This is a genomic window from Cetobacterium sp. NK01 (assembly GCF_024506395.1).
Taxonomy (GTDB): Bacteria; Fusobacteriota; Fusobacteriia; order Fusobacteriales; family Fusobacteriaceae; genus Cetobacterium_A; species Cetobacterium_A somerae_A.
In genome coordinates this window covers 115,344-230,686 of the sequence record NZ_JANIBO010000002.1, presented here as the reverse complement: position 1 = coordinate 230,686, position 115,343 = coordinate 115,344, and the positions used below count along the sequence as shown (strand labels likewise).

Genomic DNA, 115,343 nt, shown 5'->3' with positions numbered 1-115,343 from the left:
CTTTTGTTAGATACGAAGGATATTATAATTTTATGCTCAGGAACAGATGATAAATTTTCATTAGATGATAGTTTATGTGCTGGAATAATCACGCAAAAAATAAGTGATAAATTAAAAGTGGAAATGGATGACTTTGTTTTATCTTTAGAAAAATTAGCTAGATATTCTCCAGGAATAACTAAGGTATTAGAGGGAAGTAAACACTATGATTATTTAAAAAAAATTGGTTATAAAGATGACTTAGAATATTGCACCAAAATAGATATTTGTAATGTAGTTCCATTTTATATAGCAGGAAAAATAAAGACTTCCTCTTAGATATTAAGAGGAAGTCTTTTTAATGATTTTTTCATTAAAGGTATGCTGACAGTAAGACAAATAAGTTCAGCAATAGGAATAGCTAACCAAATGCCAATTTCACCAACAAAAAAGGGTAAAGTAAATAATGGAATCAAAACAAATATTATAGAACGACCACAGGAAATAAATGCAGATTCAAAGGGTTTTTCGATAGAAGTATGAAAGCTACTAGAAATTATATTAATAAATGATAGTAAATACGCAAATGTGAAGAAGAACACAGCTTTATTTGTTAAATTGGCTAACTCTTTATTTCCATTGGAAAAAAGATGAACGATTTTATCACCAAAAATATGCATAACAATGAATGTAATTAAACCAATAGAAGCACCAGATTTTAAAGCAATTTTCAAAACATCTTTGATTTTATCAATTCTATTAGCACCTAAATTATAAGAAATAATAGGTTGTAAAGCTTGAGATAAGCCATATAAAGATATATTAACAATTGAATTGATATAAAAAACAATTGTTAAAGCAGAAACTCCAAGAACACCTATATTTTTCATTATTATAATATTAAAAATATAAGTAGTAATAGCACTTGAAATAACTGTTAGCATCTCTGAACTTCCATTATAAAAAATTTCTTTAATATCTTTAAAAGTTCCAATTATTTTTCCAAATTCAATATGATAAAATAGAGATAAAGCACCAAACATATTAGCAAAACATGAAGCTATTGCGGCACCTTCCATACCCATTCCTAGTGTTATAACAAAAATATAATCTAAAAAAACATTCACTATAAAACAAATTGATCCACTTATAAAAACTTGATTTGGTTTTCCTGCGATTCTAACGAAAGTCTCTGTAAAAATAGGCATGCTAAAAAAAATAGAACCAGGAATAAGGATTGCAAGATATCCTTTTACTAGGAAATATGTTTCTGAATCAGTCCCTAAAAGTTTTATAACGGTCTCAAAATTTAGTAATAAGCCGATTGAGATAATTAATAATACTGATAGTAGTAAAATCAAAGTTAAGCTAGTTAAACCTTTAGCCCTATCATAATCTTTATTTCCAGAAGCTATTCCCACAAGAACACCTCCTCCAATACAAATCATAAGAGCAATACTAAGTAAAAGGTTAATAAGTGGCATAGAAAGATTAACTGCTGCTAATCCATTTGATCCAACACCTTTACTCAAAAATAGTCCATCGACCATAATTTGTAAAGAAACAATGAGCATTCCTAAAATACTAGGTATTGCAAATTTAAAAAATAATTTTTTTACACATCCATTTTCAAGAGTAATATTTTGTACCATTTTTTCTCCTCTATAAAATAATATTAATAAATATCTATATGTGATATTATAAACTATATACTTAAGTATAATGTCAAGGAGAAAATATGAAAAATAGATATAAAATTTCTGAATTAGCTAAGATTGTAAATATTTCTAAACAAACACTTATTTTTTATCATAAAAAAGGGATATTAATTCCAGAATATATAGATGAAGAAAATAGCTATAGATATTATTCAAATTCTCAAATTTGGGATTTGTTTTTTATTTTAACTTTAAAAGAAGCAGGATTTTCTTTAGATGAAATAAAAAAATATATAAAAGTGAAAAAACCTTTAGAAAATATAAAATTTTTAGAAGAAAAAATTCATGATATTGATAGAAAAATAAATGAATTAGTAAAAAGTAAAAATACTATAAATGAAAAAATAGAATGTTTAAAAGATATGCAGATTAACTTAGAAGAAAAAGTTAAAGTTGTTTTACAAAAAGAAAAAAAAGTTTATTTTATAAAAATAAAAAATCCACTGGATGAAAAAGAGATTGCAGAAACTTATGATAAATTACAAAGGTTAGGCAATAAAAATGGGATAAAAGAAATAATATATATATCAACAGTTAAAAAAGATAATTTATATGAAGGATCAAAACTTCTTTTAGATAAGATTGGCATACATATTTCTGATGGATATTCAATAGTAGGTGAAGAGATTTTGAAAAGTCAAAATTGTGTAATGTTAAGACATAAAGCAACTTTTGATATGATTAAATTGACCTATGAAAATTTATATAAATTTATAAAAGATAATCAATATGAAATAGTTGGTGATTCGATAGAGATTGGAAATGAAGTAGTTGTTCCTCTTGAAACTGGCTTTGGAGGTATAGTAGATATATATATTCCTATAAAAAAAATTGAAAAATAATAAAAATTAGGATATTCTATAGGGTAGTAAAGAGATAAAGAGGAGAAAAAAATATGGATGCAAAAAAATCAAGAAGAAAAAAAGCTATGGGTTTAGAGGGCGTTGTGTGTATTGCAATACTTTCTACATTAATCTATTTAGCATCTAGTAAAATGGGTGGAATTAATATGATTAACACCATAATAAAAACTGCACATGATTTATTGTTAAATACAGTGTTTTTCATAATGGGAGTATCGGTTATAGCAGGAGCATTTGCAGGCATTTTATCAGAGTTTGGAGTAATTGCTATATTAAATAAATTATTATCACCATTGATGAAACCATTATATAGGTTACCTGGAGCTGCTGCATTGGGAATTTTAACAACATATATTTCTGATAATCCAGCAATATTGAGCTTATCTGCAGATAAAGGTTTTACTAAATATTTTAAAAAATACCAATTACCAGCTTTAACAAATTTAGGAACATCTTTTGGAATGGGATTTATAGTTTCTACATTTATGATCGCACAAAGTGGAAGTATGAATGAAAACTTAGTATTTCCAGTTATTTTAGGAAATTTAGGAGCTTTTGTAGGAAGTATTGTAAGTGTAAATCTGATGATTAATTTTACTAAAAAAGTTTTTCATGAAACAAAAGAAGATTTAGAAGATGGATCTACAGTTTCTGATTTTTTTGAATACAGAGATATTAGAGATGGAAATATACTTGAAAGATTACTAGAGGCACTTTTAGAAGGTGGAAAAAATGGAGTACAAATGGGTATGGAGATAATACCTGGAGTTTTAATAATTTGTACCACAGTGCTATTATTAACTAATGGACCGGGAGCTCAAGGATATACGGGAGAAGCTTATCAAGGTATAGCTTTACTACCATATATAGGAGAAAAGTTACAATTTATTTTAAAGCCTTTATTTGGTTTTACAAGTGCTAAAGCATTAGCGTTTCCAATAACATCATTAGGAGCTGTAGGAGCTGCCTTAGGATTAGTTCCTCAGTTTATTATTGATAAAGCTATAACGTCAAGAGAGATTGCTGTTTTTACAGCCATGGGAATGACATGGAGTGGATATTTAAGTACTCATGTTGCTATGATGGATAGTCTAGGGTATAGAAAATTAACGGGTAAGGCTATTTTTAGTCATACAATTGGAGGAATTGTCGCAGGAGTAGTTGCAAATATTTTATATACGATATTTGTATAAATTTATGGAGGACATATAAAATGAAAGAATATAAAATTGATTTACATATACATACAAATGTAAATCCTCATGCATTTAGTACATTAGAAGAAAATATAAAAGCAGCAGCAAAAAAAAATATGGATATAATAGCGATAACTAACCATGGACCGGCTTTGCAAGATACTCCACATTGGTGGCATCTTGTAAATATAGCTATTCTTCCTGATATAATAGAAGGTGTAAGGGTAATAAAAAGTGTGGAAGCTAATATACTAGATGAAAATGGGACGTTAGATATAAATCAAAAAATTTATGAAAAAATGGAGTTAGTTTTAGCTGGTTTCCATACTGTAGATGAGTATGGAGATATAAGTAATATTGAGAAAAACACAACAGCTATATTGAATTTGATAAAAAAGCAAAAAGCTGATATAATAGTTCATCTGGGAAATCCAATTTTTCCAGTAGACTATGAGAGAATAGTAAAAGTAGCTAAAGAAAATAATGTAGCTTTAGAAGTTAATAATACTTCCTTAGGAACAATCACAAGAGTTGGTTCAAAGAAAAACTGTAAAAAAATGCTGGAACTAGCAAAAAAAGAGAGATGTTACATATCTTTAGGAACAGATGCTCATTATTCTGGTCATATAGGAGAGTTTCAAAGAGCTATTGAACTATTAGAAGAAGTAAATTATCCAGAGGATTTAATAATAAATAGTTCAAAAGAAACTTTTGAGAAATTTTTAAAGCTGAGACAAGAGTTAAGGTCAATAGATGTTAATTCTTAATTTTGGGAGGAAAGAAGATGCAAAAAAATAGAATATGTGAATTATTAGGAATTAAATATCCGATTATCCAAGGAGCGATGGCGTGGATATCAAATGGAAACTTAGCAGGACATGTGTCTAAAGCAGGTGGATTAGGGATAATAGCAGGTGGAGGAATGCCTCCAGAGATATTAAGACAAGAAATTAAGAAGGCAAAGTCTATAACGGATAATCCTTTTGGTGTTAATTTAATGTTAATGATGGAAAGTGTTGCTGAACAAATAGATGTTTGCATAGAAGAGGGAGTTAAAGTAGTAACAACAGGTGCTGGAAATCCTGGAGTATATATGGAAAAATTAAAAGCAGCAGGAATAAAGGTAATACCAGTTGTAGCATCTGTGGCATTAGCAAAAAGAATGGAAAAAATAGGAGCAGACGCAGTTGTAGCAGAAGGATTAGAAGCAGGTGGACATATAGGGGAAATAACAACAATGTCTTTAGCTACACAAGTTGCAAGAGAAGTTTCTATACCAGTTGTAGTTGCTGGAGGAATTGCTAGTGGAGAACAATTTTTAGCAGCATTAGCTTTAGGTGGAGAAGCAGTTCAAGTGGGAACTATCTTTATCGTAGCTCATGAATGTGATGTTCACGAAAATTATAAAAATTTAGTATTAAAAGCTAAAGATAGATCAACAGTTACGACTGGAAATTATACAGGACACCCTGTTAGGGTATTGAATAATAAATTTGCTAAAGCAATTTTAGAATTAGAAGTAAAAGGAGCTCCAAAACAGGAAATTGAGGATTTAGGAAAAGGGAAGCTTAGATTAGCGGTTGTAGATGGAGATGTAGAAAATGGAAGTGTTATGTCTGGACAAGTTGCAGGGTTAGTAAAAGAAGCTTTAAGTTGCCAAGAGATTGTAGATAAGCTAATGAGAGAGTTAAAAGAGGAAAAAGTAAGATTAGATGAAACAATTTCAAAAATAACTTTCTAATAGTGAAGCAATACAAGGGTGGAGGGATCTACCCTTTTTATCTAAAATAAAGGGGAGAAAATATATGTATAATAAAGTAATGGAAACGGTAGAGTTTTTAAATTCTAAGGTTATAAATAGACCTAAAATAGCAATAATTTTAGGATCTGGGTTAGGTGGATTAGTAGAATATGTTGAGAATAAGGTTATAATACCATATAAAGATATTCCAAACTTTCCAGTTTCAACAGTAGCAGGACATGCAGGAGAATTAGTTTTTGGTACAATAAATAATGTTGAAGTTTTAGTAATGAAAGGAAGATTTCACTACTATGAAGGGTATAATATGAAAGAGGTTACTTATCCTCAATATGTATTTAAGAAATTTGGAATAGAGACAATGATTGTGAGTAATGCAGCAGGTGGAGCAAATAGAGATTTTAAGCCAGGAACATTAATGATAATTAATGATCATATAAACTTTTTTGGAACAAATCCATTAATTGGATCAAATGACGAAAGGTTTGGACCAAGATTCCCAGATATGTCAGAAACATACAATAAAGATTTAATTGTAAAAGCTAAAGATGTAGCTAACAGATTGAATATTGAATTTGAAGAGGGAGTATATTTAGGGTCTTCAGGTCCAACATATGAAACAGCTGCAGAAGTGAAAATGATGATGACAATGGGAGCATCAGCAGTTGGAATGTCTACAGTTCCAGAATCAATAGTAGCTAATTATTTAGGAATTAAAATATTGGGAATATCTTGTATAACTAATATGGCTACTGGAATAGCTACTAAACCACATTCACATGAAGAGGTTGTAGAAATAGCAAACCAAACAGGAGAAAGATTTTGTAAATGGATTGCTGAAACAGTAAAAGAATTATAATAGCAGACTCGCAGGAGGTATAATTATGAAAGCAGCATTTTTTGATATTGATGGAACAATTTATAGAAATTCATTATTAACAGAACATTTTAAAAAACTAATAAAGTATGAATTACTTGATATAAGAGAGTACGAGTTAAAAGTAAAAGATGCTTTTAAGAAATGGGATGAAAGAGTTGGGGATTATGATAAATATTTAGAAGAGATAACAACAACATATGTAGATGCAATAAAGGGACTATCACTTCAGTATAATGATTTTATTTCTGATCAAGTATTAGAGTTGAAAGGAAATAGAGTATATAAATTTACAAGAGATATGATAAAATGGCATAAAGAACAAGGACATAAAGTAATTTTTATCTCTGGAAGTCCAGATTTTTTAGTTTCAAGAATGGCTAAAAAATGGGGAGCAGATGACTACTGTGGATCAATATATCATTTTGAAGATGGAAAGCTTTCAGGGGATATTTCACCAATGTGGGATTCGAAAAATAAAATGATAGCAATAAACAATTTTTGTGAAAAATATGATATTGATTTAGCAGAAAGCTATGCATATGGAGACACGAATGGAGACTATAGTATGCTTAATCTTGTAGGACATCCTAGAGCTATAAACCCATCGAGAGAGTTATTGTTAAAAATAAAAACAGAAGAAAATTTAAAAAATAAAACTGAAATATTTGTAGAAAGAAAAGACGTTATTTATAAAGTTTCAGCAGATGTAGAAATTTTATAAAAAAAACTTGACATTTTTACAAAAAAGTTTTATTATTAGTCCAATAATAAAAATAAATTTTTAAAAAGAGGAGGAAGTTATGTCTATAAATTTCAATAATAATAATTATAATTGTAATAATAATAACAATAATAACAATAATAATTTATTGAAATTTGTGATGAATAATTTCCGTTATCTTGAAATAAAAAAGAATTTAAATTTAATTTAGGTAGATTTATTTGATTTAAGTAAATTTATTTATGTGCATCTTTAAGTAGATGTATTATATAATGTTAAATTAGAACTCTTAACTATTTCCGCTAATGGAGATGTTAAGAGTTTTTTATTTTTATAAAAAAATTGGAGGTAGTATTATGTATAAGACAAAGTTAGATATCATGGAAACAGAGATTGCAATTAAAGAAGTAAAGGATTTCTTTGAAAGAGATTTAGCTAAAAAGCTTGATTTAACAAGAGTTTCAGCACCTTTATTCGTGACACCTGAAAGTGGTTTAAATGATGATTTAAATGGTATTGAAAGAGCTGTAGCTTTTGATACAAAGTGTAAACAAGATGCAGTGATAGTTCACTCTTTAGCAAAATGGAAAAGAATGGCTCTTCATAAATATGGTTTTAACTCTGGAAAAGGTCTCTATACAGATATGAACGCAATTAGGAGAGATGAAGATTTAAGTCCGATTCACTCATATTATGTAGATCAATGGGACTGGGAAAAAGTTTTAGAAAAGGACGATAGAACAACTGAAACTTTACAAGAAACTGTAAAAAAAATATATAGTTCATTAAAAGATACAGAAAGTTATATTAGAGATATCTATCCTCAACTTTCAAAAAAATTACCAGAAGAAATAACTTTTATAACTTCACAAGAATTAGAAAAGCTATATCCAGAATTAACTCCAAAAGAAAGAGAGCATGAACATGCAAAAAGACATGGAGCAATATTTATAAGTGAAATAGGAAAGGTTTTAGAGTCAGGAGAGAAACATGATGGAAGAGCACCTGATTATGATGATTGGGATTTAAACGGAGATATAATCGTATATTATGAACCGTTAAAAATAGGTTTAGAGTTATCATCAATGGGAATTCGTGTATCAGAAGAATCTTTAGCCAAGCAATTGGAGATAGCAGGAGCAGAAGGAAGAAAAGAGTTAGAGTTTCATAAAAAACTTTTAGCAGGAGAGTTACCATATACAATAGGTGGGGGAATTGGTCAATCAAGATTATGCCTATTCTTCTTAGATAAATTACATATAGGAGAAGTTCAGGCCTCTTTATGGCCACAAGAAGTGATAGAGGAATGTAAAGCTAAAAATATTCCATTGTTATAAAAAGAAAAAATAAACTTGTCTTTCTGGATAAAAAGGGTATATAATTGGTATATTGTATACTTTTGGAGGTGAAGGGTGAGGTATTTAATAGATAAATTATCTATGGAAAATGATTTATCACAAGAAGAGTTAGAGATATTACTTACTAATCTAACAGAAGAGGATAGAGATTATTTAATAGATAAAGCATATGAAGTAAGAAAACAATATTATGGAAATACTGTTTTTTTTAGAGGATTAATAGAAATTTCTAATATATGTAAGTACGATTGTTTTTACTGTGGTATTAGGGCTTCTAATAAAAAAGCTAATAGATATAGATTGTCTAAAGATGAAATTTTAGAATGTTGTTATAGAGGATATTCCCTAGGATATAGGACCTTTGTTTTTCAAGGCGGAGAAGATAGTTATTTTTCTGATGAACTTTTAGAAAGTATAATAAAAACTTTAAAAAATAAATATTCAGATATAGCTATTACCCTTTCCCTTGGTGAAAGAGGAGAAGAGTCTTTTAAAAGATTGTATGAAGCAGGAGCAGATAGATACTTATTGAGGCATGAAACAGTGAATGAAAAACTTTATAAAGAACTTCACCCAAGTATGTCTTTAGATAATAGAAAAAAATGTTTAGAATCTCTTAAAGCAATAGGATATCAAGTGGGAAGCGGTTTTTTAATAGGATTACCCAATTTAAAACTGATAGACTACGCTAAAGATTTAATTTTTTTAAAAGAACTTAGGCCACATATGGTAGGGATAGGTCCATTTATTCCACATGAAGATACTCCTTTAAAAAATGAAAAAGGAGGAACTGCTTATGATACCATTACTTTACTTGCAATAATAAGACTTCTTTTACCAGATGTATTATTGCCAGCAACAACTGCTTTAGGAACAATAGATCCTAAAGGAAGAGAAAAAGGGTTTAAAGCAGGAGCTAACGTAATTATGCCTAATCTTTCTCCCATGGAATGCAGGAAAAAATATACTTTGTACAACGGAAAAGTTTTTTTAGGAAAAGAATCAGCAGAAGAGAAACTAAAAATTGAAAATAGCATTTTAGAAGCTGGTTTTCAGCCAGTACTAACAAGAGGAGATAATGTCAGATGGAAAAGAAAATAAATTTTATTGATCAAGAGTATATAGAAAAACTATTAGAAGAATCTAAAATAACAGATTATAAAGAGATAGATAGAATATTAGATAAAGCCAGTAATAAAGAGGGATTAACACATAAAGAGGTTGCATCTCTTTTACAGATAAAAGATGAAAATCAAAAAAAAAGACTTTATGAAATTGCAGGAGAGTTAAAAAAATCAATTTATGGAAATAGAATAGTTGTTTTTGCACCTCTTTATGTGAGTGATTACTGCGTAAATAACTGCACATATTGTGGATACAAAAGAGACAATAAATTTCCAAGAAAAAAATTAACTAGAGAGCAAATTCAAAATGAAGTTAAATTATTGGAAAAAATGGGACATAAAAGACTTGCTTTAGAATTAGGAGAAGATCCTGTAAATGTACCTATTGATTATGTAGTAGAAGCTATTGATGCAGTTTATACAACTAAATTTGAAAATGGTTCTATAAGAAGAATAAATGTAAATATTGCAGCAACAACAGTTGAAAATTATAAAAAATTAAAAGATGCTGAAATAGGGACATATATTTTATTTCAAGAAACATATCATAAGCCAACTTATGAGAAAGTTCATCCTAAATCTCTAAAAGGAGATTATGAATATCATTTAACTGCTTTTAATAGAGCAATGGAAGGTGGAATAGATGATGTTGGTGCAGGAGTTCTTTTTGGATTAGCAGATTATAAATTTGAAATTATAGCGTTAATGATGCATAATGAATATTTAGAAAAGCATTATGGAGTAGGATTCCATACAATATCTGTACCTAGAATAAAAAAAGCTGAAGGAATGAGTTTAGATGAATATCCTCATCAAATAGATGATGATACATTTAGAAATATTGTGGCCATAATAAGATTAGCTGTTCCATTTACTGGAATGATTCTTTCAACGAGAGAAACTGCTGAGTTAAGAAGAGAGTTAATAAAATATGGAATTTCTCAAATAAGTGCAGGATCTTCTGCTGATGTTGGAGGATATACAGACAGAGAAGAAGGTAAAACTCAGACACAATTTGAGTTAGCTGATCATAGAACACCTTTAGAGGTACTGAAAGAACTTTTAGATCAAGATTGTATACCAAGTTATTGTACAGCATGCTATAGAATGGGAAGAACAGGAGATAGATTTATGCAATTAGCTAAAAGTGGAAATATTCAAAATGTTTGTTCACCAAATGCATTGTTGACTTTAATGGAATATGCTGTGGATTATGGAGATTTAGAATTAACAGAAAAAGTTGAAAAAGTTATAGCAAGAGAGATAGAAAATATAAAAAGAGAAGATATTAAAATATTAACTTTAGAGAAATTAGAAAAAATAAAAAATGGAGAGAGAGATTTGTATCTTTAGGAGGAGCTTATGAAAAATACCCCAAATTCAAATAGGTTGCATATAGGGATTTTTGGAAAAACTAACTCTGGAAAATCGTCTCTTTTAAATGCTATTACAGAGCAAAATATAGCGATAGTTTCAGAAATTGAAGGAACTACAACTGATTCTGTAGTAAAAGCTATGGAATTTTTACCATTTGGGCCAGTATTATTTATAGATACTGCTGGATTAGAGGATAATACACCTCTTGGAAAGTTAAGAGTAAAAAAAACTTTAGAAGAATTAAAAAGAACTGATTTCGCCATTTTAGTTATGGATGCTACAAAAATTGATATAGAATTTTATAAAGAACAAGAACATCAGTTGAAAAAATATAATATTCCATTTATATTTGTATTAAATAAAGAGGACCTTTTATCGAAGGATGAAAAAGAGATTATAAGAGGAGTTTTTCCAAAAGCTATTTTTGTTTCAACTAAAGATAGAGATTCGATTTTGAAGTTAAAAGAGAATATTTTAAAAGAGATAAAAAAAGAAAAAGAAGAGCCTAAACTTTTAGGAGATTTAGTTCCCTATGATGGAAAAGTTTTGATGGTTGTACCTGTGGATTCAGAAGCTCCTAAAGGAAGATTAATACTCCCTCAAGTTCAACTTATAAGAGATTGTCTTGACCATGGAATAAAAAGTTATGTTGTAAGGGATACTGAATTAGAAAGTGCTTTGGAAGATATTAGAGATATTGATTTAGTTGTAACAGATTCTCAAGCTTTTAAAAATGTGGATAAAATTTTAAATAATAGAGTTAAATTAACAAGCTTTTCAATTCTTTTTGCTAGACAAAAGGGAGATTTAGAGGATTTAGTTAGAGGTGTAAAAAAACTTAAATCTTTAAATCATGGAGATAAGATATTAATTGCAGAAACTTGTACTCACAATACATCTCATGAAGATATAGGAAGAGTGAAAATACCAAAATTAATAAAAAAATTTACTGGGAAAGAAATTGAATTTGTTTTTATGGGTGGAAAAGATTTTCCAGAAGACTTATCAAAGTATGCTTTGGTAGTTCATTGTGGGGCATGTATGATAAATAAAAAATTAATGCAAAGTAGAATAGATGAATCGATGTCTGCAAATGTAGCTATAACTAACTATGGATTAGTTATAGCAGAAGTGACTGGAATTTTAGATAAATCTTTAGAAATATTTAAATAAAAAGCTCTCTTTACTAATGATTTAGTAAAGAGAGCTTTTTTCTATTTTGCTATTGACTTCAAAATAACTGTGAGGTAATATTAGTACCACTAAAAGAAGTTAAAAAATTAATAGGGAGGGCTAATATGATTTTTAATCCAGTAATACTTTCGGTTACTACTATGATTGTACTAAGTTTATTAAAATTAAATGTAATTCTAGCAATATTAGTGGCAGCTTTGGTAGCAGGAGCAACTTCGGGAATAGGTGTTAATGAAACTATGAGAACTTTAATAGGAGGGATGGGAGGAAACTCTGAAACAGCTTTAAGTTATATTCTTTTGGGTACTTTAGCAGTAGCTATTAATAGTACAGGAGTAGCAGCTTTATTATCAAAAAAGATTTCTAAAGTAGTAAGTGGGAAAAAATGGATACTAGCTTTAATAATAGCTGTAATAGCTTGTTTTTCTCAAAACTTAATACCAGTTCATATAGCTTTTATTCCAATTTTAATACCTCCTTTATTAAAGTTAATGGATAGTTTAAAAATGGATAGAAGATCAATGGCATGTTCGCTAACATTTGGATTAAAAATGCCGTATATTGTCCTTCCAGTAGGTTTTGGTTTAATATTCCATGGAATAATAAGAGATCAAATTGTAAGTAATGGAATGAATATAGAACTAAATCAAGTTTGGAAAGCAACTTGGATTCTAGGAATTGCTATGCTAATTGGACTTTTAATTGCAATTTTTGCAAGTTATAGTAAACCAAGAGAGTACAAAAATTTATCAATAGGAGGAATCCATGAAGATGTTCCAGAAAAAATGGAACTAAAACATTGGTACACGTTAATATCTGCAATTATAGCTTTTGGAATACAACTATATACAGGTTCATTACCATTGGGAGCTATTGTAGCAATAGGATTTATGCTGGCTACAAAAGTTATTAGATGGAATGAAATTGATGGGTTGATAAGTGGTGGTATTGGAATAATGGGATTAATAGCTTTTATCATGCTAGTTGCTGCAGGTTACGGAAGTGTAATAAGAGAAACTGGAGCTATAGCACCATTAGTTCAAGGAGTTGTAGGAGTTGTAGGTGGAAGCAAATTGATGGGGTCTTTTGTAATGTTATTAGTTGGATTATTTGTAACAATGGGAATAGGAACTTCTTTTGGGACAATACCAATTTTGGCAGCAATCTATGTACCATTATGTATGGAGTTAGGTATATCTCCAATGGGAACAATTGTATTAATAGCGTGTGCTGGTGCTTTAGGGGATGCAGGCTCTCCAGCTTCGGATTCAACGTTGGGACCTACAGCAGGATTAAATGCTGATGGCCAACATGATCATATAAGGGATACTTGTATTCCAACATTTATGCATTATAACATACCACTTATTATAGCAGGAGTTATTGGAGGAGTATTATTTTAAAAGGAGGCAGGATTGATTTGGAACTACTAATAGGAAACAAAAGACTAACTTTAGAGGATTTAATTAATGTAACAAGAAATGGTTATGAAGTAAAAATTTCAGAAGAGGCTAAAGAAAAAGTTGCCATTGCAAGAAAATTAGTTGATGACTACATAGAAGAGGGAAAAATATCTTATGGAATAACGACGGGATTTGGAAAATTTTCAGATACAGTTATTTCTAAAGAGGAAACTGCAACTTTACAGCGAAATTTAATAATAAGTCATGCTTGTGGCGTTGGAAATCCACTAGCAATAGATCAAGTTAGAGGAATAATGTTATTAAGAGTTAATAATTTAATTCAAGGACATTCTGGAATACGTCAGAAAGTTTTAGATCTATTGGTAGAGATGATTAATAAAGGTGTGACTCCTTATATACCTGAAAAAGGATCATTAGGTGCATCGGGAGACTTAGCTCCACTATCTCATATGGTTTTAGTTATGCTTGGTTTAGGAAAAGCATATTATAAAGGCGAGCTTTATGAAGGTGAAGAAGCTTTAAAGAAAGCTAAAGTCAAACCTATAAAAAGTTTATCTTCTAAAGAAGGATTGGCTCTTATTAATGGAACACAAGTTATGACATCTATTGGAGCTCACGCTATATATGATGCAATAAATTTAATGAAACATTTAGATATTGCAGCAAGTTTATCTATGGAAGCATTAAATGGAATAATTTGTGCTTTTGATCCAAAAATTCAAGAAGTTAGAGGACACTTAGGTCAAATTAATACTGCAAAAAATATAAATAAAATTTTAAAAAATAGTACATCAATAACAAAACAGGGAGAATTAAGAGTTCAAGACCCGTATGCATTAAGATGTACACCTCAAGTTCATGGAGCAAGTAAAGATGCTTTAAATTATATAAGAGAAAAAGTAGAAATAGAAATGAATGCAGTTACAGATAATCCTATTATTTTTCCAAATGAGAATGAGGTATTATCAGGTGGAAATTTCCATGGGCAGCCAATGGCATTACCATTTGATTTTTTGGGAATAGCTTTAGCTGAAATGGCTAATATATCTGAGAGAAGATTAGAAAGATTGGTTAATCCATCTTTAAATAATGGATTACCTGCATTTTTAGTTGAAAATGGAGGAGTAAACTCTGGATTTATGATAGTTCAGTATAGTGCAGCCTCATTAGTTTCTGAAAATAAAGTTTTAGCTCATCCTGCTTCAGTTGACTCTATACCATCGTCAGCTAATCAAGAGGACCATGTATCAATGGGAACTATAGCGGCAAGAAAAGCCAATGAAATTTTAGGAAATGTAAGAAAAGTTGTTGCAATGGAGATTTTAGCTGCATGCCAAGGAATAGATTTAAGAGATGTTAAAAGATTAGGAAAAGGGACAAATGAAGCTCATACTTTAGTAAGGGAAATCGTAGAATTTTATGATAAAGATAGAGTTATGTATATAGATATTGAAAAAGTTGAAGAGTTAATAAAAACTAATAAAATAATTGAAAAAGTTGAAGAAAATGTAGGAAAGTTAAAAATGTAATTGGGGGAGTAAAATGAAAAAATTAGTTCAGTGTGTTCCAAATTATAGTGAAGGAAAGGATTTGGAAAAGATAGAAAAAATAGCAGCACCGTTTAAAAAAAATAAAAATATAAAATTTATGGGATGTGAACCAGATGCAGATTACAATAGAACTGTAATAACTGTGATAGGTGAGCCTGAAGATATAATAAAAGCTGTAGTAGAGTCTGTAGGAATAGCTACAGAATTAATAGATATGAATACTCAAAAAGGAGAACATTTAAGAATGGGAGCAACAGACGTTATTCCATTTATTCCTATAAAAGATATAACAATGGCTGAATGTGTAGAGATTTCAAAAATAGTAGCTCAAAAAATTTGGGAAGAGTATAGAGTACCAATATTTTTATATGAAGAATCTGCAACAGCTCAAAATAGAGTTTCTCTTCCTTCTATTAGAAAAGGTGAGTATGAAGGGATGAAAGAAAAGTTAAAGATAGAAGAATGGAAACCAGATTTTGGAGAGAGAGCACCTCATCCAACAGCAGGAGTTACAGCTGTTGGAGGGAGAATGCCATTAATAGCATTTAATATAAATTTAGATACAACAAATATAAACATAGCTAAAGAGATATCTAAAGCTATAAGATTTTCAAGTGGTGGATTTAGATTTATTCAGGCTGGACCAGCTGAAATGAAGGAAAAAGGGATTGTTCAAGTTACTATGAATATAAAAGATTATAAAAAAAATCCAATCTATAGAGTTTTTGAAGCTGTTAAGATGGAAGCTAGAAGATACGGAGTTAATGTTCTTGGAAGTGAAATAATAGGCGCAGTTCCGATGGAAGCACTTTCTGATTCAATTGAATACTATCTGGGATTAGATGGATTTAAAGTTGACAAAATAATCGAAAATGAATTGTTGAAATAAGAATTTTTATGAGGTGAGTTTATGAATGCAGATTTAATAATTTACAACATAGGTCAATTAGTTACTGGAAAAGAATTGCCATTAAAAGAGAATGAAAGTCCGATGGAAAATATAGAGATTTTAGAAAATGGATATATAGCTATTTCAGGAAATGAAATAATGACAGTTGGTCATGGAGAAGTTCCATCGAAATTGATAAAATTTACAACAAAACTAGTTGATGCAGAAGGATGTGTAGTAGTTCCAGGAATGATAGACTCTCATACTCACCTAGTGCACGGAGGCTCTAGAGAAAATGAATTTTTAGATAAAATTCAAGGGGTTCCATATATAGATATTTTAAAAAAGGGGGGAGGAATTTTAAGCAGTGTAAAAGCAACGAAAGAATTATCAGAGGATGAGCTTTTAGATAAGGCAAAAAAAACATTAAGAACAATGCTTTCTTTTGGAGTTACAACTGTGGAATCTAAAAGTGGATATGGACTTGATAATGAGACAGAATTAAAGCAATTAAGAGTTAACGAGCGATTAAACCATGAGCAAGAAATAGAAATTGTATCAACGTTTATGGGAGCCCACGCATTACCCCAAGAATATAGAGATAAACGGGATGAGTATATACAAAAAGTAATTGATTTATTACCAATAATAAAAGAAAGAAATTTAGCTGAATTTTTTGATGTATTTTGTGAGGAGGGAGTATTTTCCAATGAGGAAAGTAAAAGAATGTACTTAGAAGCTCAAAAATATGGATTTAAATTAAGAATACATGCAGATGAAATTGTGAATACCAAGGGAGCTGAGTTAGCAAAAGAATTAAATATGTACTCTGCTGATCATTTAATGGCAATAAGTCAAGAGGGAATAGAGGCTTTAAAAAATAGCAAAACAATCGCAAATATTTTACCAGGGACATCATTTAGTTTAGGTAAAAATTATGCTCCTGCAAGAAAAATGATAGATGAAGGAGTACAGGTTGCTTTATCTACAGATTACAATCCAGGATCATGTCCAACAGAAAATCTGCAGTTAATTATGCAAATAGCAGCATTAAAATTAAAAATGAAACCTAAAGAGATTTTTAAAGCAGTGACAATAAATGCTGCAAAGTCCATTGGAAGAGAAAAGAGAATTGGATCTATCGAGGAGGGAAAAAAGGCTGATTTTGTAATGTTTGATGCAAAAAATATAGAGTATATTTTATATCATTTTGGAGTAAATCATACAAAAAAAGTTTTTAAAAATGGATGCTTAGTTTTTAAAAAATAGGAGGGAAAATGAAGTTAGTAGATTTATCGGTCAATGATTTTTTAAATATAGTAGATTCAAAAAGTCCAGCCCCTGGTGGAGGATCAGTATCTGCTTTAGTATCTGCACTAGGATGCACTTTAGGACGAATGGTTGCTCATTTAACTTTTGATAAAAAAAAATTTAAGGAATTACCTGAATGGGAGCAAAAAAATTTTAAATCTGCTTTTGACGAGCTTAATGATTGTAGAAGAATACTAGAAGAATTAATTGATAAAGATACAGTAGCATATAACCTAGTTATGGCAGGATATAAACTTCCTAAAGAAACAGAAGATGAAATAAAAATAAGAAGAATAACAATAGAAAATAATTTAAAATTAGCTATTGAAACACCTTTAGAAATTTGTAAAATTTCAGAAAAAACTTTAAAATTATTAAAAATTATATTAAAATATGGAAATAAAAATGCAATTACAGATTTGGGTGTATCTACAATATTATTATATTCGGGGATAGAGGGTGGAATTTTAAATGTTAAGATAAACTTAAGTAGTTTAAACGATGAGATATTTAAAATGGAAACTTTAAATCAGTTAGAAAGAATCTTGATATCTTCAAAGGAGATTAAGGATGAAATTTTGAATGTAGTTAATGACAGTGTATAGTTAAAAGTTGAGATGACACACTTGTGTCATCTTTTTTATTAAATTTAAAAGGAGAAAAATTGATGGTAAAAATAGCGATTATTGGAACAAGTAAAATATCTCATGAATTTGCCCAAGCAGTCGAAAAAGTGAAAGATTGTCAACTTAAAGCAGTATATTCTAGAAGTTATGAAAAAGGTTATGAGTTCGCTAAAAATTATAAAGTGGATGATATAATTGTAGATTTTAAAGAACTTTGTAATAGAAAAGATATAGATATGGTTTATATAGCTAGTCCTAACTCATTACATTTTGAGCAAAGTTTAAAACTATTAGAGAATAAAAAACATATTTTGTGTGAAAAACCAATGGGAGTAACTGAACAAGAAGTAGAAGAAATGTATAGAGTTGCATACAAAAATAAAATGACATTAATGGAAGCAATGAAAAATACATTTTTGCCAAATTTTAAAATAATAAAAAAAAGTTTAGATAAAATTGGACCTCTAAGAGGTTTTATAGGAAATTTTTGTCAATATTCATCGAGATACGATAATTTAAAAAATGGAGAGTTAACAAATATTTTTGATCCAAAATTTGGTGGAGGAGCAAACTTAGATATTGGAGTTTATCCATTGTATTTTGCTTTGAAACTTTTTGGAAATCCTCTAAAGAGTGAAAAAGTAGAGTATATTTTAGATAGTGGAGTATCTGGAATAGGAACTGTAATTTTAGAATATGAAAATATGGTAGCTTCAATTGTATATTCTAAAATAACAAATAGTTATATAGGGAGTGAGATTCAAGGAGAAAAAGGATCTATTGTAATAACAGGTATATCAAATATAGAAAATGTTAAAATTTATTATAAAAATGGAGAGATAGAGGATATAAGTGTACCTCAAGAAGAAAATAGTATGATTTATGAATTGCAAGAATTTTTACAATTAATAAAATTAGGAAAAGTTGAATCAGAAATTAATACGAAAGAGATATCCAAAGAGGTTATAAAAATATTAAGAAGTAATTAAAAAAGAGGAGTTTGAACTCCTCTTTTTTGTATTTTACTCAGAAATTTCTAAACTAGATTTTCCAGTTGTATTAAATGTAATAGATATAAAATCATTATTTATATCTAAATTTATGATTTTAAATGTATTAATAGATGATTTTAGATGTACATTTTTTTCTAATTCAATATTTTCAACCTTCTGTTGCAAATAATTTTGTGCAAGTTTAATTTCAGATGTAGAATTAAAAGATAAATATTTATTTTGAATAGTTTCCTTTATTTTATTTTTAAATATAGAGTTAACAAATTTAAGAATAAAACTATTAGTTTCAAGGGAATAGTCAAAATTATTACCAACTAAAGTTCCTGTATTTTGATCAAAACTTGGCTTAACATTAGCTTTTATAGTTCCAGTGGGATTTAAAAAGCCAAAAATATTTAAACTAAAATCAGTAACAGCGTTAAGAGTTGAAGTTTCAGACGATAAAGTTATATTTTTTACGATAGAAGAAACTCCAGAAAAAATTTTAAACTCTTTGTTATCTAGATTTTTATTTATAATTTCATTTAAGCTTTTATATGAGGCTGAAACAGGTAAAATAATATTAAAAGAATCATTAACAAAACCAAAGTTCATACTCGGAAGTGTAGTAAGGTTAACAGGAGAAGGCTTTTCTCCAAAATAAAGATGAAGATCAGTATCTGTTCCAACCTTAATTCCTAGTTGATCTTGTGTAGTTACAAGATTTGAATATCTTGCTGATTTAGGGTTAACTGTTAACCAAAGATTATATTCAGGATTTACAAGTATAGGTTCTTTAAATTTAAGCCAATATTTTTCTACTAATGATCTAAGATCAAAAGATTGTATTTTAGAATCAAGTTCATTAGTAGCTTTTCTTAATTTTGAAACAACACTTTTTTCCAGGCTATCTCCAATGTTAATATCAGTTTTGAAACTAAGACCATAAATATTTAGAGTTAAAGGCAGATCATTATTAGAGATATTTAAAAAGGGTTTGCTGTTAGCATTTATTTGCCAATTAGGTGAGATACTAACGATACTATTAATTCCAGCAGTACCATTTAAAGCAATCTCTGTACTCTGACTTTGTCTACTCCAGCTTGCTTTAAATAAACCGCTGATATCAGTTATGGCTTGAATTTCCTGTTCTTGTGCAGAAAAACTAATAGGTGAACGATTTATTTTATATGCCCAAACAAAAGATTCGGAAAATTGTGAAAACTTTTTATCTACAGCTCCAAGAATGTCTAATCCCATACCTAAGATATTATTTTTATTTCCATTAAAGATTTGATTACCAGAACCTGTATCTTCAATAGTGTATGGAAGTTGATTGTTAATAATATTTTCAACAATAGATTTTTTCATAGTAATATCAATATCGATTTTAGAAGAAGTATCTTCAGTATAAATATTTGAATTTATTAATAAACCTAAAGTTAAAAAATAAAAAAAGTTTTTAGTTTTCATAAAACCTCCTTGTTAAAAATTTAATCATTAAATAGGAGTAAAAATATAGAAGCCTATTTATAGGCTTCTATATCAAATTTATTTTTATCTGTGTGTTTTTATTTTCGGAAAGTACTTAGTATGTAAAAGTTCATGAGCTTTTCTACTTAAAGGATAATCTAGATACTTTTCATAAATTGCTAGTACTTGAGGATTTTCATGAGATCTTCTATATTCAGAAGCTGTATCTATATTATTAAGACCTTGTGCTCTTTTTTCAAGTGTTTCTTGTTTTTTGATGGCTTTAGGTTGACCACCACCACCAATACATCCACCTTTACATGCCATAATTTCTATAGCGTGATAGAATTCTTCACCACTTCTAATTTTATCAAGCATTTTTTTAGCTTCTTCAAGTCCGTGAGCAATACCGATTCTAAGTTCTATATGTCCAATTGTTAGATCACAACTTCTAAATCCATCCCAACCTCTTAAGGCTTCAAATTCAATATTATCGATTCTCTCACCTGTAATCATTTCAATAGTAGATCTTGTAGCAGCCTCAATAACTCCTCCGGTTCTACCGAAAATAATACCTGCACCAGAGTATTCACCCAATGGATTATCAAACTCTTCTTCTTCAACAGCATTTAAATCTATCTCAGTTTCTTTTAGAATCTTGATTAATTCTCTAGTAGTAATAACATAATCAGTATCATAATTATCTCCTCTAGAGAATTCATCTCTTGCAGCTTCATATTTTTTAGCTAAACAAGGCATAATAGCAACTGTAGTTACTTCATCTCTTTTATAACCTTTTTCTTTAGCCCAAATATCTTTAGCAATAGTTGAAAAAATTTGCATAGGGGATTTAACAGTTGAAGGAACATCTAACATGTCGGGATAGCTTTGTTCTATAAATTTAACCCAAGCAGGACAACAAGATGTAAGAATAGGAAGTCTAACATTGTCATCACCTTTAAAGAAAGCTTCTAGTCTTTGTTGAAATTCAGTAGCTTCTTCCATAATAGTCAAATCAGCAGCCCATGTAGTGTCAAATACATAGTCAACTCCAAGCATTCTTAAAGCACCATTAATTTTTTTCTCAATATTAACACCAGCTTCAAATCCAAAAGCTTCTCCTAAAGCTACTCTAACAGCAGGAGCCATTTGTGTAATTACTATTTTTCCTGGAGTCGAAAGATCCCTTAAGAATTTTAAACTGTTATCACCCTCATTGATGGCATTTACAGGACAGGCAGCAACACATTGACCGCAATGAGTGCATCTTTCAATGTCAATACGATGTCTTTCTTTTATTTTTCCCTCGATACAATGAACAGGACAAACTCTAGCGCAAGCAGTACATCCAATACATTTGCTTGTTATTCTAAATTTAACAAGTTGTGGACACTCTCCAGTATAGCATCTATGTTCTTCAATATGTTCTTCAAATTCGTGATAAAAAGCATCAATAGCTTCTTCAATAAGATTGTGTTTTTGTTGAGTAGTTTCTTTTATATTTTTAGATAGTTGTCTTAAAAGATACAAATCTCTCATATTTCCTTTACCTTTAGAAATTCTATCTAAAACCCTCCAAGATCTCTCTATTTCAAATTTAGCAATAAGATATTCTCTGTATTCTCCTTTAGATAATTTTCCTAAAATAAACTCAATATAATATTTTGCAAATTGGACAACACAGCTTTCATTAGATAAAACTATCAATGCTTTTGGATGCTTTGAATCAAAAAAATGATCAAAATCAACAATTTCATTTAAAGACTCTTTTGTTGCGAACCCACCAAAAGGTAAACCAAATTGAGCCGCTTTGAAGTCTTTACCGTTTTTCATACCACCAGCAATATCTAAAATATCCTTTAGAGTTGCATTTTCAGGAATTTCATAAATTCCAGGGTTATTAACTTTACCAGAGATTGTAATAAGCCTATTCTCTCCTACAAGGCCTCCCATAAGATCACTTTCCATAAAGACAGAACCTAAAGTTGTTCTAAGTAAGTTTTGTTTCTTGTTCATAAATTCTCCTTTTTATTTTTGTAGTTTTTAATTATATTCTTATATAAAATTAATTTCCTTTTTTCAACATTGTCATTGGAAATATCTTCTAAATTAATAAGTGCTTTATCAATTAATTCGGAGAAGATATTTAAGTGTAAAATTCCTTTTTTTATTAAAAGCTTAAATAATTTAATATTTTTTAAATATATTTGAAAAAATTGAGTATTATTAAAATCAAAATTAAATTTAGTAAAGACATCTAAGAATTTTAGTTGAATCTCTTTTGAAAGATTCATTTTATTAAAGCAGTAAAAAGGAACTAATTCTTTACTTTTAACAAAAGTATTTATGTTACCTCCTAAATGTAGAATCATTTCAAAGAGAATAGGATCTTCTTTTATTAAAAGAGCTCTATGTAAAGCTGTTAATTTATCTTTTTTATCGAAACTATTGATATTTTTATTAAGAATAATATCATCTAATTCAAAGATTTTTTCTTGGAAATTAGGTAAAAATTTAAAAAAATCTTCTAAAATACCAGTTCTAGCTAAACGTATTCCAACTGGATTATTTAAGTTTTGATAAAATATTAAAGCTTCATTAAATCGTTTCATTTTTAATAGTAAATCTCCAACGAAACTAGAATCCTTCTTTTCTTTATATAATTGAATTATTTTTTGAAGTTCTTTTTGAGTAAAAAGGTTATCTTCAATACCTTTTTTTATGCCCTCTTTAATTTCCTTATCTTTGTAAGAAATACCAAAGATTCGATTAGATTCAGCAGCTATAAAGAAAAGGTTGTTATCAATTGCAGTGTCAATTATTAACTTTCTGTAATAGACTTCTTTACTTTTTAAAGATTTTATAGATAATTTATTTATAGCGTGTTTAAAGTTAAGTTGTGAAATATCATTTTCAATATCTCGCTCTAAAATCCAAGTTGGTTCTCCTGCTTTTTCAAAAGCATATTGAGCTTCACTTAATTGTTCTAATTTGTACAGTTTAATTCCTTCTTTCAACCACTCTTCTTTTTCTCTCAGTATATTATCTTTATTTTTAGTAATATTTATATTCTCGTTAGGAGTTAAAAAACTATGTAGTTCTTTTAGAACTTGATTATCATATATATTTGATTCCATTATTATAAGGTTTTCCTGAGCTCTAGTTATACCAACATAAAAAATATTAAAATATTTTCTGTATTTTTGATCGTGTTTGGCATTTTTAGCAAAAATTTTTTTCCATTGTTCTTGATATGTTGAAGAAAGATTGTAACAAATAATATTAGTATATTCTAATCCCTTTATCTCTTGAATAGTAAAAATTCTATGTTTATTTTGTAATTTATCAAGAAGCTCTGATTTTACGGCCTCGTTAGCAACTACAATTGCCGAATGAGCATCATTTTGGGCATTATCTAAAAGAGAAAGGTTGACAGATGTTAGATTAACTTCTCCATCCTTTTGAATAGCAATCTCTTTATAATCATCGCTACCCAAGTTACCTATATGTGAGCTTCTTAACTCACCAAAGTAATTAGCTAAATCTACTATTTTTTTACAACTTCTGTAATTTTTAGATAGTACTTTAATATTAACTTTCTGTTTATACCTTGAATAAAAAAGATTTTTAATTCTTTCAAAGCTAAAAAAAGTAGAATTTATCATTTGATGTATATCTCCAGCTAAAAAAATATTATCTTTATTTTTAACAAGAGATGTTAAAGCAAAAATTTGTAACTCTGTTAAGTCTTGAATTTCATCGATTATTATAAAATCAAAAGTAATATCATTTTTTAAAAGTTCAATGGATAAGTCATTTAAATCAAAAAGATTGTTTTTCTTTAACCAAAGATTATATTTTTGACAAACTTCATAAAAAAATATACGTTGTTCTCTATTTAAAGTGGAATATTTAGAGCTTAAATTTAAATAATCTTCTAAAGATAAAGACGATTTAGAAAGATTTCTATTCCAATTATCAGCTTCACCTTTTATCATAAGGCCTTTAATTATTCCATTTATTTCAGAGTAAATTTCTTCAATAGAAAGTTCAATTTTTTTTCTATTAGGATAAGAAAAAATAAAAAACTCTTTAAATTTAGAAAATTCTACAATTTGCTTGGAAGAAACATTTAAAAATTTACATAAAAATTCTTTTAAGGTAAAAAAATTCCCTATTTTAATGTTGGACTTTCGAAATTCTAGATATTGTTCGTAAGAGTTATCTTTTAAATATCTATTAGATGTTAAATACAAAACTTTAGACATGTCATAGAATTCTTGATTTTCTTCTAGATTTAATAGCTTTCTAAGGGTTATTGTACTTTTTCCACTTCCAGCACTTCCAGCGACAAAGTATGGTGGAGAATCAATAAGGCATGAATATTGTTCATCATTTAGATAATAGTATTTATATTTTTTATTTTCAAAATTTTCAATAAAGTGAGAATCTTGAATAATTTCATAAGTTATTAAGTTATTATAATTAAAAAAGTTCTCATCAACTGATGTAATATTATTATCTTGATCAAATACAATAAATTCTTTTAGATTACTATTGTTAACTTCTTTTCTTTTAGCTTTTTTTACAGCCATATCATGAGAAGAATAGATTAAAAAAATAATACTTCCTTGACTATCATCACGAATAATAGTGTTAAATAGAAAAAAAATTCGGTCACCACTATCAATTCTAAATTCATATAATGAATTTGTACCAGCAATTTTTTTTATCCAATAGCCTTTTGGCAAGTTATAGGTTAAAATTTTATAGTTTTTAATAGTGTTATAAAAAAAATAAAGTTTATCTAAAACTTTTTCATTTTTTTCTATAGGTACACTTTTAAAAAAATAGTCAGTAATTAAAAATTTCATAAGCATACTCCAAAAATTTGACTTAATTAGATATTATATTATTTTAGTTAAATTTTCAAGATATTTAACTTATTAAAAAGAAAAAGAGTCTAGATTTAACCAGACTCGAATCATTTAATAATACTTTTTTTGCTTAATAAGTTACAACCGCCTTTATATTCAGGGAAGTAATATCTAACTAAAGATGCAATAAAGTATTTATTTATATTATTTTTCTTGATAAAAGCTTTAAAGCTTTTATTTAAATTTATTTTACTTATTAATTCTGGAATAGATATATTTCCATCATTATCGTTAGAAATAACTAAAGTTTTAAAAAGTTCAATTTCATTTTTAGTCATTTGGACAAAATTTATAAGACCAATAAATGATCTATCAAAACTTATAATTTTATTTGAATTATCAATAGCATTATTTAAAGAAACATTTGAATAATTAAGTTTTTCTTGAATATAACTTTTTTCAAGAATTTTTCCTTCAGTTTCAATAAATTTTTCAAGCTCTTCAACTCTATTAAAACCTTGGTCTCCAATAGTTAAAACTCTACTATTTCCATTTGTAGTTAAATTTAGCTCTTGGGCAAAATGATATTTAAATAGAGAGTAAAAAACGTGATCAGAATAAATTCCAATACTATTTAAAGTAGTTTCTAAATTTTTATAAACAGCAATACTATCAATATAATTTTCATTAAAAGATAAAATAGTATTTTTTAGATTTAAAAACTCTTCTACATTGTATTTAATTTTATTTATATGAATATAAGTTCTTGAATCCGTCATTATAATACCATCTATTCTAGATAATAACCCTTCTAATCTACGAGCTAAATATATCGCTGTATTATCATTCATATTTTTTATTTCTTCAGAATAAAGATTATAATCTAATCTTGAATTGATATCTTCTATTATTAATTTAATGGTATTTTCATCAACTCTTAAAGGATGAGAAACTAATTTTACAAAATAAAGTTCAAGAATATCTTTGTACCCACTATTTTGAACATAATATTTCCCATGTTTTTCATATCCAAGTTTTGTAATTATTTTTTCGATTTCATCTTGAGTTATCCATTTAAAGCTTTTAAAACTACTTCTAATTGTTTTTACATTTTCAGTAGTTAAGATATTAGTAAACTCTAGAGAATAAAAGATCTTAAAAAATCTTTCTCTTCTATCAAAAAGGAATAAATCTAAAAAATCAATATAAAAAGGTCTTGAGAAAATCTCATTTCTTTTCAAAAAGCTAACTAAAAAACGATAATTATCACCAAAAAGCTTAGACATCTCACATAAAGATATTTCATCTTTAAAATTAGCTTCAATTTTTAAAGCTATATTTAAATTTGTATTTCTAAATATATTTGCAATAATTTGTTTTAATTTTATCTCTATTTGTCTTGTTCTCTCACGACTTATATTTCTTTGGCTTCCGATTTCCTCTAATGTTTTATTATTTTCAAGTCTATCTATTAAAAGTTGTATATCTTCCTGAGAAAGAGTACTTTTAATTTTTTTTAAAGTTTCTTCTAGTGGAAGAGTAGTAGTGCATATTTCATAGATTCTTTCTAACTCATTATTAGATAGATGTAAAGAGTCAATATCTTTTTGGGTATAGTTCAAAAATTCTCCAACAGTAATTCCTTCAATATGTTTAATATTGAAAATTATATTATCTAAACGACAATCAACAATCTTTTTAAAAGTTTTTTGCTTTGAAAATCTTTCTACAATCTCTGAAAGATCATTTTTTATATCTGCAATTCTTCCAGGACCAACACCAGGTACTTTGGAGTATTGAGTTAGTAACTCCTCATCTATTTCAGATAGATAGATAGCATTATTTTCTTGACAAAAATTTAAAAATTTTAATTTTTTTTCATCCGGATAAATAAATCTATCAATTCTAAGGTAGTTGCACCATAATTTGTATGTACTCATCAAAATTTCCTCCCCAAAACTCTACGCCTAATATATAAACTAGGTAAAAGCTATTATATTTTTCTTTCGGCATTATATGATTCATATTTTTGTTTAAAAGCGTCAATATCCTCTTGAGAAAATCCAGATTCACTAAGTGATTGAAAGTCAAAGGATTCTAATTCAACCATAAACTCAATATTTTTTTCAGATAAAATATTTAAAAATTTTCTAGATTTTTGATAAATTCTTGTAACTCTATCGCCTTTTATTAGGAAAGTTTTCACATCCCAATCAACAACCCCATTTTTATAGTCTAAAAATTTTTGAAGCCCCTCTTGTACATAACGTTCCTCTTTTAAAATTGTTGAAAACATTTCTTCATTTATATCTTGTAAATATTTAATTCCAGCTTCAAAAAGTTTTTCTCTGATGCTAACAAATTTATTAGCTGAATAAAAATGATGTAAATCAACTAAAAAAGAGTATTGCCACTGTTGCTTAGGAATAATTCTATTTAATTTAATAAAATTTTCTTTTAACATTCTATTTTCTTCTTGTAGATTTCTAAGGTTTTTTTCCATAAGTTGCCATTGTTTAGAATAGTCAGTATTTGGCTTAGATTGTAAAGAAGAGTAGTTGCTAATAAGAACCTCTTTCTCTTCTAACTCTTTCTGAAGATTTAATAATTTTTGGTTTAAAGTTAGATTAATTTTTTCGAGTTCCTTGATGTTCTTATTGTTAAAAAGTTTAAATAAAAAACTCATGTCTCTCCCCCTTATAGATTAATACTTTATTTATATATAGATATTATACTAACTGATATCATTATAATTCATTTTAATCAAAAATTCAATTTAAAATATAGTATTCTTCAAATATTTGACAATATATAATACATAAAGTAATATATTACTATATCAAAGATTTTTAAGGAGGAATACATGGTTCAAAGGTTGATAATATATAACTTAATAGTACTAACTTTTGATGCTTTTACATATTTTTTTATGAATGAAAAATATAGAGGGTATTTAGGGATAAATGATTATATTAGATTATTTAGTAATCCAATGTATAGAAAAAGTCTTCTAACTAAAATTTTTATAGTAGATTTTATTGTTATATTATTTTTTACCCTTTTCAATTGATGTGAAAATCAATTAAATTATATAAAATATGTATTGATTTATACTGAAAAATGGTCTACAATATTAGTATTGAAATAAAAAAAAATGGAGGAACAATGTTAATAAGTAGAGAAGTTGATTACGGTATAAGAATCGTACTTTTATTGTGTGAAGCAAATAGAAAAATGGATGCAAAGGAGATTTCTGAAATTTCAGGTGTTTCTATAAGGTTTACACTAAAAATTCTTGGAAAATTAACTTCATCTGATTTAGTAGAATCATTTCGTGGTGCAAAAGGTGGATATGTTGCTGCAAAGAAACCTGAAGATATAAGTGTGTACGATATAGTAGAAGTTTTAGAAGGTGGAATTAAGGTAAATGGCTGCTTCGAAGATAAAACAAGTTGCACAACTTCTAAAATGGCTTTATGTGGATTAAGATGTAGATTAGAAGGAGTAAATATAAAGATAAAAGAGGAACTGGAGAAAATAACTATGGATAAGTTAGAGAATTGCTCTGGATTTGACTCTTAATAATCTTTAAATTAGCAAGAATTTTAAAGGGAGATTTTGGAAAATGAAAATTTTAAAAACAAAAGGTGTTTGTGCAAAAGAGATTGGAATTAAATTAGAGGGAAATATTATTGAAAAAATTGAATTTTTTGGCGGATGCGATGGAAATACTGTTGCTATTGAAAAATTAGTTGAAGGTATGTCTATAGAAGAAGTTATAAAAAGATTAGAAGGAATTGATTGTTCAGAAAGAGGAACTTCTTGTCCTGATCAATTGGCGAAATTATTGAGAGAGTTAGTTTAAAATTTCAAAGGAAACTTTAATATTTAGTTGTATAAATAAAACATATTATATTAATTGAATTTAAAGGAGGTCCTTAAAATGAAAAAATTATTTGCAGGTTTAATTTTAGGATTATTATTAGTTGGATGTTCAAATATGACATCTAGAGAGAAAAGTGCCCTAGTAGGAGCTGGAGCTGGAGCTTTAGTAGGTTCTGCTTTAGGAGATTCTAAAGGTGCTTTAATAGGAGCTGGTGTAGGAGCTTTAGGTGGAGCAGCAGTGGATAACTACAATAAAACAGGTAATGTATTAGGTAATTAAAGGATTACTTTGTACATATTAGTTTAGTATTAAAATAAAAGAAAAGCTACTGTCAAATCAAAAAAGTTTGATAGTAGCTTTTATTGATTTGTATTAAAATAATATTTAGGAGAAAAATGAAAAAAATATTTGAATTATTAAAGAAAATAACAGTTTTACTTATAATAATAATTTTAAGTATCCAATTTGTGAGAGCGTATATATATAATAAAACAGCTCCTGATTTAAAGAGATGGCATGAAAAAAGCAAATATAATGAACCAGATTATAAAAATTTTACAACAATTGAGGAGTATTTAGCAACTGAAAAAGATTTTTTAGAGAAAACTTTTTCAGAAGTAGAAATAAAATCTGATGATAGTTTAACTAGATTTTCAAGAAATGGAATATTATCTCCAATAGATGAAAAAGGAGGGAATATTAATGCATCTTTCGAATTAATTCCTCAAAATATAAAAGGTGGGGTATTGTTACTGCACGGACTTACAGATTCACCATATATGATGAGAGATTTAGCTAAAATTTTTTATAATAAGGGATATTATGTTCTTGGAATGAGGTATAAGTATCATGGAACATTTCCAGGAGAACTAACGAAGATATCACAAAGTGATTTTGAAGAAACGGCAGTATTTGGTTCTAAAATGATAAAAGAAAAATTAAAAAATATAAATAATTCAGAGTTTTATATGGTAGGATTTTCAACAGGGGCAGCAGCAACTTTACAATATATAACTAGTAATATGAAAAAAGATAGCACTTTATTAAAACCTAAAAAAGTATTTTGGTTATCGCCAGCTATGGGAGTATCACCAGCAGCAAAATTTGGATTTTTAGATATGTGGGTAAGTATGATACCGTATTTTAAAAAATTTCAATGGTTAGATATAAATCCAGAATATGACCCGGCTAAATATAATTCTTTTCCTAAAAATCCAGGGATACAAGTATACTACTTAATAAAAAAAGCTAAGTTAAATTTTTCAAAATTAAGTATTGAAGAAAGAAAGAATCTACCACCTATATATAGTTATACATCTCTTGTAGATTCTACTGTTTTAGATAAAGATTTGTATGATATTTTTTTTAAAATGGAAAATCCATCTAATAAGTTAGTAATTTTTGATGTAAATAGAAAATTTGAAGAATTTTTTAAACCAAATTTAATTAGATTGAATCTAAAGAATGAAATAAAAGATTTAAATTTTAAATTTAATGTAGCTTTTATATCTAATTTTAACACCAAAACAGATGAAGGTATAGAAATTTTAAATTATAATCAAGGAAAATTTTTTGAAGAAAAAAATAGTAGTTTAAAGTGGAATCCATCAAATTTTTCATTATCACATGTTGCAATTCCGATATCATATAACAATAAAATTTACGGAAAAGATTCTATGTTGGGAAAATTAAATTTAAAAGGTGAAAATAATTCACTTTATCTTTCACCGAATTTATTATATAGACTTAGATATAACGAGTTTTTTCAGTATATAGAAGATGATATAAATATGGTATTAGAATAAACTTAAAAAATCCCCTTATATTAAAAGGGGACTTTTTTTAAAGTTGTTGTAAAAATGTAATTGCCATTTTAGCTGTAACAATAGTTGTAATTATGAGAAAAACAGGTCTTATAAATTTAGTTCCTCTAGTGACTGCAACTTTAGCACCTACATTGGCTCCAATTAACATAACGATTCCAACTGTAAGAGCATACATATAGGCTATTTTGCCATAGTAAATAAAAGTTATAACACTGGCAATATTACTAGCTAAATTTAAAAATTTAGAATTTCCACTAGCTCTAATAAAATCAAGTTTAAAAATTTCAATAAATGCGAATATTATAAAAGATCCAGTACCAGGACCAAAAAAACCATCATAAAAACCTAAAGCAAAAGCCATTAAAATTCCTAGTTTTAAATTTTTAGAATTAGTTCCATTATATCCATCATGACTTCCTAAATTTTTATTTTTTAAAGTGTATAAAAGAACAAAAACTAGTAGGAAAAAAGCAATAGGATAAAGGTATTTAGAGTCAATTAATATAACAGCTTTAACTCCTAAAATAGCTCCTATAAAAGAGAATGGAATTAAATATTTAATTAAATCCCAATTTATTTTTCCAGATCTAGCGAATTTGAATGCACTTCCACTACTTGAGAAAAAAGCCGCTAACTTATTTGTTCCAAGCGCCATATGTGGATCAAGACCTGCAGCTAAAAAAGCAGGTAAACTTATTAATCCTCCCCCACCAGCTATTGCATCAACAAAAGCTGCACAAAAACAAGCTGATGCTAAAAACATAAAGTTAATTAAAGAAATCTCTGAAAAAAAGGTTTCTAACATTAAAACGCCCCCTAGTTAATTATTTATTTTGAGTATATCATTAAAAGCTGATTTGCACAATATCTCTTTTTTGCATTTTGTAAGACGTTTTATTCGAAGTTCCTCTTTTGTAGCAGAGGATCTATTTTCTTGAAGGAAAATAGCTTCTATTTTTAATGGTTTATGAACTTTAGTGTATTTAGCACCTTTTCCAGATAGATGTTCTTTAAATCTTCTTTCAATATCTGTTGTAATTCCTGTGTATAAAGAGTTGTTTTCACATCTTAAAATATAGACGTACCATTTTTTATTTGAAATCATATCTTCTCCACTATAATAATTTTGTTATATTATAATGTATTAGTAAATTTTTGAAAAGCCTTTTTTCCAATGTCATCTCTTTTGAAAACACCAGCGTGCTCTAAAACTTTAGAGAACGTTTTTCCGATTTCTTCTTTTAATATATCAACTGTTATCTCTCCATGATTTTTAGAAACTATATTTTTAATCCAATTGTAATGTTTATTAAGAATTGAATTTTCTTTTAAAGATGATTCCCAGTTTGAATTTCTCAACTCTTTTTCTAAAAGAAACATTTCCTCTTGCAATCTACCAGGTAAAATAGCTAATCCCATAACTTCTATAAGACCAATATTTTCTTTTTTTATATTATGAACCTCACTATGAGGATGGAATATTCCCATAGGATGCTCCAATGAAGTTCTATTGTTTCTCAAAGCTAAGTCTATTTGAAATTCGTTGTTAACTTTTCTAGCAATAGGAGTTACGGTATTATGTGGATTATTTTTAGAGTAAGCTAAAATATCTACACTTTCATCGGTATAATTTTTCCATTTTTCAAAAATATATTCAGCTGCTTTTGATAACTCTTCTTTATTTTTAGATGAAATTCTAATCACTGACATAGGCCATTTGATAGTCCCACAATTTATGTTAGGGAAATTTTTCATAGAAAAATAATTTTCAATAGGAGCCTTCTCCATAGGAAAAGTATGTTTTCCAGCTTGATAATGATCGTGAGATAAAATAGAGCCTCCAACGATTGGAAGATCCGCATTAGAACCAATACAATAATGAGGAAATAATTCTATAAATTCTAAAAGTCTGTCAAAAGTATCTTTTCCCATTTTCATTGGTCTATGCTCTTCACAAAATACAATGGAGTGTTCGTTATAATAAACATAAGGAGAAAATTGAAAATACCAATTTTCAGATTTTAAGTTTAAAGGAATAACTCTATGAGTTTCTCTTGCAGGATGATTTAAACGTCCTCTATAACCAACATTTTCTAGACATAAAAGACAGCTAGGATATGAAGATTTAGGCATATTTTTTTCTCTTTCGATATCTTTAGGATCTTTTTCAGGTTTTGCCAAGTTTATTGTAATTTCTAAATCTCCATAAGAAGTTTTTGAAAACCAATGAAGATTTCTTTTAATTCGAGCTTCTCTAATATAATTAGTATTTTTAGAAAAATCATAGTAGTTAGCAGTGGCAATTTCTGGTGAAACTTTAAAATCATCATTAAATTGTCTTATAACTTCTTTTGGTCTTGGAGTTACACAGTTCATTATTTTTGTATCTAAAAGTTCCATTTCAGCAGGAGAATCATTTATTAAGTTATTGATAATTGCCCACTTACAGATATCTAAAAGAATAAGTTCAATATCTCTTTCACCTTTAACTTTTTCAATTTTCCAATCATCGATATTTAATACATCTAATATTAAGTTTCTAGAGTAAATTTCTTCAGACGAATCAATTAAATTTTTATTTAAGGCATAATTTAAAACTTCTTGAATTAAAGAAAAAATCATTAAAAATCACCTAACTTTCTAGCTCCATCTCCTGGATTTCCAATGTAAAATGCAGCTTCAAGACCTGTTTTTTCTTTGTATTTTTTTCCAACATTTTTTATAAAAGTTTCAATATATTCATTTTTAACTAATGAAACAGTGCATCCACCAAAACCAGCTCCAGTCATTCTAGAACCAATTGTTCCTTGCTCTTCCCAAGCAGCCTCAACAAGACTATCAAGTTCAAATCCAGTAACTTCGTAATCATCTTTTAAAGAGGTATGAGAACTATTCATAAGCTCCCCAAAAGTATTTATGTCTCCATTGTTTAAGCACTCCATAGCTTTTAATACTCTTTCATTTTCGCTAACAGCATGTTTAACACGAGGGATAGCTTCCTCTGATTTTATAAGGTGTTTGTTCTCTTCAAAAATTTTCATATTCATATCACAAAGAGAAGAGATTTTTAAACCACTATTTTTTAAGTCTTCTAATGCTGATTCACAAGAAGCTCTTCGCTCATTGTATTTTGATTCTCCAAGACCTCTTCTTTTATTTGTATTAGCAATAACGATAGAGGCGTCTTTTAAAATAAACGGAGCATAGCTATAATCAAGAGTGTTGCAATCTAAAAGAATAGCATTATCTTTTTTTCCCATTCCAATAGAGAATTGATCCATAATACCGCAATTTACTCCAATAAACTCATTTTCTGTTTTTTGACTTAGTTTAACCATTTCTACCATGTTAATATCTAATTTAAATAGATCTTTTAAAATAACTGAAGTTAAAACTTCAATTGATGCTGAAGATGAAAGACCAGCTCCATTTGGAATATTTCCAAAATATAAAACATCAAAACCACTATTTATATTAAAACCAGCATCTAAAAAAGTTTTAATAACGCCTTTAGGATAGTTAGCCCAATCATCTTTTTTATCATAAATTAAAGAATCTAATGAAAATTCAATGATACCTAAATTTTTAAAATTTTCAGAATACACTCTAAAAGTTTTATCATCTCTTTTAGAAACAACTGCATAAGTCCCAAAATCTAATGCACATGGAAAAACTTTTCCACCGTTGTAATCAATGTGTTCACCTATTAAATTTACTCTACCTGGAGCAAAGAAAACCTCTGCTGGAGTGTTATTTTCTTTTGTGAATTCTTTTTTAAAATTTTTTACTAAGTTTGTAATAAGTTCCATAAATTATTCTCCCCTTTATCTATATTTATTTATTTTGATTTGAGTATACTTTAAAAATAGATTAGTTAAAAGTAAAATTAAAGTTTTAAAACAAACTTAATTAAAAAAGTAAAAAAAGATGAAGTTAAATACATTGACTTAAAGTATAGTATAGAGGTATTATAAAATTATAGATAAATAGGGAGGAATATATGGAATTTACACAATCTCAATTGAGAATATTAGAGATGATAAAGAATAAAAATAAAATATCAAGAAAAAAAATAGCACAAGAGTTAAATTTAACTCCTGCAGCAATAACAAAATCTATAGAACCTCTTCTACAAAGTGGAATAGTTTTAGAAGTTGCTCAAAGAGAATCAACGGGTGGAAGAAGGGCAATTGATTTATCTCTAAATAAATATTGGATAGGAAAAATATTGGGGATATCATTAACTCCTACATCTTTAGTTGTATCAGTTGGAAATATAGCGGGAGAGATTTTTAAAAGTAAAAGCTATAAAATTGATGAAACGAAAGAATTAACTGAGTATTTAGAAGAAGTAATTGATAAAGAATTGAAAGATGAAAGTGGGATAAAGGTAATATCAATGGCTATCACCGGACTTATAAATTCGGAAAATGGAATTATCGTATTTTCACCTCACTATAAAAGAAAAAAAATAAAAATAAAAGAAAAAATAGAAAATAGATTTCAATTACCAACAGTAATTGAAAATGATGTTAGAGCTATGGCATTAACAGAAAAATACTTTGGAAATGCTCAAGAAAGTGAAAATTATGTTGTTTTAAATGTTTCAGAAGGAATAGGAAGTTCTATTTTTGTAAATGGAACTTTATTATCTGGGCATGGTTTTATATCTGGTGAGATAGGCCATGTAGTAATGGATAGAAGCAGTTTAAGAAAATGTTCGTGTGGTAAAAGAGGATGCTTAGAAGCTGAGGCTTCTAATAAGGCAATTATAAATAGATTAGTATCTATGATAAAGTTAAATAATTACAGTTCTTTAAAAGAGAAATTAATATCAAAAGGACAGATTGGAATTTTAGATGTTCTAGAAGGAGTAAAAGAAAGAGATTTTTTAAGTACTAAAATAAGTACAGAGGCAATGGTAATAATAGCTCATAGCATAGATATGATAATATCTTTGATAAATCCAGATAAAATAATATTAGTAGGAGAATTATTTAAAGAGAAATTACTTTTAAATACATTAAAACTAGAGTTGCAAAAAGTAACTTTAGAGGAACAAAAATACGACTTAATAGTTTCTGATATTTTAGATGAGATGCATACTTATAACCCGATATCAGTAGTAAGACATAATCTATTTAAGAAAAATATATGGAGGGATGAAATTTGAAATTAAGTACACGAAAATTTGGCGAAACTTTAAAAGGAGAAAAAGTATTTCTATATAATTTAAAAAATGAGTACGTAGATTTGGAAATAATTTCTTTGGGAGGCATTATAAAATCTTTAAAAACGCCCGATAACAAAAACAAATACAAAAATATAGTGTTGGGTTATGATAATTTAAAAGATTATGAAGAAAATGAGTACTTTTATGGATGTATAACTGGGAGAATTGCAGGAAGAACAAAAGATGGCCTTTTAAAAATAAATGATAAAGTATATCAACTTGAAAAAAATAATAGTGGAAATAATTTACATGGAGGACCAAATGGACTAAATAGTAAAGTTTGGTTAGGAGAAGCAAGAGTAGAGGGAGAAAAAGGAATTTTGATATTAACATATAAAAGTCCTCATTTAGAAAATGGATTTCCTGGAGAAGTGAACTTTAAGGTAATATATACTTTAGAAAAAAATAGATTAAATATAGAGTATTTTGGAGAATGTGACAGAGAAACATATATAAATTTAACAAATCATTCATATTTTAATTTAAGTGGAAATAGTAAAGAAGATATAAAAGAAAGTTTACTAAAAATTAATGCAAATAGCTATGGATGGGTAGATAAGAATACTATTCCTGTAAAATTAGAAGCCGAAAATAAGTTTGTTCAATTTGAAATATATGAAAAATTAAATAATATTTTGAAATCTAATCATGAGCAAATTAAAATTGTTGGTGGAGGAATTGATCATCCTTTCCAACTTTCAAAGAAATTTGAATATGATATTGAATTGAAAGATGAAAAAAGTGGAAGAAGTATAAAAGTTAAATCTAGTGAACCGATAGCAGTTATATATACAGGGAATTTTTTAGATAAAAAGCATAATGGTATATGTTTTGAAATGCAAGATTATCCAGATATTTTTAATTTTATGCCTAGAAAAGCTAAAATTTATGGTGAAAAACAAAGTTATAATACAAATACAACATTTGTTTTTAATGCTTAAATACAGATAAAATGTAAATAAAATGTGAAAAAAGATTATAAATTAAACAAAAGTGTTGAAAAAAATAAAAAGATGCTATATAATAACCTCAGATTTAGTAAAAAACAAGGAGGAAGAATTAATATGGCAGAAGTAGTACTAAAAAAAGTAGAAAAACAATACCCAAATGGATTTAAGGCAGTTCATGGAATTGACTTAAATATTAAAGATGGAGAATTTATGGTTTTTGTAGGGCCATCTGGTTGTGCAAAATCAACAACTTTAAGAATGGTTGCAGGATTAGAGGAAATTACTGGTGGAGAAATCTATATAGGGGATAAGCTAGTTAATGACTTACCTCCAAAAGACAGAGGAATTGCAATGGTTTTCCAAAACTATGCGCTTTATCCACATATGACAGTTTATGATAATATGGCATTTGGATTAAAAATGGCAAAAGTTCCTAAAAATGAGATAGATAAAAGAGTTAAAGAAGCTGCAGAAAAACTTGAGATCACAGATCTTTTAGATAGAAAACCAAAAGAGATGTCAGGAGGACAAAGACAAAGGGTTGCAGTTGGAAGAGCAATTGTAAGAAAACCAGAAGTTTTCTTATTTGATGAACCTTTATCAAACTTAGATGCTAAACTTAGAGTTTCTATGAGAGTAAGAATAACTCAACTTCACAAACAGTTAAAAGAAGAGGGACAAAATGCAACAATGATCTATGTAACTCATGATCAAGTTGAAGCAATGACAATGGGAGATAGAATTTGTGTATTAAATTATGGAAAAATTATGCAAGTTGATACACCATTAAATTTATATAATACACCTGCAAATAAGTTTGTAGCTGGATTTATAGGATCACCTGCAATGAATATAGTTAAAGCTTCATTAATTTTAGAAGACAATAAAACTTTTGTAAAATTAACAAATGGTGATAAATTAGAATTGCCAAAAGAGAAAGCTGATAAAGTAAAAGGACATGTAGGAAAAGATGTTTGGTTTGGAATCAGACCAGAAAATGTTGGAAATAAAAATACTGCGAAAGATGGAGACTCATCAATTGTAGGAAAAGTAAATATTGTAGAGCAAATGGGTAATGAAGAGTTTATTTATTTCTTTGTTGGAGATACACAATATACAGCTAGAATACCTGCAGAAAAATCTACTGGAGCTAATTTTAACCAACAAGAAAACTTCTATTTTGAAATGGATAAATGTCATTTGTTTGACATAGAAACAGAAAAAAATATAACAATTTAATATAAAAAAAGAGGCTAATAGCCTCTTTTTTATTTATTCTCTAATGTTATAGATAATGTATTTTCATTTAGTTTATATGCAGTAAAAGTTAAATAACTTTTTTCTTTGGAAAAAAGATTAGGAGTACCTTCAGGATAGTAATCTTCAAAATCATCTGAATCTTCAGCAATGTATGGAGAATTTAAAAAATCCTCAAAATCCTTTTCAGTAAAATATTGTTTATAAAGTTTTAAAGCCTCTATTTTATTCATTTCCACTTTTTATTCCTCCTTAAAATTATTTATTTTAATATTCAATATATTTTTACTGTAATGAAAGAAGGAATCCTACAAATAAATTCATAGATTTATTATATTTGACAAAATAAAAAAATTAAAGTATATAAAAATATTAAACTAACTCAAATATAGGAGGAAATTTATGAAAAAACTTATCAATAAAAAAGAGGATATTGTTAAAGAAATGATTGAAGGAATGGTAAAAGCTTTTCCAAAGAATATTGAAAGTATAAAAGATTTACCTATTATTGTGAGAAAAGAGAAAAAGTATGGAAAAGTTGCATTAGTAAGTGGAGGAGGAAGCGGTCATGAACCAGCTCATGCAGGTTTTGTAGGATATGGGATGCTAGATGCTGCTGTAGCAGGAGAAGTTTTTACATCTCCAAGTGCAGATAAAGTATATGAAGCCATAAAAGCTGTAGATTCGGGAGAGGGAGTTCTTCTTATAATTAAAAATTATAGTGGAGATGTAATGAATTTTGAAATGGCAGCAGAAATGGCAGAAATAGATGGAATAAAAGTAGGAAAAGTAATTGTAGATGATGATATAGCTGTAGAGAATAGTACATATACTGTTGGTCGAAGAGGAATAGCTGGAACAATATTTGTACATAAAATTTTAGGAGCAGCAGCAGAGCAAGGATATTCTTTAGAGAACCTAGAGAAACTTGGAAAAGAGGTTGTGAATAATATAAAAACTATGGGAATGTCTTTAAAATCGTGTACTGTATTTACAACTGGAAAAAATAGTTTTGATTTAGGTGATGATGAAGTTGAAATAGGCTTGGGAATTCATGGTGAACCAGGAACACATAGGGAAAAATTTTCAAACGCAAATACCCATGTAGAACATATTTTAGCAAAAGTTTTAGAAGAATCTAAAATAAATAAAGAAAAAGTTGCTGTTTTGATAAATGGTTTGGGAGAAACAACGTTAATAGAGTTATTCATTGTTAATAATAGAGTGGCAGATATTTTGAAGGAAAAAAATATAATTGTAGAAACAACGTTAGTAGGAAATTATATGACTTCACTTGATATGGGTGGATTCTCAATAACTATTTTAAAGTTAACAGATGAAATAGAAAAACTACTAAAAAGTAAATCAGATACAATTGCATTAAAAACATTTTAGGAGGACTATAGTATATGGATTTAATCATATTAGTGGACAAAATAGCTGATGTAATATATGAAAATAAAGATTATTTGAGTGAATTAGATAGAGTAATAGGAGATAGTGATCATGGAGTAAATCTTTCTAGAGGATTTCAAAAGATAAAAGAGGAAAAAGAAAGTTTGAAAAATTTAAGTTACTCAGATTTTTTTAATAAAATAGCAATGATTCTTATATCGAATGTAGGTGGAGCTTCTGGAGCAATATATGGAACAGGACTTATGAAAGTAGCTCAGAGTTTAAAGGGTACAAATAAATTGGATAGAGAAAATATTATAAAAGCAGCAGATGCGATGGTAGAAGGGATAAAAATGAGAGGAAAAGCTCAATGTGGAGAAAAGACTATGTTAGATACTATAGTTCCCGTGGTAGAAACTTTAAAAGAAAATAAAAATGAAGAACTAAATGAATTATTAAAAAAAATTCAAATAATAGCTAAAAATGGAGTGGATTCAACAAAAGATATGAAAGCAACTAAAGGAAGAGCTAGTTACTTAGGAGAAAGAAGTATAGGGCATTTAGATCCAGGAGCTATGTCTTCATATTTAATTATTGATACTATTTGTAAAAATTTAAAGTAGGTGATAATATGTTAGGATTTGTTATAGTATCTCATAGTAAAAGACTTGCTGATGAGGTAATTGAATTATGTAACGAAATGAAAAAATATAATTTTCCCGTAGTTAACGGAAGTGGAACAGAAGAGGATTATTTAGGCTCAAACCCTTTAATTATAGCTGAGGCTATAAAAAAAGCTTATGTAGAAGATGGAGTTGCCATCTTTGGTGATTTAGGTAGCTCTATACTAAATGCAGAGTTAGCGTTAGAGTTTTTAGATAGTGAAGAATATGATAAAGAAAAAATAAAAATAATGGATGCTCCTTTGGTAGAAGGAGTATTAATGGGAATGGCAATAAATGATAAAAAATTATTATTAAAAGATCTTGAAGAAGAATTAAAAGAATTGAAGTTATTAAGTAAAATATAAAAAATAAAATGTAACTTATGTTACAGAAAAAATATAAAAAATAGTATAAGATATATTCAAAGAAAGGAGAGATATAAATGGGAAATTATGGTGGAAACTTACAAAAGATAAGAAGTGGTAAAAGAAGATTTGGAATTACACCTCATATTCCAGGTGGATTTGTAACTCCTGATACTTTGATAAGAATAGCAGAAGTAACAAAAAAATATAAAGGTATTTTAAAAATAACTTCAGGACAAAGAATATTAATAACTAATTTAAAAGAAGAAGACTTGCCTAAAATATGGACTGAATTAAATATGGAACCAGCTGTTAAAATACAAAATTCAGTAAAAAATGTAGAAATATGTCCTGCAAATTTTTGTAAAAGGTCTAAATATCCAACAATAGGATTGGGAATGAAGATAAGTAATAGTTTTCATGGAATGGAACTTCCATGTAGAACAAAAATAGCTGTAGTTGGGTGTAGAAATGCTTGTACTAGTGCTTATTCAAAAGATATAGGAGTACTTGTAGATTTAGATGGGAAATTTTTTATAACAGTTGGAGGAAGTTCTGGATTTTATCCAAGAAGTGCTGATATTTTAATTGATGGAATTTCAGAGAGCGAGGCCTTTGACATTGTTAAAGTAATATTAATATATTACAAAGAAAGAGCTCAATTAGGTGAAAAACTAGGACATTTCATTGATCGAATAACAATTGAAAAATTTAAAGTAGATATCGTTAAAATATTAAAAAAAGAGGAGATATAAAAAATGATAACTAAAGACACACTAATAGCAGATATAATAAAAATAAATCCAAAAGCAGCAGAAATATTAATGAATTATGGAATGGGTTGTATAGGATGCCCTTCTGCTCAAATGGAAAATTTACAACAAGCTTGTGAAATACATGGTTTAAGTTTGGATGAAGTTTTAAATAAATTAAATGAAAAATAATTAAGGAGTAATTATGAGTTTATATTTAGGTAAAATACACTATTGGCTTTTTAATAAGATATTATGGTTTGAAAATTTAGAAGATAAAGTAGTAAAATTAGCTGTAGAGAATAAATTGAATGTTGTAAAAATAAAAATTGAGATTGAAAATAAATACGGAAAAAAATTAGAAAATAGAAATCTAGAAGAAATAATTGATTTAGAGAATATTCATGGTTGGTTGCAAAATAGGATTCATTCTTCAGAAGGAAGATTAGCAGCTTGGATAAAGGTTATTTTAGAGAACAATAAAGATTCTATAGAAAAATTAGAAAAAATCTTTGAGGAAGAAGGAAAATTAGCTGCAAAAGAAGCTAAAAAAGAGAAATATTTTGAAAGTGCGATAGATTTATACAATAGTATAAATGATTATATATTAGATGGAATGCCGTGTGATAGAGTTAATATTATTGAAGTATCTGAAAATGATAAAGTTGTTTGGATAAGAAGAATTTGTGTGCATAAAGATATTTGGGAAAAAGAGAATATAGATGTGAATGTTTTTTATAGTTTGAGAAATATATGGACTAAAAATTTTGTAAAAGAATTAAATGAAAAATTTGAGTATAGTGAGGAAGAGCAAAAATTTAAAATAATAATAAAAAAATAGAGTCAAAGTGACTCTTTTTTTATTTGTTTAATAAAAAAAAGTTATCTTAAATATAGATAACTTGAAATCTTAGTTTAAATTTTGGTGGCGGGAGCTGGACTCGAACCAACGACCTTCGGGTTATGAGCCCGACGAGCTGCCAACTGCTCTATCCCGCGATTTCTTATATATTAGTATAATATCATGGAATTGTAATTAAGTCAAGAACAAAAATATAAACTTATAAAACTGTATTAAGTGTAATTTTATAGAGAGTGTATTTTTTTGCTCTTGAAAAAATGTGTTCTTTGTGATTTAATTATAAACAAATGAAGTAAAATAAAAACAAAAGAGGTATAACCATGGAAAAAGTTAGAATGATTCAGGAATATGTACCAGGAAAGCAAGTAACGTTAGCACACTTAATAGCTCACCCAAATTTAGATATTTATAAAAAAATGGGATTAAATGTAGAAAATAAAAATGCTATTGGAATATTGACAATTACACCAGGAGAAGCGGCAATAATAGCAGCAGATATTGCAACTAAATCAGGAGCCATAGAGATTGGTTTTTTAGATAGATTTAGTGGAACTTTAGTAATAACAGGAGATGTTTCTAGTATAGAAAGTTCTTTAGAAGCAATTATGGAGTATTTAAAAGCATCCTTAAATTTTTCAATTACAAATATTTCGAGGTCTTAAAATATGAAAATAATGTTAATAGGAAAAACTGGAAGTGGAAAAACAACATTGACTCAAATTTTAAATAATCAAAAAGTTGAGTATAAAAAAACACAAATGGTAGATTATATTGGAAAAATAATTGATACACCAGGAGAGTACTTAGAAAATAAAGTATATTATAAAGCTCTAAATGTTGTTTCTATAGATGCAGATATTATAATATTAATTCAATCAGCAGCGGATGAGGAAAATCTATATCCACCAAATTTTGCAAGTATGTTTTTAGGAAAAAAAGTTTTAGGAGTTATAACTAAAATTGATTTAGAAGAAAATTATAAGGGTGCAGAAGATGTACTAGAAAATGCTGGAGTCGAAAAAATCTTTCATTTAGACTTGAAAAGTTTAAAGGGAGTGGAGTGCTTAAAAACTTTTTTGAGGTGAGTTAATGAGAAAAACAGTTGTTGTGGCAGAGGATGATTCGTTAATAAGAATGGACCTTGTGGAAATATTAAAGGAAAACGAATATGATGTTCTTGGAGAGGCTAAAGATGGATTAGAAGCTGTAGAATTAGCTCTAAGACATACGCCAGATATTTTACTTTTAGATTTAAAAATGCCATTTCTTTTAGGAACGAATGTAGCAAAGATTTTAAAAGAAAAGGAGTACAAAAATTGCATAATTATGCTAACAGCTTATAGCATGGAAAATTATATAAAAGAAGCTACAGAATATGATGTGTCAGGATATTTAATAAAGCCATTAGATGAAAAAATTCTACTATCTCAGATGGATTTATTATATAAAAATTATAGCGAAAAAATAAAACTAAAAAATGCCTTAGAAATAAGTGAGAGAAAATTAAGAGAAAGAAAAATATTAGAAAAAGCAAAGGGTATTTTAATGTATAAATACTCTTTAACTGAAGATGAAGCATATACTAAAATAAGAAAAATAAGCATGGAAAAGAGAATAACAATTTCTCAACTTTCTGAAATTATAAATACTACTGGAGAGCTTTTATGATAAAAACTTATTGTAAAATGTGTGCTACTCTAACAGCGCAGGATATAGATAAAATAGAAAAATTAGAAGAAACAGCTATAATTTTAAGTAATGTTTTGGGAGTAGATACCTTTATAGATTGCCCTACAAAAGATGGAGAAAAAGCTTTAGTTGTACATCATTCTAAACCGGAAGTAGGAAGTATTTATTCTAAAAATATAGCAGGTGAAGTGGCTCTTTATAAAAATGAACCGGCTGTTTTAAGAACTTTGCAAACAGGAATGCCATCTAAAAACTATAAAGCTATAACTCAAGAGGGAGAAACAGTTTTACAAAATGTAATTGCTATAAAAAATGAGAGTAATGAAATAATTGGTGTTTTAATATTAGAACATTCTGATAAAAAGAAAACTCTTTTAAAAATAGGGGATGTAGAAACTCCAGAGGAGTTAATGAGTAGTTTTTTAGAAACTAGATATACAATACCAGAACTTGTAAAAGATGGAGTAGTTATATTTAATAATAATGAAGTTGTAACCTATGCTAATGGAGTAGCTAAATCTATTTATGAAAAAATGGGATTTGGAAGAGATATAGTGGGAGAAACATTTGAAAATATAGTCATTAACAGCGTAGAATTTAATAATATATTGCAAAATAAAAAAATAGATGTAGTTGAAATAAGTATTTTAGATATGGTTTTATCAGTTAGTTATTTTGCAACGCTGGAAAACAAAAAAAGGCAAAATGTGATTATGATAGTTAGAGATATAACTCAAGAGAAAAGTAAAGAGCAAGAGATAATTTTAAAATCTGTAGCCATAAAAGAGATACATCACAGAGTGAAAAATAATTTGCAAACAATTGCAAGTTTATTAAGAATTCAGAGTAGAAGATCTGAAAATAAAGAGGTAAAAAAAATCTTAGATGAAACCATCAGCAGAATTTTAAGTATAGCTATAACACATGAGGTTTTGTCCGAAAAAGGATTCGATAATCTTAATATCAGAGAAATAGTTGACTTAATATACAAAAATTATTCAACAAAAACTATTGACAAAAAGGAAAAAATAGAGTTTACTATTATTGGAGATAACTTTAATATCTCATCTGAGAAAGCTACAGCGATTGCTTTAGTTATAAATGAAATTATCCAAAATATAGTAGATTACGCTTTTCCAGACGATGTAGCTGGAAAGGTAAAAATACTTATTCAGAAAGATCACTTCTTTTCAAGAATTACAATTTCTGACAATGGGGTCGGAATTCCTAAAGAAAAGATATCATCTTCTGGTTTAGGATTAATGATAGTTGAAAAAATAATAAAAGAGCAGTTAAAAGGTAGTTTTGAAATTAGTAGTGAAGTAGGAAAAGGTACAACAGTCAAGTTTGAAATAAAAAATGAATATTAAATATACAAGGTTGTATATTTTAAAATAGCAAAGAAGCTAAAGAATATAGTGGGTAACTATATTTCTTTAGCTTTTTTTGTTCTAATTAGGAGGTAAATTTAGTGAAGGAAGAGATTATAAGTGTGGGAATTGATATTGGAACATCTACAACTCAGTTAGTTTTTTCGAAAATAACTTTAGAAAATCTATCTTCTGGAGCAAGAGTTCCTCAAATAAAAATTGTGGACAAAGAGATTTTTTACAGAAGTAAAATCTATACAACACCACTTGTAAATTCTTACGAAATTGATATAGAAGCTTTAAAAAAAATTTTAAAAGATGAGTATGAAGCTTCTAAAGTTCCTAGAGATAAGATAAGTACAGGAGCTGTGATAATAACTGGAGAAACAGCTAGAAAAAGTAATGCTAGAGAGGTACTAAAGGCTTTAAGTGGAATGGCTGGAGATTTTGTTGTAGCAACAGCTGGACCAGATTTAGAAAGTATAATATCTGGAAAAGGCTCAGGAGCTATGAAGTTTTCAGAGGAGAATAATACAAGTATCTATAATTTAGATATAGGTGGTGGAACAACAAATATCTCTTTATTTGATAAGGGTGAAGTTGAAGACACAACTTGTTTAGATATAGGTGGTAGATTAATAAAGTTTGAAAAAAATAGTTTAAAGATAACATATATTTTTAAAAAATATGAAAAGCTTATTGAAAGATTGAATTTAAGAAGTTTAAAAGTTGGAGAGATTGCTAGTGAAAGAGATTTAGAAATTTTATGTGATAAAATAGCTGAAATTCTTTTAGAAGCAGTAAGAAATACTCAATTTAAAAGTGAAGATTACAGATTACTAATAACAGATAAAGACTATAGAACTCCATTGAAAGGTGAGTTTATTAGTTTCTCAGGAGGTGTAGCTGATTTTATTTACACTGAACCTGAAAAGAAAGATTACTATACCTATGATGATATCGGTCCACTTTTAGGAGTTTGTATAAAAAGAAAATTTGGAAAAGAAAAAATAAGTATAGTGAGATTAGGAGAAACTATAAGAGCTACAGTTGTAGGAGCAGGTTCTCATACAACTGAGATAAGTGGAAGTACAATAAGTTATGCTAAAGAGGTTCTTCCAATAAAAAATCTTCCTATATTGAAAATAAATGATGCAGATAAAAATTTTGATTATAAAGATTTAGTAAAAGTTTTAGAAAAAAAATTAGAATGGTTTAAAGCAGATGATGGATATCAAGATGTAGCCATTGGATTAAGTGGTAGAAAAGGACTTAAATATAAAGATATACAAGAGATGTCTAAAAATATTTATGAGGTGATGAAAAGATTTAAAAGACTAGTGATTATAGTAGAGGAAGACATAGGAAAAGTTTTAGGACAGTGCTTAATATTAGAATCAGAAAATAGGATTCCAATAGTTTGTATAGACAGTATAAAGGTTAATGATGGTGACTTTGTAGATATTGGACTTCCTCTTGGAAGTGGAAGTGTATTACCAGTAATTGTAAAGACATTAGTTTTAAGTTATTAAATAAAAAAATAGATTGGGGTGAGTTTGATGAGATTACACACAAGACTTTTTGGCCAAGACTATGTATTTGAAAATTTATATGATGTTATGGCTAAAGCAAATGAAGAAAAATCAGGTGATGAGTTAGCTGGAATAGCAGCAAGAAGTACAAAGGAAAGAGTGGCAGCAAAAGAGGTATTATCTAATATAAAACTTAAAGAGTTTAAAGAGAATCCTGCAGTTCCTTATGATCAAGATGAGGTTACAAGAATTATAATAGACGCTCTAAACTTAAAGGTATATGAAGAGATAAAAGAATGGACTGTTGGTGAATTAAGAGAGTGGTTATTAGCTACTGAAAATGGAGATAGAGAGATTCAGTGGATAAGAAGAGGATTAACTTCAGAGATGATATCAGCAGTTACAAAGTTAATGTCAAATTTAGATTTGATTAGAGCGGCGAGTAAAATTCAAGTAAAAAAACATTGTAACACAACAATTGGAGGAAAAGGGATTCTAGCAGCTAGACTGCAACCTAATCATACAACAGATGATCCAGATGGAATAATGATTTCACTACTAGAAGGATTAAGCTATGGAGTTGGAGATGCTTTAATAGGATTAAACCCAGTTGATGATACTGTAGATAGTGTTGTTAGAGTTTTACAAAGATTTGATGAGATAAAGAAAAAATTTAATATACCAACACAAATATGTGTACTAGCTCACGTAACTACTCAAATGGAAGCTATAAGAAAAGGAGCTCCTACAGATTTAATATTCCAAAGTATAGCTGGATCACAAAAATCAAATGAAGCTTTTGGAATAACAGGAGATATGATAGAGGAAGCAAGACAGTTAGCTTTAACTCATGGAACAGCAGCTGGACCAAATGTAATGTATTTCGAAACAGGACAAGGGTCTGAACTTTCTTCAGATGGACATAATGGTGTGGATCAATTAACAATGGAAGCAAGATGTTATGGATTTGCTAAAAAGTACGATCCATTTATAGTTAATACCGTAGTTGGATTTATAGGTCCAGAGTATCTTTACGATAGTAAACAAGTTACAAGAGCTGGATTAGAAGACCACTTTATGGGAAAACTTCATGGATTATCTATGGGAGTTGACGTTTGTTATACAAACCATATGAAGGCAGACCAAAACGATATTGAAAACTTAGCTGTTTTATTAACAGCAGCTGGATGTAACTATTTTATGGGAGTTCCAGCTGGAGATGATATTATGTTAAACTACCAAACTACAGGATATCATGATATTCAAACTTTAAGAGAAACATTAAATGTTAAACCTATAAAAGAGTTTGAGGAGTGGCTAGAAAAAGTAGGTATCAGAGATGAGGATGGAAATTTAACTAATCTTGCAGGAGATGCATCACTATTTTTATAGGAGGAGAGAATAATGATTTCTGAAAAAGAGTTGAAAGATATAATATCACAAGTTTTAAAAGAGATGGATGGAGAGGGGAAGGCTTTAGAAAAAGTAAAAGAGAGAGTTGAAAAAACACTTTCTAATTTGGAAGAGGTAGAGGACATAACTAAAATTGATTTAAGAGAAGTTATAGATGTCGCGAATCCAAAAAATAGAGAGGAGTTATTAAAGTATAAAAGAAAAACTCCAGCAAGAGTTGGAATTGGAAGAGCTGGAACAAGATATACAACATCAACAATGTTAAGATTTAGAGCTGACCACGCTTCAGCACAAGATGCTGTATTTACTGATGTTTCAGATGAAGTATTAGCTAAAAATAATCTATTTACAGTTCAAACAAGATGTAACTCTAAAGATGAATATATAACAAGACCAGATTTAGGAAGAAGATTATCAGATGAAGCTGTAAAGGTTTTAAAAGAGAGATGTAAACAAAATCCAACAGTTCAAGTTTATGTTTCAGATGGTCTTAGTTCAACAGCAGTAGAAGCAAATGTTGAAAATATACTTCCAGCACTATTAAATGGATTAAAAGCTTATGGAATAGATACAGGAACACCATTTTTCTTGAAATATGGAAGAGTTGCTGCTTCAGATGACGTAGCTGAAACACTTGGTGCAACAGTAACTTGTGTATTAATTGGAGAGAGACCAGGGCTAGCAACTGCAGAAAGTATGAGTGCATATATAACATATAAAGGATATGTAGGAATACCAGAAGCTAAGAGAACAGTTGTATCAAATATACATGAAAAAGGAACTCCAGCAGTGGAAGCAGGAGCACATGTGGCACATATAATTAAGAAAATATTAGACGCTAAAGCAAGCGGACAAGATTTAAAATTATAAGGAGGAAAAAATGACAAACGATCCTATAAAACCAAGTGTTTTAGCAGTTAAGCTAATACCAAATGTAGATGATAAAATGGCGGAAGAGTTCAAACTTCCAAAAGGGTATAAGAGTATTGGAATAGTTACAGCAGATTGTGATGATGTAACATATACAGCATTAGATTATGCAACAAAAATGTCAGAAGTTGAAGTAGTTTATGGTAGATCATTTTATGGTGGAGCAGCAAATGCAAATACAAAATTAGCTGGAGAAGTTATTGGAATAATAGCTGGACCTACACCTGCTGAAGTAAAAAGTGGATTAAATGCAATAGTAGATTTTATAGAAAATGAAGCATGTTTCTATAGTGCTAATGACGATGATACAATTGCATACTATGCTCACTGTGTTTCAAGAACAGGAACTTATCTGTCAAAAACTGCAGGAGTACCAGAGGGAGAAGCTTTAGCGTATTTAATAGCACCACCTTTAGAAGCTATGTATGCACTTGATGTAGCATTAAAAGCAGCAGATGTAAGATTAGCAGCTTTCTTTGGACCACCATCAGAAACTAACTTTGGAGGAGGACTTTTAACAGGAAGTCAATCAGCATGTAAAGCAGCATGTGATGCTTTTGCTGATGCTGTGAAATATGTTGCTCAAAATCCATTAAAGTTCTAAAAGGAGTTGTTTAAATTATGAAAGCATTAGGAATGATTGAAACAAGAGGAATGGTTGGAGCGATAGAGGCTGTAGATGTGGCGTGTAAAACGGCAGATGTAGAGGTGCTAAATAGACATCTTGTAAAAGGTGGAATAGTGACAGTTGAAATAGTTGGTGACGTTGGAGCTGTAAAAGTTGCAGTAGAAGCAGCAGCTGAAGCAGTTAAAAGATTAGGAGTTTATATGGGAAGTCATGTAATCCCAAGACCAACTGAAGAAGTATACAATATATTAGAAAAAAAAGAGGTTCCAACAGAAAAGGTAGTCAAGGAAGAGATAATTGTAGAGCTTCCAGAAGAAAACGAAGTTATAGTAGAAGAAATAGTAGATGAAGTAGAAGCAAAACCAGTAGTAAATAGAAGAGATAAAACTAAAAAATAGATAAGGAGAGGATATTTATGGCAACTTTAAATGCATTAGGAATGGTAGAAACAAGAGGATTAGTAGCAGCGATAGAGGCAGCAGACGCAATGGTGAAAGCAGCAAACGTAACTTTAATAGGAAAAGAGATTGTTGGAGGAGGACTTGTGAGTGTTTTAGTTAGAGGAGACGTTGGAGCTGTAAAAGCGGCAACAGATGCTGGAGCAGCAGCTGCAGATAGAATTGGAGAGTTAATCTCTGTTCACGTAATTCCAAGACCACACTCAGATGTAGAGGCAATTTTACCAAAAGAAGCAAAGTAGTAAAATATATTAGGGAGTGACATGCTAGTCACTCCCTAAAAAAAATGAAAGGAGAAGAGATGAAAGCGTTAGGTATAGTTGAATTCAATAGTATTCCAAAGGGAATTGAGGAATTAGATAAAATTATAAAATTTAATGAATTAAAAATATATAAGGCTGGAGTAACTTGTCCTGGAAAATATTATTTTATAGTTTATGGAGATAACTCTTCAGTTAAAGATGGATTAAAAGATTTAACAGGGGAACGTTGTAAACAAGTTATTTCTGGAGTAAGTGAAAAGCTTTTAGAAGCATTAAATAGAAAAAGAGAAGATAAAAAATTTAAAGCAATAGGTGTAGTTGAATTTTTGAATATAGCTGATGGTGTTAAAGTTTTAGATCATGTGATTAAAAGTGTTGATGTAGATGTAGTTAAATTAGTTTTAGGATGGACACTAGCAGGAAAATGTTATTTTGTTGTAGGAGGAGAAACGAGTTCTATAGATGAGGCAATAGTTTTAGTTACAGGATCATCTTATAAATATATGGATATTAGTAAAATAAATAACCCAGTTGAAAATATACTTGATTATATTTAAGTTTTAATAGGGAGGCAAAATGGATAGAGATTTAATGTCAAGACAAGAGGTAAGAGATTTAATAAGAAAATCAAAGGAAGCTCAGAAAATATATGCTACATTTTCTCAAGAAAAAATAGATAGTATTATATGTTCTATGGTAGAGGGAATAAAAGGATACAGTGAAAAATTAGCTAAGATGGCTGTTGAAGAAACTGGTTTTGGAAATTGGCAAGATAAAGTTTTAAAAAACAAGTTTGCTTCAGAATATGTATATGAGTATATAAAAAATATGAAAACTGTTGGTGAGTTAAAAAATGAAAATGGAGTTTTAGAGATTGGTGTTCCTCTAGGTGTTATAGCTGGATTAATTCCATCAACAAATCCAACATCTACAACAATTTATAAAACATTAATATCATTAAAAGCTGGAAATGGAATAGTAGTAAGTCCTCATCCAAATGCTAAAAATTGTATAATTGAAACAGCTAATCTATTAATAGAGATTGCAGAAAAAGCTGGAGCACCTGAAGGACTAATAGGTGTAGTAAAGACAATAACTATGGATGCAACAGAAGAATTAATGAAACATGAAGATACAGCACTGATTTTAGCTACTGGTGGAGAGGCTATGGTAAAAGCTGCATATAGTTCAGGAAATCCAGCCATAGGAGTTGGACCAGGAAATGGACCAGCATTTATAGAGAAAAGTGCAAATATAAAATTAGCTGTAAAGAGAATTTTAGACAGTAAAACTTTTGATAATGGTGTTATATGTGCTTCTGAGCAATCTATAATTGTAGAAAAAGTGATAAGAGAACAAGTGAAAGAGGAGTTATTAGCTCAAGGTGGATATTTCTTAAATCCAGAAGAATCTAAAAAACTTGCTAATTTCATTTTAAGAAGTAATGGAACTATGAATCCACAAATTGTAGGTAAAAATGCTTTAAGACTAGCACAGATGGCAGGAATAAATGTTCCATGTGACACTAAAGTTTTAATTTCAGAAGAGTGTGAAGTTTCAAAAAGAAATCCATACTCTAGAGAGAAATTAGCTCCAATTTTAGCATTTTATGTTGAAAATAGTTGGGAAGAAGCGTGTGAAAGATCTATTGAGATATTAAATGTAGAAGGAAAAGGACATACTATGGTTATTCACTCTGAGAATGAGATGGTTATAAGAGAGTTTGCTCTAAAAAAACCAGTTTCAAGACTTTTAGTTAATACACCAGGTGCTTTAGGTGGAATTGGTGGAACAACTAATCTTGCTCCAGCACTAACTCTAGGATGTGGTGCAGTTGGAGGAAGTTCAACTTCTGATAATATAACACCATTAAATCTTATAAATATAAGAAGAGTGGCTTGGGGAGTTAGAGAGCTAGAGGATATAAAAGGAGAAAAGAAAAGCTGTGAAACATCACAAGATAAACTAGAAGAGATGGTAAAGAAAATAGTAGCAGATATATTAAATAGATAGGAGAGGTACTTATGGTTCTAACAGAGGAAAAATTAAGATCTCTTTATAAAAAAGATGAAAATATGAAAGAGATTTCTTTAGAAAAAGGAACAATTTTAACTCCTTCAGCAAGACAATTTTTAATAGATAAAGATATAAAAGTAGTTGATAAAATAGCTGGAAAAACCGAAGAGGCTAGAGAGTTTAAAGAGATAAGAAATGAAGAATCAAAACCTAAGTACAAAGGAATATTAGGAGAGCTTTACGTTGAAAAACCAGAGTATATGACTCAAATATATGGAAATATTTTAGTAAAAAAAGATGATAAAAGGATAATTTTTAGAGGTGTAATAGATTCTTTTCAAAGTCGTTGGCTAGTTTTAATGAAAGATTTAGAAGAGATTAAAAATGTTAAGCTCCAAAAAGATTTAGAAAGTATTGAAAAATTTATAAAAAACATTTTAGTTTCAGAGGTTATAGGAGAGGCATTAGTTGATATAAAGGTTTTAGAAAAAAGTTTAGATGAGATTAGAGATATCTCTCATAATCCTAAAAAATATTTTAATAGAGAGCATCTCTTTGGAATATGTTCAAAGGATAGTTATCCAGTTATAAAATTAAATGAGATGAGAGCACTATCTAGAGAGTTAGAGATTAAAGGTGTGGAAGCTTTTGTTAAAGAGAATGGAACAATTGAAAGAAGAGACATCCTATTAGCACTAAATAGATTAAGTAGTGCTATCTATATAATGATGTTAAGAGGGGTGACAGGAGAGTATGGAAATCGATGAGATTGTAAAATTAGTAAAGGATGCTGTAGAAAAAGAGTTGAATCAAAAAGAGTATAAAAATATGAAAAGAATTCCAATAGAAGCTTCAGGTAGACATATTCACCTTTCAGAGGAGGATGCAGAGGTTTTATTTGGAGAGAGATATCAATTTAATAAAGTGAAGGATCTATCTCAACCTGGACAATATGCTTGTAAGGAAAGAGTTAGATTAGTTGGTCCAAAAGGAGTAATAGAAGGAGTAATAGTTTTAGGACCGTTTAGAGGAAGTACTCAAGTTGAGCTTTCCTTAACAGATGCTAGAACTTTAGGTGTAACTCCTGTTTTAAGAGAATCAGGAAGTACAAAGGATACTCCAGGAATTTTAATAACAAATGGTGATAGATACTTAAAGTTAAAAGAGGGAGTAATAGTAGCTAAAAATCATATTCATATGACAGAAGAAGACTCAAGAAGGTTAAACTTAAAAGATAAGGATAAGGTAAAAGTAAAAATTTGTGGTAGTTTAAGACCAATGATTTTTGAAGATGTTGTTGTGAGAGTGAATAATAGATTTTCTCTAAATATGCATATAGACTATGATGAAGCTAATGCTTGTTTTTTAACTAAAGACTCTTATGGAGAGATTTATGAATGAAAATGATTTACTAGATATTATAAGAAAAGAGATAGAGAAGTATATAAGAGAAAAAAATAGTTCACAAGAACAAAACATAAAAGAAAAAATAACTCTTTTAGGAGAGGATTTAATACTTAAAGAGGAGTTAGAAAAAAGATTTGAGATTTCAAATGAAAGCGATAAAATAGTGGTTTTTTCATTGGAAATTGATGAGTTATTTTCCATTTCAAATGCAACATATATAAATCCAAAAACAGAGTTGATAATAAAATCTCTATTGAAAAATAAAAATATATATTTAATAGAGGAGGGAATATCTTGGCGAAGTTACAGTTGTGAAGTTAAAAAAATAGCCGATAAGTATTTAAATTATGAAAAAGAACTGAAAGAGATGGGAATAAAAATTATAAAAAAAATGGAAGTTCTTGATCATTTGGATAATACTAAAAGGAAAAAATATTTTGATAAAAAAGTGATGACTTTAAAAGATGTTAAAGAGATTGAAAGAGAAGCAGCAGATGAAATAGTTATTTCAGATAAAATCTTTATAACAGATTCAGCCAAAGAATATTTAAAAAATTCAGCTTTAGAAATAAAAAAAGGGTGATTTTATGGTTATAGGAAAGATTATTGGAAATGTTTGGGCAACAAGAAAAGATGAATCTTTAAATGGTTTGAAATTTATGATAGCTCAACTTGAAAACGGAGAAAAAATAGTTGTATGTGATTATATTGGGGCTGGAACAGGAGATATGGTTCTTATAACAAAAGGAAGTGGAGCAAGAAAAGTTTTAGAAAATGAAAGTATACCAATTGATGCAGTAACAATTGGTATTATAGATGGATTTGAGGAAGGTGAATAGATGAAAAAGAAACTTATTACCTTGGAAAATGTAGAGGAGTTTATAGTAGGAGATGAATTAAATATGTCAAAAGATATGATTCTTCTTCCTAAAGTAAATGATTATTTAAAAAACAAAGGGGTAAAAATTAGATATGTATCTGATAGTTGCAAAAGTTTAGAAGAAAGAATTAAACTGATTTTGACTAAAGATTTTAATATATCAGATGAAAGAGTAATCGGTGAAGTCTTAAAAAAAGTTAAAGGGGGTATAAATAATGGGTATTAATGAGATTATCATTTATATAATGGTCTTATTTATGGTAATTGGAGCAATTGATAAGTGTTTAGGAAATAAATTTGGTTATGGTGAGAAGTTTGAAGAGGGAATTATGGCAATGGGTGCTCTAGCTCTAGCAATGGTTGGAGTAATATCACTTGCTCCAGTATTAGCCAAGATACTTCGTCCAATAATTTCTCCAGCTTATACAATGCTTGGGGCGGACCCAGCAATGTTTGCTACGACATTATTGGCAAATGATATGGGTGGATATCCACTAGCAATGGAGCTAGCACTTTCACCTGAAGCTGGAAAATTTGCAGGGCTAATACTAGGGGCAATGATGGGACCAACTCTTGTTTTCACAATTCCAGTAGCACTTGGAATAATTGAAAAAGAGGATAGACCATACTTAGCAAAAGGTATATTAGCAGGTATGATTACAATTCCAATTGGTTGTTTAGCTGGTGGATTAACAGCGGGATTCTCGTTAGAGTTAGTACTTTCAAATATACTACCAATAATAATATTCTCAGCATTAATATCTTTAGGTCTTTGGAAAATGCCTGAAAAGATGACTAGTGGATTCACAATTTTTGGAAAAGGAGTAGTTATTGTTATAACAATTGGATTAGCTGCATCGATAATTGAAACATTAACAGGAATCGTTGTTATCCCAGGAATGGCTCCGATAACAGATGGTATTGAAATTGTAGGAAGCATTGCAATTACATTAGCTGGTGCATTCCCATTAGTATTATTCTTAACTAAAGTTTTAAACAAACCACTTACAAAACTTGGAGAATCATTGGGAATGAATGAAAAAGCAGCAGCAGGATTAGTAGCAACACTTGCTAACAATATCCCAATGTTTGGATTGATGAAAGAGATGGATAAAAAAGGTAAAGTAATAAACGTAGCATTTGCTGTAAGTGCGGCTTTCGTATTTGGAGATCACTTAGGGTTTACTGCAGGAGTAGATTCACAAATGATATTCCCAATGGTTGTTGGAAAGTTAGTTGGTGGAGTAACAGCAGTTATTTTAGCAAAATTTATGTTCAGAAATATAGAGGGTGAAGCAAAATGATAAATATAGATGAGTTAGAACTAGAAAAAATAATTAGAAAAGTTATAGAGAAAGAGTTAAGAGGAGAAAAAAGTATAAAGTATGTAGATCCATCTGGTGTAGCTGTCGTAAAAGCTGAAAAGATAGAAAAAGTTAAGTTTGATACAGGAAATCCTCAAGATCAAGTTTATGTAACAGATTTATTCTCTTTAGAAGAAAGCCCTAGAATTGGTGCGGGTATGATGGAGATGACAAAAAGTACTTTCGATTGGACATTAAATTATGATGAGATTGATTATGTAATAGAGGGTAAATTAGAAATTGTAATAGATGGAAGAACAATTACAGGTGAAAAAGGAGATGTCCTTTTAATTCCAAAGGGATCAAGTATAAAGTTTAAAGCTACAGAATATGCTAAATTTATCTATGTTGTCTATCCAGCTAACTGGATGGAACAGAAGTAGGTGGGGTTATGAGAGAATATTTCATAAAACCAAAAATAAAATCAGGTGAAGATTCTTTAGACTGTTTAAAAACATTAAAATATTCAAGTTACCTTATAGTAACAGATAAAGCTATGGTAGATTTAAAAATAGTGGATAAAATTTTAGAGAAATTACCTAAAGACTCAAAAGTAAAAATATTTAAAGATGTAACTCCTAATCCAACGGTAGAAATAGTTGAAAGAGGATTAAAAGAGATTGTTTATTTTTCTCCTCAGTGTGTAATTGGTTTAGGTGGCGGTTCGCCAATAGATGCTTGTAAAGGTATTTTATATTTTAATTTGAAAATAGAAGACGAACTGAAAATAAAAAGAGAGAAGCCATACTTTATTGCAATACCAACAACAAGTGGAACAGGATCAGAAGTTACATCATATAGTGTTATAACTAAAGGGGATAAAAAAATTGCACTGGCTAATGAGGAGATGTTACCAGATTTAGCAATATTAAATCCAGAGTTTATGAAAACACTTCCATCTAAGATAATTGCAGATACAGGTATGGATGTTTTAACTCATGCACTAGAGGCTTATGTTTCCACAATAGCAACACCATTTACAGACTCATCAGCTAAAGAAGCCATAAAAATTATTAAAGATAATTTAGTAAATCATTTTAATAATCCACAGTTATTGCTTCCAAGAGAAAATGTGCAGTATGCTTCTTGTATGGCTGGGATAGCTTTTAATAATTCATCTTTAGGTATTAACCATAGTGTAGCACATTCTATTGGAGCAAAGTTTCATATATCTCATGGAAGAGCTAACGCTATAATAATGCCATATATAATTGAAGTTAATACAAAAGCTTGGAAGAAATATAGCGAACTTGCAAAGCTTTTAGATTTTAATCCAACTGATGACGAAAATGGAAAAAATCTATTTAATGGATTTGTAAAAAAACTAAAGGAAAATTTAGGAATAGAAAAATCTTTGAAAGATTTAGGTATAAATTTTGAAGAGTTCAAAATTAAAATTCCAGAGATATTAGAAGATATAAAAGGAGATATATGCACAGAGTATAATCCCAATAGATTGACTGATGAGGATTATATAAAACTTTTATTGAAAATTTATTTTGGAGAATAATACAGAAATGGCGTGGATATTCACGCCATTTTATATTAATTACTTGACCCTTTAAAACTACTTTTTTTCATCTCTTTTAAAAACTCTTGAAGTTCATTTTTTTCATCATCTGTTACAGAAGATGCTTCTTTATTCAAAAGTTCAATAAATCTATTTTTTGACATGTAATCACTCCCCATAAATTATTTAAAATTAACAACCCACTTTTCAATTCTCTCATTTGTTAAATTACTTTGATTTGATTCATCAATAACTAAACCAATAAACTTACCATTTTCAATAGCTGTTGACTCATCAAAAGAGTATCCATCAGTTGAAGTTGATCCAACAATAGTTGCGTTAGCCTCAGTTGCAGCAACATATAAATCTCTCATTCCATTAACAAAACTAGAAGAGAAAGCTTCTTGATCTCCAACTCCAACAATTCCAATTTTTTTTCCAGTTAAATTTAAGCTTTTTAATTTTTCCAAAGGTCCAATCCAATCATCTTGTATATCTCCTATTCCCCAAGTAGATGTTGCTAATATAGCAGTATCAAATTCTAAAATCTTCTCGATATCACCTGCGTGAAATACTTTTGCATCTAATAAACTTCCTAATTTTTCAGCAACTTGTTCAGTAACTCCAGTAGTACTTCCATAAAATACACCAATATTCATAAATAAACCTCCTTAATTATTGTTGGTATGATTATATAATAAAATATTTTGAAAATCAAGATATTTTTAAATAAAAAAAGAAGAGCTTTAAAAACTCTTCTAAAAATTATTTTATAGATAGTTAATGATTCTATAAAGCCAATTTGCTAGGGGATCTTTAATTTCAACCATTTCACAATAAAGTTCTTTTAACATTTGTTTTTTAAGATCTTTAAATTGCTCATCATAGAATACGTTATTAATCTCTTCAGGATCTTTTTCTAAATCATAAAGCTCACAAAGATCAGTTGCATTAAAAACAATTTTATATCTTTCATTTCTCCACATTCTTTGTTCAAAAGATACGAAATGACCAGAAAGTTGTCCTAAAATTCCATTTCTTTTATCATATGCTTCGTTTCTTAGTAATGGAAGAAGAGATTTTCCATCAAAGAAGTCAGAATAATTACCATTGATAAGATCACTACATGAAGGAGTTAAATCATGTAAATAAACCATGGCATTTTCTCTCTCTCCCTTTCTAGGAGATTTAGGATCTTTTATAATCATTGGGATTCTATAGGTAGTTTCAAACATAAACTCACCTTTTTCAATCATCTTATGAGCTCCCATAGCATCTCCATGATCAGCAGTAACTGTCAAAAATATATCATCATAAAGTCCTTCATTTTTTAGGAATTGGAAGAACTCTCCAAGAGCATCATCAATAAGAGTTATATATCCCCAGAATTTAGTTATAACCTCTTTCCATCTATCTTCACTAGCATCCCACATTCCCCACATTTGAGAGATGTTTTTATAGTGGTTTGGTTTATTTTTTAAAGGTTCATAGAAACTTTTATCAAGGATTACATCATTAGGATTATACATAGAGTAATAAGGTTCTGGAACTACACATGGAGTATGAGGTCCCCAGAAATTCATCCAAATAAAAAATGGTCTTCCCTCTTTTTTAGCTTGTAAAATCTCCTTTTTAGCTTCGTCAATTACAAAGAATGGTAGAGTGGCTTCTTTAGGACAATGAAGTTTTCCACAAAGTTCTTGAACTCTAAGATGAGGGTTTTCTCCGAAATATTCATCTGTAACTTTAGGAGTTTCAAATCCTTTTTCTTCTAACCATTTTACATATCTATCCTCTTTTTTAGGACCTTGATCAAAAACCATATTCTCATAAACATTACTTCCAGGATATCCATATCCATCAAAATTGTGACCAATAAATCCAAAATCTTTAGGTAAAATATTTCCTCCAACATGCCACTTTCCAATATATATTTTTTTATGGTCTTTTAAATCTGAAATTATATTTGGATTGTTTAAGCTAGGATCTTGTACCTCAGCTTTTTCAACATTTCTAATTATCTTATGATTTGTTGGCATTTGTCCTGTGAAAAGTGATGTTCTTGCTGGACAACAAACAGATGCAGGAGTATAAGCTCTATCAAAAATAACTCCCTCATCAGCTAATTTATTCATATTAGGTGTTTTGACAATATTATGCCCATAACACCCTAACATATCAGTACGAATTTGATCTAGTAAAATAATTGCTATATTTTCCATCTATTATTCCTCCCAAAATTTATTTTTTATATTCTGTTGTATATATAAATCTATCCCCTCTTATGTATGCTAAAGTATACTCAAAAATTTTATTATTAAACCATAATTTTTTTTCAATTTCCATTCCTAAATTATAGTTTTTAGTTTTCATGAGTTTTTGTAAATCCTCATTTAATATACAAGGTCTAAATTTTTCAACTCCTTTTTCAAAAATTATTCCATATTTTTTTTCTAAAATATCATAAAGCTTTTTGTCAGATAAGTCCATTTTTTCTAACCCTTGAAGTTTTTCTGCTAAAAAATGTATTTTTTCATAAAGTATGGGTTCATTATCAGCGTATCTAACCCATTCAATAATAAGAACATTTTCAGTTGTAATCTCCATTTTCTCTTGTATCTCCTCTGTTGGAGAAAAAATTCCAATAGATAAAATTTTAGAGTATGGTGTTTTACCAGATTTTTTGATATCATCAAAAAGTTTATTTAAACCTGACTTGTTTTGAACAATAGGCATTGGTGTAACAAATGTACCTTTTCCTCTAATCTTTTGTATAAGATTATCCTGCTCAAGTTTTTCCAGGGCCTTACGAATAGTTATTCTGCTTACGTCGTAGTTTTCACATAATTGCATCTCAGTAGGAAGTTTTTCAAACTCTTTTATCTTTCCCTTTTCGATACTTTTTTTGAGTTCTTTATAAATTCTTTCGTAATTACTATTGTTTTTCTTTATTTTACTCACCTCGAGTATTAAAATTTGTATTATTTGTTATGCTCATTTTTTATCATATAAATGATTTTTTTTCAAGAATTATTTGTCTTTTATAAACATAACAAATATAACAACTTTATAAGAAGTATCTATTTAGTATAAAGTTTGGAGTATTACATTTTTTAGAAAAAAATAGTGGTTAAAATTAAGATATTGTTTGTTTTTCAAAAAAAATGTATAAATAAAGTAATAAAAAATGGGAGGTGTAAATATGTTAATGACAATTTTAAGTTTTGTATTTGTCACAGCATTAATTGGTTTCATATCTTATTTAAAAACTAAGGATGAAGAACACTCAGCACAAGGATATTTTTTGGCAGGTAGGGGACTGTCAGGAGTAGTTATTGGATTTTCAATGGTTTTAACAAGTTTATCAACAGAGCAACTAATAGGAACGAATGCGTCAGCTTATATTAGTAACTTTTCAATTATGGCATGGACTGTTCAATCAGTTATTCCACTATGTGTTTTAGCACTTTATCTTTTACCAAGATATTTAAAAGGTGGGTTTACAACAATTCCAGAATTTTTTGAAGCTAGGTATGATAGACAGACAAGGCAGATGATGTCATTTCTTTTTATGGTTGGCTATACATTTATTTTAATTCCAGGAGCATTATATTCAGGAGCAATAGCTTTTTCACAGATGTTTGATATTCCAGGGCTTTTTAATATAAGTTTTAATATGTCTATTTGGGTTATTGTATGGCTAATAGGAATAATTGGAGGAATATATGCTATATTTGGTGGTTTAAAAGCGGTAGCAGTGTCAGATACATTAAATGGATTAGCTTTAATTATAGGTGGAGCAATGATTCCATTCTTTGCTTTAAAATACTTAGGAGATGGAAGTATTTTAGATGGAGTTACTAAAATAACAACAACTCACTATGATAAATTAAACGCTTGGGGAGCAGCAACTGATCCAGTTCCTTGGACGACTATTTTCACAGGAATAATGATTGTTAACTTTTTTTACTGGGCTACAAATCAAGCAATTATTCAAAGAGCTTTAGGAGCAAAAAGTTTAGCTGAAGGACAAAAAGGTATTTTGATAGCAGGAGTATTTTTATTAACACTACCATTTATGTTAAATTTACCAGGGTTAGTATCGTTTCATATATTTGGAAACTCTTTAAATAATATTGATTTAGCATACCCAACTCTTGTAAGAGAAGTTTTACCAAAGCCACTATTAGGATTTTTTACGGCATGTTTATTTGGGGCAATATTAAGTACTTTTAATTCTTTCTTAAATAGTGCAGCAACTTTATTCTGCTATGATTTTTATAAACCTATATTTAAAAAGAATATTTCAGATGATGATTTAATAAGAGTTGCTAAAATATCAGGAACAGTAATAGCTATTATATCAATGATTATTGCTCCTATGTTACAATCTGGATCAGACGGATTATTTTTACTTTTAAAAAGATTTGCTGGATTCTTTAATATTCCTATAATAGCTCTTGTAGCAGTTGGTTTTTTAAACAAAACAATAAATGGTTTAGCAGCAAGAATAACAGTAATAGCTCATGTAACACTGTATTTTTCTTTAGTTTGGATATTTAAAATAAATCTTAACTTTGTTCATGTAATGGGTGGATTATTTGTATTTGATATAATTCTTATGATTATATTAGGTAGTTTTATGAAAAGAAAGGTTCCTTATGAGCTACCAAAAGAAAATAAATCTCATGTAGATTTATCAAATTGGAAATATGCTATTCCAGTATCATATATTTTAATGTTAGGATTAGCATATGTATATACGATTTTATCAAAAGTTGGATTAGCAGGTGGAAACTCTTTAACAGTAATTAATGTTGTATACTTTATTCTTGCAGCTGGTGGAGTTTTTATAATAATGAAATCAAGATCATCAGTTAAAAATAATGTGAATGAAAACGATCAAGTATCTTTAGAAAAGAATAATATATAAAATATAAAGAAGCCAACTAAAAATTTTTCTAGTTGGCTTCTTTTAAATTAAATACTTAAACTATCTTCAATTAATTTTTTAGGGTCTTGAATTGCTACTTTTGTTTTAACATCCAATGTTTTTATATTTTTAAATCTTTGAGGTTCTTTTATAGCTACGTCATGTGCAAAGATTACAACTTTAGCATTTTCTATATCTTTTTGAGTAATTCTGTTTACAATACCGTTAGCTCCTTGAGTTTCAACTTTTATTTTAATACCTATCTTAGCAGCTGTTTTTTCTAAAGCTTTAGCAGCTAAGAATGTATGAGCAACTCCAGATGGACAAGATGTTATAGCTAAAACATCAGCTTCACCTTCATCTACTACACCCTCATAATTTAACTCTTCCATCTCTTCTTCTAAAGTTTCAGGAGCGACAGGTTTTAAAGTATTCACAATTAGAGCTGTAGTTAATGCTCCTAAAATAGTTCCAAGTACATATCCAAACTTACCTTCAACTACTGGTAAAACAATCCACCCTCCCCAAGGAGCGTGATTGATACAGTTCATTAAAAATCCAATAATATTTCCAACAATTCCACCAGCAACTATAGCAGGTAAAACTCTCATAGGATCAGCAGCAGCAAAAGGAATTGCCCCTTCACTAATTCCAATTAATCCCATTATAGCAGCAGCCTTTCCAGCTTCTTTTTCATCTTTTGTATATTTTTTAGGAGATAAGAAAGTAGCTAAAGCCATTCCAAGAGGTGGAGTGCAAATCGCTATTCCAACTCCACCCATTAACCAAGGTTGTGTATCAACTTGAGTTTGAGCAAAAAGTGTAGCAACTTTATTAATAGGTCCACCCATATCAAAGGCTGTCATTCCACCAAGAATAGCTCCGAGAGCAACTTTACCACTACCAGCCATACTAGCAAGCCAAGTATTCATACTTGTCATCATAGCGGCTATTGGAATACCTATTCCCCACATTACAATACCACAAACTATAAATGTTCCAATTAAAGGATAAATAAATATAGATCCCAAAGATTTCATGCTATCAGGAAGCTTGATTTTTTTAAGAAGGTTGATAATGAAACCAGCTATAAATCCAACGATAATAGCTCCTAAGAATCCAGTTTTATAATTTTGAACTGCTATCCATGAACCGATCATACCTGGTGCTAAACCTGGTTTATCAGCAATAGAGTAAGCAATATATCCACCAAGAACAGCTGTAAAAAGAGTAAGTCCAGCTATTCCCATATCAGCCATATCTTTTAAAAATCCAGTTTCAGGTACAGCACCTTTTCCAGATAACATTACAGCAAGAGATAGTAAAACTCCTCCAGCAACAATGAATGGAATCATATGTGAAGTTCCAAAAAGAAGATGTTCTTTTAGTTTATTTAAGTGAAACTTAAATGATTTATTCTCCTCAGTTGATTTTTCAAATGATTTTTCTTTTTTATTTATAGTTTCAGTTTTTAAAGGTGCTGATTTATCATTTTTTAAAATGATATTTAAAAATTCATCTTTATTTTTAGCGCCTCTAAGAGATTCGATAAATCCATCCTCCATGAAAAGAGTTGTAAGATTTGAAAGAACTTCAATGTGTGTTGTTCCCTTTTCAGCATCAGGAATAGCTATTAAAAAAATAAGATCTACTTCATTACTTTCGTCTACAGACTCCCAATCTTTAATTTTATTTTTTAATCTTGCAGCAGCAATTTTAGGAGTTTTAACAGAAGGAGACTTCCCGTGGGGAATAGCTAAGCCATCCTCTAATCCAGTTGGAGATTTTGTTTCTCTAAGTAAAACAGCTTCAAGAAACTCATTTTTATTGATAAGAGCACCATTTTCATCAAGTAAATCCACTAATTTTTCAATAACTTCATTTTTGTTTAAAGAATCTAAATCTAAAACAATTAAATTTTTGTCGATTAAATTACTAAAATTCATAAAAACCTCCTAAGTTTTATTTTTCTTTTATAATAACAGATTGAAAATAAAAAGAATAGAATCATATTTTTTCAAAAAAAAATGATTTTTTTTGCCCACATATGTTTTAAAATTAGAAAAAATGTAGAAATTATGATAAAATTAAAAAAAATAAAGGGGAGGAGTAATGATGACTAAAAGAGAGTTAGAAATTCTTAAGTATTTTATAAAATATAATGGAAAAATCAGTTATAAACTCCTTTCAGAATTTTTATGCATAAATGAAAGAAGTATCAGATATGATATAGATAAAATAAATGAAATATTAAAAAGTAATAACTATCCTCAAATTGAAAAAGTGGAAAAGGGTCAAGTTGAATATAAAAACTTAGATATTTTACCTATAGTAATCGATAAATTTATAAGGTGTATAGATTTAACAGAGTATAAAGATGAAATTATATTGTTTAAAGTTTTATTTTTAGAAAGAATAAATTTAAAAAATATAGAAGATGAACTTGGAGTTAGTAGAACTAGTGTTAAAAATATTTTAAAAGTAGTTAAAGAAAAATTAAAATTAAATGAATTGAAATTAGAGATTGAAATACAAAAAGGTTTAATCTTAGTTGGAACTGAGGAGAATATTAGAAAGACTCAATTGAAATTTATATTAACCTATTCAAAAGAGATTTATTTTTCAAATATTATTGAAAAATATTACGCAGAAATAGATAGAGAAAAAATAGAGAAGTTTTTAAATTTAATAATTGACAACACAAAACAGATAATATCAGATGAACCATATACAAATCTTTATTATTATATTTTAATAATGATAGATAGATTAAAAAAAGGAAAATCTATATTAGAAGTTGAAAATCAAGTTTTTTTTCAAGGATTAAAAGAGTATAAAGTAATAAATAAATTTTTAGATATTTTAGAGAAGGAATATAAAATAAAAGTTAATTTAAATGAAAAGGTGCGATTAACAGATTATTTTTTAGGAAGTCATTGTTATTCAGCTGAAAATAGTAGTTATAAATTTTGGATAGAGATTGATATAATAGCTAAAAAAATAATTAAAATTTTTTCTGAAAATATGGGTGTGAATCTATCAAAAGATAAAGTGCTATTAAAAGGAATTATTAATCACTTGAAACCAACTATTCATAGATTAAAAAATAAACAAATTTTAGAAAATAGTATTTTAAAAGATTTTTTAAAACTATACAAACCAATATTTATGGGAACTAAAAAATCTATTAAACCATTAAAAGATTTTATAAATTTAGAGATAACTGAAGATGAAATTGCTTTTTTAGCTATTCACTTTAAAGCTGCTCTAGATAGAACAAGTAAACTTGAAAATAGAAAAAATAACATACTAGTAGTTTGTAGTTCAGGATACGGAACATCAAAATTATTATCGCAGCAAATAAATGAAAACTTTTCAGTAAATATTGTAGAAGTTATTCCATTTTATAGATTAAAAGATTATAGTTTAGATAGCATAGATCTTATTGTAGGAACAATAAATATGGATGAAGTTGACCTCAAAAAACCCTGTATAACTATAAATACAATATTATCAAAAGAGGATATTGTATTACTTGAAAATATTGGATTAAGTAAAAGAAAAAGTAGAATTTTTTTATCAGATCTACTAGAAACTTTTAAAAGAAGTGGAGTAATAAAAAATGAAAATATCTTGATAAAAGATTTGTCTCTATTGATGAATGAGATTTTAATAAATGACATTCATGAAGATGAGCCAAAGCTATCAGAGATGTTAGAAGATGTCATTTTAGACGTAGAGTGTGGAAGTTGGGAAGAAGCTATCAAAATGGCTGGAAAGATAATGATTGAAAATGAAATTTGCGATATAACGTATATTGAAAATATAATAGAAAGAGTAAAAGAATTTGGTCCCTATATGGTAATGAGTAATAAAGTAGCTCTCCCACATAGTAAAAATAATGGAAATGTCTTTAAAAGTAAGATGGTTTTAATGAATTTTAGAAATGATATACTTTTTCCAGAGGAAACCCCTGTGAAAACTATGCTAACTTTTACTTCTCAAGACGAAAACGGGCATTTAGATGCACTATCTAATTTTCTAGATTTAGTTAGTAATTATAAGTTTCTAGAAAAATTAGAAAATAATCCAAGTAAAAAGAAAGTAATCGATATTATAAAAAAATATGAGTTTCTATCAAATTTAGGAAAAAATAGAGATATAAATTAAAATCCCTTCTATAAAAATTAAGAAGGGATTTTTTTTTACTGATTTAGATAATCAATTGCATATTGAGCATATAAAGCACTTCCAATTTCAAAAACATCTTCATCTACATCAAATTTTTCATGATGATGTGGATAGATAATACCTTTTTCTTCATTTCTAGCTCCAAGATTTACCATAACTCCAGGAACTCTGTTTGCAAATTCTGAAAAGTCCTCCCCACCAGTTGAAGGAGGTCTATAAATTACATTAGATTCTCCAACTAATTTTGCAGCAGAAGCTTTAGCTAAATCTGAGTATGTTGAATTATTAATTGTAGGCCCAACACCAAGAGTATAAGTAACTTCAACAGTTGCTCGATATGCTTCAGCAGTGCTTTTAGCTATTCTTTCAATTATCTTAGGGAAATTTTCTCTGATTGAAAGGTTATAACATCTAGTTGTTCCTTCTAAAGTCGCAGTTTGAGCGATAACATTGAAACGGCTTCCAGAAACAATTGATCCAACAGTAAGAACCACAGGTTCTAAAGGAGAGAATTCTCTACTTACAATAGATTGTAGATTCATAACAATTGCAGAAGCCACAACAACAGCATCGACACACTGATCAGGACGAGCTCCATGACCACCTTTTCCTGTAATTTTTATGGAAAAAATATCAGCAGATGCACATCTAGGACCAGCATCAGCCGAAACACTTCCAGCTGGGAGGTCAGAAGATATATGCATTCCAAAGATATTATCAACATTGTTTAAAACACCACAGTTTACCATTTTTAAAGCTCCACGAGCGACTTCCTCTCCTGGTTGAAAAATTAGTTTAACATTTCCATTTAACTCATTTTCCATATTTTTTAAAATTTTAGCAGCTCCTAGAAGCATTGCAGCGTGAGTATCATGACCACATGCATGCATAAGTCCAGGAGTTTCAGAGCTATACGAGGTGTTTGTTGCCTCTGTTACGGACAGAGCATCAATATCACCTCTTAATGCCACAGTTTTACCATTATTTTTACCAGAAATAGTTGCAACTACCCCAGTGTCCCCTATAATTTCAGCTGCAATACCAAATTTTTCAAGCTCCTCTTTAATTCTTTTAGATGTTCGATACTCTTCAAGACTAGCTTCTGGAAACCTATGAAACTCCCTTCTCATAGAGATAACATAATCTTTATATTTTTTAGCCAACTCCTTTGTTTTCATAAAAACCTCCCAATAAATTTATTTTAATACGTATGTTTTTGCTAAGTCAGTGAAACCATTCTTTTGTAAAACTAAGTTTTTAACAGCTTTTCTAGCCCCTAAATTATAATGAGGGTATACTAATGTATAGTGTGGCAATTCATTTTGAATTATCTCTTGTGCTTTAAAATAAAGATCTTTTCTTTTGTTTTGATCAACAGTAGTTCTAGCTTCTAACAATAAAGAATCGATCTCTTTATTGTCATAAAAACTTCTATTTCCAGACATTCCTTTTTCCTTTGAATGGAAAAGTGGGTATAAAGCAGGATCTCCGTCAACAGAGGAGATGTTCCAAGAAAGAAGATATAAAGCTTTGTTTGGCTGGGAAGTTATAGTTACATATGTACTCCACTCGAAAATTTTAATTTCAGCAGTTATTCCAATCTCTTTTAATTGATCTTGAATAATAGTACACATATCTATCCATGTTGATTGTGCTGATGTCCAAAGTTCAATGCTAAGTCCATTTTCAAATCCAGCTTCTTTCATAAGTTGTTTAGCTAAAGTTATGTCTTGTGGATACTTTTTAACATTTGGATTATAAACATCTATAACTGGAGGAATAGGGGAGTCTCCAGAAAGAGCAGCTCCTCTAAAAACAAATTCAGCTAAAGATTCGTTATCAATTGCATAAGCAATAGCTTCTCTAAGTTTTTTATTTTGAAATAATGGATTTGTATTGTCAAAGCCTAGGTAAAGAGTAGATGGAGCCTCTACTTCAAGCAATTCCAAATCACTACTATCTTTAATAGTTTCTCTATCCATGATTCCAATATCAAAGGCAATATCAACTTCGCCAGTTTCAAGAGCGATGGTTCTATTTGTAACTTCAGGAATACTTCTAACAATAAGAGTTTTATTTTTAGGAATTTCACCGTAATAATTATTAAACGCTTCCACGATAATTTTATCTCCTGGAATCCACTCTTTAAATTTATATGGACCACTTCCAATAGGATTTTGTGAGAAATTAGATCCTAGCTCATCTACAGCTTTCTTGCTAACAATAGCTCCTCCCACACTACTTAAATATTTAAGCATAGCACCAAAAGGTTTATCAGTTGTTATTTGTACTGTATACTTATCAATAGCTTGAACATTTATAATGGGTGTAAAATTATATCCAACTTGTGCAGAAGCTTTAGCTCGGTTTAATGAAAATACTACGTCTTCAGATGTTAAGTTTTCTCCATTATGAAAAGTAACATCTTCCCTTAGATGGAAAATAGTATTTAGATCATCAGTTTGCTCCCAACTTGTAGCAATTTGTGGTGTTATATTTAAATTTTCATCTAAAGTAAGAAGAGATTCAAACATAAGGTTTATCACTTTATTTGAAACAGTATCAATACTTTTTTGAGGATCTAAAGTTTTCACATCAGATCTTTGTGCAATAACAAGGGTGTCCTTAAATTGATTCTCTACCTTACTGAAAGTATTAGTAGAGAATAGAGAAAGGTAAATAGTAAAAATAAACCAAATATTTTTCATAGAATCATCTCCTTAAAATTTTATATAAAAAAAACAGCCATTTCTGGCTGTTATAAACACAACTATTTTAAATTAAATCAAAAATTAGAGAAAGAGAAGACTATGAAAATAAATAGTATTCATTTTTAATTTTTTAAAAGAGTTAACTTGTGAATTTATATTTAGCCAATTGAAAATATAGTTTTTATCCAATATAAAAATAAATACTAGCAGCAGTAGAAATAGATATAAACTAAAGCTAAATATAAATAATGTCATTTTGTAACCTCCCTTAAATTTTTTATTTTGTTAAGTATAAATAAAAAAAAATCAAATGTCAATAAAAAAATTAATTATTTTTTTCAGGAAAATATTTAATCACTAAATTATTATACTCATGAGTGTTTTTTTATTTTCTAAAATCTTATTAATTTTTTCAACTTTTTCTAAGCTTCCCTTCTTTAAAGCGATAGATGCACCTGGATAATTATCTGTAATTTTATTCAGTATTTTTAGAGTTTTCATAGATTTTAAATATTCGTATGGAGAAACTCAGCATTGGTACCAACATAAAGTTTTTCTGTAAATAAAAAACTAAAATATATTTTTTATTTTTTTCTGCCAATTGTTAAAATTATAGCATTGATGCAAAATGCAAGAATTAAAATATAATTTGAATGATTACCACCATAGATTTTTCCAAATAAAGCTATAGCTCCTCCCATTATAATTGCACTTAAAACATAGAACTTTTTAAATCTATATCCTAAAATCCCAGCAAAGCATGGAATTATAAGTGCTCCTGAATAAACAGATAAAGCTAATAATAGAGAACTTAATATAAACTTGAGTTTAAGAGCAACTAAGATACTAAATAATCCAAATACTCCAATGAAAACTCTTGTGAGTTTAATTGATCTTATATTTTTTAAATTTTTAGTAAAAATCTCTGTAAATATAGATGATCCAGTTAACAAACAAGTATCAGCAGTAGAAATTATAGCAGAAAGTAAACCAAAGTATAAAAGAAGACTTATAGGTTTAGGTAAAGTGTTAGCTGCAACATGTAGTAATGGAGATTGACCATTAGTTAAATTTGGATAAGCTCCCGCAGCAAATATACCTATTTTAGTTAAAATAAAAGCTAAAGGTATTAAAATAATAATACTAATAATAATAGATTTTTTAGCAACAGTACTATCTTTTGCACAAAAAATTCTAGAGTAAATATCAGGGCCAACTAAAAATGTAGATGAATATGTTAGTACTAAAATTAATAAATCGATGTAACTAAATTTTTCGTTGATTAGTTGAGGTACTACGTAAGTTGTTTCTATGTTTGGTAAAAATAAAAAACATAGAACAATACCTAATAAAATAAAAATTAATTGAAAACAATCTGTTTTTATAATTGAAAGTTGTCCACCTAGTATCGTATATATAATAAAAACCACTCCACTTATAATAACACTTTGAAAATAAGAAAAATTACTTATAATCTCCATAATTTGAGCAGCTCCCATAATTTGAGCGGCAACAATTCCAATCCAAGCTATGGAAATAATAAAAGAACTTAAAATTCGAACCTCATCTCCATAAAAACTTCCTAAGAGTTCAGGAAGATTATAACCTTTAAATTTTTCAAATTTTTTAAGTAAAGGCAAAAGGGCAAAAAGACCAAATGCAGCACAAAAAAGAAGCCAAATTCCAGCCCATCCAATAGAATAAGTAGCCGCAACATTTCCTAGTATAGCTGAACTTCCTAAAACTGTAGCTAATAAACTACCTGTAACTTGGAAGACACCAGCCTCTTTGTTCGCTATAAAAAAATGTGAACTATCCTTAATTTTTTTAAATGAGTTATACCCAATTGCTAAAATACCTAGAAAATATAAATTTAAAAATAAATTTTCTACCATTTAAAATTAACCTCCCCTGATTTTAAAAATTTTATAATTTTATTGGAATCTTGAACAACAAGATGTCCATTATCATCAATATCAATAACAATACCTTGAATAGGACTGTTTTTTTCATAATAAATAATATTTCTACCAATTAAAAATGATTTTTTACGATAGATTTTAATAATTTCTGAATCATCTAAATTTTCTATAATCTCCATAAGATTATTTATTATTTTTGAAATTAATTGATTTCTATTAATAGGAGTAATATCCTCTAGAAAAATTGATCCAGCAGTGTGAAAAAGATCCTCTGGAAAGTTTAAAGTATTAAAGTTTACTCCAATTCCTAAAACGATATTTTCAATAGAGCCACTTTCAAAATCTGTTATAGCTTCTGTTAAGATTCCACATATTTTTTTATTATTTAAGAAAATATCATTAACCCATTTTATTTGAGTATCTTTATTACAGATTTCATCAATTGCATTAGAAACAGCAACTGCTGCAGCAATCGTTATCTTAAAAGAGTTTTCCAAAAGTAAAGTTTCTGGCTTTAAAATAATACTCATATATATTCCAGTATTTTTAGGTGAAAAAAAACTTCGTCCTTTTCGTCCTCTACCATTTGTTTGCTCATTAGCAACTATAACAGTTCCATGCTTTGGATTATTTACTAAATAATTTTTTCCTTCTGAATTAGTAGAGAAAACAGAATCTATTATAATAATATCATTATTGTATTTAAGATTTTTTTTGATTTCTATTAAGGATAAAGTATTACTTTTGTGAGGAATACAGTGACCTTTTTTATTTACAGAGTCAATTGTATAACCATTATTTTTTAGTTCTTTAATAGCTTTTGAAACTGCTGCACGAGAGATATTCAATTGGTTTCCAATATCTTCTCCTGAAAGATAAGAACCTTTATTTTCTTCTAATATAGAGATAATCTTTTCTTTAGTAGTCATTTTTCCTCCTGATTGTATACAGTATTCAATATATATTATTACAGAATTGAAAAAATGTCAACTTTATTATTCTCTTAAAGTTGACATTTTAGTTTTTACTCAAATGCTAGAAGTCTAGACATTTTAACATATTTAATTTTTTTTAGTTCATGAACAACATCTTCTGGAGGAAGAGAAGTTGAAGATATCTCAAAAGATATAACTACAGAAGCGACGTTATTAATTGGAATATTTTGATTAATAGTAATTATATTACAATTAACCGATGATAAAAAATTTAAAACTTCAGATAAAGCGCCTTTTTCATGTTCTAACATAAGAGATATTAAAGCTTTTTTTCCCAAAGCATTATCAGATGGTAAAAATACAAAATCTTTATATTTATAATAAGTACTTCGACTTATTCCAACAATTTTAACAGCATCACTAACATTTTGGACTTTGCCTTCAGCTAGTAAGTTTCTAACCTCAATAACTTTCTCCAGATAATCTGGAAGGATAGATTTGTCTACAACCAAAAATTTTCCATTCATTTGTAACCTCCCAATTTATATACATTTGTAGATAGTATAACTTTAAAAAAAAAATATGTCTATAAAAAAAACTTGTATTATAAAAAATAATATGCTATATTGTCTCCTATACACAAACATATGTTTCTAAAACGAAGACAGGGAGATGGTAAAAATGGAGAAAGTATTTAAAGTATGGTGTGGCTTAGGCCTGGTAAAACGAATTTTTATAGGATTATTATTTGGAGTAGCTTTAGCATATATTGCTCCTAATAGTATGAGTTGGATAACAATTTTTGGAGATTTATTTGTAGGTGCTCTAAAAGCGGTTGCTCCAATATTGGTATTTTTCCTAGTTATATCTGCGATTGTTCAGCATAAAAAAGGTCAGAAAACAAATATAAAATCAATAGTGATATTATATTTATTGGGAACTTTTTTAGCTAGTTTAGTTGCAGTAATAGGAAGTTTTTTATTTCCAGTTACCCTATCCCTTGTATCTAATGTAAATATGGAGTCAGCCCCACAAAATATAGTTGGAGTTTTAAAAACTTTACTTTTAAATTTAATAGATAATCCAGTAAAAGCCCTTTTTAATGGAAATTATATAGGAATCTTATTTTGGAGTTCATTATTTGGTATCTTTTTGAAAGAAGCTAAAGAAGAAACAAAAGAGGTAGTAGTTGATATTTCTAAAGCTCTTTTAAAAGTTGTAAAACTTATTATAGAGTTTACTCCATTTGGTGTTATGGGATTAATATTTAGTTCAATAGAAGCTAGTGGTGGAAGTGGATTACTATCATATGGAAAGATTTTACTTTTACTTCTAGGATGCATGGCAACAGTAGCTCTTATAATTAATCCAATAATAGCTTTTATAATGATTCAAAAAAATCCATATCCATTAGTATTTACATGTTTGAAAGAAAGTGGATTAACTGCATTTTTTACAAGAAGTTCAGCAGCGAATATTCCGGTAAATATGAATCTTTGTGAGAAGCTAGGTTTAGAAAAGGATATGTATTCAGTTTCTATTCCTCTTGGAGCAACAATAAATATGGCAGGAGCAGCAGTTACAATATCTGTCTTTGCTTTAAGTGCAGCACATACTTTAGGAATTCAAGTAGATTTCTTTTCAGCAATTGTTCTAAGTGTTCTTTCAGCTGTAAGTGCTTGTGGAGCTTCAGGTGTAGCTGGAGGATCATTACTCTTAATTCCACTAGCATGTAGCTTGTTTGGGATATCTAATGATGTTGCAATGCAAGTTGTTGGAGTAGGGTTTGTTATAGGAGTTCTTCAAGATTCGTGTGAAACAGCTTTAAACTCATCTACAGATGTTTTATTTACAAGTATTGCAGAATATTCACAGTGGAGAAAAGAGGGAAGAGAAGTAGAGGTTAGCAAAGTATAAAATCAAAAGCTTAGATTTTTTCTAAGCTTTTTTTATGTTGTTCAAAAAAATAATTAATTAGAAAAAAACTTTAAAAAAATCTTTAAATGATGTAGGATATAAAAAAGTCTTATAAGAGGTGGTGTGATGAAAAGAAAATATATTTGTTTATTATTAGCTACAACTTTATTGATAAGTTGTAGTAATGTAGAAGAGATAAATAATAAAGAAGTCCATCAAGTTAAAATAACTTCAGTTGAAAAAGATGAACAAGAACCAATTATTCCTATAGTAATCTCAACAAATAAAAAATCTAAAGCTATTGACGAATTTGTAAACTCAAAAGTTTTAGAGCATGGAAACCTAAGTTTTTATGCAATAGATACTCAAACAGGTAAGGTTATTGATAGTTATAGAGAGGAAAGTGCACTGGTTCCAGCATCTGTTTTAAAAATATTGACTTCGGCTACTGCATTAGAGGTATTAGGAGTAGATACAGTTTTAGAAACAAAAGTTTTATATGATGGAAAAATTGTCAATGGTGTTTTAACAGGAAATATATATATCCAAGGGGGAGGGGACCCTACTTTAGGTTCTGATGGAATTTCTATAAATAGAGAAGAATTTTTAAGAGATTGGACAGAAAAAGTAAAAAAAGCAGGTATAAAATCTATAAATGGAGATATAATTGTTTTAGATGATCTATTTGGTTATGAAGGTATATCAGGAAAATGGCTTTGGGAAGATATGGGGACTAACTATGGTCAAGGAACTTATGGAATAAGTGTATTTGACAATATATATACTTTATATTTAAATACAGGGGTTTCAGGTAAAAAACCTGAAGTAATAAAAACTAAACCTGAAATAAAAGACTTAGTTTTTGATAATCAGAGTTTAGTGATGCCAGGTGGAAAAAAAGATATTTATGTAAGAGGAGTTCCTTTAGAAAATAAAAGAAGAATTTTTGGTGTAGTTCCCCAAAGTAAAAATGGTCTAACAATTCAAAGTGATATTCCAGATCCAGGATTGTTTTTAGGACAATACTTTTCATACTATCTAAAAAGAGATAATATAAAACTTAATGGAACTGTAAAAACAGCAAGATTAACAGCACAAAGACCACAAAATCCCAAAATAATAGCTATAACTAAATCCCCTACTATAGCTGAAATTGTAAAAATTTTATTAACAAGAAGTGATAACCATTATACAGAGCATTTATACCAATTAATAGAAAAAACAAAAGGTATAAATATAGAGAAATTCTGGGAAGAAAAAGGAATAGATATACATTCACTAACATTGAGAGATGGAAGTGGATTATCAAGAGGAAATACTATTTCATCCAAGCTTCTAGTAGATATTTTAGTTTACTCTAAGAATAATTTAGAAGGACTGTTGCCTGTAGCTGGAAAAGATGGAACAGTGGCAGTATTTTTAAAAAATACTCCATTGGAAGGAAAAGTTAAAGTAAAAAGTGGAAGTATGAGTGGAATTCAATCATATGCGGGATATGTAGAAAAGAATGGAAAAACTTATGCTTTTGCAATTGTGGTAAATCATTGGAATGGGGAAAGAAGTCAATTGAGAAAAAAAATGGAAAATCTTTTAAATAGTATATTTTAAACAAAAGCTACGAATTTTCGTAGCTTTTATTATTAATTTATTAAAGTTGATTTTCACAAAAGCCTGTTTCAATAAACTCTTTAAGATTTTCATAAGAAATTTCAATCATATTTGTTAATGCTTCATCAGTGTAAGAGCCTATATGAGGTGTAATCAATACTTTTGGATAAAGGTTTAAAAGCTTCTCAATATTTTCATCAATTGTTTTATTTCTCATATCTTTAAAGAAAAACTCTTTTTCATTAGAGAACACATCTGTTGCAAAGCCACCGACTTTACCATTTTCTAATCCTCTTATAACAGCTTCGACATCTTGAAGCTCTCCTCTAGCAGTATTTATTATGATAACATCATCTTTAGCTTTATTAATAAAATCATCATCAATTAAATTGTCGTTAACACCTTTTATATATGGACAATGTAAGCTTATAATATCAGAAGTTTTAATTAATTCATCTAATGAAACATATTCTAAAAATTCTTTGGCAGATTCATTTTTATAAACATCATATGCAATAATATTAGATCCAAGACCTTTAAAAAGTTTAGCAGTCGTAAGACCAATTTTACCAGTACCAATTATACCAACAGTTAAATTTCGTATTTCTCTACTAAACATAAACTCATCCACTATAAAATTCTTCTGTAAGCTTCTATTAATCATATAAACCCCTTTTCTAACTAAATTCATAGCAAAGGTAATCACTAGTTCTCCAATAGCGTTTGGTGAGTATGTGGGAACTCTAGCCACTTTAAATCCCAGTTCTCTAGATGCATCTAAGTCAATATGATTATAACCTACAGTTCTAGTTAAAATATATTTGATTCCATATTTTTTGAAGAGTTCTAAATTTTTTTTATTAGCAGGACAATTTGCTCTTAACATTATTGCTTCATGATTCTCTACTAAATTTATATTATCATCATTTAATAACTCTTCAACTAAAGTTAATTCATACCCAAATCTATTTAAATTTATGAAAAAATCACGTTCCACTTTTCTAACTCCAAAACAAATTAGCTTCATTAAATCCTCCTTAAAATTAAAGTTATAAAACAGATTAAATCCTACACTAAAGATTTAATATAGTAAAGATTAATTTGGAGCAAAAAATATTTTGGATAAAAAAAAGTCCAGTTTAGCTTAAACTGGACCTTTTTTTTAATTATTTTTCGTATCACTTGGAGTATTTTCTATTAAACGACGCTCATCATATGTGTAATCAGAGAAGTTTATTTTATAGAAAAGTGCATATATAACAGGAATAACTCCAAGAGCTAAAACTGTATCTGTAACAAGACCAAATATAAGAACAACAGCAACTGGTTGGAATAATGGTCCACCGAAGAAGTATAGAGGTAATAGACCAACTAATGTTGTTGCAACAGTTAGGAAAATAGGTCTAAGTCTTGATTGACAACCAAACACAACTGCATCTTGATCTGTACGTTTTAAAACATCTTTTTCAATGGTCATCTTATCGACCAGAATGATAGCATGGTTAAGAACAACTCCAGCAAGAGATATAATACCAATCATTGCCATAAATCCAAGATCTGTATTTGTAATTAGTAAACCAATTGCAACTCCTAATATAGAAAGTGGAATTACTAACATAATAGTAAGTCCTTTTTTCATAGAGTTAAACTGAGCAACTACAAGGAAAAACATACCTAAAATTGCTATTGGAACTTGTTGGAATAAAGCTTGTTGGTTCTCATCAGATGTTTGCATAATACCAGATGAATAATATTTAACACTTGGACCCCATTCTTTTAATTTTTCATTTAACCAAGGCATAAATTGTTTATTAACTTCTAATGGAGTAGTAAAGTCTCTAATTGCAGCATCAATTTCAATTGAATATGCCATATTTCTTGTAGCAACTAGACTATTAGAATAATTTAGTGTTATGTTTGCAATTTGTTTTAAAGGAACTGCTTGGCCTTGTGAGTTAATTAATTCAATTGATTCAATTGAATTTAAATCATTTTTATACTCATTAGTAGCTCTTAAAACTATTGGAATAATTGTACTTTGTGGTGGAGCTTCAAAGTTTCTATAAACACTTGCGTTATAACCTTGAAGAACATATTGTAAATAAGTTCCAACAGTTTCATTGTTAAATCCTGCCATTTGAGCTTTTTCAGTATTAACTTCTATAAAAATTTCAGGAACTTCAATACCCCAGTTGTCTGAAACAGCATAAGCTCCTTTTAAAGAGGTTAATTTAGTTTTTACTTCTTCAGAAACTTTTTTTAACAGATCTATATCACGAGATGCAAAAACATATCCTAAATCTTTAGCAAGAGATACTCCACTTCCTAATCCTTTAGATACAACGTCCATATCAGGATACTTATTTAAAAGATACTCGTTAATCTCTTTGCTTAATTTTGGTATTAATTTATAATCTGTTAGATTATACATAATGTAAGCATATTCAGGTAGTTGAGTCTGTGGTGAATATCCAGTAGAGAATCTAGGAGCACCTCCTCCAATAAATGACCCCCAGCTTAAAACACCGGCTTTTTCATATGTTTTTGTTGTTCCACCAGTTGTAAGATAATCCCAAAGTCCAGGTGGAAGTGGTTCTTGAGGACCAGTACTGTAATTCTTTGCAATAAATTTATTTAAATCTTCAACAACCTCTCTTGTGTAATTAATATCAGTTCCCTTAGGTAAACTTATATATGTTGACATAACTGGGTCAGTTGAAGCTGGCATAAAGTTAGCCGGTGCAAGACCAAGTAACCAAAGCCCAAAGATAAAAGATATGGCTGTTCCAATAACAGTAACTTTTTTATGTTTTAAAACTAATATTAAAATTTCTCTATACATTGTATAAGGTTTACTATTTAAATTTTGTTTTTCACCAGGTTTTAATTTTATAAAATCATAACATAGTAAAGGAATAAACGTTTGGTTTATTAACCATGAACTCATAAGAGCAAACATAACAACAATAGTAAGTGGTCCAACATATTCACCCATATTTTGTTTATTTAAAATTATAGGTGAGAATGCCATAATTGTTGTAAGAGAACTTACAAATAATGGAATTGCAAGTGTTTTAGAAGACTCTAAACAAGCATCCATTCTACTTTGTCCCTCTTCTAATAATACAGTTATATTTTCAGACATAACAACAGCGTTGTCAACAAGCATTCCTAAAGCAATTATAAGTCCTGCTAGAGTTATTTGGTTTATTCCATAGCCGAACCAATAAAGTCCAATAAGTGTAAAGGCTATAGAAGTAGGTGTTAAAGCAGCAACAATTAATCCAGAACGTAACCCTAAGAAAATAAGCATAACTAAAATAATTGTAGTAACAGCTTGGAAAAGGTTAACAATAAATGCAGTTACATTTGTTTGAACTAAATCTGGAAGATAATAGATCTCTCCAACTTCTAAACCTATTGGTAAAGCATCTCTATACTCTTTTAGAGTTTTTTGAATTCCTTTTCCCATTAATAAAACGTCTTCTCCAGCTCCTAAAGATATTCCTAAAACTAAAGATTTATTACCATTAAAATCAATAGAGTAAGGAGATGGTTCTTGGTAGCCTTTATAGACATTAGCTATCTCACTTAAATAAATACTTGAATTTCCATTAGGACTAGTAATAATAGTATTTTTAATGTCATCAATACTTTTAAAGTTACCACTTGGAGAAACTTTAAGTCTATTATCTTCAATAACAATATTACCACCCTTAATAATAACATTAGATTTATTTAAAGTATTTATTATATTTTCTAAAGTTATACCAGATTGAGATAAAAGTTTGTTATCTACATCAATATAGATAGTTTCGTTTTGAATACCAGAAATATCAATACTTCCAATTTGAGGAACATTAAACAATAAAACTTCTTTTAATTGGTATGCAGTTTTATAAAGCTCCTCATAAGTGTATCCATCTCCCCCAATAGCAAGAAGAGTTCCATAAATATCACCATAGAAGGTGTTTATTTGAGGAGCCTGAACTCCTTGAGGAAGATTTGGAACAACAAATGTATTAATTCTATTTCTCAGCTCTGTCCAAACAGGCTGAATATCTTTATATTCAGCTTTGATATTAACATACACATTAGATTGTCCATCTGTATTAGTGGAATTAACATACCATAACGAATCCATATTTTGAACTTGGTCGGCAATTCTTTTACTAACTAAATCAGCCATCTGCTTAGCTGTAGCACCAGGCCAATTTGTTGTAATAAGAGCTACTTTTATTGTAAAACCAGGATCTTGAGCTTTCTCTGATTTGTCGTAAGATAGATATCCACCAATAAGCAGGATTACTATTAAAAAATAGGTAGTAACTTTATTCTTAATTGCTAATTCGGTTAACTTCATAACTATTCAGCCCCTTTTAAAAGAGAAACCTTTTGATCCTCTAAAAGAACGCTACTTCCTTTTGTAACGACAACATCATTATTTTCAAGTCCACTTAAAATTTCAACACCGATTTCAGTTGTATCACCTAGTGTAACAACTCTCTTTTTTACAACACCTACATTATTTTCAAGGTTTTGAACTACATATACATACTTTTCTCCATTTGGTGCAGTTAAAATAGCAGTTAAAGGAACTGCAATGATTTTTTCAGGTTTGTTTATTGTTACAATAACTTTAGCTGTCATACCAACTTTTACATTATCTAATGGATCTATAATTTTAGCTTTTATAGGGTAAGTACCACCATATCCAACAGAAAGAGTACCGATATTTGTAATAGTTCCTTTAATTTTTAAATTATTAAGAGAAATTATTTCGATTTCTACTTCCTCTCCTAAATTTAAATCACCAACTACAGATTGAGAAACATTGAACTCCACATATCTTTCACCAAAAGTATTTAGAACAAAAACAACAGTGTTTGGAGATACAGTTTGGTTAACCTCACTTTTTACCTCTCCAATAGATCCATCGCTTGGAGCAACAAGCATAGTGTAATCAAGTTTAACTTTAGCTAAATTTACAGCATCTTCTAAAGCTTTAACAGATGAAATAGCAGACTTATAATTTGCAGTTGCGCTATCATAAGAAGCTTTAGAAATACTATTTTCTAAATATAGTGCTTCAGATCTTTTAAAATTAGCTGTTGATTCAGCTAGATTTGCATTTCCTTTATCTAAATCAGATAAAGATTGCTGATAACTAAGTTGGTATTCAATAGGATCTAATGTCGCTAAAATTTGTCCTTTTTTCACAACGTCACCAAGTTGTGCAATACGATTATTTATAGTTCCTGAAACTCTGAAACTTAAATCAGATAAAGCCTCAGTATTAACGGTACCTGAATATGATCTTTTCACATCATAATCTTTTTTCTCAACTTTTTCATAAACAACAGATTTAACGTCACCTGCATTGTCTTCATTTTTATCTTTTCCACATGCTAAAAGTAAAACTAAAAGCGTGCATATAAGTAATTTATTTTTCATAATTGTTCCCTCCTAATTTCCTAACTCTTTTTGAAGTTCTAAAAGTAAGCTTTTTCTTTCGGCATCGCTCATTGTTAGAGATGATTTTCCATAAAGATTTTCAAGTTTTAAAGTAGAGTTAATTAAGTTAAAGTTTTCAATAACATGATTTAGCTCTTGACTTAAAGTGTTATTTTGTGCAGATAGAAAATCAGTAATTGTAATAGTACCTTCAGCATAAAGATTTTTTACAATGTCTAGATTTTTTTTAGCTACATCAGATGAAATCTTAGTAGTATAACTTTGAACAAAGTTAGATAATAATGTAGTATATGTTTGTAAAACTTGTTTAGATAATTGGCTTTGTGCAGAAAGCTTATTGTATTCAAGAGCCTGTAATTCGCTTTGAATAACTTTTCCATTATAGTAAATCTCTCCTCCACTTATAAGAGGTAAAGAAACATTAATACCAGCTTGCCAATATTCATCAGGGAAATCTTTGTTAGAGTTTTGTCCCCAAGGAGTAACAACATTATTTTTATAGTAATTACCAGCTGCAGTAACAGTAGGTAAATATCTCTCTCTTTTATTAGCTACATATTCTCTTTCTTTACTTTTAATGTTGTTATCAATTTGTTTTAAAGAGTTAGAATTATTAATAGCACCATGTACTAAGAAATTCTCAATTCTTTTAGCTTTGTCAGAACCGAAAGTAAAGTTTTTACCTAAGTTTTGATTAAGTAAAAAATATGAAGATACTTCATCTAAATTTTCATAAGTATAGCTATTTCCTTGAGGATAGTTAAGTAAGTTATTTAAATAGATCTCTTGTGCTCTTATTTCTCCTTGAATATTTGAAATGTCAGAAAGAGCTCCTGCAACGTCAGATTGTAATCTATAAACATCTTGTAAACCGCCAGCTCCAACGTTGTAGTTAATTTGAGCTATATTTAATGTTTCTCTCAATAGATTATAGTTACTCATTTGTATTTCAAATTGTGCTTTCAGCTGTAAAATATTAACGTAAGTAGAAGCAACGTAATATATAGTATCTAATTTTTGTTGATCATATGCTTTCCTACTAGAATCTAATGCTAATTTTTCAATGAAAACACTAGCGTTTATTTGATCACTAAATATTACTTGTGAAAGTTCTAAGTAAGAGTTTACACTGTTAGTAGGAGAACCTTGTTTAAAAGAAGGTGATCTATCATCTAAAGCGGCATAATCCATGTTAGCAGAAAGTTGAGGTAATCTCTTAGAGTTAGTAACTTTAACATTATAGAAGTTAGAAAATACATTTTGTTTAACTTGTAATAAGTCTAAGTTAGAATCTAATGCTCTTTTAATAGCAAACTTTAATGATAACTTAGGATAGTTTGTTTGAGAAAAATTAACTTGAGATAAACTTTGTAAGAAAATTAAATTAGGATATACATCAATTTTAGAAGCAACATCAGAATTTAAGTATATATCTTTAATTGGTGGATTTACTTCAACTATTTGACTTATATCTTTTTGTGTTTTAAAAAACATGTAATTTAAAGATGCAGCTCTTAATCTTTTTCTAAACTCTTTTTCTAAATTTAATCCAGAATAAGCATAAGGTTTTAATTCTTCATTAAAATCTATTAGAAATGATGGTATTTTTTTATCAATAGCATTTAAAAGATTATCTTTTGTAGCTCTAAGTACATTAACTTTAATTCCAGGAATATTTGTATGTTTAGCAAGATAATTTAAATTATTTGAATTCATATTAGAAATAAGAACATCTATTTCTGTAATACCATTTAAATCTTTAAATGGCATTAAGTAATCGTTTAAATTAAGATTACTATAAATATAATTTAAATTTTTTGGAACATTGTATCCCTTGTCTCCAAAACCTAGAGGAACAGAATAGAATTTATTGTTTTTTAAATTAGTTATGTTCTCTAGAGGAGCACAAGTTAAAATAAAAACAGCGTCAATTTTAGAATTGGCATTAAGTTTATTTATTCCATCTTGAATATTGTGATTAGTTAGGTAATATTTTTCGGTAATTTTAGGTGAAAAATTTGTACCTGCAAAATTTTTATTTAATTCATCTTTAAGAATATCTAAAGCATTTTGTGAGCATTCAGAGTGATTTTCTAAAATAACTCCAACATCTAGTGTTTTAGCAAACAAAGAAAAATTAAAAATTAAAAGTAAAAAAAAGATTTTTCCCATAAGGACCCTCCCTGAAAATTAATTGTATCACTAATCATATTCTGTCAAAAGTAAAAAAATCCTTTTGTAAAATAAAAAAAGAAGTATATAAAATACTTCTTTTACTGATTTATTGCCTATAATCCTTTAAAAATGAAAATTATTTAAAAATTCTTTAACATCAATCATTATATTTTCTACACATTTATCCTCAAATGGAGATTGTAATTTTGCCACTTTTAAAAGATTTAAAAAAGATTTAGTTCCACCTTCGTGACAAAGGTCTAGATAGTCTTTCCAAGAATTTTTATAATCTTTGTTCATTTTTTGCCAAAACTGTAAAGCACAAATTTGAGCTAAAGTATAATCGATATAATAAAAAGGAACCTCAAATATATGAGCTTGCTGGAACCACCAAGTTCCTTTATTTAAAAACGGATTTTCAGAATAATCGCTATGAGGTTTATATACCTTTTCTAGTTCTCTCCAAATGGTTTTTCTTTCAGAAGGTGTTAAATTTGGATTTTCATAAATTTTATGTTGAAAATGATCGACTAATACACCATATGGAATAAATTTAATAGCGCTGCTTAGGTGAAGATATTTATATTTATTAGTATCTTCTTTGAAAAAGTTTTCCATCCAATTCCAAGTAAAAAATTCCATACTCATTGAATGAATTTCTGAACTTTCATATGTAGCCCAAAGAAGTTCAGGAATTTCAATCCAACTAGATCTATAAACTTGAAAAGCATGTCCTGCCTCATGAGTTAATACATCAATATCTCCACTTGTTCCATTAAAGTTTGAAAAAATAAAAGGAGATTTATAATCAGGAATAAAAGTACAGTATCCCCCTCCAGCCTTACCTTTTTTAGTTGTCAAATCCATTAGATCGTTATTAATCATAAAATCAATAAATTCTCCTGTTTCAGGAGAAAGTTCGTGATACATCTTTTTACCTTGTTCGATAATCCAGTTAGAATCTCCTTTAGGGGTAGGATTTCCATCATTAAATTCAAATTTTTCATCATAATACTTAAGAGTATCTAGATTTAATCTTTCCTTTTGTTTTTCATAGAGATTAGAAGCTATAGGTACTATACTTTCTAAAACTTGTTTTCTAAAAGAGTCAACCATTTCAGAGTTATAGTCAATTCTATTCATTCTTAAATATCCTAATTCAATAAAATTTTTAAAACCAAGTTTATGAGCTATCTTAACTCTTATATTAACAAGATTATTAAAAATATCATCAAATTTCTTTTCATTATTTATAAAAAAAGTTGATTTTGCTTCTTGGGCAGCTTTTCTAATTGTCCTATCTTTAGATAGAATATAGGGTGTCATACCTGATAGATTTCTTTCTTTTCCATCAAATAAAATTTTAGCAGAGGCTAAAAGTTTAACATATTTAGAAACTTCTTTATTCTCTTCTTGTAAATCCTCTATAATTTCAGTAGAAAATGTTTTTAAACTATTTTCCATAAGTTTAAAAAGTTGTTCTCCAAACACTTTAACTAATTCACTTTTATTTGAATGATTAACCATAACTTCATAAAAATTAGAATCTAGCTCTTGATATAGTGGTGAGATTTCATCCCAGTATTCATTTTCTTTATCATAAAATTCATCTTCAGTATTTATTGTATGTCTAATATGAGCTATACTAGACATTGACGAAACATGATTTCTAATATGATTTATTTCATTAACTATATTTTTTTGTTCTTGAATATCTTTAGAGTTTTTTAAAGTTCCTATTAAATTATTTATCTTTTCCTTAGTAGAATCATAGATAGGTCTTTCGTATTTAAAATCTTTAAATTTCATAAACTCCTCCTTTTTATTTTAAAATATCTATATTATAGAGGAAATTATGAAGTTGATCAATAAAAAAATTTTTAAAGGAAAAAATAAAAAAAACAGTATAGAAACAAAAAAGGTTTTTTCAAAGGGGGTATAAAATGAAAAATATAGATAAAATAGAGAAGTTAAAAAAATCTTTTGAAAAAAATAAAAATTTAATAGCAGATGCATTATATAAGGATTTAGGGAAAAATTTTGAAGAAAGTAGATTAACAGAATATTATCCTGTAATGTCAGAATTTGATTATTTTATAAAAAATTTAGAAAAGTGGAGTGAGCCTGAGAAAATAAGAAGCTTTTTTAATTTTATAGGTTGTGGAACAGTTTTACAACCAGAACCTTATGGGAAAGTTTTAATTATATCACCTTGGAACTATCCCTTTAATCTAACATTTTTACCATTGATTGGAGCAATAGCAGCAGGAAATGAAGTTGTACTAAAACCCTCAGAATATTCAAAAAATTCTAGTGATATAATAAAAAAAATAATTGAAGACAGTGCACTAGAGGATATCGAAGTAGTTTTAGGAGACTTAGAAGAAACAAAAAAAATCTTAGATTCTAAATTTGACTATATATTTTTTACAGGAAGTAGTAAAGTTGGTAAAGAAATTTATTTAAAGGCTGCAGAAAATCTAACTCCAGTAACATTAGAACTTGGCGGGAAATCTCCAGTAATAATAGAAGATGAGCACTGTTTAGATGAAGCGGTAGAAAAAATAATTTGGGGTAAATTTTTTAATAGAGGACAAACATGTATAGCTCCAGACTATATTTATTTACCAAAAGGAACAAGTGAAAAATTTGTAGAGCTAGCAAGAGCTTATATAAGAAAAAATGGAGATGTTGGAGGAAAAATAATAAATGATATACATTTTGATAGATTAAATAAACTTTTAGAAAATCAAAATATAATATATCAAAATGGAAAAATTGATGAAGATAGTAAGGATAAAGGAGTTTTTCCATTTACAATAACTTTAAATCCAAAAGATACAGATCCTATTTTAGAAGAAGAAATTTTTGGTCCAATACTACCGCTAATTGAATATGAGAGTCTAGATAAAGTGTATTGGGATTTAAGAGGAAAGCCTTCACCTTTAGCCTTGTATATATTTAGAAGCGAAAAAGGAAATATATCTACAAGAGGAATAAAAGCAGGAGGAGTTTGTATTAATGGAACAATGCTACAAATTTTAGATAGAAAGGTGCCGTTTGGTGGTATAGGTAATAGTGGATTAGGACAATATCATGGAAAGTATTCTTTTGATACTTTTACACATTATAAACCTATCTTTGAAGGAAGTAGTTTAAAGATATCTACTATAAATAGAGTTATTAATTTAATTTTAAGTAAAATAAAAAAATAAATATAGAACTTCTTTAAAAAATATTATACAATATACACAATACTAGTTATATTTAAGGAGAAGAGATGAAAAAGGGATTAATAGCGTTATTTTTAGCAGCAAGTGTGACATCATTTGCAGTAGATGCACATTTAAGATTAGGAGCAATAACAAATACAAAATCTTATAATAAAGAGGATAAAAGTTTTGAAAGTTATGCTCCAACAATAGGATTAGAAGTGACTCAAACTTTACTTTTAGCAGATGTAGGTGTGGGAATTGCTTATAATGGAAAAACATCTGGAACAGATATTGAAACAGTACCAGCTTATGGTCTTGTAAAAATGAATTTATTTCCAATGGGTGTAAAACCATATTTAGTTGGTAAAGTAGGTAAGGTATTATACACTAGAGATAGTGTTTCTAATTCTAAACCAGATGGTAAATATTTTTATGGTGCAGGAATAGGAATGGATATTTTTGCATTACAAGGAGAAGTTTTATACTCTATTACTGAAATTGATGGAGATAGAAGAGGAAATGATAAATTAGAGCAAGTTAGCTTTACATTAGGATATAACTTTTTCTAAGTCTATAAAACAAAAGGGAACTTATTTAAGTTCCCTTTTGTTTTATTTGTTCAACAAAAATAAATTTGCTAAATACTTAGCAACACCACTTTCATCATTTGTAAAACCTATAGTTTCAAACTCTTTTTTCAAATCTTCAAAAGCATTTCCCATAACAAGTCCTTTTCCGGCTACTTTTAACATTTCATAATCATTAAAAGCATCTCCAAAAGCTATAACATTTTTTAAATCTATATTTTTTAAATTTGCTAAAGTTTTTACAGCTTGTCCTTTAGAAGTTTCAAAATGGACAATATCTAAATAGTCTTCTTGCGATATAAAGGCATTGATTTCATCGTACTGATTGAAAAAATTTGAAAGATATTTCAATTTATTACCATTTTTATCCATTAAAACAATTTTTTCAAATATGTATTGATTTATATTGTCTAAATTAATTTCAATTGGATTATCTAGAGGATTATATAAAAAAGTATTAGCTTCTTCAATAGTTCCCTCTCCTATAAAAACTTGTACACCGTATGTAGCAAAAAATATACAGTTTTCTTCTAAAGATTTTTTGAAAACTTCAAGTGTAATTTTAGGATCAATAGTTCTTTGAAAGATAAGGTCTCCGTTACTATTATAAATAGTTGTTCCATTATTGCAGATAATCTCAGTATCCAATTTCAAGGTATCGTATACATGCTTAGCACCTTTATAACTCCTTCCTGTTGCAATAATAAATTCGATCCCTTTTTGTTTTAATAAATTTACAATATCTTTTGTATACTCAGAAACATTTTTATTACTATCAACTAAAGTTCCATCTAAATCTGAAACTATTAATTTATACATATACTCCCCCTAAATTGTTTTTATAATTATTATAGTCTCAAAAGATTAGAATTTCAATATTAATATTTTCAATAATTATAAAATATGTTAAAATATTATAAAACAAGTGTTACAACGTAAAAAATCAGGAGTAAAGGAAGTTAAATGAAAAAATCAAAGGTTTTAATTTTACATGAAAGTGAAAGCACAAAAATATCCCTTGAAGAGTTAGGATTACATCTACTACAAGATTACGATTTTGACTTTTCTAATGTCATAGATTATTTTAAAACGGATTTTAAAAGCTATGATTTTATAATATTCGATAGCTATAATGACTATGTTTTTGAAAATTTCAAAGAAAAATTAGATAGAATAATAGTTTCTGTTAATATTTTAAAGGAGGAAAGACCTTCAGATTATATAAAAAGAGGAGCTCAAAATTTTCTTTTAAAACCGTATTCTTTAAAAGAGATTAGGTTAGTTTTAGATCAATTAAAAGAAAATATTTTAATTAAAGAAGAAGCTGAAGAAAATAAACTGAAGTTTTATACCTTATTAGATAACATTCCTTATATGGCTTGGTTCAAAAATAAAAATAGTGAATATATGATTGTAAATAATGAATTTAAAGAACACTGTGGTAAGGATTTTGATACAATTAGAGGAAAAGGGGATCAATTTGTATGGGATGGCATGATTGGGGAAAATTGTCGTCAATATGATTTGAGAGTTATGAATGAAAGAAAAAGATTAGTTTTTGATGAGATAATTCCAGGTAAAAAAGGATATAAGCAATTTAATATATATAAAGTTCCTGTTGTTGATAGAAAAGATAATATTTTAGGAACAATGGGAATAGCTAAAGACATAACAGATCTTAAAAATAAAGATGTTAAATTTGATATTCTTTTAGAAAATATGCCGTTTGCAGTATTTACTAAAAATAGAAAAGGAGATATTATCCAAAATAATTCAACTTTCTATAAGCTGACAGATATTAATAGATTTTTATATATTGCACTAAAAGAGGAAGATTTTTTAGGAGAAGAACATAAAGAAAGTATTGAAATAGAAGACAAAGATGTTATATATAATAAAAGTAATATAGCTTTAGTAAGAACTTTAAAAACTAAAAATGGTGAAAAAATAGTAGAAGTGTTTAAATCGCCAATTATAGATATTTCAGGAGAAGTTATTGGCATAGTTTGTACAATGAGAGATGTTACTGAGGTAAAAAGCCAAGAAGCTAGAATAAAAAAAATGGCATATACAGATTCTTTAACAGGTCTTGCTAATAGAAGAGGATTGTACGACTACGTAGAAAATCATCTTGTAAAGAAAGATTCAGATGCTACAATTATGTTTATGGATTTAGATAATTTTAAGTCTTTGAATGATAGCTTTGGTCATCAGCATGGAGATCAGATTTTAATTGAATTTGGAGAGGAACTTCAAGTGATATGTAAAAATGGATTTGTCTCTAGAATAGGTGGAGATGAATTTGTTATTGTATGGGAAGGAAAGATGAGCAAGGAGTTTGCTACAGAAATGGCAGAGAAAATCTTGAATCTTTTAAATGGAAAAACAAGAAAATTTAATAAATTATCAGCAAGTATTGGTATTGTTACAGGAAATACAGGAGAGGAAACTATAGATAACTTTTTAACTAAAGGTGATCTAGCTCTTTATAAAGCTAAAGATCAAGGGAAAAATCAATATGTATTTTATAATAGAGATTTAGATAAAAAAAGATGTTTAAATGAAGAGATAGAACAAGATCTGAGAAACGCTCTTGATAAAGATGAATTAGAGCTTCATTATCAACCGCAATACACATGCAATAAAGAACTTGTGGGATTAGAGGCTCTTCTTAGATGGAACAATGATAAGTATAGAAAAGTACCTATTGTAGACATTATAAATATTATGGAGAAATCAACTTTAATTGATGAAATTGGAAAATTTATAATAAAAAGTGCATTCTCATTTGCTAAAAAAATAAATCAAAATAGACAGAGAAAAGTTATTGTTTCTGTTAATATATCTGCAGTTCAAATAATGAAGCATAGTTTTGTTAGAACTGTAAAAAAAGTTATTGAAGAGACAGGGGTAGATCCTAAAAATGTAGGAATTGAAATAACAGAAACTGTATTGCTTCAAAATATGGGAGAGAATATCTTGAAAATAAAAGAACTTAAAGATATTGGAATCAAAATATCTTTAGATGACTTTGGAACAGGGTACTCATCCTTTAGTTATTTAGTCAAGATCCCTTTATCAAATATTAAAATTGATAAGAGTTTTATTTGGGGAATGAAAGACAGTGAAGAATATCGAACATTAGTTAAATTATGTATAGATACAGCTCATGCTTTAAATTTAAAAGTAGTTGCAGAGGGTGTTGAAACAGAAGAGGATTTAGGTTTATTAAAATATATGAAAGCTGATTTTATTCAAGGGTATTTATTTTCAAAACCACTTCCTAGACATGTAATAGAAGAAACAATATTATAAAAAAAATAAAAATCAGAGTGATAGTCTAAAACTTTTGCTCTTTTTTTTTCGTCAAAAAATTTAGGGATTTTATAAAAGACTTTATAAAAGATGTCGTATAATAATATATATTTAAATAAAAATTAGGAGGAAAGTATGGAAAGAATTAATACTTTAAAAAATGAGATTTCTAAAAAGGTAATTGGACAGAAAGATATGGTAGAGAAAATTCTAATTGGAATTTTAACAGGAAATCATATTTTATTAGAAGGACTTCCTGGATTGGCAAAGTCATTAACAGTAAACACTATATCTGAAACTCTAGGACTAAGTTTTTCAAGAATTCAGTTCACTCCAGATTTACTACCTAGTGACATTATAGGTACAGAGATGTATAATGAAAAAACAGGAGAATTTAGTGTAAAAAAAGGTCCGATATTTGCCAATATTGTTCTTGCAGATGAAATAAATAGAGCTCCTGCAAAGGTTCAATCAGCACTTTTAGAAGCAATGCAAGAAAAGCAAGTTACAATAGCGAATGAAACATTTAAATTAGATAAACCATTTATAGTGCTTGCTACACAAAATCCTATTGAACAAGATGGTACATATCCTCTACCAGAAGCACAACAAGATAGATTTTTAATGAAAGTAAAAATTGAATATCCAACTTATGAAGAGGAGATGGAGATCTTAGATTTATTAACGGGTGAGAAAGAGTTTTCAGATATATCTATTGAAACAATAGTTACTTTAGAAGATTTAGAAGAGATAAAAGAAACAATAAAAAAAGTTAGCATAGATTCAAAACTAAAAAAATATATCTTAGATATAGTTTTTAAAACTAGAGAGCACTCTGATTATATAGCATGTGGGGCTTCCCCTAGAGCAAGTATAAGTTTAGTTATAGCTTCTAAAGCAGCGGCATTTTTGGAAGGTAGGGACTTTGTAATGCCACAAGATATAAAGAAAGTTATTTATGATGTTTTACGTCATAGACTTATTTTAACATATGAAGCTGAAGCTGAGGATAAAAAAGTGGAAGACATAATAGATGATATATTAAAAACAGTTATTTTACCATAAGGAGAGACTATGGATAATAAATTAGAGAGTAAAAAAGAACTTTTAAAAAAGATAAAGAATATCGAAATAAAAGCTACTATTTTATCTGATAATATTTTTGCAGGACAATACCAATCTTGTTTAAAAGGAAATGGTATGGAGTTCTCTGATATTAGAAGATATGCTCCAGGAGATGATGTAAAAAAAATTGATTGGAAGGTTACAGCAAAGCAGAGAAAAGCATATGTAAAAGAGTTTGTTGAGGAGAGAGAATTATCAGTTTTCTTATTAGTAGATATATCAGCTTCTAATAGATTTAAGGAGAAGTTGGATCTTATAACAGAACTTGTTGGAAGTTTGGCATTTAGTGCTAATAAAAATGGAGATAGAGTAGGTGCTTTATTTTTTTCAAACGAAATAGAAAGAGTGATACCTTTAAAAAAAGGAAAGAAACATACCCTTTCTATAATTGAAAATCTTCTTACAATTAATCCTAAAGGAGATAAAACTGATATATCAATGGCTTTGAGATATTTTGGAAAAGTTTTTAAAAGACGATCTATTATATTTTTAATATCAGATTTTTTAGATGAAAATTATGAAAAAGAGTTAAAAATACTTTCTCAAAGGCATGAAATTATACCAGTTAGAATAGGAGATAAAAAATATGAGTCTCTTCCAATAGGAGCTATTTTTACTCTAGAAGATGCAGAGACAGGAGAACAGATAGTGGTTGAAAACTACAAAGAAAATAGTAGTGATATAAATATTAATAATATTTATAATGGGATAAATCTATACGTTGGAGAAGATTACGTAAAGGAGATATCAAAATTTTTTAATAGAGGTAGAGTGCGATGAAAAAAATAATTTTTAGTATTTTTCTTTTAGTTTCTCTCCTGGCTTTTAGTAAAACATATAATATAGGTGATAAAATAACTTTGAAAATAGAGGGAGATATTAGCAAAAATGATATTGAAAAATCTTTAGAAGATTATAAAATAGATTCATTATCTAAGGATAAAAAAGGAGATTATATTGTAACATTTACAACATATAAGGTCGGAGAAAATGAGATTCAACTTGGAAATAAAAAGTTAAAAATCGATGTAGTTTCAACGATAGAGCCCTCTGAAAAAGAGATATATGAAGCGCTTTCAAATCCAAATAATATCTATATTGAAAAGGATTATCCTCATATGGGAATTTTAGCGACTATAGCTGGTGCTATAGCAATTATAACAGCTTTTTTTATGCATTTAGTTGATAGATCTAAAAATCCTTATATAATATTTAAAAAAGGAATGTCAAAAGTTAATGATGATAATTGGAGAGAGAAAATTAGTTTAGAACTTAGAAAATACATAGATAATATGTATGGAACTAATTTTTTAGGTGGAGAATACACTGTTATTTCACCATTGACACAAGAAGATGTAATGTTTGTTAAAGATATGGATTATTTAAAATTTTCTCCAAATAGAGGTGGAGATTATTTAGAATATAAAAGAAGAGCCTTTGAAATAGTAGAGAGATTAAGAAAGGAGAAAAAGAACAGTGTATAACTTTAAGATGCCATATATATTAATACTGATTCCTATAGTTACCTATCTTTTTTTTAGAAAAAGATCTCAGGGTGCTATCAAGGTTCCAGGAATACAAATTATAAAAAAATATTCAAAAGGAAGTAAAAAACATCTATTAGGAAGAATGTTTATATATCTTTCAGCTATATTTATGATTTTAGCTCTAGCAAGACCTCAGCTAACAACAGAGGGAAAAGTTGTAAAAAAAGATGGAATAGATATAGCAATAGCCTTAGATCTTTCTAAATCCATGGAAGCTAAAGATTTCAATCCCAATAGATTAGAAAAATCCAAAGAATTGTTAAAGGAGTTTATTGATAAAAGACCTAATGATAGACTTTCCTTAGTTGTATTTGGAGGAGAAGCGTATACTAAGGTTCCTTTAACTTTTGATCATAGCGTATTGAAAAATATGATCTCTAATATAACAACAGATGATATAACTAGTAATAATAGAACAGCCATAGGTATGGGATTAGGAGTAGCTTTAAATAGATTAAAAGACTCTGATTCAAAATCTAAAGTTGTTATATTGATGACAGATGGAGAAAATAATTCAGGAGAGATGAGCCCAATAGGTGCTGCAGAAGTTGCAAAAGACCTTGGGATAAAAGTTTATACAATAGGAATAGGAGCAAGAGAGATTCCAGTAGCTGGATTTTTTGGAACATCTTATATTGAAAATAAAGAACTTGATGAAAATTTGTTAAATACTATTGCAGAAAAAACAAATGGAAAATATTTTAGAGCGAGTGATTCTAAAGAGTTTCAAAATATATTTAATGAAATTAATAACTTGGAGAAAAGTAAAATTGATAGCAGAAGTATTTATGATATAACAGAATATTTCGAAGAATTGTTAAAAATTGCTTTAGCTTTATTATTATTAGGTATATTTTTCGAATATTTTAAATATATAAGAATACCTTAGGAGGGATAGTTATGGAATTTGGAAACATATCTAGTATTAAATTTGTAGTTATCCCTATTTTAACTATTTTATTTTTAATATTAGGAGTAATAAAAAGAGAGAAAATACTAAAAAAAATAGGGTGGAAGAAAGATACTTTAATAATGATTATTAAAACTTTTTTTATTTCCATTGGTGCAATTTTAGTATTTTTAGCATTACTTTCACCTCAAAAATTAAAAGAAGAGGAGAAAATAGAGGTTCAAGGAAGCGATTTATATATCCTTATGGATATATCTAAATCTATGTTAGCCGAAGATACTTATCCAAATAGATTAGAGATAAGCAAAAAAGAACTTAAAGATATTTTAAATAATTTAAAAGGAGATAGAATAGGGATTATTCCGTTTTCTGATAGTGCATATGTTCAAATGCCTTTAACTGATGATTATTTTATGGCTATAAATTATATTGACGCAATTGATAGTAAACTTATATCAGGTGGTGGAACAGAACTTTTAGAAGCTTTAAAACTGGCTAACAGTTCTTTTGAAAAAACAGATGCAAAAGATAAAAATGTAATTATTTTTTCAGATGGTGGTGAAAAAAATCCTGAAATTTTAAAATATGTTAAAGAGAATCATATAAAAACTTTTATATTCGGGGTAGGAACAGATGAAGGTAGTGTAATTCCAATAGATAATGGATTTATAAAGGATGATAAAGGAAATATAGTTGTATCTAAATTAAACGATAGTTTTTTAAAAGAATTAGCTAAAGAGAGTGGAGGACAGTATTATTCTTTAAATAATTTAAATACAAGTAATTATAAAAAGTTAATAGAAGATATCGGTAAATTAGATAAAACATCTCAAAGAGATGAAAAATTAAATGTTTATGAGCATTATTATCAGTATCCTTTGGGAGTTGGTTTATTATTAATACTTATAGGATATTTTTTAAGAAAAAAAGAGAAGGAGGGGGAGTATGTTTAAAAAAATATTAATTCTTCTTCTTGGGATTGCACTAATTATTTTTGGTATTTTAAAATTGAAAAAAGAAAGGTCTATTGAGGAATCTGGATATTTAAAGTTTATCCAAGGTAATTCTTTAGTAAAAGAGAATAAAAATGAAGAGGCTTTAGAAGAATATAAACTAGCTATGAATACTAATGAAGATATAAATATTAAAAAGAATTTTGAAATTATAAAGAATAAAGTCGATCAACAGAAAAAGCAGGATCAGAAAAATAAAGAACAAAAAAATGATAAACAGCAACAAGATCAGCAAAATAATCAAGATCAACAAAGCAATCAAGACCAGCAAAATAATCAAGAAAATAAAAAAGATTCTCAAAACAATAATCAACAAAATGAAGAAAATAATCAAGAGAAAAAAAATGATCAACAGAGTGATCAAAAGCAAGATGAAAACCAAAATAATAAAGAAAACAATCAACAGAGTCAACAAAATAACCATCAGGACCAGCAAGAAAATAAAGATAATCAACAAAATAATAGCGAACAAAATAAAAAACAACAAAACCAAGAGCAAAAGGGTGGTAGTGCTCCAAAAGAATTAACTCAGGAAGAAAAAGCTATGAAACAAAAAGAAGAAGAGTTGAGAAGTATTATGCAAAGACTTGAAGGAAATGAAAAGCAGGCTTTTAAAAATAATGAGAGAGTTTTAAACACAACTGAAAATAAAAATAGTGAAAATAGATGGTAGAGGAGAGTAGAATGAAAAAAATTAATTTATTTTTAATTATGTTAATGCTTTGTAAGTTGACTTTTTCTGAATTAATATTAAATTCTTCTGATTTATCTCCTTCAAAGTATGAGGTTTTTAATTTAGAAGTTTCTTTTGTAAATGAAGACAAAGAAAGATACAAAATAGATGGAATTGATAATTTTGATGTTCTATCTAAAGGATCTAGCAATAGTTATAATGTTATTAATGGAAAAACAACATCAATTAAAAGTGATGTATACAGATTAAAACCAAAGAAAGATGGAGAGTTTATATTAAAAGTAATCACTGAAAAAGGTAATGAAAAAAGTATTTTAATAGATGTGAAGGAAAATAAACAGTTAGATGAAATTATGCAAGATAGATTTACTTTAAAAGCTAATATTCCAAAAAAGGTTTATTATTTTGGTGAAAAAATACCGTTTCAAGAAAATTTTATAAGTACTGTTAATATTAGTTCATTTTCCCAAGTTAAAGCACCAAATTTTCAAGATTTTTCAGTAAAAGATGTAACTAAATATAATAACAATAGTTATATACAAAGTCAAATAGATTATAATGGAAAGCAGGCAATTGAACTTAATATCTTTAAGGGGATATTACAAGCTAATAGTAGTGGCGAGAAAAATATTACAACAAGTGAAGTAAAAGTTGGGGAACCGACAAGAGACTTTTTCTATGAAAATACAACTTTAGTAGGTGGAGAGAATTTGAAAATAGATATTAGGCCACTTCCTGTAGATGCTCCTAAGAATTTTAAAGATATTGTTGGAACTCTTAATTATAAAGAAAACTGGAAAAATAAAGATGTTAATGTAGGACAAGCTATTACTTTAAATTTAACTCTATCTGGTAGTGGAAATTTAGCTTTACTCGAAAATTTACCTATTGAAAACCAAAATGATTTTAATGTTTTCCAAAGTGTTAAAAATTATAGTGAAGAAATCAAAGGGGAAAACTATTATAATGAAAAAACTTTTGAAGTTGCTTTTATTCCTAAAAATGGTGGTATTGAAAAAACTCCAGAAATAGTTATTCCATATTTTAATACTAAAACAGAAAAATATGAAAATTTAATAATTCCATCACAAGAAATAAAAGTAACAGGAGAAAAACTTCAAATAGATAATCCACAAAGCAAAAGACCTATACAAAAAAATATGGAAAATAACAATTTGGTAAATAAAGATGAAGTTGCTTCTTCTGGAAAATTAACTAATAATTTACAAGAAGTTAATATAAAACTTCTTGAAACAGAGAAAATTCCAGCTAAAAATATTTATAAATTGGCATTTGGAATTATTTCTTTGTTATGTTTAGTAGAATTGATCGTAATAATATATCTTGTATTAGATAGAAAAAAAAATAAAAGTCATAAAAAAAGATAAATTATTAATTAAGAAAAATAATTATTACAAAAAAATAAAAGAGCAATTCCAAAATAAAAAAATATTGGGATTGCTCTTTTTTATAAACTTACTTATTTTTTTTCATGAATTTTTGAAAATGATTACTTTGAGAATCTTTATTAATCATATTTTCTTTTTCTTTTCCTGATTTTTTTGAATCGGACTTATTTTCAAGAGGTCCTATTTTGAAGTACTTAGGGAATTTCTCGTAAATATTTTTTTGTACTTTTTGGTAATCACTTCCATCACCAATAACAAACTCTTCATACACCTCATCTTCGTCATCAACGTAAATAGTAATCTCTAGTAAATCGTTTTTCTTTGTTTTTATAAGATTAAAATCTTTTATATTTTCAATTAAAAACTCATCAGCTTCGTCGTCAACTTTATTTAGTACAACTAATTCACCATCTAATTTTTTTGCTAATTTAATATAACCATCTAAAATTTCAATTAACATCTCTCTTGTAACATTATACATAGCCAAAAACCTCCTTGTTATATTTTTTATATCATATTATTATCTCATATTTTATAAAAACTTACAATATTTTCAATATTATTCCAAATAACAATTATTTTTAATTGATAAAACTTCAGATAAGAGGCATTATATGTAGTTTTATAACTATATATAATTACGAGTAATTATTATTTTTATTTATCATTAATTTAATAAAAAATAAACAAATAAAATAGCTATCTATAATTCGTTAGTTTTATATTTGAGACGCTCAAAAACAAAAAAGTTGACAAAATTTGTGAAATATAGTACAATAGTCTGTATTTTTATCACTGATATAATCCTGTAATAAGGTCAGGAGTTTCTACAAGCCACCGTAAATGGCTTATTATTAGGAGGAGTAATGGAAAACATTAAACAAAAGAATAATGGTGTGCTAAGGGCTATTGATTCTTACTTTCAACTTAGCCATTATAACACTACGATTTCAACAGAAATAACTGCTGGAATTACAACTTTTATGACGATGGCATACATCTTAATAGTTCAGCCTTTATTTATGAGTGCTGCTGGAATGGATGTTAAAGCTGTTACTATTGTAACTGCTCTGCTATCAGCTGCCTTTTCTATCGTTATGGGTCTTTATACAAATAGACCTTTTGCTATGGCACCAGCTATGGGGGGAAATGCATTTTTCGCTTATACTCTAGTCGCTGGAGGAATGGTTAATTGGCAAACAGCTATGGGAATGGTATTTTTATCTGGAATAGGTTTTTTAGTTCTTACAGTTTTCGGATTGAGAGGACTTATTGTAGAAGCGATTCCTAAAAACTTAAAGTTTGCTATAGGAGTAGCTGTTGGATTTTTTATAGCTATGGTAGGATTTAAAAATGGTCAAATAATGACAATTTCAAATGGAACTATATCTATGGGAAGTATTTATAATCCAAATACTATATTATCTTTAATCGGACTTTTTATTACAATTGCACTTGTTTTAAATAAAGTTAGAGGTGGAGTTTTAATTGGTATAGTGATTACTACACTGCTTGGAATTCCAATGGGAATAACTCAAATACCTGAGAGCTTTTTCTCTATGCCGCCATCAATATCTAGTATAGCTTTTAAACTTGATATAATGGGAGCATTAAAATTTGCATTTTTACCTTTAATATTCACATTTTTCGTAGGAGATTTCTTCTGTACTCTAGGAACTTTATTAGGAGTTTCAGCACAAGCTGGACTTTTAGATGAAAATGGTAATTTACCAGAAGTAGATAAACCTTTCCTAGTTGATTCTATAGCAACTATTGTTGGAGCATTATTTGGTTCTACAACAATAACAACATTTTTAGAGTCGGCAGCTGGAGTTGAAGAGGGAGGAAGAACAGGTCTAACTGCAATATCTACAGGAATTTGCTTTATATTTACAATTTTCTTAACACCAATTGTTTATATAATTCCATCTGCTGCAACAGCACCAGCATTAATTTTTATAGGTATCCTTATGATGACAAGTATGAAGTTTATCGATATGGACGATATGACTGAATTTGTTCCAGCTGTAATTACAATTATGTTTACTGTATTTACAGATAACATGGCATCTGGAATGAGTATGGGTATTATATCTCATGTAATTATAAAGGTATTAACTGGAAGATATAAAGAGTTAAACATACCTGTGTTAATTTTAACACTACCACTATTAGGATATTTTATATTCTTATAAAAAAATTAATCAAATATCAGATTGAATAAAATTACAAAAGCTGAAGAGTTAAAAAACCTTCAGCTTTCTTTTATTTTTATTATTTTATAATGCCTTTATTTTGGAGAAACTTGTTAATAATATTTTCGATAGGTTCATTCCCTTCAATTGCTAAAAGATTTAACTCTTGCATCTCATCTTCATTTAAAGCCTCTACAAGAGAATCTAATACTTCAATAACATCTCCTTTCGTATTTTCAAACCCCTTTCTCATTGTAACTACAACTTCGTAAGGTAGAAAAAACTTTAAATCATCCTCTAAAAGAAGCAACTTATGCTTAGCTATCAATCCATCTGTAGAATAAACTAAAGCAACTTCAATCTTATCTGAAACTAAAGAGTTAATAACCAATCCTTGATCCATAGATAGAATACTTTTAAATTTTATGTTGTAAGCTTTTTGTATTCCTAAAAGTCCATCTTCTCTCTCCATAAACTCATGAGGACCACTTAAAACCATATTATTTGCATATCTTTTTAAATCACTAATAGTTTTTATTCCATACTTTTGAGCTACTTCTGGTTTCATAGCAAAAGCATATGTATTTTCAAATCCCATAGGTTCTCTAATATCTAAATTGTGATCTGCTAAATATTCAGATTTTATAATATCAAATACAGTTTTAGCATCTGCCTTCTCTTTCTTTCCTAAATATGCAGCATAAGCTACACCTGTATATTCAGGATATACATCAATATCTCCGCTTTTAATAGCTTCAAAAATAACAGTTCCAGTTCCAAGCTCAACTGTTTTTACTTTATACGGAGTATTAGCTTCAATTATTTGAGACATCATAACCCCTAAGATTCTTTGTTCATTGTAATTTTTATGTCCTACAACTATAGTAGGAGTATTTCTATCTTTTGAATTTTCATATATTCTAAATCCGATTCCCAATATTAAAATAGCCATAACTATTTTTAAAATTTTAATATTTTTCTTTTTCTCTCTAGGATTTGTTAACATCCCGCTAGGAGTCAATACTTTTTCCAAAACTCCTAAAAAGTAGTTTGCCACAAAAGCTAAGATAGCAGTTGGAATAGCTCCTGTTAAAACTAAATTATTATTACTTGTAGAGATTCCTCTAAATATAAGTTCTCCTAATCCACCAGCTCCAATTAGTGCTGCAATTGTAGCTGTACCTATTGTAGCAACAGTTGAAATTCTAATTCCACCCATTATAACTGCTACAGCAATTGGCAATTTAACCTTAGTTAAAACTTGGAAGTTAGTCATTCCCATACCTATAGCAGCTTGAATTGTAGATTTATCTACACCTTTTATTCCAATATATGTATTGGTTATGATTGGTAATAATGAATATAAAAAAAGTACAAACACCGCAGGCTTTATTCCAATTCCCATAATAGGAATTATCAGACCAAATAATGCTAAACTAGGTATTGTTTGAAATATACCTGCTATAGTTAAAACTACTTTAGAAAGTCGTTCACTCCTAATTATAAAAATCCCTATTGGAACCCCGATAATAATGGCAATAGCTACAGCAAGTCCTGTTATCTCTATATGTTGCATAAGTGCAATGTGAACCTCAGGTAATTTTTCGATAAAATATTTTATGAAGGAATTCATACCACATCACCTATCTCTAAAGATTCATCTTCATGAGCTGGAGCTATTTTACTAATAGCATTAACCAATCCTAAGTTAGTTATAACTCCTGTTAATTTATTTTTATCATCAACAACAGGTATAACCTTAGCATTTATACTAGACATTTTATTTAAAACATCTAGTAGGTTACTATCTTTATCTATAGTAGTGAATTCTTTATCCATAATATCTCTAACTCTTAAAATATTATTTTCCATTGCATATATTAAATTTTTTCTAAATATTATTCCTAGAGGTTCACTATATCTTCCACCCTCTATTTCTGTCACAATAAGAAAATCAGTATCGTGAGTTTTTAAAAGATTAAAAGCTCTAGAGATATTACTTCTTTTTTCAATTGTCCAATAGTGTTTAGACATTATATCTGAAACAAGTAACTTTTTAGGAGTTTTCCAAATTCTATCTTTTCCTATAAATTGTTCTATATACTCAGAAGCTGGTCTTTTTAAAATCTCATCTGGAGTATCAAATTGTAGAATCTCTCCATCTTTTAAAAACGCTATTCTCTCTCCTAATTTAATAGCTTCATCCATATCATGAGTAACAAATATAATAGTTTTTCCTAACTCTTTTTGTAGTTTTAAAACTTCATCTTGAATACTTTCTCTAGTTATAGGATCTAATGCAGAAAATGGTTCATCCATCAAAATTATATCAGGGTTTGTAGCTAAAGCTCTAGCGATTCCAACTCTTTGCTTTTGACCTCCTGACACTTCATGAGGATATTTATCATAGTATATTTCAGGATCAAGATTTAAAAGATTTAACAGTTCAAATGCTCGTTCTTTTCTTTTTTCTTTTTCCCACTTTAAAAGTTTTGGAACTAGTTCAATATTTTCTCCTATTGTCATATGAGGCATAAGTCCCTCTTTTTGTATAACATAACCAATTCTTCTTCTTAAAATTATGGGATCTACTTTGCTAATATCTTCTCCATCTATAAGTACAACACCACTAGATGGATCAATAAGTCTATTTATTAATTTCATTGTTGTTGTTTTCCCACAACCGGATTCTCCAATTAAAACGACAAACTCTCCAGTTTTTATTTTGAAATCTATATTTTTTAAAATAAGTGTTCTTTTATCATAAGATTTTGTAACTTTTTTAAACTCAATCATATTAACCACCTCTAAATATAAATTTTTGTAAAATAAAACCGATTACGTCTCTTTACTGCTAAATCTTTTTTTTCCTTTTTTTATTTTTAAGAATTCTTTAATAATTTTTCATATGTTGAATTAATTCCAATAGCTCCTAAAGGGGCAGTTATTAAGACACTTAAAATTGCTATGGCTTGCATAACTTCTCCTCCTACTACTCCCATTTGAAGAGGTATTCCTGCTTTTGCAGATTGTACAGTAGCCTTAGGAAGATATGCAATAACGCAAAATAATCTTTCTTTAAAATTAAGATTTGTTCCAGTTAATGCAATTAAAACTCCAATTGATCTAATAGATAATGAGTATGTTAAAATAGTTAATCCAATGAAGAAGTACCCGCCTACTAATCCTGGATTAATTGCCATTCCTACAAATGTAAATAGATATATTTTTCCATATTTCCAAATCTCACTCATTGATTTATGAATAGCTTTATACTTTTCTCCTTCGTAGTGACGAATGAAAAATCCTAGTGACATTATAGTTAATAAAGAGTTGTACAATGAAAAATGAAATTTATTCTCTATAAATCTAAGTATTAAACAAATCATAAAAATTGTAAATGTTTTTAAAATACTGTTATTTATTTTTAGATAACTATATTTTCCTAAAAATCCTATTCCCCATCCAGTTAATAAGCTAAATAATATAGATATTGGTATAAGAAATAACTGAGATTTAAAATCAAAGCTTCCTCCATCTAATTTTTGAAAATAAATAGCTAAAAATGATGTAAATAAAGTTATAGCGATACTATCATCAGCAGATGCTCCCACTAATAGAAGCTGTGGAATAGATTTTTTTTGTCCTATATTTTTATCTATTAAATTTACCATAGATGGAATTAAAACAGCAGGACTTACGGCAGCTATAATAAAACCTAAAATAGCTCCTTGTATAAAAGTAAAATCTAAAAATATTGTTGATAAGTAAGCAATAGCAAATCCTTCTAAAGTAGCTGGTATTATACTTAATAGTATTGCAGGCCGACCTATTTTTTTTATTTGATCTGCTCCTATCCCGAGACCACCGATAAATAAAACAATAATTAAAGCTACGTCTTTTAAAATAGGAGCTAATGTTAAAGCCAAATCAGGAGTTTTATTTAAACAATATGGACCTATTAAAACCCCTGCTATCATCATCCCTATTAAAGATGGAAGTTTTATTTTTTCAAAAATTTTTCCTATGAAATTAGAATAAATAGCTAAAAAAATAAAAAAAAGTAAAACAAACAAATAATACATCTCTCTCCTCCTTGAAATAAAAAAGACTCCTACCCTTAAAAAGAGTAGGAGTCATTAGCTTTCGCGTTTAATGGCGAACTCCATCGCCTATTTATTATATTAATTCTATATTATTATATCATATTTAATCATAAAGTAAAGCAAAAAATAAAATGTATACAATACAACTAATGTGTTCTATAAAAATATGAATTGTGCTTGACATAATAATTCTTTTATTATAAAATATGCTAGAAATAAAATTTCAAAAATAAAAATATTTAGGAGGGGAAAATGTTTAGTTATTTACAAAAAATAGGTAAAGCACTAATGGTTCCTGTTGCAGTTTTACCAGCTGCTGCAATTTTATTAGGATTAGGTTACTTTATAGACCCAACTGGTTGGGGAGGAAATAGTGCATTAGCTGCATTTTTTATTAAGTCAGGAGCTGCAATAATAGATCAGATGCCTATATTGTTTGCTGTTGGTGTTGCTTTTGGAATGTCTAAAGACAAAAATGGTTCAGCTGCTTTAACAGGTTTAGTAGGATTCTTAGTAATCACTACGCTACTTTCACCTGGAGCTGTAGGTCAAATTATGAAAATAGACAATGTGCCTGTTGGATTTAGTAAAATAAATAACCAATTCATAGGTATTTTAGTTGGAGTTATCTCATCTGCTCTATATAACAGATTTAGTGATGTAGAGTTACCTAAAGCTTTATCTTTCTTCAGTGGAAAAAGATTAGTTCCAATTATAACATCATTTGTTATGATCATAGTTGCATTTTTATTAATGTATGTATGGCCAGGAATTTATGATGGATTAGTTAGCTTTGGAGAGGGAATCAGTGGAATGGGAGCTGTTGGAGCTGGAATTTACGGATTCTTAAATAGACTTTTAATTCCTGTTGGATTACATCACGCTTTAAACTCTGTTTTCTGGTTTGATGTTGCTGGAATTAATGATATACCTAAATTCTTAGGTGGAGCTCAATCAATTGCAAATGGAACTGGAATACCAGGAGTTACAGGAATGTACCAAGCTGGATTCTTCCCAATTATGATGTTTGGTCTTTTAGGAGCCGCAGTTGCTTTTGTAAGAACGGCTAAACCAGAAAATAAAGATAAAATAAAATCTATTATGATTGCTGCTGGATTTGCAACTTTCTTAACAGGAGTTACAGAACCTTTAGAATTTGCATTTATGTTTGTTGCACCAGGATTATACTTAGTTCATGCTATTTTAACAGGAATATCTTTATTTATAGCTGCAACTATGCACTGGATTGCTGGATTTGGATTCTCTGCTGGTTTAATAGATATGTTATTATCATCTAGAAACCCACTAGCTACAGGATGGTATATGTTAGTTATACAAGGTATTGTATTCTTCTTCTTATACTACTTTATCTTCTACTTCATTATCACAAAATTTAATCTTAAAACTCCTGGAAGAGAGGATGCTGATCCTTCAGAAGATGCAAATGTATCATCGAAGGCTTCTACAAATGATGAGTTAGCTGAAAAAATGTTACCACTTTTAGGAGGAACAGATAATTTAGTAACTATTGATAACTGTATTACAAGATTAAGATTAGATGTTAAAGATAGTTCTTTAGTAAATGATGCAGAGATCAAAAAGTTAGGAGTAGCAGGAGTACTAAAACCAAGTAAAACTTCTGTTCAAGTTATTGTAGGAACTCAAGTTGAGTTTGTCGCTAATGCTTTAAAAAGAATGACAGGAAAATAGTTAAAAATAAAAGGTTATCTTAATGGATAGCCTTTTTTATTTTAGCTTAAAATTTGAATTTTAGGAAATTCAGTGATACACTGTATTATAAAGAAGAAATAAATTTAGGAGGGGCTTTTATGAGAGTGCTTCATACATCTGATTGGCATTTAGGTAAAAAACTTGAAGGTCAATCAAGAATTTTAGAACAAAAATTATTTATTGATGCCTTAGAGAAAACTGTAAAAAATGAAAAAATTGATTTGATTCTATTAGCAGGAGATATATATGATACCTATAATCCTTCAGCAGAAGCTGAAAAATTATTTTTTGATAGTATAAAACAACTTTCTTTAAATGGAGATGTTGGAATTATTATTATCCCTGGGAATCACGATAATCCTCAAAGATTAACAGCTATTTCTCATTTAGCTAAAGATTATGGAGTTATTATCTATGATAAAGCATTTCAACAGATTACCGTAGGCAAGTACGGGACAATGAATATATATAGCTCTGTTCCAGGTGGAATTTTTATCGAGAAAAATAATGAAAAAGTATATATATACAATCTTCCATTTCCAAGTGAAGCAATTTTAAATGAAACATTTGATAATAAAAAATTTAATGTAAGAATAAGAGAGATTTTAGCAGAAGGGGCAAGTTATAATCAAGAAGATATACCTACAATTTTAATGACTCATATATACGTAGCAGGTTCTATGGGAGAGGGAGAAGTCGCTTTAGAATTAGGTGGTTCAAGAGCAATTGCTATAAGTGATTTACCTCATGCTGAATATATTGCATTAGGTCACGTTCATAAACCAATGAGTTTTATTAGTAAAAATGCATATTATTGTGGTTCTCCTATTGAGTATAGAGTGACTGAAAATAAATTTGATAAAAAAGTTTTTGTGGTTGATATTTTAAAAAATTCTACTAAAGTAAAAGAGATTCCTCTAGAAAATTATAAACCTATTAGAGAATATACTGTAAGTGGTGCAGATGCAGCTATTGATAAATCTTTAGAGCTTATAGATGTAAATGAGTGGATATATTTAAATGTAGAATTAAAAGAACCACTAACAAATTCAGCAATTAGAAAAATTAAAAATAATAAAAATATTTTAGAAATAATACCTATTGTAAAAGAAGAAACAAAGGATAGCGAAGTTACGAATTATAACGAACAAACTATAGAAGAAGCATTTATAGAGTTTTATAAAGAGGAAACTATGGGGTTAGGTCCAAATGAAAACATAACGAAACTTTTCTTAGAACTTTTAGAGGAGGGAGAAAATAATGAGACCAATTAAACTAGAAATAACAGGATTACAAAGTTTTTCAAAAAAACAAGTTATAGATTTTGATGCTTTAACATCTCTTGGACTTTTTGGTATATTTGGTGAAACAGGAAGTGGAAAATCTACAATATTAGATGCGATGATATTTGCTATTTTTGATGAGATACCAAGAACTATGGGAAGTAAGGGAAAGAATATTAGACCTTGTTTAAACCAGGATAGCGATATATTAGAGATATATTTTAAATTTGCACTAGGAAAGGATATTTTCGAAATAACAAGATGTTACAAGAAAAAATTCTCTAGAAAGGGAGAGGAGAAGTTTGAGCAGAGTAATCCAATACTAATCCTAAACGGAAATATTATAGCCGATACAGTAAAAAATGTAGAAAGTAAAATTAATGAATTTTTTGGTATTAATGTAAGTGATTTTACAAGATCAGTTGTTTTACCTCAAGGTAAATTTAGTGAATTTTTAAAATTAAAAGGTTCTGAAAAAATGACAATGTTAGAAAATATCTTTGATTTAGAACGATATGGAACTAAAATGTCTGAAAAAATAAAAATTAGAAATAATAAATTAAAGGATGAAATAACCTCTTTAGAAAATCAAATTAAAGGAAAAGGTGATTGTTCTTTAGAAACAATAGATAGTATAAAACTAGTTCTTTCATCTAAAGAAAGAGAGTATAATGAGCTGTTATCAACTAGAAAAGAAATTGAGCTAGAATATAACGAATTAAAAGAACTAAAATCTCTACATGAAAAATTAAATCTTTATACTTCTGAGCTTCAGAAATTAGAGTTTGAAAAAGAGGATGTCGATCTATGTAAAAATTTATTAATGAAACATGAAGTAGCCACTTCATTTAAAAGTATTATAGATGAATTAAAGTCTCTTAAAGATGCTATTTTAACAAATCAAAATAATCTTGTAAAATCTAAAGGTACTTTAGACATATTAAATTCAGCTCTTGAAACTTTAAAGGAAGATGAAAAGGCAAAACAAATTGAATTAGATAGATTAAGTTTAGAGTTAAATAATTTAAAAATTGATCATAACGAACTTGATAATTTACGTAAGGGAGATCAGTATATCCGATCACTAAATTTTAAAGAGAGATTATTGAAGGAAGCCCTAGAAGATTCTTCTAAAATAGACTCAGAATTAAAAGATTTAAATGAAAATTTAAAAACGAATAATATATCCCTAGAAACTGAAAAAGAAAATCTTAAAAATTTGGAACAGGTGGATACTGACAAGCTTTCAGCTTTAGAAAAAGAGATACAAGAGCTGAACTCAGAGATTACATTATTAGAAGAAAAATTGAAAGAAAAGGATAAATTAGAATCTGAAGTTAAAAATATTAAAGTTCTAAAAGATGATAATGAAGATAAATTAAAAAGTTGTTTAGCTGATATTGAAAATCTAAGTAAGCAAAATCTAGGAAGTAAAGCATTTGAAATTTCTAAAAATCTACTTCATGGTGAATCATGCCCTGTTTGTGGATCTAAAGAGCATCCAAATCCAGCTAAAGAGATTGAGAATATAGACTTAAATACTTTAAATAGATTGATTGAAGAAAAAGAAAATTTACAAAAGAATATTATAGAGGTAGATACAAAACTTAATTACTATCTTAAAAAACTAAATGAACTAAATGATCTTAAAGATATATCTGAGAAAAAAAATGAATTAGATAATAAAACTAATGAGATAAATATTTTGAAAGCTAAGGAAAAGGAGATCTTATCAAATGAAAAAGATCTAACAAATAAGATATCTATTCTAAAGTCTAATATATCTAATGCCTTAGATAATTTGAATCAAAAAGAGATAAATTTAACTAAATTAAAAGAAAAATTAGCTCTTTATGAAAGTGAAATTTTAGAAGAGAGAGAAAAAATATCGGAATTAAAACTTGAAAATGATTCTTTAGAATTTATAGGTGAGAGAAAAACTCTTTTAGAAGATATGGATAAAGAGTATCGTGAGGTTTTTACTAGAAAGGAAAATTTAGATATAGGTCTTAGAGAGATTAGAGATAGCATTTTTAAAGATCTTAATAATATTCAAACTCTTTCTCTTGAAGTTATTAGTTTAGAAGAGAAAAATAACCATTTAAAAGATAGTTATACTGATAAAAAAGATTGGTTAAAAATTGAAGCTAATAAAAAAGGATTCATATCTATAGAAGATATTTTAAATCATATATTAACTGATGATAAAATAAAAGTATTAGATAATAAAATCTCAACGTATGAAAAAGAAAATATGAGATACTTAAGCCTAAAAGATGAAATAATGAAATCTATAAATAATAGAGAGTTTGATAATAATAACTGGAAAGAACTTGATAATAGATTAAAAGAAGTATCTCTTCAAGAACAAAATCTTTTTAAAGAGGTTACTGAATATAAAAGAGATTTAGAACGATTAGAGCAACTTGCTAAAGAATCTAAGGAACTTTTAGAAAAAATACAAATTTTAACGCTAAAACAGGATGATATTATAGCCCTTTTGAAAAAATTTGAGGGAAGAAAATTCGTTAAATTTCTAGCTAGAAAAAAACTTGATTATATAGCTTATGAAGCTTCTAAAAGATTACAAAAGATTACCCGTGGAAGGTATATTTTGACTGTTGATAATAATTGTGATTTTAATATTGTCGATGCTTTTAATAGTAACTTTACAAGAGAGTGTTCTACTCTTTCTGGAGGAGAGACATTTATTGTATCTTTAGTTTTAGCCTTAGCTTTATCAAGCCAATTACAGTTGAAAGGAAAAATTCAACTTGAATTTTTCTTCTTAGATGAAGGGTTCGGAACTTTAGATGCAACTCTTTTAGATAGAGTTATTGAAATTTTAGAAGAGATTAGATGGAAAGAAAAGATGAAAATTGGAATTATAAGTCATGTTGAAGATTTAAAAATCAGAATTCCAAGAAGATTAGAGGTAATTCCTGCGATTCCTGGAGAATCAGGAAGTATAATAAAATTAATATAAAAATGAATGTGAGGTTTTAATGAGAACAATTGGAGTATTTGATTCTGGAGTAGGGGGAGTTTCAGTATTAAAAGAGGTTATAAAAGAGTTTCCCTATGATAATATCATCTATTTTGGAGATAGTTTACATGCTCCTTATGGAGATAGAGAGATTGAAGAGATTCGTGCGCTCTGTCTAAAGGTCTCAGACTTCTTAGTTTATGAAAAACAAGTTGATGCCATCGTTATAGCTTGTAATACAGCTACTGGAGCTGCTATGAATATAATGAAGGATAGATATAAGATTCCTGTTGTAGGCGTTGTTGATAATGGTGTTAACGAAGGAATAAGAGCAACTAAAAATAAAAATATAGGGGTCATAGCTACTCCAGCCACAATAAAAATGGATATATATTTAAAAGAGTTCAATAAACTTGATAAAAATTTAAATATTTATCAAGTTAAATGCCCACTGTTTGTAGGAATGATTGAAAAAGGATGGATCGACAATGAGGAAAGTAATGAGTTAATAAAAAACTATTTAAATAACTTACCTCAAAATGTAGATACACTTATCTTAGGTTGCACTCATTATCCACTAATTGAAAAATACATAAAAAGATACTTTAGTGGCACTGTTGTGGATCCAGCTAAAGAAACTGCAAAATCCTTAAAAATAATAATTGGAGAAGGAGATAGAAAAGAAAAATCACATATAGAATTTTTCGTAAGCGGTGATTCACAAAAGTTTAAAGAAGTGGCCCAAGAGTTTTTAGGTACTACTATTGATAAAGTTGAAAAAACTATTTTATAGGAGAGGGTTATATGAGAAGGGTTCATATTTTTTTATTTTATTTATTTACGATAAGCATTCTTGCTTTTTCAGCAACAATTAATATAGTACAAGAGGGAGATCCTAGAACATTTGATCCTCATTTTGGAAATGATGGTTTCTCCTTAAGAATAAATCGTTTATTGTATTCTCGACTTTTAGAAAAAAATTCAAATATGGAAACTGTTTTTGGAGTAGCTAAAAGTTATAAGTTTATAGATAATAAAACTATTGATTTCACTTTAAAAGATAATGTATTTTTTCAAAATGGGGATAAGTTAACTTCTGAAGATGTAAAGTTTTCTTTTGACAGAATGAAAAAATCGCCTAGAATTGCAGGAGTTTTACCTCCAATAAAAGAGATAATTATAAAAGATGACTATCATTTTCAAATGATTTTAGAAAAACCATTTTCAGGAATAATAGATCAACTTACTCATCCTGCGCTAAGCATTGTGAGCAAAAATTATCTAACTAAAGATTCTGGAATTTTAGTAGAAAAACCTATGGGTAGTGGAAAATATATTTTAGATAGTTGGACTCCAGGTGAAGGAGTAGTTTTAAAAAGATTTGAAAATTATTTTGATACAAAACCATACTATGAAAAAATTGATATAAAAACAATACCTTTAGCTACTAATAGAACTATAGCTTTAGAAACTGGTGAGGCAGATATAGCGTTCTCATTACCACCTCAAGATGAGAAAACTGTTACAAATAATCCAAATTTAAAATTTATTTCAAAACCATCATATTCTTATACTTATATGGGGTTGAATTTGAAAAAAGATATATTTAAAAATCCAGATATAAGAAAAGGGATAAACTTAGCTATTGATAAAGAAACTATTTTAGAGGTAGTTTTAAACGGAGAGGGAGAGATTGCAAACTCCCCTGTTGCAAAAGGAGTAAAAGGATATAATCCAAATTTAAAAAATCTAGGTTATGATAAAGAAGAAGCTTCAAAACTTTTGGCACCTTTAAAAAATAAAACTTTAACTTTAGCTACAATGAGTAGTAATTTAGATATTCAAACAGCAGAAATTATAGCTGGATATTTAAATGACCTCGGAATAGAAGTACAAATAACTGTACTAGAACCAAGTATATACTGGGTTAAAACTAATAATGGTGAATTTGATATGTTTATAGGTTCTTGGGGAAGTGTTACTGGAGATTCTGATTATGCTCTTTATCCAACTCATCATTCAAGCGCTTTTGGAGCTCCAGGAAATCGTACATTTTTTAGTGATGAAAAAGTAGATAAGCTTTTAGAGCAGGCTAGAGAAACTTTAGATAAAAATAAAAGAGAAGAAATATATCAACAAATTCAAGAGATTATTGTAGATAATAATAGCGAAGTAATGCTGTTTTATAGAGATTTAAATGGTGCACTTAATAAAAAGGTTCAAGGATTTGAAATGTATCCAATCCCTATACATGATTACTCATTAGGAACTATTCATTAGAATGATGATTCAAATTAAAGGAAAGCATTTGACTTTATGGTATCTATAAGGTAATAAATATGGTAATTAAGATAATAGAAGGGGTTGATACCATGATTATAGCTTATGAAAAATTAACTAACTCTTACAGAAACATCGTTAAAGAAAATCTATTCCATATTGGAGAGGGACTTATTCTAGACAGAGAGAATAATGTTTTACATAGATTTGAAAATATTAATGATATTACCTTAAATACTTTAAAAATGCTTAATAAACTTAAAGAGGAAATAGTTATAGTTTATCCTTGTAATTTAAGAGATAGAAAAACAACTTTAGATGTTTGTGTAGAGTCTTACATAATTAGACATTATAATTTAGAAACTATATTTGATGCGATTCATGGCTGCCAGTGCACAAAAAGAAATATAAAACTTCTATGGAATGTAGATTTAAGAAATTGTAATATTTTCTTTTAGAAAATACAGTTAGATTACATTTTGATCCACAAAAAATCTTTTTTTACTCAAAACTTTATGGTGTGACTTAAGTCACACCATATTTTTTTTATTTTAAGATAAAATGCTAGTATATTATTTAATTGAGGAGGAATTTATGTTTTTTGAGGCAGTTGAAAAAGTTGCAAATGCAGGAGTTAGTAAATCTAATTTTTTGAAGAATAGTTTTGGAAAATACTTTGTATTATCAACTTTTGCTGGATTTTTTGTTGGATTAGGAATTTTATTAATATTTTCTATTGGTGGATTAGCAGCACCAGTTATTGGACCTTTAGGTGCTAGAACACTTATGGGAGCTTGCTTTGGTGTAGCACTGAGTTTAGTTATTATGTGTGGAAGTGAACTTTTTACTGGAAATAACTTTGTTATGACTGTATCAACACTGTCAAAGAAAACAACTTGGGCTGATACGATCAAACTTTGGGTGGTATGTTATTTTGGAAACTTAGCTGGATCAATTTTGTGTGGATATCTATTCTCTTTAACAAATTTAACAGTTCATTTTGTTCCAGGAGCTGAAAGTGTTGGGAAATTTATGGGAACTATTGCTACTTTAAAAGCAACAGCGCCTTTTTGGGATCTATTTTATAGAGGAATACTTTGTAATATACTTGTTTGCTTAGCAGTTTGGTGTTCTATAAAAATGACATCTGAATCTGGAAAATTAATAATGATTTGGTGGTGTTTATTTACATTTATAACAGTTGGATTAGAGCATAGTATTGCAAACATGACTTTGTTCTCAGCATTGATGTTTAAAGAGCCTCAGTTCTTTATGGGAATGGTTGTAAACTTGATTCCAGTATCTTTAGGAAACTTACTTGGAGGAGTTGTACTTGGAGCAGCTTATTATTATGTTTCTAAAAAAGACTAATTTAAAAATATAAAATATATGACATCTATTTTATGAAAAATAAAATAGGTGTCTTTTTTATTTTAGTGATATAATATAATGATAAATATAAATTTAGGGAGGACAGATGAATAAATTCCAAACACAAGAAAATTTAATTCTAAAAAAATACTTTGGATATGATGAGTTTAGAAATGGTCAGCATGAAATAATAAAAAATATTTTAGAGAAAAAAAATACTTTAGCTATTATGCCAACTGGTGGAGGAAAATCTATATGCTTTCAAGTTCCAGCGCTAATATTTGAAGGGGTTACAATTGTTATCTCTCCTTTAATATCACTTATGAAAGATCAGGTTGATGCGTTAAATGAAAATGGTATCTCTTCTGTATTTATAAATAGTAGTCTTTCAAATTCACAGTGCGAAATTATTTATAATGCTCTTCTTTTTAGTAAATACAAAATAATTTATATTGCTCCTGAAAGACTTGAAAACCCAAGATTTTTATCAGTTATAAAAAATATTAATATATCACAAATCGCCATTGACGAGGCTCATTGTATATCTCAATGGGGACATGATTTTAGAGTTAGTTACAAAAATATTAAAAATTTTTTACAAACTTTAGATAGCAATCCTGTTATATCTGCTTTTACTGCTACTGCTACTCCTGAAGTTACTCAAGATATCTTAGAGAGCTTAAATATTAATGCAGAGATCTTTAGAAATGGGTTTAAAAGAGATAATCTAAAGTTTTCTGTTTTAAAAAATATAGATAACTTTAAGTTTATAGAAAAATTTATTGATGAGCATCCAGATGAAAGTGGAATAATATATGTTTCAACTAGAAAAGAGTGTGAAAAAATTTGTGAATATCTTTCAAAGAAAAGAGATATAGCAAAGTATCATGCAGGACTTTCAGATAATGAAAGAATGAAAAATCAAGAGGATTTTCTTTTAGATAGATGTAAAATAATAGTAGCTACTAACGCTTTTGGAATGGGAATAGACAAATCTAATGTGAGATGGGTAATTCATAATAATCTACCAAAAGATATTGAAAGTTATTATCAAGAGGCAGGAAGAGCAGGAAGAGACGGTCTTATTTCAAGTTGTATTTTGTTATACAGTCCAAAAGATATTATTGTTCAAAAATTATTTATTGAAAATGAAAATTTATCTCCAGAAATAGCTAAAATTAGATACAGTAAACTTTCCGCTATGGAAAATTATACTCGAACTAATAGTTGTCTTGTAGAATATATTGTAAATTATTTTGAAGATAAACCTTTAGATGAAAATTGTGGAATGTGTGGAAATTGTGAAAATAAAGGCGAAATTATTGATATAACTATTGAAGCTCAAAAAATTATTTCATGTGTTGGAAGATTAAATAATAAATATGGCGCAAAGTTAATTTTAGACATTCTAAAAGGTTCTAACAATGCAAGAATTAGAGAGAATCGTTTAAACGAACAATCAACATATGGTTGCTTAAAAGATAAGTCTTCTATCTATATCAAAACAATTATGGATTACCTTATAGGAAATAATTTTATAGAAAGTACTGAAGGCAAGTACCCACTTTTAAAATTAAAAGAGAGTGCTTATACTTTTATAAAATCTAAAGAAACTTTATCTATGAAGACTTTAAATGATGATAATGGTTCTGTTATGAAAAAAGAAAAAGCTAATGATAAAAAAACATCTCTACCTCTTATACCTGGTGGAGAACAATTATTTAACCTTTTATCAGAATATAGAAGC

Annotated in this window: 106 protein-coding genes, 1 tRNA gene and 2 riboswitches (2 of these 109 cut by a window edge); of the genes, 74 read left to right on the top strand and 33 right to left on the bottom strand. The window is 28.4% G+C overall.

The window, feature by feature from the left end:
- A protein-coding gene (locus NON08_RS10270) for a 2-phosphosulfolactate phosphatase (RefSeq protein WP_256691481.1) crosses the window boundary here: on the top strand, positions 1 to 318 show its 3' portion. Its footprint begins 393 nt before the window's first position; only the last 318 of its 711 coding nucleotides appear in the window; its start codon lies beyond the left edge, outside the window; the stop codon is at positions 316 to 318.
- Here NON08_RS10270 and NON08_RS10265 read toward each other — a convergent pair.
- Complete coding sequence (locus tag NON08_RS10265; RefSeq protein WP_256691480.1) at positions 315 to 1,631, bottom strand: MATE family efflux transporter; 1,317 nt, start codon at positions 1,629 to 1,631, stop codon at positions 315 to 317. The genes NON08_RS10270 and NON08_RS10265 overlap by 4 nt on opposite strands.
- Positions 1,632 to 1,717: 86 nt before the next feature.
- On the opposite strand from NON08_RS10265, the gene NON08_RS10260 reads away from it, so the two are divergent.
- From NON08_RS10260 to NON08_RS10185, 16 genes are all read left to right on the top strand, one after another.
- The gene (locus NON08_RS10260; protein WP_256691479.1) at positions 1,718 to 2,539 is read left to right on the top strand and encodes a MerR family transcriptional regulator; all 822 of its coding nucleotides are present in this window, start codon (positions 1,718 to 1,720) and stop codon (positions 2,537 to 2,539) included.
- Positions 2,540 to 2,592: 53 nt separating this feature from the next.
- Positions 2,593 to 3,753, top strand: a complete 1,161-nt coding sequence (locus NON08_RS10255; protein ID WP_256691478.1) for a hypothetical protein — start codon at positions 2,593 to 2,595, stop codon at positions 3,751 to 3,753.
- 20 nt (positions 3,754 to 3,773) lie between these two features.
- Positions 3,774 to 4,523, top strand: coding sequence for a phosphatase (locus NON08_RS10250; RefSeq protein ID WP_256691477.1), 750 nt, complete (start codon positions 3,774 to 3,776; stop codon positions 4,521 to 4,523).
- Between the two features lie 17 nt (positions 4,524 to 4,540).
- A complete protein-coding gene (locus NON08_RS10245; RefSeq protein WP_256691476.1) occupies positions 4,541 to 5,497 on the top strand; it encodes a nitronate monooxygenase in 957 nt (318 codons plus the stop codon).
- A 64-nt stretch (positions 5,498 to 5,561) separates the two neighbouring features.
- Positions 5,562 to 6,374 (top strand): purine-nucleoside phosphorylase, encoded by an 813-nt coding sequence (locus tag NON08_RS10240; protein ID WP_256691474.1) that lies wholly within the window; start codon positions 5,562 to 5,564, stop codon positions 6,372 to 6,374.
- Positions 6,375 to 6,399: 25 nt separating this feature from the next.
- Positions 6,400 to 7,116, top strand: a complete 717-nt coding sequence (locus NON08_RS10235) for an HAD family hydrolase (protein ID WP_256691472.1) — start codon at positions 6,400 to 6,402, stop codon at positions 7,114 to 7,116.
- Between the two features lie 353 nt (positions 7,117 to 7,469).
- Positions 7,470 to 8,453, top strand: coding sequence for an aspartate--ammonia ligase (asnA, locus tag NON08_RS10230; protein WP_256691852.1), 984 nt, complete (start codon positions 7,470 to 7,472; stop codon positions 8,451 to 8,453).
- Between the two features lie 75 nt (positions 8,454 to 8,528).
- Positions 8,529 to 9,575, top strand: a complete 1,047-nt coding sequence (gene hydE, locus NON08_RS10225; RefSeq protein ID WP_256691471.1) for a [FeFe] hydrogenase H-cluster radical SAM maturase HydE — start codon at positions 8,529 to 8,531, stop codon at positions 9,573 to 9,575.
- The gene (gene hydG / locus NON08_RS10220; RefSeq protein WP_256691470.1) at positions 9,560 to 10,951 is read left to right on the top strand and encodes a [FeFe] hydrogenase H-cluster radical SAM maturase HydG; all 1,392 of its coding nucleotides are present in this window, start codon (positions 9,560 to 9,562) and stop codon (positions 10,949 to 10,951) included. Before hydE ends, hydG begins: the two co-directional genes overlap by 16 nt.
- A gap of 9 nt (positions 10,952 to 10,960) precedes the next feature.
- Positions 10,961 to 12,148 carry a [FeFe] hydrogenase H-cluster maturation GTPase HydF gene (gene hydF, locus NON08_RS10215; RefSeq protein WP_256691469.1) on the top strand — a complete coding sequence of 396 codons (1,188 nt, stop codon included), beginning with the start codon at positions 10,961 to 10,963 and terminating at the stop codon, positions 12,146 to 12,148.
- A gap of 125 nt (positions 12,149 to 12,273) precedes the next feature.
- Positions 12,274 to 13,572 (top strand): Na+/H+ antiporter family protein, encoded by a 1,299-nt coding sequence (locus tag NON08_RS10210; RefSeq protein WP_256691468.1) that lies wholly within the window; start codon positions 12,274 to 12,276, stop codon positions 13,570 to 13,572.
- A 17-nt stretch (positions 13,573 to 13,589) separates the two neighbouring features.
- Positions 13,590 to 15,122: a histidine ammonia-lyase gene (gene hutH / locus NON08_RS10205; protein ID WP_256691466.1), complete on the top strand. Its 1,533-nt coding sequence runs from the start codon at positions 13,590 to 13,592 to the stop codon at positions 15,120 to 15,122.
- Positions 15,123 to 15,135: 13 nt separating this feature from the next.
- On the top strand, positions 15,136 to 16,032 hold the full coding sequence (ftcD, locus tag NON08_RS10200) for a glutamate formimidoyltransferase (RefSeq protein WP_256691465.1): 897 nt from the start codon (positions 15,136 to 15,138) through the stop codon (positions 16,030 to 16,032).
- Between the two features lie 21 nt (positions 16,033 to 16,053).
- Complete coding sequence (gene hutI, locus NON08_RS10195) at positions 16,054 to 17,301, top strand: imidazolonepropionase (protein WP_256691464.1); 1,248 nt, start codon at positions 16,054 to 16,056, stop codon at positions 17,299 to 17,301.
- An 8-nt stretch (positions 17,302 to 17,309) separates the two neighbouring features.
- Positions 17,310 to 17,948, top strand: a complete 639-nt coding sequence (locus NON08_RS10190) for a cyclodeaminase/cyclohydrolase family protein (protein ID WP_256691463.1) — start codon at positions 17,310 to 17,312, stop codon at positions 17,946 to 17,948.
- 62 nt (positions 17,949 to 18,010) lie between these two features.
- A complete protein-coding gene (locus tag NON08_RS10185; protein WP_256691462.1) occupies positions 18,011 to 18,958 on the top strand; it encodes a Gfo/Idh/MocA family protein in 948 nt (315 codons plus the stop codon).
- A 33-nt stretch (positions 18,959 to 18,991) separates the two neighbouring features.
- On the opposite strand, the gene NON08_RS10180 is transcribed toward NON08_RS10185, so the two are convergent.
- From NON08_RS10180 to NON08_RS10160, 5 genes are all read right to left on the bottom strand, one after another.
- On the bottom strand, positions 18,992 to 20,434 hold the full coding sequence (locus NON08_RS10180; protein WP_256691461.1) for a DUF4403 family protein: 1,443 nt from the start codon (positions 20,432 to 20,434) through the stop codon (positions 18,992 to 18,994).
- Positions 20,435 to 20,518: 84 nt separating this feature from the next.
- Positions 20,519 to 22,450 carry a [FeFe] hydrogenase, group A gene (locus NON08_RS10175; RefSeq protein WP_256691460.1) on the bottom strand — a complete coding sequence of 644 codons (1,932 nt, stop codon included), beginning with the start codon at positions 22,448 to 22,450 and terminating at the stop codon, positions 20,519 to 20,521.
- Complete coding sequence (locus NON08_RS10170; protein ID WP_256691458.1) at positions 22,447 to 25,308, bottom strand: UvrD-helicase domain-containing protein; 2,862 nt, start codon at positions 25,306 to 25,308, stop codon at positions 22,447 to 22,449. The genes NON08_RS10175 and NON08_RS10170 overlap by 4 nt, the downstream gene beginning before the upstream one ends.
- 110 nt (positions 25,309 to 25,418) lie before the next feature.
- The gene (locus NON08_RS10165) at positions 25,419 to 27,251 is read right to left on the bottom strand and encodes a sigma factor-like helix-turn-helix DNA-binding protein (RefSeq protein ID WP_256691457.1); all 1,833 of its coding nucleotides are present in this window, start codon (positions 27,249 to 27,251) and stop codon (positions 25,419 to 25,421) included.
- Between the two features lie 53 nt (positions 27,252 to 27,304).
- Complete coding sequence (locus NON08_RS10160; RefSeq protein ID WP_256691455.1) at positions 27,305 to 27,997, bottom strand: hypothetical protein; 693 nt, start codon at positions 27,995 to 27,997, stop codon at positions 27,305 to 27,307.
- Between the two features lie 177 nt (positions 27,998 to 28,174).
- On the opposite strand from NON08_RS10160, the gene NON08_RS10155 reads away from it, so the two are divergent.
- The 5 genes from NON08_RS10155 to NON08_RS10135 all read left to right on the top strand — a co-directional run bounded on the left by NON08_RS10155 (position 28,175) and on the right by NON08_RS10135 (position 31,002).
- Positions 28,175 to 28,381: a hypothetical protein gene (locus NON08_RS10155; RefSeq protein ID WP_256691454.1), complete on the top strand. Its 207-nt coding sequence runs from the start codon at positions 28,175 to 28,177 to the stop codon at positions 28,379 to 28,381.
- Positions 28,382 to 28,476: 95 nt separating this feature from the next.
- Positions 28,477 to 28,893 (top strand): RrF2 family transcriptional regulator, encoded by a 417-nt coding sequence (locus NON08_RS10150; RefSeq protein ID WP_256691453.1) that lies wholly within the window; start codon positions 28,477 to 28,479, stop codon positions 28,891 to 28,893.
- A 43-nt stretch (positions 28,894 to 28,936) separates the two neighbouring features.
- Positions 28,937 to 29,176, top strand: a complete 240-nt coding sequence (locus tag NON08_RS10145; RefSeq protein ID WP_256691452.1) for a TIGR03905 family TSCPD domain-containing protein — start codon at positions 28,937 to 28,939, stop codon at positions 29,174 to 29,176.
- Between the two features lie 78 nt (positions 29,177 to 29,254).
- On the top strand, positions 29,255 to 29,476 hold the full coding sequence (locus tag NON08_RS10140; RefSeq protein ID WP_256691450.1) for a YMGG-like glycine zipper-containing protein: 222 nt from the start codon (positions 29,255 to 29,257) through the stop codon (positions 29,474 to 29,476).
- Between the two features lie 116 nt (positions 29,477 to 29,592).
- The gene (locus NON08_RS10135) at positions 29,593 to 31,002 is read left to right on the top strand and encodes an alpha/beta hydrolase (RefSeq protein ID WP_256691448.1); all 1,410 of its coding nucleotides are present in this window, start codon (positions 29,593 to 29,595) and stop codon (positions 31,000 to 31,002) included.
- Positions 31,003 to 31,039: 37 nt separating this feature from the next.
- On the opposite strand, the gene NON08_RS10130 is transcribed toward NON08_RS10135, so the two are convergent.
- Genes NON08_RS10130 through NON08_RS10115 form a run of 4 tightly spaced genes read right to left on the bottom strand, consistent with a single transcriptional unit; the run spans position 31,040 to position 34,832 of the window.
- Positions 31,040 to 31,828 carry a sulfite exporter TauE/SafE family protein gene (locus NON08_RS10130; RefSeq protein ID WP_256691447.1) on the bottom strand — a complete coding sequence of 263 codons (789 nt, stop codon included), beginning with the start codon at positions 31,826 to 31,828 and terminating at the stop codon, positions 31,040 to 31,042.
- 15 nt (positions 31,829 to 31,843) lie between these two features.
- Positions 31,844 to 32,128, bottom strand: a complete 285-nt coding sequence (locus NON08_RS10125; RefSeq protein WP_256691445.1) for a GIY-YIG nuclease family protein — start codon at positions 32,126 to 32,128, stop codon at positions 31,844 to 31,846.
- 29 nt (positions 32,129 to 32,157) lie between these two features.
- On the bottom strand, positions 32,158 to 33,645 hold the full coding sequence (galT, locus tag NON08_RS10120) for a UDP-glucose--hexose-1-phosphate uridylyltransferase (RefSeq protein ID WP_256691444.1): 1,488 nt from the start codon (positions 33,643 to 33,645) through the stop codon (positions 32,158 to 32,160).
- On the bottom strand, positions 33,645 to 34,832 hold the full coding sequence (locus NON08_RS10115; protein ID WP_256691443.1) for a galactokinase: 1,188 nt from the start codon (positions 34,830 to 34,832) through the stop codon (positions 33,645 to 33,647). The genes galT and NON08_RS10115 overlap by 1 nt, the downstream gene beginning before the upstream one ends.
- A gap of 191 nt (positions 34,833 to 35,023) precedes the next feature.
- On the opposite strand from NON08_RS10115, the gene NON08_RS10110 reads away from it, so the two are divergent.
- The 3 genes from NON08_RS10110 (at position 35,024) to NON08_RS10100 (ending at position 38,445) form a co-directional block, all read left to right on the top strand.
- Positions 35,024 to 36,196: an ROK family transcriptional regulator gene (locus NON08_RS10110; RefSeq protein WP_256691442.1), complete on the top strand. Its 1,173-nt coding sequence runs from the start codon at positions 35,024 to 35,026 to the stop codon at positions 36,194 to 36,196.
- Positions 36,193 to 37,197: an aldose epimerase family protein gene (locus NON08_RS10105; protein WP_256691441.1), complete on the top strand. Its 1,005-nt coding sequence runs from the start codon at positions 36,193 to 36,195 to the stop codon at positions 37,195 to 37,197. Before NON08_RS10110 ends, NON08_RS10105 begins: the two co-directional genes overlap by 4 nt.
- 123 nt (positions 37,198 to 37,320) lie before the next feature.
- Positions 37,321 to 38,445 (top strand): ABC transporter ATP-binding protein, encoded by a 1,125-nt coding sequence (locus NON08_RS10100; protein ID WP_256691440.1) that lies wholly within the window; start codon positions 37,321 to 37,323, stop codon positions 38,443 to 38,445.
- Positions 38,446 to 38,474: 29 nt separating this feature from the next.
- On the opposite strand, the gene NON08_RS10095 is transcribed toward NON08_RS10100, so the two are convergent.
- On the bottom strand, positions 38,475 to 38,702 hold the full coding sequence (locus tag NON08_RS10095; protein ID WP_256691439.1) for a hypothetical protein: 228 nt from the start codon (positions 38,700 to 38,702) through the stop codon (positions 38,475 to 38,477).
- Between the two features lie 163 nt (positions 38,703 to 38,865).
- On the opposite strand from NON08_RS10095, the gene dhaK reads away from it, so the two are divergent.
- The 6 genes from dhaK to NON08_RS10065 all read left to right on the top strand — a co-directional run bounded on the left by dhaK (position 38,866) and on the right by NON08_RS10065 (position 42,481).
- Positions 38,866 to 39,858 (top strand): dihydroxyacetone kinase subunit DhaK, encoded by a 993-nt coding sequence (gene dhaK / locus NON08_RS10090; RefSeq protein WP_256691438.1) that lies wholly within the window; start codon positions 38,866 to 38,868, stop codon positions 39,856 to 39,858.
- 14 nt (positions 39,859 to 39,872) lie between these two features.
- A complete protein-coding gene (gene dhaL, locus NON08_RS10085) occupies positions 39,873 to 40,481 on the top strand; it encodes a dihydroxyacetone kinase subunit DhaL (RefSeq protein WP_256691437.1) in 609 nt (202 codons plus the stop codon).
- 8 nt (positions 40,482 to 40,489) lie between these two features.
- Positions 40,490 to 40,888, top strand: a complete 399-nt coding sequence (gene dhaM / locus NON08_RS10080) for a dihydroxyacetone kinase phosphoryl donor subunit DhaM (RefSeq protein ID WP_256691435.1) — start codon at positions 40,490 to 40,492, stop codon at positions 40,886 to 40,888.
- 77 nt (positions 40,889 to 40,965) lie between these two features.
- Positions 40,966 to 41,643 carry a hypothetical protein gene (locus tag NON08_RS10075; protein WP_256691434.1) on the top strand — a complete coding sequence of 226 codons (678 nt, stop codon included), beginning with the start codon at positions 40,966 to 40,968 and terminating at the stop codon, positions 41,641 to 41,643.
- Positions 41,644 to 41,646: 3 nt separating this feature from the next.
- Complete coding sequence (locus tag NON08_RS10070; protein ID WP_256691433.1) at positions 41,647 to 41,832, top strand: DUF1858 domain-containing protein; 186 nt, start codon at positions 41,647 to 41,649, stop codon at positions 41,830 to 41,832.
- 13 nt (positions 41,833 to 41,845) lie between these two features.
- The gene (locus tag NON08_RS10065) at positions 41,846 to 42,481 is read left to right on the top strand and encodes a hypothetical protein (protein WP_256691432.1); all 636 of its coding nucleotides are present in this window, start codon (positions 41,846 to 41,848) and stop codon (positions 42,479 to 42,481) included.
- Positions 42,482 to 42,563: 82 nt separating this feature from the next.
- On the opposite strand, the gene NON08_RS10060 is transcribed toward NON08_RS10065, so the two are convergent.
- Positions 42,564 to 42,639: transfer RNA gene (locus NON08_RS10060), tRNA-Met, on the bottom strand.
- Positions 42,640 to 42,822: 183 nt separating this feature from the next.
- On the opposite strand from NON08_RS10060, the gene eutS reads away from it, so the two are divergent.
- The 20 genes from eutS to NON08_RS09960 all read left to right on the top strand — a co-directional run bounded on the left by eutS (position 42,823) and on the right by NON08_RS09960 (position 57,962).
- Positions 42,823 to 43,164, top strand: coding sequence for an ethanolamine utilization microcompartment protein EutS (gene eutS / locus NON08_RS10055; protein WP_256691431.1), 342 nt, complete (start codon positions 42,823 to 42,825; stop codon positions 43,162 to 43,164).
- 3 nt (positions 43,165 to 43,167) lie between these two features.
- Positions 43,168 to 43,587, top strand: coding sequence for a EutP/PduV family microcompartment system protein (locus NON08_RS10050; protein WP_256691430.1), 420 nt, complete (start codon positions 43,168 to 43,170; stop codon positions 43,585 to 43,587).
- A 4-nt stretch (positions 43,588 to 43,591) separates the two neighbouring features.
- Positions 43,592 to 44,170 carry an ANTAR domain-containing response regulator gene (locus NON08_RS10045; protein ID WP_256691429.1) on the top strand — a complete coding sequence of 193 codons (579 nt, stop codon included), beginning with the start codon at positions 43,592 to 43,594 and terminating at the stop codon, positions 44,168 to 44,170.
- Positions 44,167 to 45,561, top strand: coding sequence for a sensor histidine kinase (locus NON08_RS10040; RefSeq protein WP_256691427.1), 1,395 nt, complete (start codon positions 44,167 to 44,169; stop codon positions 45,559 to 45,561). The genes NON08_RS10045 and NON08_RS10040 overlap by 4 nt, the downstream gene beginning before the upstream one ends.
- Positions 45,562 to 45,662: 101 nt before the next feature.
- Positions 45,663 to 47,093, top strand: coding sequence for an ethanolamine ammonia-lyase reactivating factor EutA (eutA, locus tag NON08_RS10035; protein WP_256691426.1), 1,431 nt, complete (start codon positions 45,663 to 45,665; stop codon positions 47,091 to 47,093).
- 27 nt (positions 47,094 to 47,120) lie between these two features.
- Complete coding sequence (locus NON08_RS10030) at positions 47,121 to 48,485, top strand: ethanolamine ammonia-lyase subunit EutB (RefSeq protein WP_023050573.1); 1,365 nt, start codon at positions 47,121 to 47,123, stop codon at positions 48,483 to 48,485.
- Positions 48,486 to 48,497: 12 nt separating this feature from the next.
- Positions 48,498 to 49,376 carry an ethanolamine ammonia-lyase subunit EutC gene (gene eutC / locus NON08_RS10025; protein WP_256691425.1) on the top strand — a complete coding sequence of 293 codons (879 nt, stop codon included), beginning with the start codon at positions 48,498 to 48,500 and terminating at the stop codon, positions 49,374 to 49,376.
- A 10-nt stretch (positions 49,377 to 49,386) separates the two neighbouring features.
- Positions 49,387 to 50,040 (top strand): ethanolamine utilization microcompartment protein EutL, encoded by a 654-nt coding sequence (gene eutL / locus NON08_RS10020; RefSeq protein WP_023050575.1) that lies wholly within the window; start codon positions 49,387 to 49,389, stop codon positions 50,038 to 50,040.
- 17 nt (positions 50,041 to 50,057) lie between these two features.
- Complete coding sequence (locus tag NON08_RS10015; protein WP_256691424.1) at positions 50,058 to 50,462, top strand: BMC domain-containing protein; 405 nt, start codon at positions 50,058 to 50,060, stop codon at positions 50,460 to 50,462.
- A gap of 17 nt (positions 50,463 to 50,479) precedes the next feature.
- On the top strand, positions 50,480 to 50,764 hold the full coding sequence (gene eutM, locus NON08_RS10010) for an ethanolamine utilization microcompartment protein EutM (RefSeq protein WP_023050577.1): 285 nt from the start codon (positions 50,480 to 50,482) through the stop codon (positions 50,762 to 50,764).
- A 59-nt stretch (positions 50,765 to 50,823) separates the two neighbouring features.
- Positions 50,824 to 51,342 carry a BMC domain-containing protein gene (locus tag NON08_RS10005; RefSeq protein WP_256691422.1) on the top strand — a complete coding sequence of 173 codons (519 nt, stop codon included), beginning with the start codon at positions 50,824 to 50,826 and terminating at the stop codon, positions 51,340 to 51,342.
- 19 nt (positions 51,343 to 51,361) lie between these two features.
- Complete coding sequence (locus NON08_RS10000; protein ID WP_256691421.1) at positions 51,362 to 52,798, top strand: acetaldehyde dehydrogenase (acetylating); 1,437 nt, start codon at positions 51,362 to 51,364, stop codon at positions 52,796 to 52,798.
- A gap of 11 nt (positions 52,799 to 52,809) precedes the next feature.
- On the top strand, positions 52,810 to 53,568 hold the full coding sequence (locus NON08_RS09995) for an ethanolamine utilization protein (RefSeq protein WP_256691419.1): 759 nt from the start codon (positions 52,810 to 52,812) through the stop codon (positions 53,566 to 53,568).
- Positions 53,555 to 54,202 carry a phosphate propanoyltransferase gene (gene pduL, locus NON08_RS09990; protein ID WP_256691417.1) on the top strand — a complete coding sequence of 216 codons (648 nt, stop codon included), beginning with the start codon at positions 53,555 to 53,557 and terminating at the stop codon, positions 54,200 to 54,202. The genes NON08_RS09995 and pduL overlap by 14 nt, the downstream gene beginning before the upstream one ends.
- Entirely contained in the window at positions 54,195 to 54,791 is a 597-nt protein-coding gene (locus tag NON08_RS09985) for a hypothetical protein (protein ID WP_256691415.1), read from the top strand. The genes pduL and NON08_RS09985 overlap by 8 nt, the downstream gene beginning before the upstream one ends.
- 4 nt (positions 54,792 to 54,795) lie before the next feature.
- Positions 54,796 to 55,047 (top strand): EutN/CcmL family microcompartment protein, encoded by a 252-nt coding sequence (locus tag NON08_RS09980; RefSeq protein ID WP_023050583.1) that lies wholly within the window; start codon positions 54,796 to 54,798, stop codon positions 55,045 to 55,047.
- The gene (locus tag NON08_RS09975) at positions 55,048 to 55,314 is read left to right on the top strand and encodes a hypothetical protein (RefSeq protein WP_023050584.1); all 267 of its coding nucleotides are present in this window, start codon (positions 55,048 to 55,050) and stop codon (positions 55,312 to 55,314) included.
- Positions 55,304 to 56,392: an ethanolamine utilization protein EutH gene (gene eutH, locus NON08_RS09970; protein ID WP_023050585.1), complete on the top strand. Its 1,089-nt coding sequence runs from the start codon at positions 55,304 to 55,306 to the stop codon at positions 56,390 to 56,392. Before NON08_RS09975 ends, eutH begins: the two co-directional genes overlap by 11 nt.
- On the top strand, positions 56,389 to 56,835 hold the full coding sequence (locus NON08_RS09965) for a cupin domain-containing protein (protein WP_023050586.1): 447 nt from the start codon (positions 56,389 to 56,391) through the stop codon (positions 56,833 to 56,835). Before eutH ends, NON08_RS09965 begins: the two co-directional genes overlap by 4 nt.
- Before the next feature lie 8 nt (positions 56,836 to 56,843).
- Positions 56,844 to 57,962: a 1-propanol dehydrogenase PduQ gene (locus NON08_RS09960; RefSeq protein ID WP_256691413.1), complete on the top strand. Its 1,119-nt coding sequence runs from the start codon at positions 56,844 to 56,846 to the stop codon at positions 57,960 to 57,962.
- A gap of 35 nt (positions 57,963 to 57,997) precedes the next feature.
- Here the strand turns inward: NON08_RS09960 and NON08_RS09955 are convergent, their stop codons facing one another.
- From NON08_RS09955 to NON08_RS09940, 4 genes are all read right to left on the bottom strand, one after another.
- The gene (locus NON08_RS09955; protein ID WP_256691412.1) at positions 57,998 to 58,126 is read right to left on the bottom strand and encodes a hypothetical protein; all 129 of its coding nucleotides are present in this window, start codon (positions 58,124 to 58,126) and stop codon (positions 57,998 to 58,000) included.
- An 18-nt stretch (positions 58,127 to 58,144) separates the two neighbouring features.
- Positions 58,145 to 58,621 (bottom strand): flavodoxin, encoded by a 477-nt coding sequence (locus NON08_RS09950; protein ID WP_256691411.1) that lies wholly within the window; start codon positions 58,619 to 58,621, stop codon positions 58,145 to 58,147.
- Between the two features lie 111 nt (positions 58,622 to 58,732).
- Positions 58,733 to 60,184 (bottom strand): sulfatase-like hydrolase/transferase, encoded by a 1,452-nt coding sequence (locus NON08_RS09945; RefSeq protein WP_256691410.1) that lies wholly within the window; start codon positions 60,182 to 60,184, stop codon positions 58,733 to 58,735.
- A 19-nt stretch (positions 60,185 to 60,203) separates the two neighbouring features.
- On the bottom strand, positions 60,204 to 60,923 hold the full coding sequence (locus NON08_RS09940) for a GntR family transcriptional regulator (RefSeq protein WP_256691409.1): 720 nt from the start codon (positions 60,921 to 60,923) through the stop codon (positions 60,204 to 60,206).
- 241 nt (positions 60,924 to 61,164) lie between these two features.
- Between NON08_RS09940 and NON08_RS09935 the strand changes: the two genes are divergently transcribed.
- Positions 61,165 to 62,895: a solute:sodium symporter family transporter gene (locus NON08_RS09935; protein WP_256691408.1), complete on the top strand. Its 1,731-nt coding sequence runs from the start codon at positions 61,165 to 61,167 to the stop codon at positions 62,893 to 62,895.
- A 47-nt stretch (positions 62,896 to 62,942) separates the two neighbouring features.
- On the opposite strand, the gene NON08_RS09930 is transcribed toward NON08_RS09935, so the two are convergent.
- Entirely contained in the window at positions 62,943 to 64,841 is a 1,899-nt protein-coding gene (locus NON08_RS09930; RefSeq protein WP_256691406.1) for a PTS fructose transporter subunit EIIC, read from the bottom strand.
- A gap of 166 nt (positions 64,842 to 65,007) precedes the next feature.
- Here NON08_RS09930 and NON08_RS09925 point away from each other — a divergent pair, with 166 nt between their 5' ends.
- Positions 65,008 to 67,065: a BglG family transcription antiterminator gene (locus NON08_RS09925; RefSeq protein ID WP_256691404.1), complete on the top strand. Its 2,058-nt coding sequence runs from the start codon at positions 65,008 to 65,010 to the stop codon at positions 67,063 to 67,065.
- 35 nt (positions 67,066 to 67,100) lie between these two features.
- On the opposite strand, the gene NON08_RS09920 is transcribed toward NON08_RS09925, so the two are convergent.
- From NON08_RS09920 to NON08_RS09895, 6 genes are all read right to left on the bottom strand, one after another.
- Positions 67,101 to 68,264 carry an amidohydrolase gene (locus NON08_RS09920; RefSeq protein WP_256691403.1) on the bottom strand — a complete coding sequence of 388 codons (1,164 nt, stop codon included), beginning with the start codon at positions 68,262 to 68,264 and terminating at the stop codon, positions 67,101 to 67,103.
- Positions 68,265 to 68,282: 18 nt separating this feature from the next.
- Positions 68,283 to 69,794, bottom strand: coding sequence for an ABC transporter substrate-binding protein (locus tag NON08_RS09915; protein WP_256691402.1), 1,512 nt, complete (start codon positions 69,792 to 69,794; stop codon positions 68,283 to 68,285).
- Positions 69,795 to 70,154: 360 nt separating this feature from the next.
- The gene (locus NON08_RS09910; RefSeq protein WP_256691401.1) at positions 70,155 to 70,298 is read right to left on the bottom strand and encodes a hypothetical protein; all 144 of its coding nucleotides are present in this window, start codon (positions 70,296 to 70,298) and stop codon (positions 70,155 to 70,157) included.
- 83 nt (positions 70,299 to 70,381) lie between these two features.
- Positions 70,382 to 71,692, bottom strand: coding sequence for a sodium:solute symporter family protein (locus NON08_RS09905; protein WP_256691400.1), 1,311 nt, complete (start codon positions 71,690 to 71,692; stop codon positions 70,382 to 70,384).
- Positions 71,686 to 72,648 (bottom strand): biotin--[acetyl-CoA-carboxylase] ligase, encoded by a 963-nt coding sequence (locus tag NON08_RS09900; protein WP_256691398.1) that lies wholly within the window; start codon positions 72,646 to 72,648, stop codon positions 71,686 to 71,688. Before NON08_RS09900 ends, NON08_RS09905 begins: the two co-directional genes overlap by 7 nt.
- Positions 72,649 to 72,743: 95 nt before the next feature.
- Positions 72,744 to 73,181 carry an ACT domain-containing protein gene (locus NON08_RS09895; RefSeq protein WP_023050600.1) on the bottom strand — a complete coding sequence of 146 codons (438 nt, stop codon included), beginning with the start codon at positions 73,179 to 73,181 and terminating at the stop codon, positions 72,744 to 72,746.
- 154 nt (positions 73,182 to 73,335) lie between these two features.
- Between NON08_RS09895 and sstT the strand changes: the two genes are divergently transcribed.
- Positions 73,336 to 74,571: a serine/threonine transporter SstT gene (sstT, locus tag NON08_RS09890; RefSeq protein WP_256691396.1), complete on the top strand. Its 1,236-nt coding sequence runs from the start codon at positions 73,336 to 73,338 to the stop codon at positions 74,569 to 74,571.
- 126 nt (positions 74,572 to 74,697) lie between these two features.
- Complete coding sequence (gene dacB, locus NON08_RS09885; RefSeq protein ID WP_256691395.1) at positions 74,698 to 76,179, top strand: D-alanyl-D-alanine carboxypeptidase/D-alanyl-D-alanine-endopeptidase; 1,482 nt, start codon at positions 74,698 to 74,700, stop codon at positions 76,177 to 76,179.
- Between the two features lie 40 nt (positions 76,180 to 76,219).
- Here dacB and NON08_RS09880 read toward each other — a convergent pair whose 3' ends face one another.
- From NON08_RS09880 to NON08_RS09860, 5 genes are all read right to left on the bottom strand, one after another.
- On the bottom strand, positions 76,220 to 77,206 hold the full coding sequence (locus NON08_RS09880) for a 2-hydroxyacid dehydrogenase (RefSeq protein ID WP_256691394.1): 987 nt from the start codon (positions 77,204 to 77,206) through the stop codon (positions 76,220 to 76,222).
- 135 nt (positions 77,207 to 77,341) lie between these two features.
- On the bottom strand, positions 77,342 to 80,542 hold the full coding sequence (locus tag NON08_RS09875; RefSeq protein WP_256691393.1) for an efflux RND transporter permease subunit: 3,201 nt from the start codon (positions 80,540 to 80,542) through the stop codon (positions 77,342 to 77,344).
- 2 nt (positions 80,543 to 80,544) lie between these two features.
- Positions 80,545 to 81,633: an efflux RND transporter periplasmic adaptor subunit gene (locus NON08_RS09870; RefSeq protein ID WP_256691392.1), complete on the bottom strand. Its 1,089-nt coding sequence runs from the start codon at positions 81,631 to 81,633 to the stop codon at positions 80,545 to 80,547.
- 12 nt (positions 81,634 to 81,645) lie between these two features.
- Entirely contained in the window at positions 81,646 to 83,826 is a 2,181-nt protein-coding gene (locus NON08_RS09865) for a TolC family protein (RefSeq protein WP_256691391.1), read from the bottom strand.
- Positions 83,827 to 83,952: 126 nt separating this feature from the next.
- Positions 83,953 to 85,638, bottom strand: a complete 1,686-nt coding sequence (locus tag NON08_RS09860) for a M3 family oligoendopeptidase (protein WP_256691390.1) — start codon at positions 85,636 to 85,638, stop codon at positions 83,953 to 83,955.
- Between the two features lie 134 nt (positions 85,639 to 85,772).
- Between NON08_RS09860 and NON08_RS09855 the strand changes: the two genes are divergently transcribed.
- Both NON08_RS09855 and NON08_RS09850 read left to right on the top strand, forming a co-directional pair.
- The gene (locus tag NON08_RS09855; RefSeq protein ID WP_256691389.1) at positions 85,773 to 87,044 is read left to right on the top strand and encodes an aldehyde dehydrogenase family protein; all 1,272 of its coding nucleotides are present in this window, start codon (positions 85,773 to 85,775) and stop codon (positions 87,042 to 87,044) included.
- A gap of 65 nt (positions 87,045 to 87,109) precedes the next feature.
- Positions 87,110 to 87,613 (top strand): hypothetical protein, encoded by a 504-nt coding sequence (locus tag NON08_RS09850; protein ID WP_256691387.1) that lies wholly within the window; start codon positions 87,110 to 87,112, stop codon positions 87,611 to 87,613.
- A 42-nt stretch (positions 87,614 to 87,655) separates the two neighbouring features.
- Here NON08_RS09850 and NON08_RS09845 read toward each other — a convergent pair whose 3' ends face one another.
- Positions 87,656 to 88,450: a Cof-type HAD-IIB family hydrolase gene (locus NON08_RS09845; RefSeq protein ID WP_256691386.1), complete on the bottom strand. Its 795-nt coding sequence runs from the start codon at positions 88,448 to 88,450 to the stop codon at positions 87,656 to 87,658.
- Between the two features lie 144 nt (positions 88,451 to 88,594).
- On the opposite strand from NON08_RS09845, the gene NON08_RS09840 reads away from it, so the two are divergent.
- From NON08_RS09840 to NON08_RS09805, 8 genes are all read left to right on the top strand, one after another.
- Entirely contained in the window at positions 88,595 to 90,946 is a 2,352-nt protein-coding gene (locus NON08_RS09840; protein ID WP_256691385.1) for a bifunctional diguanylate cyclase/phosphodiesterase, read from the top strand.
- Positions 90,947 to 91,081: 135 nt separating this feature from the next.
- Positions 91,082 to 92,011, top strand: coding sequence for an AAA family ATPase (locus tag NON08_RS09835; protein WP_256691384.1), 930 nt, complete (start codon positions 91,082 to 91,084; stop codon positions 92,009 to 92,011).
- Positions 92,012 to 92,020: 9 nt separating this feature from the next.
- A complete protein-coding gene (locus tag NON08_RS09830; RefSeq protein WP_256691383.1) occupies positions 92,021 to 92,851 on the top strand; it encodes a DUF58 domain-containing protein in 831 nt (276 codons plus the stop codon).
- Positions 92,848 to 93,555: a hypothetical protein gene (locus tag NON08_RS09825; RefSeq protein WP_256691382.1), complete on the top strand. Its 708-nt coding sequence runs from the start codon at positions 92,848 to 92,850 to the stop codon at positions 93,553 to 93,555. Before NON08_RS09830 ends, NON08_RS09825 begins: the two co-directional genes overlap by 4 nt.
- Complete coding sequence (locus NON08_RS09820; RefSeq protein ID WP_256691381.1) at positions 93,548 to 94,507, top strand: vWA domain-containing protein; 960 nt, start codon at positions 93,548 to 93,550, stop codon at positions 94,505 to 94,507. The genes NON08_RS09825 and NON08_RS09820 overlap by 8 nt, the downstream gene beginning before the upstream one ends.
- An 11-nt stretch (positions 94,508 to 94,518) precedes the next feature.
- Positions 94,519 to 95,481, top strand: a complete 963-nt coding sequence (locus tag NON08_RS09815; RefSeq protein ID WP_256691379.1) for a vWA domain-containing protein — start codon at positions 94,519 to 94,521, stop codon at positions 95,479 to 95,481.
- Positions 95,474 to 96,214 carry a hypothetical protein gene (locus NON08_RS09810; RefSeq protein WP_256691378.1) on the top strand — a complete coding sequence of 247 codons (741 nt, stop codon included), beginning with the start codon at positions 95,474 to 95,476 and terminating at the stop codon, positions 96,212 to 96,214. Before NON08_RS09815 ends, NON08_RS09810 begins: the two co-directional genes overlap by 8 nt.
- Before the next feature lie 11 nt (positions 96,215 to 96,225).
- Positions 96,226 to 97,623, top strand: coding sequence for a BatD family protein (locus tag NON08_RS09805; protein WP_256691377.1), 1,398 nt, complete (start codon positions 96,226 to 96,228; stop codon positions 97,621 to 97,623).
- Between the two features lie 88 nt (positions 97,624 to 97,711).
- Here the strand turns inward: NON08_RS09805 and NON08_RS09800 are convergent, their stop codons facing one another.
- The gene (locus NON08_RS09800; protein WP_256691376.1) at positions 97,712 to 98,125 is read right to left on the bottom strand and encodes a hypothetical protein; all 414 of its coding nucleotides are present in this window, start codon (positions 98,123 to 98,125) and stop codon (positions 97,712 to 97,714) included.
- Between the two features lie 295 nt (positions 98,126 to 98,420).
- Positions 98,421 to 98,518: riboswitch (purine riboswitch) on the top strand.
- On the opposite strand from NON08_RS09800, the gene NON08_RS09795 reads away from it, so the two are divergent.
- The gene (locus NON08_RS09795; protein ID WP_185892342.1) at positions 98,511 to 99,839 is read left to right on the top strand and encodes an NCS2 family permease; all 1,329 of its coding nucleotides are present in this window, start codon (positions 98,511 to 98,513) and stop codon (positions 99,837 to 99,839) included. (Overlaps the previous riboswitch by 8 nt.)
- A gap of 79 nt (positions 99,840 to 99,918) precedes the next feature.
- Here NON08_RS09795 and NON08_RS09790 read toward each other — a convergent pair whose 3' ends face one another.
- The 3 genes from NON08_RS09790 to NON08_RS09780 form a co-directional block, all read right to left on the bottom strand.
- Complete coding sequence (locus NON08_RS09790) at positions 99,919 to 101,472, bottom strand: glycine betaine ABC transporter substrate-binding protein (RefSeq protein ID WP_256691375.1); 1,554 nt, start codon at positions 101,470 to 101,472, stop codon at positions 99,919 to 99,921.
- On the bottom strand, positions 101,469 to 102,635 hold the full coding sequence (locus NON08_RS09785) for a betaine/proline/choline family ABC transporter ATP-binding protein (RefSeq protein ID WP_256691373.1): 1,167 nt from the start codon (positions 102,633 to 102,635) through the stop codon (positions 101,469 to 101,471). Before NON08_RS09785 ends, NON08_RS09790 begins: the two co-directional genes overlap by 4 nt.
- 86 nt (positions 102,636 to 102,721) lie before the next feature.
- Entirely contained in the window at positions 102,722 to 103,924 is a 1,203-nt protein-coding gene (locus NON08_RS09780) for a cation:proton antiporter (protein ID WP_256691372.1), read from the bottom strand.
- A gap of 38 nt (positions 103,925 to 103,962) precedes the next feature.
- A riboswitch (Fluoride riboswitch) is annotated at positions 103,963 to 104,021 on the bottom strand.
- 176 nt (positions 104,022 to 104,197) lie between these two features.
- Between NON08_RS09780 and nagE the strand changes: the two genes are divergently transcribed.
- From nagE to recQ, 8 genes are all read left to right on the top strand, one after another.
- Positions 104,198 to 105,655, top strand: a complete 1,458-nt coding sequence (gene nagE, locus NON08_RS09775) for an N-acetylglucosamine-specific PTS transporter subunit IIBC (protein WP_256691371.1) — start codon at positions 104,198 to 104,200, stop codon at positions 105,653 to 105,655.
- 119 nt (positions 105,656 to 105,774) lie between these two features.
- Entirely contained in the window at positions 105,775 to 106,950 is a 1,176-nt protein-coding gene (locus tag NON08_RS09770; protein ID WP_256691370.1) for a metallophosphoesterase family protein, read from the top strand.
- Entirely contained in the window at positions 106,937 to 109,945 is a 3,009-nt protein-coding gene (locus tag NON08_RS09765; protein ID WP_256691369.1) for an AAA family ATPase, read from the top strand. Before NON08_RS09770 ends, NON08_RS09765 begins: the two co-directional genes overlap by 14 nt.
- A gap of 19 nt (positions 109,946 to 109,964) precedes the next feature.
- A complete protein-coding gene (murI, locus tag NON08_RS09760; RefSeq protein WP_256691368.1) occupies positions 109,965 to 110,738 on the top strand; it encodes a glutamate racemase in 774 nt (257 codons plus the stop codon).
- Positions 110,739 to 110,749: 11 nt separating this feature from the next.
- Positions 110,750 to 112,225 (top strand): ABC transporter substrate-binding protein, encoded by a 1,476-nt coding sequence (locus NON08_RS09755; RefSeq protein ID WP_256691366.1) that lies wholly within the window; start codon positions 110,750 to 110,752, stop codon positions 112,223 to 112,225.
- 59 nt (positions 112,226 to 112,284) lie between these two features.
- Entirely contained in the window at positions 112,285 to 112,683 is a 399-nt protein-coding gene (locus NON08_RS09750) for a hypothetical protein (RefSeq protein WP_256691365.1), read from the top strand.
- Positions 112,684 to 112,819: 136 nt separating this feature from the next.
- Positions 112,820 to 113,596 carry a formate/nitrite transporter family protein gene (locus NON08_RS09745; RefSeq protein WP_256691364.1) on the top strand — a complete coding sequence of 259 codons (777 nt, stop codon included), beginning with the start codon at positions 112,820 to 112,822 and terminating at the stop codon, positions 113,594 to 113,596.
- 106 nt (positions 113,597 to 113,702) lie between these two features.
- Positions 113,703 to 115,343, top strand: the 5' portion of a protein-coding gene (gene recQ / locus NON08_RS09740; RefSeq protein ID WP_256691363.1) for a DNA helicase RecQ. Its footprint extends 186 nt past the window's final position; only the first 1,641 of its 1,827 coding nucleotides appear in the window; the start codon lies at positions 113,703 to 113,705; the stop codon falls past the right edge of the window.

Excerpts from the sequence above, each read along its gene's own strand:
- NON08_RS10210 (WP_256691468.1), top strand. The coding sequence starts at position 12,274 with ATGATTTTTAATCCAGTAATACTTTCGGTTACTACTATGATTGTACTA.
- dhaL (WP_256691437.1), top strand. The coding sequence starts at position 39,873 with ATGGATTTAATCATATTAGTGGACAAAATAGCTGATGTAATATATGAA.
- NON08_RS09780 (WP_256691372.1), bottom strand. The coding sequence starts at position 103,924 with ATGTATTATTTGTTTGTTTTACTTTTTTTTATTTTTTTAGCTATTTAT.
- NON08_RS10250 (WP_256691477.1), top strand. The coding sequence starts at position 3,774 with ATGAAAGAATATAAAATTGATTTACATATACATACAAATGTAAATCCT.
- NON08_RS10265 (WP_256691480.1), bottom strand. The coding sequence starts at position 1,631 with ATGGTACAAAATATTACTCTTGAAAATGGATGTGTAAAAAAATTATTT.
- NON08_RS09815 (WP_256691379.1), top strand. The coding sequence starts at position 94,519 with ATGGAATTTGGAAACATATCTAGTATTAAATTTGTAGTTATCCCTATT.
- NON08_RS10045 (WP_256691429.1), top strand. The coding sequence starts at position 43,592 with ATGAGAAAAACAGTTGTTGTGGCAGAGGATGATTCGTTAATAAGAATG.
- NON08_RS10040 (WP_256691427.1), top strand. The coding sequence starts at position 44,167 with ATGATAAAAACTTATTGTAAAATGTGTGCTACTCTAACAGCGCAGGAT.
- eutH (WP_023050585.1), top strand. The coding sequence starts at position 55,304 with ATGGGTATTAATGAGATTATCATTTATATAATGGTCTTATTTATGGTA.
- NON08_RS10100 (WP_256691440.1), top strand. The coding sequence starts at position 37,321 with ATGGCAGAAGTAGTACTAAAAAAAGTAGAAAAACAATACCCAAATGGA.
- galT (WP_256691444.1), bottom strand. The coding sequence starts at position 33,645 with ATGATTTTTTCTTTAATTCAAGAAGTTTTAAATTATGCCTTAAATAAA.
- NON08_RS10075 (WP_256691434.1), top strand. The coding sequence starts at position 40,966 with ATGGGAAATTATGGTGGAAACTTACAAAAGATAAGAAGTGGTAAAAGA.
- eutM (WP_023050577.1), top strand. The coding sequence starts at position 50,480 with ATGGCAACTTTAAATGCATTAGGAATGGTAGAAACAAGAGGATTAGTA.
- NON08_RS10170 (WP_256691458.1), bottom strand. The coding sequence starts at position 25,308 with ATGAAATTTTTAATTACTGACTATTTTTTTAAAAGTGTACCTATAGAA.
- dacB (WP_256691395.1), top strand. The coding sequence starts at position 74,698 with ATGAAAAGAAAATATATTTGTTTATTATTAGCTACAACTTTATTGATA.
- NON08_RS09750 (WP_256691365.1), top strand. The coding sequence starts at position 112,285 with ATGGTAATTAAGATAATAGAAGGGGTTGATACCATGATTATAGCTTAT.
- NON08_RS10260 (WP_256691479.1), top strand. The coding sequence starts at position 1,718 with ATGAAAAATAGATATAAAATTTCTGAATTAGCTAAGATTGTAAATATT.
- NON08_RS09835 (WP_256691384.1), top strand. The coding sequence starts at position 91,082 with ATGGAAAGAATTAATACTTTAAAAAATGAGATTTCTAAAAAGGTAATT.
- NON08_RS09975 (WP_023050584.1), top strand. The coding sequence starts at position 55,048 with ATGAAAAAGAAACTTATTACCTTGGAAAATGTAGAGGAGTTTATAGTA.
- NON08_RS10005 (WP_256691422.1), top strand. The coding sequence starts at position 50,824 with ATGAAAGCGTTAGGTATAGTTGAATTCAATAGTATTCCAAAGGGAATT.
- NON08_RS09795 (WP_185892342.1), top strand. The coding sequence starts at position 98,511 with ATGGAAAACATTAAACAAAAGAATAATGGTGTGCTAAGGGCTATTGAT.
- NON08_RS10235 (WP_256691472.1), top strand. The coding sequence starts at position 6,400 with ATGAAAGCAGCATTTTTTGATATTGATGGAACAATTTATAGAAATTCA.
- NON08_RS09745 (WP_256691364.1), top strand. The coding sequence starts at position 112,820 with ATGTTTTTTGAGGCAGTTGAAAAAGTTGCAAATGCAGGAGTTAGTAAA.
- NON08_RS09880 (WP_256691394.1), bottom strand. The coding sequence starts at position 77,206 with ATGAAGCTAATTTGTTTTGGAGTTAGAAAAGTGGAACGTGATTTTTTC.
- NON08_RS10030 (WP_023050573.1), top strand. The coding sequence starts at position 47,121 with ATGAGATTACACACAAGACTTTTTGGCCAAGACTATGTATTTGAAAAT.
- NON08_RS10240 (WP_256691474.1), top strand. The coding sequence starts at position 5,562 with ATGTATAATAAAGTAATGGAAACGGTAGAGTTTTTAAATTCTAAGGTT.
- NON08_RS09915 (WP_256691402.1), bottom strand. The coding sequence starts at position 69,794 with ATGAAAAATATTTGGTTTATTTTTACTATTTACCTTTCTCTATTCTCT.
- dhaM (WP_256691435.1), top strand. The coding sequence starts at position 40,490 with ATGTTAGGATTTGTTATAGTATCTCATAGTAAAAGACTTGCTGATGAG.
- NON08_RS09980 (WP_023050583.1), top strand. The coding sequence starts at position 54,796 with ATGGTTATAGGAAAGATTATTGGAAATGTTTGGGCAACAAGAAAAGAT.
- NON08_RS09785 (WP_256691373.1), bottom strand. The coding sequence starts at position 102,635 with ATGATTGAGTTTAAAAAAGTTACAAAATCTTATGATAAAAGAACACTT.
- NON08_RS10150 (WP_256691453.1), top strand. The coding sequence starts at position 28,477 with ATGTTAATAAGTAGAGAAGTTGATTACGGTATAAGAATCGTACTTTTA.
- NON08_RS09865 (WP_256691391.1), bottom strand. The coding sequence starts at position 83,826 with ATGGGAAAAATCTTTTTTTTACTTTTAATTTTTAATTTTTCTTTGTTT.
- NON08_RS10115 (WP_256691443.1), bottom strand. The coding sequence starts at position 34,832 with ATGGAACTTATTACAAACTTAGTAAAAAATTTTAAAAAAGAATTCACA.
- NON08_RS09950 (WP_256691411.1), bottom strand. The coding sequence starts at position 58,621 with ATGAATATTGGTGTATTTTATGGAAGTACTACTGGAGTTACTGAACAA.
- eutS (WP_256691431.1), top strand. The coding sequence starts at position 42,823 with ATGGAAAAAGTTAGAATGATTCAGGAATATGTACCAGGAAAGCAAGTA.
- murI (WP_256691368.1), top strand. The coding sequence starts at position 109,965 with ATGAGAACAATTGGAGTATTTGATTCTGGAGTAGGGGGAGTTTCAGTA.
- NON08_RS09790 (WP_256691375.1), bottom strand. The coding sequence starts at position 101,472 with ATGAATTCCTTCATAAAATATTTTATCGAAAAATTACCTGAGGTTCAC.
- NON08_RS10155 (WP_256691454.1), top strand. The coding sequence starts at position 28,175 with ATGGTTCAAAGGTTGATAATATATAACTTAATAGTACTAACTTTTGAT.
- NON08_RS10070 (WP_256691433.1), top strand. The coding sequence starts at position 41,647 with ATGATAACTAAAGACACACTAATAGCAGATATAATAAAAATAAATCCA.
- NON08_RS10065 (WP_256691432.1), top strand. The coding sequence starts at position 41,846 with ATGAGTTTATATTTAGGTAAAATACACTATTGGCTTTTTAATAAGATA.
- NON08_RS09875 (WP_256691393.1), bottom strand. The coding sequence starts at position 80,542 with ATGAAGTTAACCGAATTAGCAATTAAGAATAAAGTTACTACCTATTTT.
- NON08_RS09755 (WP_256691366.1), top strand. The coding sequence starts at position 110,750 with ATGAGAAGGGTTCATATTTTTTTATTTTATTTATTTACGATAAGCATT.
- NON08_RS09920 (WP_256691403.1), bottom strand. The coding sequence starts at position 68,264 with ATGAAAACAAAGGAGTTGGCTAAAAAATATAAAGATTATGTTATCTCT.
- NON08_RS10255 (WP_256691478.1), top strand. The coding sequence starts at position 2,593 with ATGGATGCAAAAAAATCAAGAAGAAAAAAAGCTATGGGTTTAGAGGGC.
- NON08_RS10175 (WP_256691460.1), bottom strand. The coding sequence starts at position 22,450 with ATGAACAAGAAACAAAACTTACTTAGAACAACTTTAGGTTCTGTCTTT.
- hydG (WP_256691470.1), top strand. The coding sequence starts at position 9,560 with ATGGAAAAGAAAATAAATTTTATTGATCAAGAGTATATAGAAAAACTA.
- NON08_RS09770 (WP_256691370.1), top strand. The coding sequence starts at position 105,775 with ATGAGAGTGCTTCATACATCTGATTGGCATTTAGGTAAAAAACTTGAA.
- hutI (WP_256691464.1), top strand. The coding sequence starts at position 16,054 with ATGAATGCAGATTTAATAATTTACAACATAGGTCAATTAGTTACTGGA.
- NON08_RS09855 (WP_256691389.1), top strand. The coding sequence starts at position 85,773 with ATGAAAAATATAGATAAAATAGAGAAGTTAAAAAAATCTTTTGAAAAA.
- NON08_RS10185 (WP_256691462.1), top strand. The coding sequence starts at position 18,011 with ATGGTAAAAATAGCGATTATTGGAACAAGTAAAATATCTCATGAATTT.
- ftcD (WP_256691465.1), top strand. The coding sequence starts at position 15,136 with ATGAAAAAATTAGTTCAGTGTGTTCCAAATTATAGTGAAGGAAAGGAT.
- NON08_RS10140 (WP_256691450.1), top strand. The coding sequence starts at position 29,255 with ATGAAAAAATTATTTGCAGGTTTAATTTTAGGATTATTATTAGTTGGA.
- NON08_RS10160 (WP_256691455.1), bottom strand. The coding sequence starts at position 27,997 with ATGAGTTTTTTATTTAAACTTTTTAACAATAAGAACATCAAGGAACTC.
- NON08_RS09845 (WP_256691386.1), bottom strand. The coding sequence starts at position 88,450 with ATGTATAAATTAATAGTTTCAGATTTAGATGGAACTTTAGTTGATAGT.
- NON08_RS09850 (WP_256691387.1), top strand. The coding sequence starts at position 87,110 with ATGAAAAAGGGATTAATAGCGTTATTTTTAGCAGCAAGTGTGACATCA.
- NON08_RS10145 (WP_256691452.1), top strand. The coding sequence starts at position 28,937 with ATGAAAATTTTAAAAACAAAAGGTGTTTGTGCAAAAGAGATTGGAATT.
- NON08_RS09935 (WP_256691408.1), top strand. The coding sequence starts at position 61,165 with ATGTTAATGACAATTTTAAGTTTTGTATTTGTCACAGCATTAATTGGT.
- NON08_RS09800 (WP_256691376.1), bottom strand. The coding sequence starts at position 98,125 with ATGTATAATGTTACAAGAGAGATGTTAATTGAAATTTTAGATGGTTAT.
- eutC (WP_256691425.1), top strand. The coding sequence starts at position 48,498 with ATGATTTCTGAAAAAGAGTTGAAAGATATAATATCACAAGTTTTAAAA.
- NON08_RS10015 (WP_256691424.1), top strand. The coding sequence starts at position 50,058 with ATGAAAGCATTAGGAATGATTGAAACAAGAGGAATGGTTGGAGCGATA.
- NON08_RS09870 (WP_256691392.1), bottom strand. The coding sequence starts at position 81,633 with ATGAAAAATAAATTACTTATATGCACGCTTTTAGTTTTACTTTTAGCA.
- NON08_RS10130 (WP_256691447.1), bottom strand. The coding sequence starts at position 31,828 with ATGTTAGAAACCTTTTTTTCAGAGATTTCTTTAATTAACTTTATGTTT.
- NON08_RS09960 (WP_256691413.1), top strand. The coding sequence starts at position 56,844 with ATGAGAGAATATTTCATAAAACCAAAAATAAAATCAGGTGAAGATTCT.
- NON08_RS10190 (WP_256691463.1), top strand. The coding sequence starts at position 17,310 with ATGAAGTTAGTAGATTTATCGGTCAATGATTTTTTAAATATAGTAGAT.
- NON08_RS10000 (WP_256691421.1), top strand. The coding sequence starts at position 51,362 with ATGGATAGAGATTTAATGTCAAGACAAGAGGTAAGAGATTTAATAAGA.
- NON08_RS09905 (WP_256691400.1), bottom strand. The coding sequence starts at position 71,692 with ATGGTAGAAAATTTATTTTTAAATTTATATTTTCTAGGTATTTTAGCA.
- NON08_RS09810 (WP_256691378.1), top strand. The coding sequence starts at position 95,474 with ATGTTTAAAAAAATATTAATTCTTCTTCTTGGGATTGCACTAATTATT.
- NON08_RS09825 (WP_256691382.1), top strand. The coding sequence starts at position 92,848 with ATGAAAAAAATAATTTTTAGTATTTTTCTTTTAGTTTCTCTCCTGGCT.
- NON08_RS09805 (WP_256691377.1), top strand. The coding sequence starts at position 96,226 with ATGAAAAAAATTAATTTATTTTTAATTATGTTAATGCTTTGTAAGTTG.
- NON08_RS09955 (WP_256691412.1), bottom strand. The coding sequence starts at position 58,126 with ATGTCAAAAAATAGATTTATTGAACTTTTGAATAAAGAAGCATCTTCT.
- hydF (WP_256691469.1), top strand. The coding sequence starts at position 10,961 with ATGAAAAATACCCCAAATTCAAATAGGTTGCATATAGGGATTTTTGGA.
- NON08_RS09930 (WP_256691406.1), bottom strand. The coding sequence starts at position 64,841 with ATGAATTTTAGTAATTTAATCGACAAAAATTTAATTGTTTTAGATTTA.
- NON08_RS09860 (WP_256691390.1), bottom strand. The coding sequence starts at position 85,638 with ATGAAATTTAAAGATTTTAAATACGAAAGACCTATCTATGATTCTACT.
- dhaK (WP_256691438.1), top strand. The coding sequence starts at position 38,866 with ATGAAAAAACTTATCAATAAAAAAGAGGATATTGTTAAAGAAATGATT.
- nagE (WP_256691371.1), top strand. The coding sequence starts at position 104,198 with ATGTTTAGTTATTTACAAAAAATAGGTAAAGCACTAATGGTTCCTGTT.
- NON08_RS09830 (WP_256691383.1), top strand. The coding sequence starts at position 92,021 with ATGGATAATAAATTAGAGAGTAAAAAAGAACTTTTAAAAAAGATAAAG.
- sstT (WP_256691396.1), top strand. The coding sequence starts at position 73,336 with ATGGAGAAAGTATTTAAAGTATGGTGTGGCTTAGGCCTGGTAAAACGA.
- NON08_RS10180 (WP_256691461.1), bottom strand. The coding sequence starts at position 20,434 with ATGAAAACTAAAAACTTTTTTTATTTTTTAACTTTAGGTTTATTAATA.
- NON08_RS09765 (WP_256691369.1), top strand. The coding sequence starts at position 106,937 with ATGAGACCAATTAAACTAGAAATAACAGGATTACAAAGTTTTTCAAAA.
- NON08_RS10110 (WP_256691442.1), top strand. The coding sequence starts at position 35,024 with ATGGAATTTACACAATCTCAATTGAGAATATTAGAGATGATAAAGAAT.
- NON08_RS09910 (WP_256691401.1), bottom strand. The coding sequence starts at position 70,298 with ATGAAAACTCTAAAAATACTGAATAAAATTACAGATAATTATCCAGGT.
- pduL (WP_256691417.1), top strand. The coding sequence starts at position 53,555 with ATGGAAATCGATGAGATTGTAAAATTAGTAAAGGATGCTGTAGAAAAA.
- NON08_RS09895 (WP_023050600.1), bottom strand. The coding sequence starts at position 73,181 with ATGAATGGAAAATTTTTGGTTGTAGACAAATCTATCCTTCCAGATTAT.
- NON08_RS09995 (WP_256691419.1), top strand. The coding sequence starts at position 52,810 with ATGGTTCTAACAGAGGAAAAATTAAGATCTCTTTATAAAAAAGATGAA.
- NON08_RS09900 (WP_256691398.1), bottom strand. The coding sequence starts at position 72,648 with ATGACTACTAAAGAAAAGATTATCTCTATATTAGAAGAAAATAAAGGT.
- NON08_RS09925 (WP_256691404.1), top strand. The coding sequence starts at position 65,008 with ATGATGACTAAAAGAGAGTTAGAAATTCTTAAGTATTTTATAAAATAT.
- NON08_RS10125 (WP_256691445.1), bottom strand. The coding sequence starts at position 32,128 with ATGATTTCAAATAAAAAATGGTACGTCTATATTTTAAGATGTGAAAAC.
- NON08_RS09985 (WP_256691415.1), top strand. The coding sequence starts at position 54,195 with ATGAATGAAAATGATTTACTAGATATTATAAGAAAAGAGATAGAGAAG.
- NON08_RS10245 (WP_256691476.1), top strand. The coding sequence starts at position 4,541 with ATGCAAAAAAATAGAATATGTGAATTATTAGGAATTAAATATCCGATT.
- NON08_RS10135 (WP_256691448.1), top strand. The coding sequence starts at position 29,593 with ATGAAAAAAATATTTGAATTATTAAAGAAAATAACAGTTTTACTTATA.
- NON08_RS09945 (WP_256691410.1), bottom strand. The coding sequence starts at position 60,184 with ATGGAAAATATAGCAATTATTTTACTAGATCAAATTCGTACTGATATG.
- NON08_RS10165 (WP_256691457.1), bottom strand. The coding sequence starts at position 27,251 with ATGAGTACATACAAATTATGGTGCAACTACCTTAGAATTGATAGATTT.
- NON08_RS09965 (WP_023050586.1), top strand. The coding sequence starts at position 56,389 with ATGATAAATATAGATGAGTTAGAACTAGAAAAAATAATTAGAAAAGTT.
- NON08_RS09840 (WP_256691385.1), top strand. The coding sequence starts at position 88,595 with ATGAAAAAATCAAAGGTTTTAATTTTACATGAAAGTGAAAGCACAAAA.
- eutL (WP_023050575.1), top strand. The coding sequence starts at position 49,387 with ATGACAAACGATCCTATAAAACCAAGTGTTTTAGCAGTTAAGCTAATA.
- NON08_RS10050 (WP_256691430.1), top strand. The coding sequence starts at position 43,168 with ATGAAAATAATGTTAATAGGAAAAACTGGAAGTGGAAAAACAACATTG.